This is a genomic window from Bacillus sp. MBGLi79 (assembly GCF_002953915.1).
On record NZ_CP026521.1, the window covers coordinates 2,750,914 to 2,836,227 of the forward strand.

The 85,314-nt window shown below is 42.6% G+C and carries 100 protein-coding genes, 1 tRNA gene, 1 pseudogene and 1 riboswitch; of the genes and pseudogenes, 21 read left to right on the forward strand and 81 right to left on the reverse strand.

Annotation, left to right across the window (positions count from 1 at the left end):
- Positions 1-167: 167 nt before the first annotated feature.
- The 27 genes from spo0A to C1T29_RS13940 form a co-directional block, all read right to left on the reverse strand.
- Positions 168-971 (reverse strand): sporulation transcription factor Spo0A, encoded by an 804-nt coding sequence (gene spo0A / locus C1T29_RS13810; protein WP_003226427.1) that lies wholly within the window; start codon positions 969-971, stop codon positions 168-170.
- Between the two features lie 275 nt (positions 972-1,246).
- Positions 1,247-2,527, reverse strand: a complete 1,281-nt coding sequence (gene spoIVB, locus C1T29_RS13815; RefSeq protein ID WP_069149849.1) for a SpoIVB peptidase — start codon at positions 2,525-2,527, stop codon at positions 1,247-1,249.
- Between the two features lie 174 nt (positions 2,528-2,701).
- On the reverse strand, positions 2,702-4,432 hold the full coding sequence (gene recN / locus C1T29_RS13820) for a DNA repair protein RecN (protein WP_208945465.1): 1,731 nt from the start codon (positions 4,430-4,432) through the stop codon (positions 2,702-2,704).
- A 36-nt stretch (positions 4,433-4,468) separates the two neighbouring features.
- On the reverse strand, positions 4,469-4,918 hold the full coding sequence (gene argR, locus C1T29_RS13825; RefSeq protein ID WP_003230265.1) for an arginine repressor ArgR: 450 nt from the start codon (positions 4,916-4,918) through the stop codon (positions 4,469-4,471).
- Positions 4,919-5,014: 96 nt separating this feature from the next.
- Positions 5,015-5,860: a TlyA family RNA methyltransferase gene (locus tag C1T29_RS13830; protein WP_014664557.1), complete on the reverse strand. Its 846-nt coding sequence runs from the start codon at positions 5,858-5,860 to the stop codon at positions 5,015-5,017.
- A complete protein-coding gene (gene dxs / locus C1T29_RS13835) occupies positions 5,857-7,758 on the reverse strand; it encodes a 1-deoxy-D-xylulose-5-phosphate synthase (RefSeq protein ID WP_069839471.1) in 1,902 nt (633 codons plus the stop codon). Before dxs ends, C1T29_RS13830 begins: the two co-directional genes overlap by 4 nt.
- Before the next feature lie 175 nt (positions 7,759-7,933).
- Positions 7,934-8,824 (reverse strand): polyprenyl synthetase family protein, encoded by an 891-nt coding sequence (locus C1T29_RS13840; RefSeq protein ID WP_103749598.1) that lies wholly within the window; start codon positions 8,822-8,824, stop codon positions 7,934-7,936.
- Positions 8,814-9,068 carry an exodeoxyribonuclease VII small subunit gene (locus C1T29_RS13845; RefSeq protein WP_103749597.1) on the reverse strand — a complete coding sequence of 85 codons (255 nt, stop codon included), beginning with the start codon at positions 9,066-9,068 and terminating at the stop codon, positions 8,814-8,816. Before C1T29_RS13845 ends, C1T29_RS13840 begins: the two co-directional genes overlap by 11 nt.
- Positions 9,065-10,411 (reverse strand): exodeoxyribonuclease VII large subunit, encoded by a 1,347-nt coding sequence (gene xseA / locus C1T29_RS13850; RefSeq protein ID WP_041521376.1) that lies wholly within the window; start codon positions 10,409-10,411, stop codon positions 9,065-9,067. Before xseA ends, C1T29_RS13845 begins: the two co-directional genes overlap by 4 nt.
- Before the next feature lie 138 nt (positions 10,412-10,549).
- Complete coding sequence (gene folD, locus C1T29_RS13855) at positions 10,550-11,401, reverse strand: bifunctional methylenetetrahydrofolate dehydrogenase/methenyltetrahydrofolate cyclohydrolase FolD (RefSeq protein WP_103749596.1); 852 nt, start codon at positions 11,399-11,401, stop codon at positions 10,550-10,552.
- Positions 11,402-11,412: 11 nt separating this feature from the next.
- The gene (gene nusB / locus C1T29_RS13860) at positions 11,413-11,808 is read right to left on the reverse strand and encodes a transcription antitermination factor NusB (protein ID WP_014664562.1); all 396 of its coding nucleotides are present in this window, start codon (positions 11,806-11,808) and stop codon (positions 11,413-11,415) included.
- A 262-nt stretch (positions 11,809-12,070) separates the two neighbouring features.
- Entirely contained in the window at positions 12,071-12,478 is a 408-nt protein-coding gene (gene yqhY, locus C1T29_RS13865; protein ID WP_003226398.1) for a fatty acid biosynthesis protein YqhY, read from the reverse strand.
- Positions 12,479-12,498: 20 nt separating this feature from the next.
- The gene (gene accC, locus C1T29_RS13870) at positions 12,499-13,851 is read right to left on the reverse strand and encodes an acetyl-CoA carboxylase biotin carboxylase subunit (protein ID WP_014664563.1); all 1,353 of its coding nucleotides are present in this window, start codon (positions 13,849-13,851) and stop codon (positions 12,499-12,501) included.
- 11 nt (positions 13,852-13,862) lie between these two features.
- Positions 13,863-14,345, reverse strand: coding sequence for an acetyl-CoA carboxylase biotin carboxyl carrier protein (accB, locus tag C1T29_RS13875; protein ID WP_014664564.1), 483 nt, complete (start codon positions 14,343-14,345; stop codon positions 13,863-13,865).
- Between the two features lie 156 nt (positions 14,346-14,501).
- A complete protein-coding gene (spoIIIAH, locus tag C1T29_RS13880) occupies positions 14,502-15,158 on the reverse strand; it encodes a stage III sporulation ratchet engulfment protein SpoIIIAH (RefSeq protein WP_003230250.1) in 657 nt (218 codons plus the stop codon).
- Entirely contained in the window at positions 15,159-15,848 is a 690-nt protein-coding gene (spoIIIAG, locus tag C1T29_RS13885; RefSeq protein WP_040082663.1) for a stage III sporulation protein AG, read from the reverse strand.
- Positions 15,841-16,461: a stage III sporulation protein AF gene (gene spoIIIAF / locus C1T29_RS13890; protein ID WP_069839475.1), complete on the reverse strand. Its 621-nt coding sequence runs from the start codon at positions 16,459-16,461 to the stop codon at positions 15,841-15,843. The genes spoIIIAG and spoIIIAF overlap by 8 nt, the downstream gene beginning before the upstream one ends.
- 13 nt (positions 16,462-16,474) lie before the next feature.
- The gene (gene spoIIIAE / locus C1T29_RS13895; protein ID WP_103749595.1) at positions 16,475-17,674 is read right to left on the reverse strand and encodes a stage III sporulation protein AE; all 1,200 of its coding nucleotides are present in this window, start codon (positions 17,672-17,674) and stop codon (positions 16,475-16,477) included.
- Between the two features lie 18 nt (positions 17,675-17,692).
- Positions 17,693-18,094, reverse strand: a complete 402-nt coding sequence (gene spoIIIAD, locus C1T29_RS13900; RefSeq protein WP_003230228.1) for a stage III sporulation protein AD — start codon at positions 18,092-18,094, stop codon at positions 17,693-17,695.
- Between the two features lie 6 nt (positions 18,095-18,100).
- Positions 18,101-18,307 (reverse strand): stage III sporulation protein AC, encoded by a 207-nt coding sequence (gene spoIIIAC, locus C1T29_RS13905; RefSeq protein ID WP_003153142.1) that lies wholly within the window; start codon positions 18,305-18,307, stop codon positions 18,101-18,103.
- A 22-nt stretch (positions 18,308-18,329) separates the two neighbouring features.
- Positions 18,330-18,845 carry a stage III sporulation protein SpoIIIAB gene (gene spoIIIAB / locus C1T29_RS13910; protein WP_014664569.1) on the reverse strand — a complete coding sequence of 172 codons (516 nt, stop codon included), beginning with the start codon at positions 18,843-18,845 and terminating at the stop codon, positions 18,330-18,332.
- A complete protein-coding gene (spoIIIAA, locus tag C1T29_RS13915; protein ID WP_040082660.1) occupies positions 18,839-19,762 on the reverse strand; it encodes a stage III sporulation protein AA in 924 nt (307 codons plus the stop codon). The genes spoIIIAB and spoIIIAA overlap by 7 nt, the downstream gene beginning before the upstream one ends.
- A gap of 75 nt (positions 19,763-19,837) precedes the next feature.
- Positions 19,838-20,119 (reverse strand): YqhV family protein, encoded by a 282-nt coding sequence (locus C1T29_RS13920; protein WP_014664571.1) that lies wholly within the window; start codon positions 20,117-20,119, stop codon positions 19,838-19,840.
- Positions 20,120-20,265: 146 nt separating this feature from the next.
- Complete coding sequence (gene efp, locus C1T29_RS13925) at positions 20,266-20,823, reverse strand: elongation factor P (RefSeq protein WP_003226377.1); 558 nt, start codon at positions 20,821-20,823, stop codon at positions 20,266-20,268.
- A 24-nt stretch (positions 20,824-20,847) separates the two neighbouring features.
- Positions 20,848-21,909: an aminopeptidase PapA gene (papA, locus tag C1T29_RS13930; protein WP_014664572.1), complete on the reverse strand. Its 1,062-nt coding sequence runs from the start codon at positions 21,907-21,909 to the stop codon at positions 20,848-20,850.
- 2 nt (positions 21,910-21,911) lie between these two features.
- A complete protein-coding gene (gene aroQ, locus C1T29_RS13935) occupies positions 21,912-22,352 on the reverse strand; it encodes a type II 3-dehydroquinate dehydratase (RefSeq protein ID WP_103749594.1) in 441 nt (146 codons plus the stop codon).
- Between the two features lie 86 nt (positions 22,353-22,438).
- Positions 22,439-22,975 carry a YqhR family membrane protein gene (locus C1T29_RS13940; RefSeq protein WP_095431676.1) on the reverse strand — a complete coding sequence of 179 codons (537 nt, stop codon included), beginning with the start codon at positions 22,973-22,975 and terminating at the stop codon, positions 22,439-22,441.
- 226 nt (positions 22,976-23,201) lie between these two features.
- Here C1T29_RS13940 and C1T29_RS13945 point away from each other — a divergent pair, with 226 nt between their 5' ends.
- Both C1T29_RS13945 and C1T29_RS13950 read left to right on the forward strand, forming a co-directional pair.
- On the forward strand, positions 23,202-24,158 hold the full coding sequence (locus C1T29_RS13945; RefSeq protein ID WP_014664575.1) for a DUF1385 domain-containing protein: 957 nt from the start codon (positions 23,202-23,204) through the stop codon (positions 24,156-24,158).
- Between the two features lie 39 nt (positions 24,159-24,197).
- Positions 24,198-24,593: an SA1362 family protein gene (locus C1T29_RS13950; protein ID WP_014664576.1), complete on the forward strand. Its 396-nt coding sequence runs from the start codon at positions 24,198-24,200 to the stop codon at positions 24,591-24,593.
- On the opposite strand, the gene C1T29_RS13955 is transcribed toward C1T29_RS13950, so the two are convergent.
- The 3 genes from C1T29_RS13955 to lipM form a co-directional block, all read right to left on the reverse strand.
- On the reverse strand, positions 24,590-25,465 hold the full coding sequence (locus tag C1T29_RS13955; RefSeq protein ID WP_095431677.1) for a patatin-like phospholipase family protein: 876 nt from the start codon (positions 25,463-25,465) through the stop codon (positions 24,590-24,592). The genes C1T29_RS13950 and C1T29_RS13955 overlap by 4 nt on opposite strands.
- Before the next feature lie 124 nt (positions 25,466-25,589).
- Positions 25,590-26,018 carry a transcriptional regulator MntR gene (gene mntR, locus C1T29_RS13960; RefSeq protein ID WP_014664578.1) on the reverse strand — a complete coding sequence of 143 codons (429 nt, stop codon included), beginning with the start codon at positions 26,016-26,018 and terminating at the stop codon, positions 25,590-25,592.
- A 99-nt stretch (positions 26,019-26,117) separates the two neighbouring features.
- Positions 26,118-26,954 (reverse strand): octanoyltransferase LipM, encoded by an 837-nt coding sequence (lipM, locus tag C1T29_RS13965; protein WP_014664579.1) that lies wholly within the window; start codon positions 26,952-26,954, stop codon positions 26,118-26,120.
- Between the two features lie 190 nt (positions 26,955-27,144).
- Between lipM and C1T29_RS13970 the strand changes: the two genes are divergently transcribed.
- A complete protein-coding gene (locus tag C1T29_RS13970) occupies positions 27,145-27,525 on the forward strand; it encodes a rhodanese-like domain-containing protein (protein WP_014664580.1) in 381 nt (126 codons plus the stop codon).
- 35 nt (positions 27,526-27,560) lie between these two features.
- Here the strand turns inward: C1T29_RS13970 and gcvPB are convergent, their stop codons facing one another.
- Genes gcvPB through gcvT form a run of 3 tightly spaced genes read right to left on the reverse strand, consistent with a single transcriptional unit; the run spans position 27,561 to position 31,483 of the window.
- Positions 27,561-29,027: an aminomethyl-transferring glycine dehydrogenase subunit GcvPB gene (gcvPB, locus tag C1T29_RS13975; RefSeq protein WP_095431679.1), complete on the reverse strand. Its 1,467-nt coding sequence runs from the start codon at positions 29,025-29,027 to the stop codon at positions 27,561-27,563.
- Positions 29,020-30,366, reverse strand: a complete 1,347-nt coding sequence (gene gcvPA, locus C1T29_RS13980) for an aminomethyl-transferring glycine dehydrogenase subunit GcvPA (protein ID WP_103749593.1) — start codon at positions 30,364-30,366, stop codon at positions 29,020-29,022. The genes gcvPB and gcvPA overlap by 8 nt, the downstream gene beginning before the upstream one ends.
- Before the next feature lie 28 nt (positions 30,367-30,394).
- Complete coding sequence (gene gcvT / locus C1T29_RS13985; RefSeq protein ID WP_103749592.1) at positions 30,395-31,483, reverse strand: glycine cleavage system aminomethyltransferase GcvT; 1,089 nt, start codon at positions 31,481-31,483, stop codon at positions 30,395-30,397.
- 171 nt (positions 31,484-31,654) lie between these two features.
- Positions 31,655-31,756, reverse strand: a riboswitch (glycine riboswitch).
- A gap of 168 nt (positions 31,757-31,924) precedes the next feature.
- On the opposite strand from gcvT, the gene C1T29_RS13990 reads away from it, so the two are divergent.
- The 4 genes from C1T29_RS13990 (at position 31,925) to sinR (ending at position 35,139) form a co-directional block, all read left to right on the forward strand.
- Entirely contained in the window at positions 31,925-33,598 is a 1,674-nt protein-coding gene (locus C1T29_RS13990) for a DEAD/DEAH box helicase (protein WP_103749591.1), read from the forward strand.
- Between the two features lie 20 nt (positions 33,599-33,618).
- Positions 33,619-34,413 carry a YqhG family protein gene (locus C1T29_RS13995; protein ID WP_014664585.1) on the forward strand — a complete coding sequence of 265 codons (795 nt, stop codon included), beginning with the start codon at positions 33,619-33,621 and terminating at the stop codon, positions 34,411-34,413.
- A 183-nt stretch (positions 34,414-34,596) separates the two neighbouring features.
- A complete protein-coding gene (gene sinI / locus C1T29_RS14000; protein WP_003230187.1) occupies positions 34,597-34,770 on the forward strand; it encodes an anti-repressor SinI in 174 nt (57 codons plus the stop codon).
- 33 nt (positions 34,771-34,803) lie between these two features.
- Positions 34,804-35,139: a transcriptional regulator SinR gene (sinR, locus tag C1T29_RS14005; RefSeq protein WP_003226345.1), complete on the forward strand. Its 336-nt coding sequence runs from the start codon at positions 34,804-34,806 to the stop codon at positions 35,137-35,139.
- A 92-nt stretch (positions 35,140-35,231) separates the two neighbouring features.
- On the opposite strand, the gene tasA is transcribed toward sinR, so the two are convergent.
- The 3 genes from tasA to tapA form a co-directional block, all read right to left on the reverse strand.
- On the reverse strand, positions 35,232-36,017 hold the full coding sequence (gene tasA, locus C1T29_RS14010) for a biofilm matrix protein TasA (RefSeq protein WP_103749590.1): 786 nt from the start codon (positions 36,015-36,017) through the stop codon (positions 35,232-35,234).
- Positions 36,018-36,080: 63 nt separating this feature from the next.
- The gene (gene sipW / locus C1T29_RS14015) at positions 36,081-36,653 is read right to left on the reverse strand and encodes a signal peptidase I SipW (RefSeq protein WP_014664587.1); all 573 of its coding nucleotides are present in this window, start codon (positions 36,651-36,653) and stop codon (positions 36,081-36,083) included.
- Positions 36,637-37,392: an amyloid fiber anchoring/assembly protein TapA gene (gene tapA, locus C1T29_RS14020; RefSeq protein ID WP_103749589.1), complete on the reverse strand. Its 756-nt coding sequence runs from the start codon at positions 37,390-37,392 to the stop codon at positions 36,637-36,639. Before tapA ends, sipW begins: the two co-directional genes overlap by 17 nt.
- Before the next feature lie 270 nt (positions 37,393-37,662).
- On the opposite strand from tapA, the gene C1T29_RS14025 reads away from it, so the two are divergent.
- Entirely contained in the window at positions 37,663-37,989 is a 327-nt protein-coding gene (locus C1T29_RS14025; RefSeq protein WP_014664589.1) for a YqzG/YhdC family protein, read from the forward strand.
- Between the two features lie 40 nt (positions 37,990-38,029).
- Here the strand turns inward: C1T29_RS14025 and C1T29_RS14030 are convergent, their stop codons facing one another.
- From C1T29_RS14030 to corA, 10 genes are all read right to left on the reverse strand, one after another.
- Positions 38,030-38,209, reverse strand: a complete 180-nt coding sequence (locus C1T29_RS14030) for a YqzE family protein (RefSeq protein WP_014480252.1) — start codon at positions 38,207-38,209, stop codon at positions 38,030-38,032.
- Between the two features lie 71 nt (positions 38,210-38,280).
- A complete protein-coding gene (comGG, locus tag C1T29_RS14035) occupies positions 38,281-38,655 on the reverse strand; it encodes a competence type IV pilus minor pilin ComGG (RefSeq protein WP_040082643.1) in 375 nt (124 codons plus the stop codon).
- Positions 38,656-39,036 carry a competence type IV pilus minor pilin ComGF gene (locus tag C1T29_RS14040; RefSeq protein WP_095431684.1) on the reverse strand — a complete coding sequence of 127 codons (381 nt, stop codon included), beginning with the start codon at positions 39,034-39,036 and terminating at the stop codon, positions 38,656-38,658.
- Positions 39,037-39,061: 25 nt separating this feature from the next.
- Positions 39,062-39,409: a competence type IV pilus minor pilin ComGE gene (gene comGE / locus C1T29_RS14045; protein ID WP_103749588.1), complete on the reverse strand. Its 348-nt coding sequence runs from the start codon at positions 39,407-39,409 to the stop codon at positions 39,062-39,064.
- The gene (gene comGD / locus C1T29_RS14050) at positions 39,393-39,824 is read right to left on the reverse strand and encodes a competence type IV pilus minor pilin ComGD (protein ID WP_095431686.1); all 432 of its coding nucleotides are present in this window, start codon (positions 39,822-39,824) and stop codon (positions 39,393-39,395) included. The genes comGE and comGD overlap by 17 nt, the downstream gene beginning before the upstream one ends.
- Positions 39,814-40,110 (reverse strand): comG operon protein ComGC, encoded by a 297-nt coding sequence (gene comGC / locus C1T29_RS14055; protein ID WP_003230162.1) that lies wholly within the window; start codon positions 40,108-40,110, stop codon positions 39,814-39,816. The genes comGD and comGC overlap by 11 nt, the downstream gene beginning before the upstream one ends.
- A 13-nt stretch (positions 40,111-40,123) precedes the next feature.
- On the reverse strand, positions 40,124-41,161 hold the full coding sequence (comGB, locus tag C1T29_RS14060; protein WP_103749587.1) for a competence type IV pilus assembly protein ComGB: 1,038 nt from the start codon (positions 41,159-41,161) through the stop codon (positions 40,124-40,126).
- On the reverse strand, positions 41,148-42,218 hold the full coding sequence (gene comGA, locus C1T29_RS14065; protein WP_095431688.1) for a competence protein ComGA: 1,071 nt from the start codon (positions 42,216-42,218) through the stop codon (positions 41,148-41,150). The genes comGB and comGA overlap by 14 nt, the downstream gene beginning before the upstream one ends.
- Before the next feature lie 211 nt (positions 42,219-42,429).
- A complete protein-coding gene (locus tag C1T29_RS14070) occupies positions 42,430-42,840 on the reverse strand; it encodes a CBS domain-containing protein (RefSeq protein WP_103749586.1) in 411 nt (136 codons plus the stop codon).
- Between the two features lie 62 nt (positions 42,841-42,902).
- Positions 42,903-43,856, reverse strand: coding sequence for a magnesium transporter CorA (corA, locus tag C1T29_RS14075; protein WP_095431690.1), 954 nt, complete (start codon positions 43,854-43,856; stop codon positions 42,903-42,905).
- 142 nt (positions 43,857-43,998) lie between these two features.
- Here corA and C1T29_RS14080 point away from each other — a divergent pair, with 142 nt between their 5' ends.
- On the forward strand, positions 43,999-45,327 hold the full coding sequence (locus C1T29_RS14080) for a hemolysin family protein (protein ID WP_103749692.1): 1,329 nt from the start codon (positions 43,999-44,001) through the stop codon (positions 45,325-45,327).
- A gap of 49 nt (positions 45,328-45,376) precedes the next feature.
- On the opposite strand, the gene rsbRD is transcribed toward C1T29_RS14080, so the two are convergent.
- A complete protein-coding gene (gene rsbRD / locus C1T29_RS14085; RefSeq protein ID WP_103749585.1) occupies positions 45,377-46,213 on the reverse strand; it encodes an RsbT co-antagonist protein RsbRD in 837 nt (278 codons plus the stop codon).
- A gap of 84 nt (positions 46,214-46,297) precedes the next feature.
- On the opposite strand from rsbRD, the gene C1T29_RS14090 reads away from it, so the two are divergent.
- Positions 46,298-46,368 (forward strand) — tRNA-Gln (locus tag C1T29_RS14090).
- A 66-nt stretch (positions 46,369-46,434) separates the two neighbouring features.
- Here C1T29_RS14090 and mgsR read toward each other — a convergent pair.
- Positions 46,435-46,815, reverse strand: coding sequence for a transcriptional regulator MgsR (gene mgsR, locus C1T29_RS14095; RefSeq protein ID WP_014664601.1), 381 nt, complete (start codon positions 46,813-46,815; stop codon positions 46,435-46,437).
- A 233-nt stretch (positions 46,816-47,048) separates the two neighbouring features.
- Between mgsR and C1T29_RS14100 the strand changes: the two genes are divergently transcribed.
- A complete protein-coding gene (locus tag C1T29_RS14100) occupies positions 47,049-47,294 on the forward strand; it encodes a DUF2626 domain-containing protein (protein WP_003226300.1) in 246 nt (81 codons plus the stop codon).
- 39 nt (positions 47,295-47,333) lie between these two features.
- Here C1T29_RS14100 and C1T29_RS14105 read toward each other — a convergent pair whose 3' ends face one another.
- Complete coding sequence (locus C1T29_RS14105) at positions 47,334-47,969, reverse strand: MBL fold metallo-hydrolase (protein ID WP_014480263.1); 636 nt, start codon at positions 47,967-47,969, stop codon at positions 47,334-47,336.
- Between the two features lie 156 nt (positions 47,970-48,125).
- Between C1T29_RS14105 and C1T29_RS14110 the strand changes: the two genes are divergently transcribed.
- Complete coding sequence (locus tag C1T29_RS14110; RefSeq protein WP_003230141.1) at positions 48,126-48,299, forward strand: DUF2759 domain-containing protein; 174 nt, start codon at positions 48,126-48,128, stop codon at positions 48,297-48,299.
- A gap of 31 nt (positions 48,300-48,330) precedes the next feature.
- On the opposite strand, the gene C1T29_RS14115 is transcribed toward C1T29_RS14110, so the two are convergent.
- From C1T29_RS14115 to C1T29_RS14170, 12 genes and pseudogenes are all read right to left on the reverse strand, one after another.
- On the reverse strand, positions 48,331-48,645 hold the full coding sequence (locus tag C1T29_RS14115) for an MTH1187 family thiamine-binding protein (protein WP_014664603.1): 315 nt from the start codon (positions 48,643-48,645) through the stop codon (positions 48,331-48,333).
- 2 nt (positions 48,646-48,647) lie between these two features.
- Positions 48,648-49,703, reverse strand: coding sequence for a YqgU-like beta propeller domain-containing protein (locus tag C1T29_RS14120; protein ID WP_103749584.1), 1,056 nt, complete (start codon positions 49,701-49,703; stop codon positions 48,648-48,650).
- A 67-nt stretch (positions 49,704-49,770) separates the two neighbouring features.
- Positions 49,771-50,901: a M14 family metallopeptidase gene (locus C1T29_RS14125; protein ID WP_095431694.1), complete on the reverse strand. Its 1,131-nt coding sequence runs from the start codon at positions 50,899-50,901 to the stop codon at positions 49,771-49,773.
- Between the two features lie 82 nt (positions 50,902-50,983).
- Positions 50,984-52,900, reverse strand: a complete 1,917-nt coding sequence (locus tag C1T29_RS14130) for an LTA synthase family protein (RefSeq protein ID WP_103749583.1) — start codon at positions 52,898-52,900, stop codon at positions 50,984-50,986.
- Between the two features lie 116 nt (positions 52,901-53,016).
- Positions 53,017-53,982, reverse strand: a complete 966-nt coding sequence (gene glcK / locus C1T29_RS14135) for a glucose kinase GlcK (protein WP_014664607.1) — start codon at positions 53,980-53,982, stop codon at positions 53,017-53,019.
- Positions 53,983-53,992: 10 nt separating this feature from the next.
- Positions 53,993-54,209, reverse strand: a pseudogene (locus tag C1T29_RS14140) (YqgQ family protein).
- A gap of 111 nt (positions 54,210-54,320) precedes the next feature.
- Positions 54,321-55,832 (reverse strand): rhomboid protease YqgP, encoded by a 1,512-nt coding sequence (yqgP, locus tag C1T29_RS14145; protein ID WP_103749582.1) that lies wholly within the window; start codon positions 55,830-55,832, stop codon positions 54,321-54,323.
- Between the two features lie 89 nt (positions 55,833-55,921).
- Complete coding sequence (locus tag C1T29_RS14150) at positions 55,922-56,095, reverse strand: hypothetical protein (RefSeq protein ID WP_003230126.1); 174 nt, start codon at positions 56,093-56,095, stop codon at positions 55,922-55,924.
- Between the two features lie 66 nt (positions 56,096-56,161).
- The gene (locus tag C1T29_RS14155) at positions 56,162-56,725 is read right to left on the reverse strand and encodes a 5-formyltetrahydrofolate cyclo-ligase (protein ID WP_103749581.1); all 564 of its coding nucleotides are present in this window, start codon (positions 56,723-56,725) and stop codon (positions 56,162-56,164) included.
- An 84-nt stretch (positions 56,726-56,809) separates the two neighbouring features.
- Positions 56,810-56,959, reverse strand: coding sequence for a 50S ribosomal protein L33 (gene rpmG, locus C1T29_RS14160; RefSeq protein ID WP_003153056.1), 150 nt, complete (start codon positions 56,957-56,959; stop codon positions 56,810-56,812).
- Positions 56,960-57,042: 83 nt separating this feature from the next.
- Entirely contained in the window at positions 57,043-58,122 is a 1,080-nt protein-coding gene (locus tag C1T29_RS14165) for a glycosyltransferase family 4 protein (protein WP_103749580.1), read from the reverse strand.
- Positions 58,123-58,127: 5 nt separating this feature from the next.
- On the reverse strand, positions 58,128-58,589 hold the full coding sequence (locus tag C1T29_RS14170) for a hypothetical protein (RefSeq protein ID WP_103749579.1): 462 nt from the start codon (positions 58,587-58,589) through the stop codon (positions 58,128-58,130).
- 179 nt (positions 58,590-58,768) lie between these two features.
- On the opposite strand from C1T29_RS14170, the gene C1T29_RS14175 reads away from it, so the two are divergent.
- Together C1T29_RS14175 and C1T29_RS14180 are read left to right on the forward strand one after the other, a co-directional pair.
- Positions 58,769-59,122, forward strand: a complete 354-nt coding sequence (locus C1T29_RS14175) for a hypothetical protein (RefSeq protein ID WP_014477348.1) — start codon at positions 58,769-58,771, stop codon at positions 59,120-59,122.
- Entirely contained in the window at positions 59,119-59,583 is a 465-nt protein-coding gene (locus C1T29_RS14180; protein ID WP_103749578.1) for an endolytic transglycosylase MltG, read from the forward strand. The genes C1T29_RS14175 and C1T29_RS14180 overlap by 4 nt, the downstream gene beginning before the upstream one ends.
- A gap of 30 nt (positions 59,584-59,613) precedes the next feature.
- Here C1T29_RS14180 and pstB (C1T29_RS14185) read toward each other — a convergent pair whose 3' ends face one another.
- The 9 genes from pstB (C1T29_RS14185) to C1T29_RS14225 all read right to left on the reverse strand — a co-directional run bounded on the left by pstB (C1T29_RS14185) (position 59,614) and on the right by C1T29_RS14225 (position 69,107).
- Entirely contained in the window at positions 59,614-60,396 is a 783-nt protein-coding gene (gene pstB / locus C1T29_RS14185; protein WP_040082619.1) for a phosphate ABC transporter ATP-binding protein PstB, read from the reverse strand.
- Between the two features lie 10 nt (positions 60,397-60,406).
- Positions 60,407-61,216 (reverse strand): phosphate ABC transporter ATP-binding protein PstB, encoded by an 810-nt coding sequence (pstB, locus tag C1T29_RS14190; RefSeq protein WP_014664617.1) that lies wholly within the window; start codon positions 61,214-61,216, stop codon positions 60,407-60,409.
- 20 nt (positions 61,217-61,236) lie between these two features.
- Entirely contained in the window at positions 61,237-62,121 is an 885-nt protein-coding gene (gene pstA / locus C1T29_RS14195; protein ID WP_069839498.1) for a phosphate ABC transporter permease PstA, read from the reverse strand.
- A complete protein-coding gene (pstC, locus tag C1T29_RS14200; protein WP_014664619.1) occupies positions 62,121-63,050 on the reverse strand; it encodes a phosphate ABC transporter permease subunit PstC in 930 nt (309 codons plus the stop codon). Before pstC ends, pstA begins: the two co-directional genes overlap by 1 nt.
- Before the next feature lie 67 nt (positions 63,051-63,117).
- Positions 63,118-64,020: a phosphate ABC transporter substrate-binding protein gene (locus C1T29_RS14205; RefSeq protein WP_103749577.1), complete on the reverse strand. Its 903-nt coding sequence runs from the start codon at positions 64,018-64,020 to the stop codon at positions 63,118-63,120.
- A 154-nt stretch (positions 64,021-64,174) separates the two neighbouring features.
- Entirely contained in the window at positions 64,175-66,325 is a 2,151-nt protein-coding gene (gene pbpA, locus C1T29_RS14210; RefSeq protein ID WP_014664621.1) for a penicillin-binding protein 2A, read from the reverse strand.
- Positions 66,326-66,438: 113 nt separating this feature from the next.
- Positions 66,439-67,731 (reverse strand): MFS transporter, encoded by a 1,293-nt coding sequence (locus C1T29_RS14215; RefSeq protein ID WP_103749576.1) that lies wholly within the window; start codon positions 67,729-67,731, stop codon positions 66,439-66,441.
- A 106-nt stretch (positions 67,732-67,837) separates the two neighbouring features.
- A complete protein-coding gene (gene sodA / locus C1T29_RS14220) occupies positions 67,838-68,446 on the reverse strand; it encodes a superoxide dismutase SodA (protein WP_069839500.1) in 609 nt (202 codons plus the stop codon).
- A gap of 178 nt (positions 68,447-68,624) precedes the next feature.
- Positions 68,625-69,107 carry a DUF456 domain-containing protein gene (locus C1T29_RS14225; protein WP_103749575.1) on the reverse strand — a complete coding sequence of 161 codons (483 nt, stop codon included), beginning with the start codon at positions 69,105-69,107 and terminating at the stop codon, positions 68,625-68,627.
- 109 nt (positions 69,108-69,216) lie between these two features.
- On the opposite strand from C1T29_RS14225, the gene C1T29_RS14230 reads away from it, so the two are divergent.
- From C1T29_RS14230 to ispG, 3 genes are all read left to right on the forward strand, one after another.
- A complete protein-coding gene (locus C1T29_RS14230; RefSeq protein WP_103749574.1) occupies positions 69,217-69,978 on the forward strand; it encodes a DUF1189 domain-containing protein in 762 nt (253 codons plus the stop codon).
- A 94-nt stretch (positions 69,979-70,072) separates the two neighbouring features.
- The gene (locus C1T29_RS14235; protein WP_103749573.1) at positions 70,073-70,372 is read left to right on the forward strand and encodes a LysM peptidoglycan-binding domain-containing protein; all 300 of its coding nucleotides are present in this window, start codon (positions 70,073-70,075) and stop codon (positions 70,370-70,372) included.
- A gap of 122 nt (positions 70,373-70,494) precedes the next feature.
- On the forward strand, positions 70,495-71,628 hold the full coding sequence (ispG, locus tag C1T29_RS14240) for a flavodoxin-dependent (E)-4-hydroxy-3-methylbut-2-enyl-diphosphate synthase (RefSeq protein ID WP_080478249.1): 1,134 nt from the start codon (positions 70,495-70,497) through the stop codon (positions 71,626-71,628).
- A 25-nt stretch (positions 71,629-71,653) separates the two neighbouring features.
- On the opposite strand, the gene C1T29_RS14245 is transcribed toward ispG, so the two are convergent.
- Positions 71,654-72,043 (reverse strand): DUF308 domain-containing protein, encoded by a 390-nt coding sequence (locus C1T29_RS14245; protein WP_080478340.1) that lies wholly within the window; start codon positions 72,041-72,043, stop codon positions 71,654-71,656.
- Between the two features lie 132 nt (positions 72,044-72,175).
- On the opposite strand from C1T29_RS14245, the gene C1T29_RS14250 reads away from it, so the two are divergent.
- Positions 72,176-72,757 (forward strand): nucleotidase, encoded by a 582-nt coding sequence (locus tag C1T29_RS14250; RefSeq protein WP_014664629.1) that lies wholly within the window; start codon positions 72,176-72,178, stop codon positions 72,755-72,757.
- Positions 72,758-72,797: 40 nt separating this feature from the next.
- Here the strand turns inward: C1T29_RS14250 and zur are convergent, their stop codons facing one another.
- Positions 72,798-73,235 (reverse strand): zinc uptake transcriptional repressor Zur, encoded by a 438-nt coding sequence (gene zur / locus C1T29_RS14255; RefSeq protein WP_004398578.1) that lies wholly within the window; start codon positions 73,233-73,235, stop codon positions 72,798-72,800.
- 136 nt (positions 73,236-73,371) lie between these two features.
- Complete coding sequence (locus C1T29_RS14260) at positions 73,372-74,253, reverse strand: YitT family protein (RefSeq protein WP_208945466.1); 882 nt, start codon at positions 74,251-74,253, stop codon at positions 73,372-73,374.
- 115 nt (positions 74,254-74,368) lie between these two features.
- Between C1T29_RS14260 and C1T29_RS14265 the strand changes: the two genes are divergently transcribed.
- Positions 74,369-74,623, forward strand: a complete 255-nt coding sequence (locus tag C1T29_RS14265) for a DUF2624 domain-containing protein (RefSeq protein WP_014664631.1) — start codon at positions 74,369-74,371, stop codon at positions 74,621-74,623.
- Between the two features lie 26 nt (positions 74,624-74,649).
- Here C1T29_RS14265 and C1T29_RS14270 read toward each other — a convergent pair whose 3' ends face one another.
- Both C1T29_RS14270 and cshB read right to left on the reverse strand, forming a co-directional pair.
- Entirely contained in the window at positions 74,650-75,543 is an 894-nt protein-coding gene (locus tag C1T29_RS14270) for a deoxyribonuclease IV (protein WP_103749571.1), read from the reverse strand.
- A 9-nt stretch (positions 75,544-75,552) separates the two neighbouring features.
- A complete protein-coding gene (gene cshB / locus C1T29_RS14275; RefSeq protein WP_041521384.1) occupies positions 75,553-76,869 on the reverse strand; it encodes a DEAD-box ATP-dependent RNA helicase CshB in 1,317 nt (438 codons plus the stop codon).
- Between the two features lie 168 nt (positions 76,870-77,037).
- Here cshB and C1T29_RS14280 point away from each other — a divergent pair, with 168 nt between their 5' ends.
- Entirely contained in the window at positions 77,038-77,775 is a 738-nt protein-coding gene (locus C1T29_RS14280) for a YqfQ family protein (RefSeq protein WP_095431706.1), read from the forward strand.
- A 122-nt stretch (positions 77,776-77,897) separates the two neighbouring features.
- Positions 77,898-78,842, forward strand: coding sequence for a 4-hydroxy-3-methylbut-2-enyl diphosphate reductase (locus C1T29_RS14285; RefSeq protein ID WP_103749570.1), 945 nt, complete (start codon positions 77,898-77,900; stop codon positions 78,840-78,842).
- Between the two features lie 22 nt (positions 78,843-78,864).
- Here C1T29_RS14285 and C1T29_RS14290 read toward each other — a convergent pair whose 3' ends face one another.
- The 6 genes from C1T29_RS14290 to C1T29_RS14315 all read right to left on the reverse strand — a co-directional run bounded on the left by C1T29_RS14290 (position 78,865) and on the right by C1T29_RS14315 (position 85,231).
- Positions 78,865-79,986, reverse strand: a complete 1,122-nt coding sequence (locus tag C1T29_RS14290; protein WP_095431708.1) for a Nif3-like dinuclear metal center hexameric protein — start codon at positions 79,984-79,986, stop codon at positions 78,865-78,867.
- Positions 79,979-80,629 carry a tRNA (adenine(22)-N(1))-methyltransferase TrmK gene (trmK, locus tag C1T29_RS14295; RefSeq protein ID WP_231516580.1) on the reverse strand — a complete coding sequence of 217 codons (651 nt, stop codon included), beginning with the start codon at positions 80,627-80,629 and terminating at the stop codon, positions 79,979-79,981. Before trmK ends, C1T29_RS14290 begins: the two co-directional genes overlap by 8 nt.
- Before the next feature lie 255 nt (positions 80,630-80,884).
- Positions 80,885-81,247, reverse strand: a complete 363-nt coding sequence (gene cccA / locus C1T29_RS14300; protein ID WP_003230068.1) for a cytochrome c550 — start codon at positions 81,245-81,247, stop codon at positions 80,885-80,887.
- A gap of 329 nt (positions 81,248-81,576) precedes the next feature.
- Entirely contained in the window at positions 81,577-82,692 is a 1,116-nt protein-coding gene (gene rpoD / locus C1T29_RS14305) for an RNA polymerase sigma factor RpoD (RefSeq protein WP_003226225.1), read from the reverse strand.
- A 199-nt stretch (positions 82,693-82,891) separates the two neighbouring features.
- Positions 82,892-84,703: a DNA primase gene (gene dnaG / locus C1T29_RS14310; RefSeq protein ID WP_103749569.1), complete on the reverse strand. Its 1,812-nt coding sequence runs from the start codon at positions 84,701-84,703 to the stop codon at positions 82,892-82,894.
- A gap of 33 nt (positions 84,704-84,736) precedes the next feature.
- The gene (locus tag C1T29_RS14315) at positions 84,737-85,231 is read right to left on the reverse strand and encodes a YaiI/YqxD family protein (protein ID WP_014664640.1); all 495 of its coding nucleotides are present in this window, start codon (positions 85,229-85,231) and stop codon (positions 84,737-84,739) included.
- Positions 85,232-85,314: the final 83 nt, after the last annotated feature.

Here is an 85,314-nt window from a genome sequence, read left to right on the forward strand (position 1 = left end):
TATATAGAAACTTTTCGATGACACCGCAAATTTCTCTCTCTCAAAGTTGGTTTGCAATAATAACGTCTCCTTCACTAAATTGCGACACCAGTAAAGAAGACGTAAACTTAAAGATATAACATTATGCTCAGTTTTCCTGAAATCTAAGGAATTATATAATCCAATAGTTAGCTAGCCTTATGTTCTAATCTAAGCTTATCCGCAACCATTGCAATGAATTCGCTGTTGGTAGGTTTAGCTTTTGTCATGCTGACAGTATAACCGAACAGCGAGGAAATGGAATCAATGTTTCCTCTGCTCCATGCCACTTCAATTGCATGGCGGATCGCTCTTTCTACACGGCTTGCGGTTGTGTTGAATTTTTTGGCGATGTCCGGATAGAGGACTTTTGTAATGCTGCCGAGCAATTCGATGTCATTGTATACCATTGAGATTGCTTCACGCAGATAGAGATAGCCTTTAATATGGGCTGGGACGCCGATTTCATGGATAATGCTTGTGATGCTCGCGTCGAGATTTTTCTTCTTTGGTTCAGGCTGGCTGCTGCGTATAATGCTGCTTTGCGATGATGGCGCACGATGCGTCACACTGCTGGCATTTCCGCTGACTTGGCGGATATGACCGACAAGGTTTTCCATATCAAACGGTTTGAGAATAAAGTAGGACGCGCCTAAATCGACGGCCTTTTTCGTGACATCTTCCTGTCCAAAGGCTGTCAGCATGATGACATTCGGCTGTTTTTTCAGATCTGATTCCCTCAGCCTCTCTAAAACCGCAAGTCCGTCTAAATGCGGCATAATAATATCTAATACGAGCACATCGGGATCTTTTTCTTTAAACAACGACAGGCATTCCTGTCCGTTATAAGCAACGCCGATCACTTCCATGTCTTCCTGTCCTTCTATATATTCACTCAACAGGCTTACCAGCTCTCGATTATCATCAGCAACACAAACTTTAATTTTCTCCACGTTTCTTCCTCCCCAAATGTAGTTAACAGGATTCACCCTTGCTACATGTTTACATTCGACAAAACCGCTATATACCCTCTAAAAAAATCATAATCACCAATATTAGTGGCATATCTTTGTTATTCTATGTTTTTCTCTGTTTTTCGACTAAAAATGAAATTTGACAAACAAGGAAACGTGAATTTGTCGAAAAATCTTCTTTTGTATATTTTACCGTATGTATTCTGAGAAGTGAAGAGGGATCAAAACAAAAAAACTGCCGGAAACTCCGGCAGTCAGCTTGCTTTTTCTTTTCCGTAAATATCGATTCCTGCTTCTGACAGCATCCATTCAATATGAACACCGTAGCCGCTTGTCGGGTCATTTACAAACACATGGGTGACAGCGCCGATCACTTTTCCATTTTGAATGATCGGGCTTCCGCTCATCCCCTGTACGATGCCTCCTGTTTCTTTCAACAGCCTTGGATCAGTAATTTTCAACACCATTCCTTTTGTCGCAGGGAATTTTTGCGGCGTTGTGCTGACGATTTCAATATCAAATTTTTCCACCTTGTCATCATCAATGACCGTTAAAATTTCAGCCGGCCCTTTTTTGACTTCAGTAGAAAATGCAACCGGCAGTGCTTGATCTGAAATGTTGTTTTGAATCGGCTGATGCAGCGTGCCGAAAATCCCGAATGGGCTGTTTCTGTTAATATCCCCGATCGTTTTGCGTTCTGAGGAAAATCGCGCCAGTTTTTCTCCCGGATTACCGCCTGTCCCTTTTTCAATTGATGTTACAGTGGATTTAACGATTTCTCCATTCTCCACCACAATTGGTTTCTTTGTGTCCATATCGGAAATCACGTGTCCAAGTGCTCCATATTTTTTTGTTTTCGGTTCATAAAAGGTCATAGTGCCAATGCCGGCAGCAGAATCCCTGATATATAATCCGATTCTGTATTTGCCTTCTTGTTCATCCTTTTGTGGAATCAACTTTGTTTTGATTTTTTGTTTGTCACGTTTGATCAGTAAATCTAAAGATTCACCGGTTTTTCCGGCTTTTTGGATAAATGGGGCTACATCGTTCATTTTTTCAATTTTCTGTCCATTCATCTCAATAATAATGTCGCCCGCTTCAATTCCGGCCGTTTCTCCCGGAGATTTTTTGCCTTCACTTGTATTGATTTGATGGAATCCGACGACAAGAACACCGACGGAATGAAGTTTTACACCGATTGATTGTCCGCCAGGTATCACCTTTAAATCAGGAAGAACTTGCACTTTTGTTTTTTTAATTGGAAATCCGGCAAGATCGTATACTAATTCTGACTCACCTGACTTTTTGCCTGTCACCTTAATTTCGTGCGGATCTTTTTTTACTGTAAACGCTTCTGATGATTCTGATGTCTGAGCGTTTACCGATAAACTTGTTTCAATCGCTTGTGTTTGGGTTTCAAATACTCTCATTTGCGTTGGAATCAGTAAATACTCTTTTAGCGGTTTGCATAAACCTACACTTAATAACGAAACAAGGAGAATTAAACCTACTGCTTTTCTGATGTTATCGGGCATTCACTACTTCACTCTCCTCGCTCCTATCCCACACCTTCTTTATGACTTGCTGCTACATCATTTAATTTTGCCTTTTGGAGGCTTATTTATAACTGTCATATGAAGAAAAACATTGGATATACTGATGAACGAATGGATGTAAACAAAAAAAATAAGCTGCGCTTTTCGCGCAGCTTACCCAGTTGTTTTGACTTGATCCGCTTGTTTTAAAAGTTCTTTCGCATGGCGTTTCGTTAAATCGGTTACCTCGACACCTGCAATCATGCGTCCGATTTCCACTATTTTTTCCTGCTTAGAAAGCGGCTTGACACGTGTCGTCGTTCTGCCGTCTTTTAACTCCTTCGCAATATAAAGATGCGTATCGGCCATGGCAGCCACCTGAGGCAAGTGTGTAATACAAAGCACTTGTGATCCTATTGACACTTTATGGATCTTCTCAGCGATTGCCTGTGCGACCCTGCCGCTTACACCGGTATCAACCTCATCAAAAATGATCGATGTCACATCCTGCTGTGAGGAAAAAATGCTTTTTATGGCAAGCATCACCCGTGACAGCTCTCCACCTGAAGCGACTTTCGAAAGAGATTTCAGCGGCTCGCCTGTATTGGTTGAAATTAAAAACTTCACCAGATCGATCCCTTGTTCAGTCAGCTGAACAGGCTGGCCGTTTACAACCGGTGCCGCTTCATTGCGTGACGCTTGTCTGATTTTGAATTCCGTATCAAACGTTGATTTTTCCATGTACAGGCTTTTTAATTCCCGATGAATCTCATCAGCCAGTTTTTTCGCCCATGTTTTCCGGATTTGAGAAACATTTGCCGCTTCCACTGCGACATCCTTGCCAACGGAGTCAAGCTCCTTTTTCAGACTTTGGAGGTGGCTGTCCCTGTTTTCAATTTGGTCAATTTCTTCTTCAATTTTAGAAGCGTATTCCAAAATGTCCTCGACAGTGGCACCGTATTTTCGTTTCAGCTGTTTGATTTCATTGAGCCGCGTCTCAATATAGTTCAGGCGTTCTGGATCATATTCAAGCTCATCCAGCATATTTCTCATCTGAAATGTAGCGTCCTCAAGCAGATAGTAGGAGTTCGAAACACTCTCAGACAGTTTTTTCAGCGGTTCGTTAATATCAGATATATCTTCAAGCTGGGCTGATGCCATTCCGACCCAGTCCAATCCGCTCTGTTCACTGCGAAGCGCATTATATGCATTTTGCAGCGATTCATATATCTTCTCAAAGTTTGAAATTTGCTGACGCTCTTCTTGAAGCTGTTCATCTTCGTTGATCTCAAGCTTTGCTGATTCGATTTCTTCGAGCTGAAATTGAATGAGATCAAGGCGATGGGCCATTTCCTGTTCGCTTTCAGAAAGCTGTTTTAGCTTTTTGAGCAGCTTCATATACCGATGGTACCCTTCCTGATACGCTTGGAGCGCGCTTTCCACTTCGGCTCCGGCAAACTTGTCCAAGAGCTGGAGATGATTTTCGTCTTCCATTAACAGCTGGTTATCGTGCTGCCCGTGAATATCTAATAAAAGCCTGCCGATCTCTCTTAGCGAGGCAATCGTGACAAGCTTGCCATTGACACGGCAAACGCTTTTCCCGCTCGTGCTGATATCTCTTCTCATGATGATCATTTCGTCTGAAACGTCGATTCCCTGCTCAGCGCATACGCCTAAAACGGGATGGCCGCTCTCCAAAAGAAACAGCCCTTCAAGTTCTGCTTTTGCTTCCCCATATCTAACAAATTCAGATGATCCGCGGCCTCCGACTAAAAGAGAAATGGCATCTATAATGATGGATTTGCCGGCTCCGGTTTCTCCTGTTAAAACCGTAAGCCCGCGTTCAAAAGAAACCGTCAGTTCCTCAATAATGGCAAAGTTTTTAATCGATAGTTCAGCTAACAAACAGCATTACACCTCTTATCTTTGTTAGTTTTTCTGTTACAGCAGTTCAAGCAGCCTGTTTTTTACGCCTTCTGTATCTTCAGGAGTCCGGCAAATAATTAAAATCGTATCATCTCCGCAAATGGTCCCCATCATTTCATCCCAGTCCAAATTGTCCATCAGCGCCCCGATTGCCTGGGCATTGCCCGGCATCGTTTTCAGCACAATCATATGGCTTGCTGAGTCTATTTTCACAAATGCGTCCATCAATGCCCGCTTTAGCTTTGAAAGCGGATTGAAACGCTGGTCCGCCGGAAGACTGTATTTGTAAGAACCATTATTCGTAGGCACTTTTACAAGGTGAAGTTCTTTAATATCCCGTGATACCGTCGCTTGCGTCACTTTGTAGCCATCCTGCTTCAGCATGTCGACCAATTCATCCTGCGTTTCGATTTCATTGCTCGTAATGATCTCTCTGATTTTAATATGCCTCTGGCCTTTGTTCATGTAAGCACCTCTATTTCCAGCTTATCTGTTCTTTTATGTTATATGATTCTCTGCACATTGTACATGAATGCAGAAAAAAGGAATAATAGCGCACTATTATTCCGGTACATCTGCTTTTTTTTCTTTTAACGTCGTATGTGCCTCTTCTACAACGCGCATGATCTCTTCTTCCGGCAGTTCCTGACCTGCCTGTCCCTCTCCCGGCCAATACAAATGAAGGAGAAACTCAATATTTCCGTCTCCTCCCGTGATCGGAGAAAATGACAGGCCTTTACAGATATAGCCTTCAGCGGCAGAAAAACTGATCATTCGCTTGAGCACATCAGCATGCACTTTAGGATCTCTGACAATCCCTTTTTTGCCGACCGATTCCCGTCCCGCTTCAAACTGAGGCTTAACAAGAGCCATGCAGTCGCTGCCCGGTACGAGCAATGTTTTAAGGACAGGAAGGATGAGCCGCAGGGAAATAAAGGACACATCTATTGTGGCAAACTCCGGCATGCCCTTTGTAAAGTCTGCCGGTGTTGCATAACGGAAGTTCGTCCGTTCCATCACGACGACCCGTTCATCCTGTCTGAGCTTCCACGCAAGCTGATTATAGCCTACATCCACAGCGTATGACTGTTTAGCTCCATTTTGCAAAGCGCAGTCCGTAAAACCGCCAGTGGAGGAGCCAATATCAATCATAATTTTATCTTTGACAGAGACGGGAAATTCCTTCAGCGCTTTTTCGAGCTTTAAACCGCCCCTGCTCACATACCTCAGCGGGTTTCCTTTGACGGTTAACGGAAGGTCGCGGTCAATTTTTTCTCCGGGCTTGTCCAAGCGGTTTTCGTTTGAATAGACGATCCCCGCCATAATGGCTCTTTTGGCTTTTTCACGCGTTTCCGCCAGCCCTCTTTCCACTAATAATACATCTAATCGTTCTTTCTTTGACGTCATGATCCAATTCCTTTGTGTGTCTTTGGCGGCATCAGTAATCTAATACGGTTTGCCACCTGCTGTTTTGTCAGTCCAATTTCCTCTAGAAGCGCGGTTACGCTTCCGTGTTCAATAAACCGATCAGGGATACCCATTCTGTCGATCGGTGTATGATATTCACCTTGATCATGAGCGAATTCTAAAATCGAGCTTCCGAAACCGCCTTCTAAGACCGCTTCTTCAATTGTTAAAATGGGCAAGCCTTCTTTTAGGATACTCTTCATCATCTTTTCATCAATCGGCTTAATAAAACGCGCATTCACAACGCGCACGGAAAGGCCTTCTTTCTGCAGCTCTTCTGCTGCCTCAATCGCCATTTCAATTGTTGTACCGAATGTTAAGATGACAGCATCGTTCCCTGGACGCAGCACCTCCCACGTACCGATCGGAATCGTTTTCAACTGTTCATCCATTTTTACGCCGAGTCCGTTTCCGCGCGGAAAACGCATCGCTATCGGACCTTCGTCATAGCTAAGTGCTGTATGAACCATGTGCTGGCCTTCATTTTCGTCTTTCGGCATCATTAAGACCATGTTTGGAATGTGACGCATAAACGCAATATCAAACACGCCTTGATGTGTCTCTCCATCTGCGCCAACGAGTCCTGCACGGTCAATACCAATAAACACATTGGCATTTTGGCGGCAGATGTCATGAACGACTTGGTCATATGCCCTTTGCAGGAAGGTTGAGTAAATTGCCAAAAACGGCTTCATACCCTGCATTGCCATAGCTGCAGCCATTGTTGCGGCATGCTGTTCTGCGATTCCTACGTCGAACATCCGGTCAGGGAATTCCTTTGCGAACCCTTCAAGCTTTGAACCGACAGGCATAGCCGGCGTAATGGCTACAATGCGTCCGTCCTCGCGCGCCATTCGCTGCACAGTTCCACTGACAAGGCCGCTCCATGAAGGAGCTGCGGCTTTCGGTTTTACAAAGTCACCGGTATTAATTTTGTATGGTCCGGTACCGTGCCATGTTCCAATTGTATCGGTTTCAGCCGGTTTGTACCCCTTCCCTTTTTTCGTGATGACATGCAGGAGAACAGGGCCTTTTGTTTTTTTGGCGTATTGAAGATTCTCAATCAGCTCATGATAAGAATGTCCGTCCACCGGGCCCAAATACGTAAAACCAAGCTCCTCGAAAAACATTCCGGAGACGAGCATGTATTTCAGGCTGTCTTTGACCCGTTCAGCTGTCGCGGCAAGCTTGCCTCCAACTGCCGGAATCTTTCTAAATAAGTATTCAAGCTCATCTTTGACCCACTGGTATTTCCCCGCAGTGCGAAGCCGTCCGAGCATAGAATGAATGGCGCCGACATTTGGTGCAATACTCATTTCATTATCATTAAGAATGACAATCATGTCTTTTTTCTCGTCGCCGATGTGATTAAGGGCTTCAAGCGCCATTCCGCCGGTCAGCGCGCCGTCCCCAATAATCGGAATAATATATTCATCCGTTCCTTTAATATCACGCGCAGCTGCCATTCCCATCGCGCCTGACAGAGAAGTCGAGCTGTGCCCGGTTTCCCAAACATCGTGCTCGCTTTCGCTCCGCTTTGGAAATCCGCAAAGCCCTTTGTACTGGCGAAGCGTCGCAAATTCTTTTCCGCGACCTGTCAGCAGCTTATGGACATACGACTGATGGCCTACATCCCATAAAAACTTGTCTTTCGGGCTGTTAAATTCCTTATGCAGTGCAACAGTAAGCTCTACGACACCTAAGTTTGGGCCGATGTGGCCGCCGGAAGCGGATAAACTTGTAATTAAAAATTGACGGATTTCATCACTTAATTTCTCTAATTCATCAATGGACATGTTTTTTAAAAACGACGGGTCCTGTATTGATAAAAGATCCAAAGCGGATCAACTCACTTTCAGCATGAATTTCTGCAATGGCACATGTCTTCCAGAATGCCGAGCTGGACAATCATCTCGGACATAAAAAAAGACAAACGCGCTTTCCTTTTCATTTTTCATATAAACTGCTTACATTTTACCATATCTCGTGCAGCCGCTTCAAATTAGGATCGTTTTAGTGATCTCTTGCCGCAATTAAATCACAAAGCTCATACAAGAGGTCTTGTTGAAGAGAGAGTCCGCCGATTAATCGCTTCGCCTCTTTTATATGAGCATCCAATTTACGTTTGGCCCCTTCCAGTGAAAGAAGTGACGGGTAAGTCGATTTGTCATTTGTGGTATCCGATCCGACACGTTTGCCGATTTTCTCTTCACTGCCTTCTAAATCTAAAATATCGTCTCTGATTTGAAAACCGATTCCAATGTGGCTGCTGAAGGTACGCAGGGTTTCAATATCTTCCTCAGGTGCATCCGCCAAAATCGCGCCGGCGATTACGCAAAAACCTAGAAGCTTGGCAGTTTTCCGTTCATGAATGGATTCGAGCTCTTCAAGCGTGACTTGGCGGTTTTCCGCTTCCATATCAGCGACTTGTCCCCCGACCATGCCCTCGGTGCCTGCCGCTAAAATCAGTTCATTGACAAGCCGAAGGCGCTTTTCTGCTGACACCTTGTCTGACACGTGGGAGGTGATGAGCTTAAAGCTTTCCGTGAGCAGTCCGTCACCCGCTAATACTGCTGTCGCTTCACCAAATACTTTATGATTTGTCGGCTTCCCGCGGCGCAAATCGTCATCATCCATGCATGGAAGATCATCATGAATTAGCGAATACGTGTGAATCATTTCGACAGCACAGCCGACCGGAATGCCGTCTTGTTCGCTTTTTCCATATGCGTTTAATACAGCCAGTACAATCAGAGGGCGCAACCGCTTTCCGCCGGCCTCTAGAGAATACAGCATAGATTTCTTTAATGAGTCCGGCATATCAAGCTTTTCTGTATAGACAGAAAGCTGATTTTCAATTGTTTTTTTCCGGTCCGCCAGAAAACTCGTTAATTTATTTGTCACCTTTGTCTTCCTCCTGAACACTGAAAGGTGCCAGTTCGCCGTCTTCTTTTAAAATAAAGTCCATTTGCTTTTCGACTTTTTGCAGCTTTTCATGGCACATTTTTGATAAAGCCATGCCTTCTTGGAAATAGTTAATCGCTTGCTCTAGAGGCACATCCCCCTCTTCAAGCTTTGAGACAATACTCTCAAGCCCTTTCATCGCTTCTTCAAAAGTCATGTTTTCATTTTTTTTCACGTCTGTCATTTTTCTTCCCCTCTCTTTTCTAATACTTCACAGGCCAGCACGCCATCCGTCAGCTTGACTTCTAGCCGGTCCTTCTCTTCTATCTGATTGACACTTTTAATGAGTTTATCTTCTTTATAAGCAAGACTGTATCCTCTTTCCATCACTTGAAGAGGACTTAATGCATTCAGCTTGCCAAGAACTGTTTGGAATTGGGAATGCAGCTGCTTCATTTGGATATTCATATTTTTTCTCAGCTGATTTGTCTGTTCCTCGTAGCGTGTTTTCGCTTGCTTCAGCTGTTCATGAGGATGCAGCGCCTCTAATCTGTACGTTTCCCGCTCCAGCTGTCTGCTTTTCCGATCTAAAAGAGCGGTCAGCTGTGCTTGAAACTGCTGGTACGCGAGGTCAAACTGCTGCTCTTTTTGTGCATACAATCGCTTTGGAAAACGAAAGGCATAGGACGATTGCAGCGTTTGAATCCGTTCTTTTTTCTGGCCGAGATGCTGCTGCATCGCTCTTGTCATCCTGACTTCCGCTGTTTTTGTCCGTTCGATTAAATCAGTGGTATGAGGCACGGCAATCTCAGCTGCCCCTGTCGGCGTCGCTGCTCTGATATCTGCGACAAAATCACTGATCGTAAAATCCGTCTCATGCCCAACTGCCGATATAATTGGAATATTGGAAGCAAAGATTGCGCGAGCTACAATTTCTTCATTGAATGCCCACAGTTCTTCTATCGAACCGCCGCCTCTCCCGACAATTAATACGTCGCACATCTCTTTTTCATTTGCTTCTTCAATGCGCGTAACAATGGATCTGCTCGCATTTTCGCCTTGTACGAGCGCTGGAAGAACAATGACTTTCACAAGGGGATATCTTCTTTTTAGAGTTGTAATAACGTCTCTGACAGCGGCACCCGTTGGAGATGTCACAACCCCGATTGTGGCTGGAAATGCGGGGATTTGTTTTTTGTAGCGGTCGTCAAATAAACCTTCTCCGGCAAGTTTCTTTTTTAATTCTTCGTACGCTAAATAAAGCGCTCCGACCCCGTCAGGCTGCATTTCTTTGGCGTATAATTGATAGTTTCCGCTCGGTTCATATACGGAAATTCCGCCTCTGACCAGCACTTTCATACCGTTTTCAGGTTTAAAAGGCAGACGCTCGCTTTGTCTCGCGAACATCACCGACTGCATTCTTGCGTTTTCGTCTTTCAAAGTGAAATAAATGTGGCCTCGTGTGTGTATCTTTACATTCGATAATTCGCCTTTAATCCAAATATTTTCTAGGTGAGGATCTACATCGAATTTTCGTTTTATATACTTTGTCAGCGCTGAGACGGTAACATACGCTGCTTCACCCATGTCTAAAAACTCCTCTCCTAAGCATTCCTGCACCATAACTAAAGAAAACCCGCCCTGGCTTTAGGAGCCTGAAGAAGCGGGTATCGTGCTCATATTCAAGGCGGGCAATACGCCCCGCCTGTGAATATCTCCAATTATCTATGATAACGTACGTTTCGCAGATTTAACAGTATTATGCGCAAGCATCGTGATGGTCATCGGACCTACTCCGCCTGGAACCGGCGTGATGAAGGACGCTTTTTCCTTTGCCCCTTCAAATTCAACGTCTCCGCAAAGCTTTCCGCTTTCCAGACGATTAACGCCGACGTCAATGACAACAGCGCCCTCTTTGATCTGGTCTGCACTGATGAAGTTGGCTCTTCCCACTGCCACCACCAGGATGTCCGCTTTTTTCGTATGCTCAGTAATATTTTCTGTTCTTGAATGACAGTAAGTAACCGTCGCGTTTTCATTTAATAAAAGCTGGCCGACAGGTTTGCCGACAATGTTGCTTCGGCCGACTACAACAACCTCTTTACCGGAAAGGTCGATATTGGTTTTCTTCAAAAGCTCAACAATTCCATGAGGCGTGCAAGGGAGAAACGTATCTTCACCAAGCAGCATTTTCCCTACGTTTAACGGATGAAACCCGTCTACATCTTTATCAGGAGAGATACGTTCGATCACCGCTTTTTCAGAAATATGGTCTGGAAGCGGAAACTGAACGAGAATCCCGTGAAACTCAGGATCTTGGTTATATTGATCAATAATAGAAAGCAGTTCAGCTTCTGTGAGGCTGCTGTCAAATTGATCGAGCTTGAAATTCATTCCCATTGTTTCAGCCGCTTTTTTCTTTCCTCGCACGTAAGAGTGAGAAGCAGGATCATCTCCAATCAAAATAACCGCCAGTCCGGGAGTGACACCTTGCTTTTTAAGCTCTTCTACCTCTTTTGCCAATTGTTCGCGTTTTTCTCTAGCCGTTTCTTTTCCGTCGATGATTGTTGCAGTCATTTTCTTTCCTCCTATGATTGTTCAATATCAGATTTAATGTTAGAAAGAACCCCGTTTACAAACTTTGTCGCTTTGTCATCACCAAACCGTTTTGCCAGCTCAATCGCTTCGTTCATGGAGACATTCACCGGAATGTCTTCGGCATATGCCATTTCATATGCTGCCAGGCGCAAAATCGCACGGTCAACATTGGCTATCCGATCGAGCTTCCAATTCACCAGATGCTTGGAGATCATTTCATCCAGCTGGTCTTGGTGTTCCAATACCCCGTATACAAGCTGTTCAAAGAAAGGATCTGTTTTTTCTTCATCCAGTGCGTGTTCTATGGCTTCATTCACTGCAATATCGCTGACATCAATTTGAAATAGTGCCTGCAAAGCTTTTTCTCTTGCTGTTCTTCTTTTCATTTTCTTTCTCCTTTGATCCTCTTTATCCGCTTGTCGTTAAGCCACAAAGAGATCATAACATATTTTTTTCGTATCCGCATATTGAAATCAAGGTTTTTTCACCCTATTACCGAATATTTTCATAAACCTTAATATGATCATTCGGATTTCACGTTCATGAAGAAACTCGGCTTTTGAGCCGGCTTTCTTCATGCTTTGAAATAAAGGGTAACGTGTAAAAAAACCAAAGGGCCGCCCTCCCCTTGGTTTCGTGTTAAGCCATTTACATTTCTTCGTCGATTTGGACTTCCTGGGCTTTTGTGTCAAATTGAATGCCGACGATGTGAATATTAATCTCGTTAATCGAAAGAGACGTCATATTTAATAAGGTTTGACGAATGTTTTCCTGAACGGACGCTGCAACTTTCGGAATCGAAATGCCAAATGTAACGACACAGTATACATCGATCGTAATTCCGTCATCCGCCAGGTCGACTTTGACGCCTTTGCCATGATTCACTTTGCCAAAGCGCTCGACGACGCCTGTCGCAAAGTTTCCGCGCATTTCGGCAACCCCATCAACTTCTGATGCTGCAATGCCGGCAATGACCTCAATGACCTCCGGTGCAATCTCAACCTTACCTAAATGCGTATCTTCTTGATCCATTTTAAGCAAGCTGTTGTCTTTCATTCAATTCACCTCCGTAAAAATTATGAGCCCATTACATCATATGTTTCTAAAAATTTCGTATTAAACTCTCCGCTCACAAATGTTTCGTGTTCAAGCAGTTTTAAATGGAACGGGATTGTTGTCTCAATGCCTTCGATGACGAATTCGCTCAATGCGCGTTTCATGCGGGCAATCGCTTCATCCCTCGTTTTTCCGTATGTGATGACCTTTGCAATCATGCTGTCATAGTACGGCGGGATGGAATAGCCCGGGTACGCAGCTGAATCGACGCGGACACCAAGACCGCCAGGAGGCAGGTACATTTTAATTTCACCAGGTGACGGCATGAAATTTTTACTTGGGTTTTCTGCGTTGATTCGGCATTCGATGGACCAGCCTTCAAATTCAACATCTTCTTGCTTAAGGTCCAGTTCCATTCCTGATGCCACCTTGATTTGTTCCTTAATCAGGTCCGTTCCCGTCACCATTTCTGTGACTGGGTGCTCTACCTGGATTCTCGTGTTCATTTCCATGAAGTAATAGCGCTGTTCATTGTAGTCATAGATAAATTCAACTGTTCCAGCACCTGTGTAGCCAACCGCTTTTGCAGCCTTTACTGCTGCATCTCCCATCTGCTCCCTGATTTCTGAATCAAGGGCTGGAGATGGTGATTCTTCCAAAAGCTTTTGCAGGCGTCTTTGGATCGAGCAGTCACGTTCTCCCAAATGGATGGTGTTTCCGTAGTTATCGGCAAGCACTTGGATTTCAACATGGCGAAAATCTTCTATGTATTTTTCGATGTATACGCCTGGATTTCCGAATGCTGTTGCAGCTTCCTGCTGTGTAATCTTAATGCCATTAATCAGTTCCTCTTCAGTGCGGGCAACTCTGATTCCTTTTCCGCCTCCGCCTGCGGTGGCTTTTATAATTACAGGATACCCAATTTCATTAGCAAGCGAAACCGCTTCTTCCACATTTTCTATAATTCCCTGTGAACCCGGTACGATTGGGACTCCGGCCTGTTTCATCGTTTCCCGCGCAACGTCTTTTGTTCCCATTTTTGAAATGGCGTCAGCGCTCGGGCCGACAAACGTGACATTCACTTCTTCACATAATTCAGCGAAATCAGCATTTTCAGCTAAAAATCCATATCCCGGATGAATAGCGTCCGTGCCAGTCAGCTTTGCAACACTCACAATATTTGTAACGTTTAAATAGCTGTCTTTTGATGCTTTGGGCCCGATACAAAAAGCTTCATCGGCCATTTGAACATGAAGGGCATCTTTATCAGCTTCTGAATAAACAGCGACAGTCTCAATGCCGAGCTCTCTGCAGGCTCTGATGATTCTGACAGCAATTTCTCCTCTGTTGGCGATCAATAGCTTTTTAATCATGTTCAGTCTCCTTACTCTGCTTTTACAAGAAATAGAGGTTGTCCGTATTCGACCAGCTGGCCGTTTTCTACTAATACTTCAACGATTTCGCCTTTCACTTCTGCTTCGATTTCGTTGAAAAGCTTCATCGCTTCTACAATGCAGACAACTGTGTTTTCATTCACTTTTGAACCGGCTGTTACATACGGGCCAGCTTCCGGTGATGAAGATGCATAAAATGTTCCTACCATTGGTGAAGTGATTTTATGTAGATTCTCATCTTGCTTTGGTGCTTCTTGGGCAGGTGCAGACGCTGCTTGCTGCGCTTGCGGCTGAACTGCCTGCGGAGCCTGTGCCTGTACAGGTGCTGCCGGCGCCTGCTGCATGACTTGAACAGTGCCTGCTTCGTGTTTTTTCAGTTTTAAGGATACACCTTCATTTTCATATACGAATTCGTCAATTGTAGACTCGTCAATTGCTTTAATCAGCTCGTGGATTTCTTTGATATTTAACATTCAATCGCACTCCTATGTATGAAATTTCTTTTTTTATAGGTTACTACTAAAAGTACATACTATGTTCATCTTACAGGAGCGGACTTTTGAATTCAACTCTAATATGATAGCAACGCAAAAAGCCCGCTTGTTTAGCGGGCTTTTTTCTCCTCATTCTTATTTAGAGGGTTCAAATGTGACAGCGACATCTTTCATTGTTTTGATTTCTTTTGCGACAAGGTCGATAATGGCTGTCGCCTTCGATTTGGAGTGTTTGTCTGATTTGACTGTAATATTGATTTTATCTCCTTCAGCATTGACGAGCGCATCCTCGTAACCTTGTGTTTTAATCAGCGTTTCCAGCTGTTTTTCTGTTCCTTCCACTTCACTGAGAGCCGTCATTTTATCGTATGCTTCGCTTTTCTCCTTGGCTGTTGCATCATCGCTTGACACAATGGCATTCAGCTCTTCTCTTTCTTTGCTTCTGGCATCTTCTAAATCCAGACGGTACGTTGTAAACAGATCATCATCGGCTGTTTCCGTAACGACAGTTCCTTTTTCACTGGCTTCAGCGGATGTTTCCTTGTCTGCTGATGAATCTTTCGTTCCCTTTGTTCCATCTTCTTTTCCTTTTTCAGTTTCTGTACCGCTTTTTTCCTTCGTGTCTTGCTTGGCAGGCGCTTTTTCAGTTGCGACCTCTCCACTGTCAGACGCGCTTTTTTCACTTTGCATTTGCACGGCGTTTTTGCTTTCCGGCGACATGATATAGTAGACGCTTAACACCACGACAAGACTGAGCATTGTTAATAGCCAAACGGTTTGTTTTTTAAGCATTTATGAATCCTCCTTTATTTTTTTAGGGGCAACCGCAACCCGGTGGCTTGGAACATCCAGGACCCGTGTCACCGCTTCAATAATGGTTTGTTTTATTTGAACGTTGTCCACTCCTTGAGCAACAACGAGTACACCGCGTATATCAGGTTTTTTCGTTTGGACGACGACAGGTGTTTCTTTATCGCCGTTTTTGATCATGACGATTTCTTCCTCCGATGTCTGGTCTGTAACACTTCTTGTTCCGCCTTCTTTGTCTGTTTCTTCAGTGGTCGTATTTTTGTTTGATTTGTTTTTTTCATATACTTTCAGGGACGTTGCATCAACATTCACGACAACCGAGACATCATCCACTCCAATGATTGTTTCAAGAATTTCTTTCAGCTGATTTTCGTATTCTTTTTCATAATCATCGATCGAGTTTTTAGGCTCGTCAGATTTTGAGGCTTTAAACACTTCAGCTGTTTTCTCTTTGCTGCCTCCAGAATTTTGTGAGGATACGGCCGTTATCGTTTTGGCGTTTTCTGTTTTCTCGGGTGAAGAAAACAACTGGCTGACAAGCATAAAGGAAACTCCGAGAACAAAAACGAACAGAAAGTAATGATATTTGGTCAGCTTCGGCTTTTCGCCGTCCTTCGTTTGTCCCGGAAGAAACTGCTTTTTCAATACATTCCATAATCCGTTTTTATTCATTGCTGACACTCTCCCCGCCTTCCATATGAACCGTAATTTTCTTACGTCCGATTTCCCAAATGTCCGCGAGCTGGGTTTGGATCTGTTTGGCTTCTTTTTGTTCGGCTGCTTCTTTCGTTACGTATGCATGATCTGTATCAATGTGGACCGGCGCGACCGTTTGGACCGTTTTTTCAGAAGACGGGGCCATATACACGCTGATTGTTTTAATATCCTCTTCTGAATCTACCTTTTCTCCTGCCGTGAGTTTGATGCTGCCTACTTTATATTCATCATGACTGAATCTCTCCTCCGCTTTCTTTTTTAGTTGGACAGCCATTTCTTCTAGAATATATGCGCGCTGGGAAGCTTGTATTTCTATTTTTTTTGAATTGATTTGATTTTTTATGTCGGCAGACTCTGATTGCTCGTTTTTTGTGAGGTATTCAAAGATGACTTCGGGGTCTGTCTTGAAAAGTTTAAAAATTGGCGTAAGCATGACGACAATCAAGAGCAGGCTGACTACCATTTTTGCGTACTTTTGCATGCTGGAGCTTGGCAGCAGCATATCAATCACAATTGCAAATAGGATAAACAACACGATGGTGGTAAGCCATTCCGTTAAAAAACTCATTCGCCTGCCTCCTTTATTTCATCATCATCGTGAGGTTCCCGGCTGTGATTATGACAGTAAGGCTTAAAAAAAACATGAGGGACACAATGGCGAGAGCTGCAAAAATATAGATGACGCTTTTGCTGATGACGTCGAGGCAGGTGATGACGGGCCCGCCTCCAAGCGGCTGAAGAATCGCGGCTGCCAGCTTATAAATAAAAGCGAGGGAAAGCACTTTGATTGCCGGAAATGCCGCGATACAGATCAAAATAGCGACACCCAGAATCCCTACCGTATTTTTCAGCAGTAAGGAGGCGCTGATTACTGTATCTGTTGCGTCTGTAAACATTCGGCCAAGCACTGGAATAAAATTTCCGGTTATGAATTTAGCCGTCCTGAGCGTAATGCCGTCTGTCACTGCAGCTGAGGCTCCCTGAACAGAGATGACGCCGAGAAAGATGGTAAGAAAAACAGCCAGTGCTCCGATGGCGATATTTCTGAGCAGGTTGGCCAGCTGCGTTACTTTGTATTGCTCGGTCATTGTGCTGACAATGCTCAGAATCGCTGATAAGAAAATCAGCGGCATGACGATATTTTGAATCAAGAGACCGCTCGTGTTCATCAGAAAGAGGATAACAGGATGAAAGAAGGCAGCAGATACAGCTCCGCCTGAGGAAGCCAAAAGCGCCAAGAGGAGCGGAATGAGTGCCAGGATAAAGCTGGTCATCGTCTGAATGGCCTCAGTTGCATAATTGATTGCCACATGAAAGCTGTTCAGCGCAAGGATAATCAGCACCATGTACACAATTGAGTAAGCGACCTTACTGACAGTGCTTTGCTGAAACGCATTTTGCAGGAGCTGCAGAATGACGCAAAAAATCGTGAGCAAAATCAATGTGCCCAGCAGCTTTCCGTTTGCAAGCACTTCATGGAACAAATAAGAAAAGAGAGCTTTCAGCCATTCTTGCGGTGAGAATGATTTATCGCCGTTGATAAACTCGATTAAGCTGCCTTTTTGGCTTTCCGGCAGCAGTCCGCCGTATTCTGTCATAATATCATTCCAAAATTCCCCGATCTTATCTGTTTCAAGCGAGGCTGCTGTCCTTTCCGCTAATTGCTCGGCCGTTTCAGCATGATCTTCCGTTTGTTCGTCATTACCGGCTGCTTGTACAATTTCTGCACGCCCTGCTATGATCAGCACGGCCAAAAGCAAAACCCATTGAAAACACTTCAATCTACCGCCTCCTTTCGGTTATGACATAGAAGGTATAAGTCCGAGAATCGTTTCAATAATGACGGTTAAAATAGGCACAGCCATAACGAGAATTAAAATTTTCCCCGCCAATTCTATTTTCGAGGCGATGGCTCCTTGACCGGCATCTTTTGTGAGCTGTGCCCCGAATTCAGCAATATAGGCGATTCCGATAATCTTTAAAATGGTTTCAACATAGACCATGTTGACATTTGCATTAATCGCAATTTTTTCTATCATTCGTATAATGTCGTAGATTTGGTCTACTAAATAAAGAAAAATGGCACATCCGGCAAAAACGACGATTAAAAAAGCAAAAGTCGGCTTTTGTTCTTTTACTATTAAAGAAAGGAAGGTGGCGATCAGCCCTAAACCTACAATTTGAACAATGTCAATCTGCAAGCCCCCCTATCCTTGGAATAAAAACACAGCTTTTATCTTTTTAAATAGGTCATCTACAATGGTGGCCACCATAAATAAAATATAGATAAAACCTAACAGCGTCACCCACTGAGCGTATTCTTTCTTGCCCATCTGATCCAATATCGTGTGTAAAAAAGCGACCACGATTCCCACTCCTGCGATTTGAAATATGACATTCACATCTACTCCCATTTTATTTTTGCTCCCCTCATGTTTACATCAATAGAAGAATGAGTAACAAGCCCGCTAAAAAGCCCAAACTTTTTATCATCTTTTCGTTTTTCGCTTGCGCCTGCTCAGCATCCGCTTCTGAGGCTTCCAAATGTGTCAGCGCCAGCTTGATGTGCTTTTGCTGTGAGATTCGATCATGAATCCCGAGCGTCTCGCCAAACTGCTTTAGCACCTCGTATTCGCTTTTTTTCAAAGACATGGTGTCCCAAACTTTTTTTAAGCTTTGCTCCCACGCCGTTTTCGCGGAATCGCTTCCCTTTTCCAGCTGATCACTGAATGCGGAAAAAAGAGCTGAAACAGGCTGTGCGAGCTGCTTGGCAATCTGCTGTGAAGCGATATGAAGCGGTGTATGACCGTACATGATTTCAGCCTCGAGGGATTGAAGCGCCGCACGCAGCTGGCGGATTTGCCGCGGCCGTTCTGTATAAATCTTCGCCATCTCAAAACCTGTCCATGTTGTCGCTACCACAATGAATACTGCGCCCAGCAGCTTCAGCATGTTTTCACGCCCGTCGTCCTAGACAGCACATGTCCGTCTTTGTCATAAATACGGCTCACTGTGCCCGGCCCTTTTGCTCTTGATAATTCCAAATAGCGGTCAAAGGCTCTTTCTTCCCACAATCGCTTCAATGAAGGCCGCTTCATGAGATCGGATATGCTCCAGCCATGCGCCGATACGATTACTGAAACACCTGCATGCAACGCCTCCAGAAGCGCATCTGTATCTTCCATACGCCCGATTTCATCGACAATCATCACCTCAGGACTCATGGATCGAATCATCATCATCAGCCCCTCAGCCTTCGGACAGGCGTCTAATACGTCAATTCTCTGTCCAAATTGATGCTGCGGAATGCCGCGCAGACATCCGGCAATTTCTGACCGTTCATCGACGATGCCTGTCTTTACGGGCAGCATGCGGTTTTTGCCGGTGCTCGAGAGCCTCGCAAGGTCCCGAAGAAGTGTTGTTTTGCCGGTTTGGGGCGGTCCGATAATCAGCGTATTCAGCCAGCTGGTTTGATATAAGTACGGAAGCAGCGGCTCCGCAATCCCCAGCTTTTGCCTGGCAATTCGTATATTAAAAGATGCGATGTCACGGAGTCCTTTCACACCTCCGTTTTCCGTAATGACTCTGCCTGCCAGTCCGACTCTGTGACCGCCTCTGATCGTGACATACCCTTTCTTCAGCTCTTCTTCAAGTGTATACATGCTATAGTTGCTGAGCCGGCTCAGGATCAGATGGGCATCCTCGGCCGTACCCGCATAGGATAAAAAAACAGGTTGTCCTTTTCGAATCAATTCAATAGGGCGGTTGACCCGGATTCTGACTTCTTCGATTTCCAGCCATTGTTGTTCCGGTATTTCAGAAAGGGCGTTTTTCATGGATTCAGGGAGAACCTCAGCGATTTCATTCAACAGAGCCTCCTCCTTTCTACCGATTGGCTTCTTTAAAATGTATGATGTGAGGCAGACTTTATGACAAGCCTCTTCTTATTTATGAACACCCGCCAAAATCAAAACAACACCCGTAAAAATCAGAATCAGCTTTGCATACGAAAGCTGCCCGGCAATTTGGTAGATTCCGACTGTCATCGTAATGATAAAAATCAACGGCCCTACAATAGCAAGAATGCTGTTAACCACAACCGCCTTCCGGACATCGTTTGTCACAAGCATGATAATGGCTGCAGTCAGCTCAATCATAGAGGATAAAACTCGTAATCCCGCCATTGTTAAAACAGTAGAATTGATATTTCCAAGGAAAAATTTCATAGCACTCTCCCAACCTCCTGTTTTTTTATATGATATGCTCTAGCTTGCTGAAGTAGTCTTGTCATTTTCGTATAAAAGAAAGATTCTGTTTTTGGGCACAAAAAAAGCCTGCTCCCAATTTGGGAACAGGCTTTTTTTTTTTCTTTCTATGCTCTTGAAACGTAAGAACCGTCTGATGTATTGACAACAAGTGTGTCGCCTTCATTCACAAAGAACGGCACGTTTACAACAAGTCCGGTTTCAGTTTTCGCAGGTTTTGTACCGCCTGATGCTGTATCACCTTTAATACCAGGTTCAGTTTCAACAACTTTCAGCTCAACTGTGTTTGGAAGTTCGATGCCAAGTGTTTCATCCTGGTACATCATGATATGCACAGACATGTTTTCAAGCAGGTATTTTAATTCTTCTTCGATTTGAGTTGCGCTCAGTTCAAGCTGCTCATAAGAAGAAGTATCCATAAATACGTGCTGATCTCCGTTTGCATATAGATATTGCATTGTTTTTGTTTCGATTTGCGCTTTCGCTACTTTTTCACCAGCGCGGAAGGTTTTTTCCTGAATGGCGCCAGTGCGAAGGTTGCGAAGTTTAGAGCGGACAAAGGCCGCACCTTTTCCAGGTTTTACGTGCTGGAAGTCAACGACGCGCCAAATGCCGCCATCTACTTCGATTGTTAATCCTGTACGGAAATCGTTAACTGAAATCATGTTTAATGTCCTCCTATATTACAATCACAAAATAATAAGTTCTTTTGGGGAATGGGTGATTGTCCGGTTGCCGTTTTCTGTAATCACGATGTCATCTTCAATACGGACACCGCCTGTTTCTGGTATGTAAATGCCCGGCTCCACTGTGACCACCATGCCCGGTTCAAGGATAGCTGAAGATCTGACGGATAATCCCGGCGATTCATGAACTTCCATGCCGAGCCCGTGCCCGGTTGAATGACCGAAATATTCACCGTAGCCTTTTGCCGCAATGTGATCCCTTGTGAGGGCGTCAGCCTCTTTTCCTGTCATTCCCGGCTTAATATGTGCGACGCCGAGCGCCTGAGCATCAAATACAACCTGATAGATCTCCTTCAATTGATCACTGGGCTGACCAACAGCGACCGTACGGGTAATATCAGAACAATATCCTTTATAATAAGCGCCAAAATCAAGCGTAACAAGGTCTCCGCTTTCAATCAGTTTGTCACTGGCCACACCGTGAGGAAGGCTTGACCGAAGGCCCGAGGCGACAATCATATCAAAAGAAGAGCTGTCAGCTCCCTGGCTTCTCATATAAAATTCCAGCTCATTGGCAACAGCGATTTCAGAAATGCCGGGTTTCATAAACGTCAAGATATGTTTGAAGGCATCATCTGCAATCTTCGCAGCTTCCTCTAATATCTTAATCTCTTCACTAGACTTAATCAAGCGCAACTTTTCCACGGATTCAGCCACAGGCACTAATTCGGCCTCACTGATAACGGCGCTGTATGAAGCGTAAGTGCCATATGTCATGCTGTTCTGTTCAAAGCCGAGACGCTTGATGCCGAACGATTCCACAGTGTCGGCAGTGGTCTGAATCAGGCTGCCGCCATGTTCAATGATCTCAAAACCTTTTACCTGAACCTTCGCCTGCTCTGTATAACGAAAATCCGTAATAAACGCTGCTTTGTCACCCGATATAACAGCCAAACCCGCAGAACCTGTAAACCCTGTCATATAGCGTACATTCGTGCTGCTTGTAATCAGCATGCCGTCAATTCCCAGCTGTTCAAACAGGTTTCTTAATTTCTCTAGCTTCATCCTTATTCTCCCCCTTGCTGGCTTAATAAGTAGCGAACAGCAAGCTTGTAGCCTTCAGCTCCAAGACCGACAATCTGCCCTTTCGCAACCGGAGCGATAACCGACTGATGCCTGAATTCTTCCCTGGCGTATAAGTTTGATAAATGCACCTCAACCACAGGAAGACTGATGCTTGAAACAGCATCCCTGATCGCATAGCTGTAATGGCTCAGGGCGCCGGGGTTCAGAACAATCCCGCTGTATTGCTCCTCAGCCTCATGTATCGCATCGATCAAATCACCTTCGTGATTAGACTGGAAGAAAGTGAGCTGGATATGTAAGGCTTCAGCAAATTGAAATAAATCTGTTTCAATATCGGTCAGCGTCTGGCGGCCGAATAGTTCAGGCTCACGCTTCCCAAGCCGATTGACATTCGGTCCGTTCAAAATCAAAAAATGAGGCACATAATCTCTCCTTTTCGCGAGGGTTTCTCATGCAAAAAATGTTCACTTCTCGTGAACATTTTATCATACTGGAAAAGGTTTATACACTATTCTCTATGCATTCCCAGCGCACGTGCCAGCTTTTCCGAATTCAGCTCATTGTATTCAAATGAAATGGAATACCCGACAAACAGCCCGTAAAGCAAATAAATGCAAATCGTCGTAATAATGGTATCTGATGTCAGTTCGGTCACCGTGCGCACATCTGGAAAAATCGGATTAAAAACAAAAAACACGAGCAGCCAAAGCACCAAGCCGTATAAAATACCCGGCCACATAGTTTTTAAACGTTTCAATAGAAGAAAATAAAGAAACGCTGCGCCAATTGAAATTATTCCAATCAAAATGATGCTGATCACCGTTCCTAGTCCATGTTTTTTCCACTCTCCGAGCACAAACGGCTGCAAAATCATATTCGGGCTGATTTCAGAAAAATGAAACAAATATGCGATATAAGCAACGAAACTCCATAATACGCCTCCGCAAAAACCTGTTGCTGCCACCCTGCCGGCCATTGAAACAGGCGGCCCTTGCTTCTCATTCAATTCTTCATTTTGTTCTGTATCTTTTTCGCTTGTCATCATGGCACCTCCAGTTAAAGTGTGCCCAAAAAATGAAATGTCAATAAAAAAGCTCACACTTTTTGACAGCTGCGAGTAAAATTTGAAAATAACGGGTATAATGCATGTAGAAAAAGCAAGGCTTTGGCAATTTTTTCAGCCTGTCAATCTAGAGGTTTAGCGCTGTTTCCTGTACAATAGAGTGAAAGGAAATGGTTAGCAATCCTAAAGAAATAGGCAGGTTGATAATATGTCAAAACATAAAATTCCGCCCGCTTACGGCGGGCAGGCTGTTGTGGAAGGCGTTATGTTTGGCGGAAAGCATCATTACGTTACAGCCATCAGAAGAACGGATGGAAGCATGAACTTTTTTAAGCTTCCCCGCAAACACAACCCGAAACTGAACATTGTAAAAAAGATACCGTTTTTACGGGGGATCGCGGCCATTATCGAAGCGAGTGCAAACGGCACAAAGCATTTGAATTTTTCAAGCGAACGTTACGGGCTCGATCCATCTGAAGACGAGACACTTGAGCAGGAAGAAAAAAAATCGTCTGGACTGTCTATGTATCTCAGCCTCGCGGTTATCGGCGTCCTTTCATTTTTGTTCAGTAAATTCGTATTTACATTGGTTCCGGTTTTCTTAGCTGAACTGACAAGGCCGATTTTTTCATCGGACATAGCTCAAATCGCGGTTGAAAGCCTGTTTAAGTTGATTTTGCTGCTCGGTTACATCTATTTTTTGTCCATGACACCGCTCATTAAAAGAGTGTTTCAATATCATGGAGCCGAACATAAAGTCATAAACTGTTATGAACAGAATTTGCCAATTACTGTGGAGAATGTCCAAAACCAATCTCGGCTTCATTACCGCTGCGGATCAAGCTTTATTTTATTTACGATTATTGTCGGCATGTTTGTTTATTTACTCGTTCCGACAGATCCGCTTTGGCTGCGTGTGATAGATCGTGTCGCACTGATACCGGTCGTACTTGGTATATCCTTTGAAGTTCTGCAGCTGACAAACAAAGTGCGTGATATTCGCGGTCTGAAATTACTAGGGTACCCGGGACTTTGGCTTCAGCTGTTAACTACGAAGGAACCTAAGGATGACCAGGTTGAAGTTGCCATTGAAAGCTTTAACGAACTTCTCAGACTCGAAGAATTGTCTGAGCAAAATCAGAAGCCTTCTCACAACGTCATCTAAAATCCGTTGCCCTGCTACTACTTTCGGAGGTGGACAGTTATGAATCATCGTGTACAACCTATTGTTGCTGTATTAATTGCGCTGGGAGCGTTCGGTTTCCTCTATGTGCTGGTAACCAATCCCGGGGAAATGGCAAAAATGGCGGTTACCGTCATCGTGGCAGGTATCATTATTTATTTTATTGTGAAATATGTAATGAATCGAAATGCGGGCAGCGAAGGAGCAGCCTTTAAAAAAGCGGCGAAACAATCGCGGCGCCGGATGAAAGAACAAAAAGCAAAACACCGCGCCGGACATAAGGGACGTGTCAGCCACCTGCGAAGCGTTCCGAGCGCCAGCAAGCCTAAGCCGATGATTCTCAAGAAAAAAAGCCAGACTCAGCTGACTGTTATAGAAGGGAAAAAAAATAAAAAGAAAAACAGAGCGCTTTTTTAATAGGTCCACTGCTTTAAAAACAGCTCTGTCCGTCTTTTACCTAGCTCAATCAGGGCTAGTTTTTTTTGTTGCGTTAAATGAAAATCAGTCGCCATTACGTCATCAACAGGGAGAAAAATAATATTTTGTTCATAGCGTGATGCTATGTGTCTTGCGTCATGGGCATCCTTCATCGTTTCAAACAGGGCGCCGAACAGTTCGAAAGCGTTGCGGATATTTTTTTTCGGACGTTCCCTTTCACGCGGCGCAAGCGTCACACCGATCACAGGCCGCTTTCTTTCCTTTGAAAACAGCCAGATGGGGAAATTGCTTAACACACCACCGTCAACAACCGTAGCGGTGCCTGTGTCCGTTTTTAATTTTATCGGTTCAAAAAAATACGGAATGCTGCAGCTCATTCTGACCGCTCTGGCAACCGGGAACATATCGGGATTTAACCCGTAACGGGGCAAATCGTCCGGCAAAACAATCATGGTGCCGTTTGTCAGATCAGAAGCAATAAGGCGCAGAGACCCTTTCTGCAAATCGCCGAAAACCCTTATGCCTTTCGCTCTTAACAGATCAGCAATCCATTTTTCTATCGTATCGCCTTTGTATAATCCAAGACGCCAGTAGATGGACACCCACTGGAGCATTTTTAAGGGGAGAAAAGAGTACCTCTGATCCAGCAATTTCTCTCCGTCCACTTCTTCAATTAAAGCGTGGATTTCCTTACTGGTGTAACCTGACGCAATGAAAGCGGCAATAATGGCGCCCGCGCTTGTTCCCGCAACCCTTTTAAAACGGAAGCCTTTTTCCTCAAGCACTTCATAAGCACCTGCAAGCGCAATGCCTTTTACTCCTCCGCCGGAAAACACACCGTCAATATACATCTCATTCCCTCCCCCTCCATCCGATCGTTTATTACCATTTTAAGAAAACACGCGAAGAAATAGACCAACGAATGACGGGTGGCGCACCGCATCAAAAAAGACGGCCTCCTTTGAGACCGCCTTTTTACTGATTATGATGTTCTGTTTTCTTTTGGATTGATTTCAGATCTTTTTTACGGGTATCATCTTCTTCAAAATATTGAACAAGATCCCCGATGCGATCAATGCTGTTCCAGCTTAAATGATGTTCGATTCCTTCGACATCGTTATATATTTTCTCTTCATCAACACCAATGATTCTTAAAAACTGCTCAAGCAATTCATGTCTGTAAACCAGCCGTTTGCCTATTTTTTTCCCTTTAGACGTTAACACGAGACCGCGATATTTTTCATAAATTAAATATTCGTCTTTATCTAGTTTTTGAACCATTTTTGTTACAGAGGAGGGATGGACTGCCAATGCTTCCGCGATATCGGAAACTCGTGCATATCCTTTTTCTTCAATCAGCATATAAATCTGTTCAATATAATCTTCCATACTTGGTGTTGTCATCGAAACCCTCCCAAAAAGCACCTTAACTTTATAAACCATTACAAGTTTACACTAATGAACTTGAAAAAACAAGGATGCTCCGCGGGTCAAAAGCCCTGTTTACCGCTTATAATTCCATTCATCTGAAGCATACTTTGTTTCAGCCAAGTGATGAACGAAATCAAGCTCTTCCTGAGAAAGTTCGTACGGCTCCAGATGAATGTTAAGACCTGTTTCAAATCCTTCTTTAAAGGCTTTACGAGCCTCATCCATCGTCACCCGTTTTTCGGTTAGTTCATTAATGGCAACCGCTTTATTTTTGAAATTGCGCTGCATCCGCTCTCTTACTCTTTCACTTGGATATAAGAACAGATCGAACAGCTTGTCCTCATCCAAATCAAGAAGAATGGAGCCATGCTGAAGAATCACGCCTTTTTGTCTCGTTTGCGCGCTTCCCGCCACCTTCCGGCCCTCAACCACTAGCTCGTACCACGAAGGCGCGTCAAAACAAACGGATGACCGCGGATTTTTTAAGCTTTCTTTTTCTTTTTCGGTTCTCGGGATGGCAAAGTAAGCGTCCAGACCGAGATTTCTAAAGCCTTGAAGTATGCCTTCTGAAATAACCCGATATGCCTCAGTAACAGTCGCCGGCATTTCGGGGTGCTCTTCCGAAACAATCACGCTGTATGTCAATTCCTGATCGTGCAGAACGCCTCTCCCTCCGGTCGGGCGTCTGACGAATCCGAGATTATACTTATGTACTGCTTCAAAATTGATTTCCTTTTTAATATTTTGAAAATACCCTACAGAAAGCGTCGCCGGATTCCAGCCATAAAAACGGATAACCGGGGGAATTTTCTTCTCGCTGTGCCAATATAAAAGCGCTTCATCAAGCGCCATATTGAATGCAGGACTTGCATTGCCTGAGTCTATAAACCGCCAAGTTTCTTTTTGCATTTTAAGACCTTCCTTACCGTTTTAATAGAATCAGTTTATCAAACTGCCGGGAAAATGAAAAATATTTTAGTTCCATTATAGATGACAATCACGCTGTGCTTTACTATAATAGTATTTGTCGAAAACGGCTCTATGGCCTTGTTTTATGAAGCAGGGTTTTGATTTTATATGCTAAAGGAGTAGAATCACATTGTCTAATATGATCGTTTTGATTATTTTTGCTGCATTTATTGTCTATATGATTGCTTCATATGTTTATCAGCAGCGTATTATGAAAACACTTACCGAAGAAGAATTCCGCGCTGGTTACCGCAAAGCGCAGCTTATTGACGTTCGTGAACCAAATGAGTTTGAGGGCGGACATATTTTAGGCGCCCGCAACATCCCGCTGTCTCAGCTGAAACAGAGAAAAAATGAAATCCGTCCGGACAAGCCTGTTTACCTATACTGCCAAAACAGTGTCCGCAGCGGACGCGCGGCACAAACCCTGCGCAAAAACGGCTGCACTGAGATTTATAACCTAAAAGGCGGCTTTAAAAAATGGGGCGGAAAGATTAAAGCGAAGAAATAAAGCAAAACAGCTGTCTGGCAGACAGCTGTTTTTATTTATTTCTCTTCCGCCTCATATCTGAGCACCGGGTGTCTCGCCGCTTTTGTTTCATCCATTCGTTTTACAATCGTTGTATGCGGCGCCTCCTGAACAAGCTCCGGATTCTCCTCCGCTTCTTTTGCGATTTGAATCATAGCATCAATAAACGCATCCAGTGTTTCCTTTGATTCTGTCTCTGTCGGCTCAATCATGATGCATTCTTCAACATTAAGCGGAAAATAAATTGTCGGCGGATGATAGCCGAAATCAAGCAGCCGTTTTGCAATATCAAGCGTACGCACTCCCAGATTTTTCTGCCGCTTCCCTGACAATACAAATTCATGCTTGCAATGGCGGTCAAACGGAAGATCGTAATAAGGCGCGAGCTTTCTCATCATATAGTTGGCGTTTAACACTGCGTTCTCAGTAACAGCTTGTAACCCGTCAGGCCCCATGGAACGGATGTACGTATACGCTCTGACATTAATGCCAAAGTTGCCGTAATACGGCTTCACGCGGCCGATCGCATGAGGGCGGTCATAATCAAACGTAAAGCGCCCTTCTTTTTTGACTAAAACGGGTTTTGGCAAATACGGAATCAGATCTTGTTTTACGCCGACAGGGCCTGAGCCGGGGCCTCCGCCGCCATGAGGGCCTGTGAATGTTTTATGCAGGTTGAGGTGCACCACGTCAAATCCCATATCCCCAGGTCTCGCTTTGCTTAAAACGGCATTTAAATTAGCGCCGTCATAGTACAATTTCCCTCCCGCTTCGTGAACAATCTCCGCCATCTCTGTAATCTGTTCCTCAAACAAGCCGAGCGTGTTCGGATTCGTCAGCATAAGAGCTGCAGTTTCTTCATTCACTGCTCTTTTTAAATCCTCTAAATCAACAAGTCCATTTTCATTCGATTTCACCGTAACGGTTTCAAAGCCTGCTACTGTCGCTGATGCAGGATTCGTCCCGTGCGCGGAATCAGGGACAATGACCTTCGTCCGCTTGAAATCCCCGCGCGCTTCATGATAGGCGCGGATCATCATCAGCCCCGTCCATTCACCGTGCGCTCCGGCAGCAGGCTGAAGCGTTACTTCATCCATTCCCGTTATTTCTTCAAGGTGCTTGCTTAAATCATATAAAAGCTCTAACGCGCCTTGTACCGTGCTTTCATCCTGAAGGGGGTGAATCGCAGCAAAACCGGGAATACGCGCGATTTTCTCATTGATTTTCGGATTATATTTCATCGTGCAAGAACCGAGCGGGTAAAAGCCGGAATCCACCCCGTGATTGCGTTTGGAGAGCGCCGTATAATGGCGCATGATATCCAGCTCTGAAACCTCCGGCAGCGCTACGTCTTCGTCACGAATATAGGTGTCTGACAAGAGGCCCTCCAATTCGATTTCCGGTACATCGAGCTCCGGCAGACTGTAGCCGATACGGCCTTCTCTGGAAAGCTCAAAAATAAGTGCCTGATCCTGATTACTCATGGCGATCCCCCAATTCCTGAATGAGTGCGTCAATTTCTTCTTTTGTTCTCAGCTCCGTTACAGCAACCAGCATATGACAGTTTAGCTCCGGGTACGTCAGCCCAAGATCATATCCGCCAATCATTCCTTTTGCCAGCAAACGCTGGTTCACAGCTCTCACTGGTTCCTTCAGTTTGATGACAAATTCATTAAACATCGATCCGTCAAACATAACGGTAAGGCCTGCTTTTTTTGCTTCTTGCTTTGCATAGTTGGCTTTTAAGAGATTTTGGCGGGCTATTTCTTTTACACCGTTTTTTCCAAGAGCAGTCATGGCCACTGATGCCGCCAGCGCATTTAACGCTTGGTTCGAGCAAATATTTGATGTTGCTTTATCCCGGCGAATATGCTGCTCCCTGGCTTGCAATGTAAGCACAAAGCCTCTTTTCCCGTTTTCGTCTTCCGTTTGCCCGACGAGGCGGCCCGGCACCTTTCTCATCAATTTTTTCGTAACGGCAAAAAAGCCGCAGTGCGGGCCGCCGTATGCTGAAGGAATGCCGAAAGGCTGCGCATCACCGACGACGATATCAGAGTGAAACTTGCCAGGTGGCGTGAGGAGGCCCAGCGCAAGCGGGTTGGCTGATACAATAAACATGGATTTCCCTTGATGAGCGATAGGCTCAATATCCTGTAACGGCTCAATCCGGCCAAAAAAATTAGGGTATTGAACGATCACTGCGGCTGTGTCCTCGCAAACGGTTTGGCGCAAAGCATCAAGATCTGTAACGCCATTTGCAGCAGGTACTTCAACAACTTCGATATACTGACCTTTCGCGTACGTTTTCAGCACTTCCCTCGATTCAGGATGCACGGTTTTTGACACAACAATTTTTTTCTTTTTCGTGTGGCCTGATGCAAGCATTGCTGCTTCTGCCAAAGCTGTTCCGCCATCATACATAGAGGAGTTGGCGATATCCATTCCTGTCAGCTCACAGATCATCGTTTGGAATTCAAAAATCGCCTGAAGCTCTCCTTGTGAAATCTCTGGCTGATAAGGCGTATATGCGGTATAAAACTCAGAGCGCGAAATGACATGATCCACAATGACAGGCTGATAGTGGTCATATACACCCGCTCCCAAGAAAGAAGCATATTGTACGGTATCACGATTTTTAGAGGCCAGATTTGTCAGTTCTCTTGTTAATTCCGTTTCTGATTTCGCTTTTTTGATTTGATACTCTTTTTTATATTTGACGTTCTCCGGTATATCAGCAAATAAATCATCGACGCTGCTTACGCCGATCGCGGCAAGCATTTCCTGTTTATCCTTTTCTGTTGCGGGCAAATAACGGTGCTTCATGTGTTGACTCCTCTCTCCAAGAAAAATATTAGCGTTTATAAAATGGTGTTTTAACAACCTTTGCTTTCACTAATTTTTTGCGAATCTCTACATCTACAACAGTCCCGATATTACTCGCTTCCGAAGCAATTAAGGCAAGGCCGACGTTTTTCCCTAATGTGGGTGACTGCGTGCCGGTTGTCACCTTTCCTACGGATTTGCCATTATGAAAAACTTCATATCCGTGCCGCGGTATCCCTTTGTCAATCATTTCGAGACCGACAAGTTTACGCTTCGCTCCGTTTTCTTTTTGTTCACTCAATACTGATTTCCCGAAAAAGTCAGACTCTTTTTTGTGCTTTACAGCAAAGCCTATACCTGCTTCAATCGGTGTAATATCCCGGGTCAGCTCCTGACCATACAGCGGGAGCTTCGCTTCAAATCGAAGCGTATCACGTGCACCGAGACCACATGGAATCAGTCCATATGCATCCCCTGCACCAATGATTTTTTTCCAAATATGAACAGCATCATCACTGCGGCAGTAAATTTCATACCCGTCTTCACCCGTATAGCCAGTTCGGGAAATAAGCGCTTTGCAGCCGCTGATATCGGCTTCATCCATAAACGCAAACGGCTTTAAGGCAGACACATCTGCAGCTGTCAGATTTTTTAAGATCGCTTCTGCTTTCGGCCCCTGTACAGCCAAGAGCGCGATTTGATCTGACTGATTGTCAATCTGCACATCACCTGCTGCATGTTCTTTCATCCAAGCCAAGTCTTTATCTATATTAGAAGCATTAATGACAAGCAGATAGCGGTTTTCTCCTTTTTGATAGATAAGCAAATCATCGACGGTTCCGCCATCCGGATAACACATCGCCGTATATTGAGCACGTCCTGGTGTTAACACAGAAACATCATTTGTCATCAGCCTTTGCAAAAAAGACAGACTATCGTTTCCTGATACTTCGATTTCTCCCATATGGGATACATCAAACAAACCGGCTGCAGTTCGGACAGCCTCGTGTTCTTTTTTTATAGAAGAAAATTGGACAGGCAGCTCCCAGCCACCGAAATCAATCGTTTTTCCTCCATATTCCTTATACAGGTCAAATAACGGCGTTCTTTTCAGCATCTAATTCCTCCCCTTTTTCAACGGCGCAGCTAAAAAACATACAAAAAAGGACAGAGAAACACCTCATGTAAAATGAAGGTTCTCTGTCCTGGCACCTGAAAGTTTACTTTGCATACGCAAAGACGTCCCCTTTGGTGGTTTGCGCATCCGCGCAAACACTCTCCAGAGTTGCGTCGAGCAAGAGTTCTTTTGCCTGAGAGATTCACTCAGCAGTTTGCTCCTTCGGCGCCTGTATCCCGAGGTTTTCGGTCAGGTCTCTCCCCTTGCTGTCATTCGCTCATATTTTCATGCTGTTGTGGACATACTATAGCAATATCTTACATCAAATACATACTCATATCCTACCATCATCACTATATGCTGGGCAACAGCAATTTGGGCAGATTTTTCTTATATTGTACATCTTAAGAATCGAAGAATAAGAAAGGCGGTTTCAAAGCAATGAATGCAGAAATGATCTACGATGCAAAATGGCCTGAAGAATTTGCTGAAAGGCTGAAAAACGATGGCCCTTGGGCAAACTGGGAACTGTACAAACTCTCTGCAGAAATCCAGAAAACATTAGCAATTCCAGAGTTTGAAGGCTTACGGGCTCCTTTATACCTGCCTTCCTTTACGCCGCTCCCACACCAGCTTGAGGTGGCGCAAAAAGTGGTTGAAAAAATGAACGGGAAAGCGATTTTAGCAGATGAGGTCGGTCTCGGGAAAACGGTTGAAGCCGGTTTAATTTTAAAAGAATATATGATTCGGGGGTTAGCAAAAAAAATTTTGATCCTTGTGCCCGCTTCTCTTGTGTCACAGTGGGTCAAAGAGCTTCAGGAAAAATTTTTGATTCCGGCTGTTGAACAAAAGAAAAGCTATGTGTGGGAACAATGCGATATTGTCGTCTCGTCAATAGACACCGCGAAGCGCTCGCCCCATCGCGAAATCGTTCTATCTATCCCATATGACCTTGTCATTATTGATGAGGCACACAAACTGAAAAATAGCAAAACGAAGAACTATGAATTTGTCCGGAATATCGTAAAAAAATATTGCCTGCTTCTTACCGCGACGCCAATTCAGAACCGTATCGAAGAGATTTTCAATTTGGTGTCCTTACTAAAACCGGGCCATTTAGGCAGCCAGAATCACTTTCAGGAGGAGTTCGCCAACAAGAAAACCAGTTTAGAAGCGCATGAACATTTAAAAGATCTTGTGAATAAAGTCATGATCCGCAATAGGCGGCATGATACCGGGCTGAATTGGAAACAGCGCCATGTTGAAACAGTGCCGATTAAATTTTCTCCTTCAGAGCAGGCCCTTTATGATGAAATTTCCCGCTTGAAGGAAAGTATCAATAAGCCGGCCAGCATGTTCTCAATTATGACCTTGCAAAGAGAATGCTGTTCGAGCAGAGAAGCGGTATATATGACGCTGAAAAAAATGCTTGATCAAAAAGAGAAACAAGCACCTGCCATTGATGAGCATACGATTTCAGTTTTAATAGAGCGCATCAATCAAGTGACACAAAATTCTAAAGCGCTTCAAGTCGTTGATTTAATCAAAAAGATTGACGATAAGGTCATCATTTTTACAGAATACCGGGCAACCCAGATTTATTTGCAGTGGTTTCTTCAACAAAACGGGATCAGTTCTGTGCCGTTTAGAGGCGGATTTAAACGCGGGAAAAAAGACTGGATGAAGGACCTTTTCCGCGGAAAGATTCAAGTTCTTATTGCAACTGAAGCAGGCGGTGAGGGGATTAACCTTCAATTTTGCAATCACATGATCAACTATGACTTGCCATGGAACCCGATGCGACTTGAGCAAAGAATCGGAAGAATTCACAGGCTCGGGCAGGAGCGTGACGTGCACATTTATAACATGGCAACAAAACATACGGTGGAAGAGCATATTCTAAAGCTTTTATATGAAAAAATTCATTTGTTTGAAAAAGTGGTTGGCGAACTTGATGATATTTTAACGAAAATTCAAGTGAACAATTTTGAAGAACACCTTCATGACATTTTGTATCACTCAGCAACAGAAGAAGAAATGAAAATAAAAATGGATAACTTAACCTCATTTTTGTCTTATAAAAAACAGCAGCCTGCTGAAAAAAGAGGATCTTAGCCTGTAAGGAGGTTTTAGTAGTGAGACAGCGAGAGGTTCACGATTTTCTGCTGCGTTTTTTTCAAGCAAACAGCTGCCAAATCGTCGATCAAGGCTTAGGCTATATGACAGTACAGCTTACAGTTGAAATGGACAAACAGATCATGAACCGCCCTTTCTATTGGCATTGGCGTGAGAAGACAGGCGGTGATCCGAATCCAATGAAAATCACCTTTATTACAGATAAAGAAAATGCGCCAAAAGACCTAGATGGCGAATTTATATATTTTGGGGCCCCGCGCCTTTTTCAAATATTTAAAGCTGTTAAACAAAATGGGAGATTTACCAGAATGTATGAGAAAATTGAATCAGCCGGAGCCAAAGTCCCACTTCAGCCTTGGCTTGGTATAAATGTCACGATTTCATACCAGTCCGACATGAAAAAGGATAAGCTATTGTCACTAGGTCTTCACCTAGTCTCTGGAACGATTATTGAAGATTTTCAAAGCAAGCTGACCCAGCTTTCACTGACTTCTCAAATATGTGACTATTGCTTCACTATTTCACCTATGATCAAACCAGAAAGCGGGCTTAAACGTATGGAAAACTATATTTCCAAATCCGCTATGCAGGAGCCGTCCGACTGGGCGGAACAGGCGGTTAACAGGTGGAGAAATGATATGACATTGCTTGATAAGTTTTACGAGCATATAGAAGAAAAACCAGAAGAATACCATCTAGAAAAACAGGCGCTGAAAACGTTGTATCAACCAAAGATTTCAGTTGAAATTGAAAATGGCGGATTGTTTTATCTGCAAAATAATATTTCAAGCTAACTTTTTTACCATTCGACACCGTTCTCGTTTTTTTTAAGAAAATGCGATTATAATAAAAGTATATTGGAAAAAAATTCTGGTAATTGTAATGGCAAATGACTTCCAGAGACTAATGAAGCATAAAATGAGTCATGGCCGGACTGGCTGAAATACATAAACAAGTATTTTAGGAGGAGAAACTGCATGAAAAATGCAAAACAAGAGCACTTTGAATTGGATCAAGAATGGGTTGAATTAATGGTGGAAGCCAAAGAGGCAAATATCAGCCCGGAAGAAATACGAAAATATTTACTTTTAAACAAAAAGTCTGCTCATCCTGGTCCGGCAGCCAGAAGTCATACCGTAAATCCTTTCTGAATGTGCTATAATATCACAAGGAAGGTGATGACATTGATTGGCCAGCGTATTAAACAATACCGTAAAGAAAAAGGCTACTCACTATCAGAACTAGCTGAAAAAGCTGGGGTAGCGAAGTCTTATTTAAGCTCAATAGAACGAAATCTACAAACGAACCCCTCCATTCAATTTCTCGAAAAAGTCTCCGCTGTTCTGGACGTCTCGGTTCATACTTTGCTCGATGAGAAACATGAAACCGAATACGATGGTCAATTAGATAGTGAATGGGAGAAATTGGTTCGCGATGCAATGACATCCGGGGTATCGAAAAAACAATTTCGTGAATTTTTAGATTATCAAAAATGGAGAAAATCCCAAAAAGAGGAGTAGTGCCTGAGCAGAGGCACTAACTCCTCTTTTGTCAATAAACATCGAGACGGCCCAGTATACAATATACTGGGCCGCCTCTTTTTATTGCTGTTTTAATTTTTATCCTCGCTGTGCGCTTTTTCATTTTCTTTCACGTAACCGTCTTTATCAGTATGGTCCTTTTTGATTGTCAGGCCGTTCCACTGTGTAGCTTCGAACGAGAATTGAAGCTTAATGGAGTTGCCTTGGTATTTATTTTGAACCATAAGCCCGTTTTCATCTTTTGTTTTATCATCTTTGAATTGGATTTCCATTTGAACCTGATCGAAATCAGTTGGTGTTTTTGGAACACCATCATATTCAGGAGCGGTTTTACCGTCAATTGTTGCTACATTGACTTTACCGCTTGCATGTAAGAATTTAGGGTCAATTTGTTTTTTAATTTTTTCAGCAGCCGTTGCATCATTTTTAGCAGACATCAAATACAAGTCTTTAAGGTTCGCATCATCTAAAATAATGTTTTTCGGGTAACCATTGCCGCCCTCTTTTCCAACTGTCAATAATGTCACTTCAAACTGGCTGAGAAAATCTTCCGGAGAAGTATTGCTGCCGCCGTTTGCTTTAAAATCTCCATAATTAAGTGCCATTAAAACTTCTTTGATCGCAAGTGAGCCGTTATTTTCAAATTGGAAATCCTTTGTCAACTTATCTCCCGGCTTTAGATTTGATAAGTTCACACTCGCTGAATTCTCTTTGGCAGATAAATCAAGCGTACCTGATGCAAAAGTAGCATCCTTTGATTTAATATCGTTAAATGCTGCCCATGTTCCTCCTCCAACTAAAGCTAATCCTAATGCCGCAGAAGCAACTCCTAAACTCAATTTCTTTTTCATACCCATGGCTAACTCCCCTTTTATTGAATATTTTTATATCGAAACCTGTTGCCAGGTTTACAACTGAGGTTAAGTGGACATGGTGCTGTCCTTTGTATCTGTTTCCAAGGCTTTTGTCTTTCTTTCAATTTCTCTGATGGCGCTGGTGATCGTCACAAAAGCGTACACTAGCAGCATCACGCCGGGAACAATTAATAAAATTGCCGTTCCAATCGGCTGGCTGGCAAAATGAAGCATATAGCCGGCATATGGAAGCTGAAAACCTGTGTATTGCGCGCGAACATTTTCGTCGGATACAGGCGCTGAATCGGCTGCAGCATTATTATCACCTTTTGTTTTAAATAACAAATGGTCTTCTTGCTTAGTGATGCCAACAATTCTGTGAGTAACCGCCGTATTTGCATCCTGCATAAATGTAATAACATCACCTTTTTGGAGCTCTTTCACATCAGTGATTTCTTTGACCAATATTAAGGAACCTGTATTGAACTCCGGCTCCATCGAACCTGACAGAACTGATTTCAACGTGTACCCAAACACTGCCGGCTCTCCCCCGGATGAACGTGTTGAAATCACGACAAGTGTCAGCACTATAATAAGAGTAAAGATGATCACATAAAGAATATTACTGATCAGCTTCATTGCTTTTTTCATCCTCTTCCCCGCTTTCCTTCTGATCTGTTTGAGTTTCATTTTCTTTTATTACAGCTTCTTGAGATGTTTCTTCTTTAATTGTTTTTTTCTGTATATCCTTTTGTGTTGTTTCCTTATTGACGTGCGACTTCATTTCTTTTTTAGAAACTGTCGATTTTTCATCGCATTTTGCAAGCGTCATAGGCTCCGACCACTCAAATGTACTGCCGTCTGCCGGGTAGCCGGCCGGTTTATATACTTTAAATGCATAAATGCCGGGTTTCATTTTTTTCTTCGTCTCAATTTTATAAAGTGAATCGCCAATTTGATTGGAGACAAACCCTTTTTCGATCACATTCCCATTCTTTAACGGTTTGCGGGCATTTTCCAGCTTATGAAGCTCCCACTTCCACTTTGATTTCTTAAGTTTCTCACCTGTATTTTTGAGCTCAGCAAATAAGGTAATAGGTGAGCATACAGTCCCTTTCGTATTTGTTTGATCTGATATGTGCAAATCACTTTGATCCCAGCGTTTATCATAATGGCAGTTTTTATCTGTATGCTGAAAGTCTTTACACGTTTGAAGTGAGACATCCAACGTTTCAATATCATGAAAAGCAGCGCTTGTATCATCGGAAAATTGTAAGCATATTGCGGCAGTCAGACTGAAAATGACTGAAAGCTGAAAGATAAGCAGCACTTTCAGTTTTGTCTTCGCCTTTTGCTGATTGCGAAACAATCGAAACATATCTTACCTCCTGTAAACACTGTAACTTGATATGATAATCGTTCTCTTTAAAGAACTACACAAATAGAGTATAATCAACGATTTATAGATTTAAAAACATCAAAATCGACCATTTTGTTCGTTTAAAAGAATGATTTCGCCATATTACAAAGTCTCGCTCCATATTGCTCATGTTTTCAATTTTTTAGAAATTTTTGGGATTGTTATGTGAGAAATTAAATGCATATCCCGCTCTAATTTGGTAATAATAAACAAAGAAAGGGTGACAGCATGATGATCAAACAATGTGTGATTTGTCTATCTCTTCTCGTCTTCGGCACCGCTGCCGCTCACGCAGAAGACGCACCGCTCGTAACCGCCCGCCACATGTCCAAATGGGAAGAAATCGCTGTAAAAGAAGCCAAAAAAAGATACCCGCTCGCACAGGTACTGTTCAAACAAAAAGTATGGGACCGCAAAAGAAAAGATGAAGCAGTAAAGCAATACCATTTAACTTTGAGGGAAGGGTCAAAAGAATTCGGTGTTTTTGTGACGATTTCATTTGATCCTTATAGCCAAAAGGTCAATAAAATTGCCATTTTAGAAGAATATCAATAAGGTCCTCCATTTTTGAAGGACCTTATTCGTTAATTTGCGGTTATTTTTTCCGCTTGAGCCAAAGACGGAAGCCATAGGGTAAAATACCGAACCACTGCTGGGAAGCGGGCGTTTTTGTTTCTTTCCGCACCTCTTTTCGTTCTTTACGCTCATCTCTCGGAGTATCTATATATTTGACAAATTGCTGCGTCATATATTTCACATAATCATTCGTTTTCACGTGATCACCTCATCATTCAATTATTATGAAGTGTTATCTCATATGACTTTTTTTATACCCTTTCGACTGCTTTATTCTGTCCAGCTCAGCATTTTTTTCTTTTTTTGATCAAACACGATCAGTGCAGTTCTTTCTGTTCCCGACTCCGTTAACACTTTTAAGTTGATTTCTTTTTGCTCTTTTATCGATGTATCGCGAATGTAATAAGAAACCTGTCCATATGGAAATTGCTGCGTACCCTTCTGGCCTTTCTGTTGCTCAAGAACATGCCGAATTGAAAGAAGCGCACCATTCTGAAGCAAATTCTCTCCTGTGTATAACTCTTTCGTTTCCTTCTCAAACATGCAGCGTGAAATATATTGAGCAGCAGTAAAGTTCACGATTAACAGCACAAGTGCTGACACAAAAAGAACAGCTGGATAAATAAACCCTCTCGTACGGTACATTCACCCTCCTCCTAAATACGAATAAACCGGAAAAGAAGTTTGATACACTTTTTTCTCACTCTCAATTTTCAGCAAAACAATACCATTTTCAATATCAGCTTTCATAGCTGTAATATGATCTAAAATGGGAACATGCCCTTTGCCATCCACTCTTTTTCTTACCATAGAATGATAAACTTCAAAACGGATGTCTTGCCCGGAAAGGTTGGTGCAAATTAAAACGCTCCCATGCTCGACTGTCTTAACTGCCTGTGACTCCTTGCATTCATTCATCATCTGTTCTATCGAAATCATCCATTCTTGCTGTGTAAAACCGTCATGATCCTGCTGTCGAGATAAAAACAAATGGAAAATCGTCGCTAACGATCCTGATATGAGCAAAAAGACAGAGAGAGAAAATAATACGTTAAGAAGCGTGTAGCCATTCTGTCTGCAGAATGCTGAGGCAAAATGATTTTTCTTTATAAGCTGCCGCTGAGATGCATACGTTTTGATATTCGCCCTCCTCCTCCCACGTCATAGCATAAGTATGGTTGTTCTTTGTCATCGTTTTTGACGCGGCTCCTTCACCAGTCATGACATATTTGCTAATGCTCTCATTCATCATCTGATAACCGATTTCTCGTGATTCAGCCATATTTTCATCAGCTATCAGCTTGTTCCACAAGGGGACAACTGTCAGCAGCACAAACAGCCATAGGCTTAGCGCAGACATTGTTTCTATTGTAGAAAAACCTTTACTTCCTATCCACATTGACTTTCCCGCTCCCTAAATAAACTGTTATGTCATAAGTCGCATAGCCTTTTACTTGTATTTTTCCGCCTGCATTCGGGTGCCCTTTCTCATTAAACTCCAAACGGTCTTTTAATGTCAGCGGTTTTATAAAAAGTCCCGTTGTATAAGGACGTTTAATTACCGTATCACCCATGACTAATTGATATTCTTTTTTGTGAAAGAGAATTTTTGTTCTTTGTTGACTGGAAATCGCAGTCTGCTGTGCGAGCATCATATCTTTTTTCAGCTGCCATGCTGCTTGTCGGACAGCTGTATTCTCATAAGCAGGAGGAAGTGTGGTGAAGACAGCAATTAGGAGGATAGAGGCTATACTTAACACAAGCAAACTTTCTAAAAGGGTAAACCCCTCCTCCTCGTTTAATTTAATGTTCAACCTTAACTTCTCCGCCAGTGATGATAATGCGCTTCCCATTTGGACAAACAGCATCCTTTTTCACATAGCCCTCTGACTGCAAATCGGCAAGGCTCGGAGTTTGTCCTTCATGATCAAGCTCAAAAGCAGTCATTTGAGCTTTAACCATGTTTTGTAAGCCTTCACAGCCCTTTTTTTGAATGGTTTGATTATGTTTTGTCACGTTCGGTATTGTAATTAAAAGCAATATCGAAATAATGAAGAGCACGATCAACATTTCAACAAGTGTAAATCCTTTTTCATTCATCAGCCTCTTCCTTTCACATTTGATTCATCATCTGATACATAGGCAAAAGCATAGATAAATACACAATTAAGATCATTGCAGCAACAAATCCATAAATTATCGGCTGAAGGATGCCTGTCCATTTTTGCGCCTTGTGCTCCAGCCGCTGCAATATGAACTGGCTGTATGTGAAAAGTTCACGATCTAGACGGCCGCTCAGCTGGCCATGGGATATGACTTTTGAAAAATCAATTTCAAAAAAGGGGCTCCCACAAATAGCCGCTTCAATTGATTCACCGGCTTTTAGCCGTTCAATCACGTGTTCTGCCTCGCAACGGTAGAAAGGGAGAAACGTTTGATGTTTAAATGCATGAAGGCTGTCATAAATGGAGAGGCCTGATTTTAAAAGGCTGCTTAGCTGCAAAGAAAAAAAGTAGCTGTTAAACAGCCTGACAAGCTTTCCGACAAAAGGAATCCTGACACAAATAAGCATTTTCCTAGCAGGTGATTTTTTCTTAAACACAAACCAATAATAAATCCCGATACCAGCTGAAAAAAGAATCAGCAAAATGATCACAAGATCAATATGCTGAAAAAAAGCAAAAAGCATATCGGTTGAACGTGAGGTTTCCATATTCATCGATTGATAGATACCGGAAAATTGAGGAATGATGATGGACTGTAACATATAAAACATGACAGCAACGGTGAAGATGAGGAAAAGCGGATAGCGCAGCACCCTTTTCAGCTGGTCTGCCTGTGCAATTTTTCGTTCAAGCAGCTCTCCGCTCTGGATCATGGAGGCAGGCAGTTCACCATGTGTTTCAGCAAAATAACAAATACCTACAGCTTCCTTATGAAATGACAAACGCTTTAAGACTTGATAAAACGGAGTCCCTTCCCTCAAACGAGTGACCGTGTCAGTCAAGTCAGCTGACTGCCTCTTATTCATCTGAAGTTCCATCAGGCGCAATCCATCCAGAAGTGTATATCCGCTTGCCGTCATTTCTCCGAGCCGCTTTAATAACCGGGCCTGATCCTTTAACGGCCAGGTTTTTCTAATCTTTTTCATGATAAACCCACCGGTCATAGTTGTTTGTCGTTAAATAGCCGAGCGCAATTCCTTTTCTGATAATTTGACGAAGTGTTTGATATTGGTAATTTGCATGATTTCCTTTTGCCTCCTGGATACATTGCTGAAGGTTTTTCCCATAAAGAAGCTCATAAACGCTAGCTCTTCTGGTATTTCGTGACTGACGGCAATATACTGATGAACATCCGTTTTCACAAAATGGACAAGCCAAATCAACCAAGCGCTGAGCCGCTATTGCAATGACGGTCTGTTCAATTTCATTCATATTGATACCGAATTCAAGCAGCCTGTAAATTGCGCCCTTTGCATCTCTCGTATGAAGGCTCGTCAGTACCAGATGTCCCGTCATCGCTGCCCGCACCGCAATTTCAGCTGTTTCCGCATCTCTGATCTCACCTAAAATAATCATATCGGGGTCATGGCGCAAAATTGCCTTCAGACCTGCGGAATAAGTTACACCGGCTTTTTCATTCACCTGAACCTGAAGAACGTCTTCGTCCCTAGTTTCAACAGGGTCCTCTAATGTAACAATATTTCGATTAAAGTGTTTTTTTGCGTATTGAACGAGAGAGTATAATGTGGTAGTCTTCCCTGAACCAGTCGGCCCGGTAAAAATGAGCATGCCATGGGAGTGTTTTAAAAATGAGAGTAATGTGGCTCCTGTCTTTGGAAATAACGACAGTTTATCAATCGAAGGGATATTGTATTGAGGCATCACTCTGATCACGAGGCTTTCTTCATTAATTGTGGGAAGCGTTGACATTCTTAAATGAACATTTCCCTCTTTCAGCTTTAACGTAAGCGAACCGTTTTGCGGCTTTCGCCTTTCCCCTATGTCCATTGCAGAAAGAAATTTAAAATGTGAAATCAGTCTTACGCACTCTTCTTTTTTCATGTTCCTTTTTTTTAGCAAGGCATGATCGACCCGAAAATGAATGATAGCGTCTCGCTCCCTCGGCACGATGTGAATATCAGAAGCCTTTGTTAGATATGCCTCTTCAATCAAGTTTTTGCTTATCTTTTCTATTGAATCCAATTTGATTCCCTCTCCTTTCCATGCGTATTGTAGAAAAAGAAGAGGCGGTAATCAAACAGGAAAAACGTGATTTTGTGAAGGCGTTATATACTGAAAAATCAATTCCTGCTGGCAAAAAAAAGACTTTCAGCTGGAATGTACCCCTTTCATTATTATTTTCCCAATATAAAAAAGCAGACATGGTCACCATGCCTGCTTCATTCCATTTTCATTATGCTGTTTTAGAAATTTCACTTAATGCTTCTCCGGCTTTTTGATCAGTATCTTTCTCAACAGAAAGATCGCCTAAGGCAACGATACCGGTAATGTGCCCATTTTCAAGGATCGGTAAACGGCGGATTTGATGCTCAGCCATAAGCTGCCCCGCTTCTTCAGCAGACATATCAGGGTGGCCCGACACGATGTCAGTGCTCATGATATCACTTGCTTTTGCATCCATCTGATTTTCAGCTAAGCATCTCGTCACAATATCCCGATCAGATACAATCCCCTGAAGCGTGCCATTTTCACAGATTGGAATAGAACCGACATTGGAGTCTCTCATCTTTTTCGCTAGTTCCGTGATTGAAGCGTTTGGCTCACAGCATTCTACATTCTTCGTCATGATGTCTCTTATTTTCATGTACATTCCTCCTTTACCGTGTTCTATTTATTCTTTATCCGCTGCACAAAATATGAAACATCTTATAAGGTCCGCCTTTTTCGAGATTTCCTTTTCTTCTTCCGCTCCTGAAGCATATCTCCTGTCCAGCCTTTTTTCCTCAAATATAGGTAGATCAGAACCGTAGATGTGACAATCAATAAGAGAGAAAAGAGGTATCCATATTTCCAATTCAGCTCCGGCATTACTGAAAAGTTCATTCCCCATAAGGCGCCCAGAGCTGTAATCGGCGTAAATAGCGTCGTGAAAATGGTCAATGCTTTTACAATTTCATTCCCCCTGTGTGAGGTAATGACTTCCTCTGAATGCAGCAGATTGTTCAGCTCCCCTTCAAATTCGCTGATGTATGTAAATCCTCTGTCAATTTTCTGGTGTGTCCGCTGATAATCCTTTTTCCCTTCATCTTGAGGTAAAAAGGTTTCTTTCAATGCCATTTCAATTTTTTTGGCGCTTAATATTAAATTTTTCCAAATCATCAGTTCATGGCGCAGAAGATGGACACGGTTTAAAATGCTTTTGCTATTGTCATCTTTAATTTGCCATCGCAACTTTCTCAGCTTTACTTCAAATTCATCGACACCGATTAAATACGCATTCATTAGTTCACCGAGAAGAATTAAAAACCCCTCTATCGCATTGTCCGCTCTTTCCATTTGCCGGACAACTTCTTTTCCTTTAATCTCTCTCAAAATCGCAAAGTCAAAGTTGATTGTGAAAAAATATTGCCTTGTGATATAAAAGTGAAAAACAGTATGGTCTTTTTCTTCACCAAGCCCCTGATCATAAACAATCGACCCAAATACCGCTTCATTTTCCGTTTCAGTTGTATCTACTCGCAAAAAATTAACGTGATGGTTATTTTCAAACCACTTTTCACACTGAGGCCAGTGAGAAAAATGGATTAGATCTCTTGCCTTACTTCTTTCTTGAGGCCCCATTTGGTACCAAAACCAATCTTTTCCCGTATGTGCCTTCATGTCAAGCTCCTCCAAACTTTTGTTCTTTATACCTTTAATTGCCCAATAAAGGCGTCACTAAACCATTGTGCGGCTTTAACCATGTTTTGTGAGCATTTTCCGGTGGTATGGAATGAGGAAAGACATCGGAAAAGGGAGGTGCATGCCTTCCTTGGAGAAGGCAGTTGTTTTGGAATTTGTCAATTTACTAGCAGTCGCTATTCTCATTTTGTTAACAGGATTTTTTGTCGCCATAGAATTTTCAATTGTAAAAGTGCGGCGATCCAGAATTGATCAGCTTGTCGCAAAAGGAAAGAAAGGTGCTAAAGCGGCAAAGCATGTCATCACTCACCTTGATGAATATTTATCAGCCTGTCAGCTGGGCATCACAGTCGCAGCTTTAGGATTGGGATGGCTTGGAGAGCCGACGGTGCAAACGCTGCTTCGGCCGCTTTTTCATAAAGCAGGCTTAAATGAATCGCTTACCCACCTACTTTCACTCATCATCGCGTTTTTAGCGGTTACGTATTTAAATGTCGTGATCGGGGAGCTGGCGCCAAAGAGTTTCGCCATTCAAAAGGCTGAGAGCATTACTTTGTTGTTCGCTAAACCGCTTATTTGGTTTTATAAGATCATGTTTCCATTCATTTGGCTGCTGAACCACTCTGCCCGATTGATTACAGGAGTGTTCGGACTGAAACCGGCATCAGAGCATGAGCTGGCATATACAGAAGAAGAGCTGCGGGTCCTATTGGCTGAAAGCTATAAAAGCGGTGAGATCAGAAAAAGTGAACTAAAGTACATGAATAATATCTTCACCTTTGATAAACGAATGGCAAAGGAAATTATGGTGCCGCGAAATGAAATGGTCAGTTTATCACTAGATGAAGGCTCCATTTCGAATCTTCAGGAAACAGTCAAGCAAACAAAATATACGCGGTATCCAGTTGTAAGAGAGGATAAAGATAACGTCATTGGCGTGATCAATATGAAAGAAGTGTTGTTTTCCATGCTGACGAAAGATTTTTCACTCAAAAAGCATCAAATTGAACCTTTCGTTCAGCCTGTTATCCATGTCATTGAGACGATTCCTATTTATAAACTACTGCTGAAAATGCAAAAGGAACGCACTCATATGGCGATCCTAATAGATGAATACGGCGGGACTTCCGGTTTGGTCACTGTCGAGGATATTATCGAAGAAATTGTAGGAGAAATCCGTGATGAATTTGATGCGGATGAAGTGCCTCATATACGCGAACTTGGAAAGGATCACTATTTATTAAATGCAAAATTATTAATCACCGACGTCAACAGCCTGCTTGGTACAGATTTATCAGACGCGGAAGTAGACACCTTGGGCGGCTGGTTTCTGACACAAAACATAGACGCTGAGCCTGAAAGTGTCATCGAATATGACGGCTACTCTTTTAAGGTAAAAGACATCGACAGCCATCACATTTTATTTATAGAAGTAAAAAAAGCTGAATAGCCTGAGAAAGGCTGTTCAGCTTCTACTTTCAGAATGAATGGCAAAAGCATCAACACTCTTTTATTTTAAATCCTTTATTGGCCAGAGCTTTAGCAAGACTTTGCTCGGTTTTCACATTCGAAAAATCCAGACCCAGCTTCACGACAGTTTGGGCAATTTCCGGCCTGATTCCTGAAATAATCGTCTCAATCCCGAGCAATTTGGTGCTGTCAATCACTTTAAAAATTTGATAGGCCACCATGGTATCAACGATAGGAACGCCAGAAATATCTAAAAATAAATACGAGAGCTTTAACGCTGAGCACTGCTCCAGCACCGACTCCAAAATCGTCCTCGCTCTGTACGTATCAATTTCACCGACAAGCGGAAGAATCCCTATTCCCTCCGTAATCGGCATAATCGGCGCACTCAATTCATTAATCATTTCTTTTTGCGCGTTTAATTGTATTATGGTCACCTGATGATATTCTTCCGTAAACACTTCGATGATCCTATCAATGTTTTGATTCAAGATCCGGCTCCACTCATAAAAATCCCGAATGCTGATTTCTTGAGAAGAAGCTTCGCTGAATTTCTGAATCCATTCAAACATGATGTGCCTGAAGGCGTTAAACTGGCCGACACTTTCTGTTACCGTCACTTCATGAACGGCACGGTCTCTGGCGCATTGAAGAGACCATCGATTGAGCTCATCCGTTACGTCTTCTTTTCCAAGGGATTTTGCTACGATGGTCACCAATAATTCATGTTGGTCTTTTAACTTTTTTTCTAGTTTTTGCTGATCTTTCGCTGAATACAGCCAGCTGCCTTTTGACGTACAAACTTCCAGCCATTGTTGCGTGATATCTTCTTTGTGCTCTGTTAAGTGCTGATCAAGAGCTACCATCTTAATGAGTTACCTCCTGTTTTTGAAAATTATGCTTTATATGTATAACGCATCTGCCTTTACACATACTATGTTTACATTCAATGGGCTATAGCCAAGCGGTAAGGCAATGGACTTTGACTCCGTGATCGTTGGTTCGAATCCAGCTAGCCCAGTTTCTGAACAGGTGAAAAACCGAAGATAAGCTGATTCGTATAAATCAGCGGATCTTCGGTTTTTCATCATGCAGATTGATGAACCGTTTTCTTCTTTGATAATTTCAACAGTTCTCCCGGATTGTAACCGATCACCAGCTTTTTGTTATCCACTAGAATTGGGCGTCGCAAAAGCTTTGGCTTCTCGATTAAAAGTTCCAGCACCTCATTTACCGTCATTTCTTCGATGTTTAAATTTAAATTTTTGAAGGTCTGGCTTCGTGTCGCTAAAATTTCATCAATGCCTTCTGTCGTTAACGATAAGATGTACTTTAATTCATCTATTGTCGGGGTTTCTCTGAATAAGTGCCGTTCGTTAAATTCAATTTGATGTGCTTTAAGCCAATGTTTTGTTTTTCGGCATGACGTGCAGCTTGGGTATGAGTAAAAAGTTAATTGTTGTTCCATTGTTTATTTTCCTCCTCAGTTAACCATCTCTTTGTAGAATAACTACCCGGATCATTTTTCATTTAAACCATTTACAGAACTTTTTTCGGATTATTTTTTAAAAAATATTCATACAATAGAGAACGCAATCAAAAGGACAAATTCCATTTGTATATTAATCATGAAAATGTTTACATTTCTAGGTGTGATCTATTATAATAACAGTCAGAGGGACTCTCGGGAGGGGATAAAAAATGAATCGCATGTTCCGGGTGTTAGGATTTTGGACGGGAATTTTTGCAGTCATGTTTTATTTAGGTGATATGAAAGATGCTTCCCTTTTATTTTTTGGACAGACGATTTTATTTGTGTTCCTATCGTATTTGAACTTAACTGAACGCATGTATATTTATATTTTTGGCGCTTATTTAACGATTTTCTTCGCCGGCTTTACATATTACTCGATTTTTATTATGGTGCCCGGCGGCGGAGGCCATTAAATGCAAAAAGAGACAAACCTTATCGGTTTGTCTCTTTTTTTACAATGAAAACCCATTTAAAAACGGATTTTGATCCTGCTCAGTCAGTACGTCTGTTTCAGGTCCATGGCCGCTTAACACCAGTGTATGTTCCGGCAGCGTAAGCAGTTTTTCATGAATGGATGTCAACAGCGTCTCTTGATCGCCGCCTATTAAATCCGTACGCCCTATACCGCCTTGAAACAGGACATCTCCGGAGATGACCAGGTCTGCGTCTTTCACATAGTAAGACACACTGCCTGGTGAATGTCCCGGCGTAAATAATGTTTCCAAATGAAACGGCCCGATATTCAACTCACCGTCGCCTTCAATCAGATGATCTGCAGGCTTAGCTGTAACCTCTATCCCTCGCAGCATGCCGGAGCCGTTTAGAGAGGCATCCGTAAGCCAATTTTTTTCATTTTGATGTAAGTAAACAGGAATATCCCATTTTTCTCTCACTTCATCAAGCGCCCCAATGTGGTCAAAATGGGCATGTGTAAGCAAAATGGCTAAAGGCGTCAGCCCTTTTTCTTTTATGTATTGATTGATTTTATGTCCTTCGCCGCCCGGATCAAAAATCAGGCATTGATCATCACTGATGAGAAAATATGCGTTCGCTTGAATCGGCCCTACTGGCATTCGTCTCCATTTCACTATTATCACCTCTTTCTTTTTTATGCTCTTATTATGAGGGTTTTTAAAAAAAGATTCAAACAATCGCAATGAAAACGCTATCGACAAACCTATAAAAAACAGGTAGAATAAAATTGGAAAGAATTGCAGGTTTTTCAATGTAAAGGGGGCTGTGTTATGTTACTTGTCGTGATTTTCGGCCTTGTCGCTCTTTTCGCTTTATGGGGAGTCTTGCGGTCTGTTAGAAATAAAAATATACTCGGGTTTTTATTAGCCGGCGCCACCTTATTTGTCTTTGGCTGGTTTACCGTGATGACCGTCATAAACAGCGGCTATCCAACCGCACATTAAAACCTGTATCCGATGGGATACAGGTTTATTTTTATGGCTGTAAATGTTTATTGACACTTTCTATTTTGCTCTCAAGCGTCGTTTTTTTGTCACGTCTGTCATCAATGCGGATATTCGTTGCCACTCTGTGCAATCCTTTTTGAAATGGCGCTTCGTGAATGGCCTGAATGACTGTGAAAAGGTCACTGAGTTCACCTTCAATCAGCGTATTCATCGGTGTCAGCTGATATTTGATTTTCCCTTCAGCTTGATATCCTTCTAAAATCTTTTGCACATCGGCCACGTATGCACTGACACTTGGTGTTTCCGTACCGATTGGGATAATGGTCACATCTGCGATAGCCATCGTTACTCCATCTCCTTTTGATCAATAATGAGTTGCTTCGTTTTATGTGATTTCAATAAAATGATTTGCTCAAAATGAAAGCCGTATAACGCATATTTCCCGTTCGGAGATATTTGAATCGGCTCCATTTCCCGCAGAGAGACAAGGTCTTTTGTCTCACCCGATGCCACATTGATTGCAGCAAGCTTATAAGCATCACCGCTTTGTTTGAACGTATAAAACAGGCCTCCCGCTTCATCATAGTCATACTCCATTGGAGCAAAACTTGTATATTTCGTTTGGAGCGGCCATTTCACTGTAACAGGTGATTTTGTATGCGGCGTTTCAAACTGATACGTCCCTTTCTCTCCGGAAGCTGACTTCACAGTAAAACTCATTTGATGGAAAGAATCGAAGAACAGAACGTTATCCTCAAGCTTTTGCTCCGTCTTAGAGGCTGTATTAAACGTATATAAAGGCCCTGTTTTTTCGTCTCTTCCCTCTTTTACATAATCAAATGTATTTTTGGATGTCCAATGAATGAACGGAACCTGTACCGGACTTAAGAAAGACTCGTCTTTTTTAGCATTCACCTGATATGTATGGAAATCCCAGTTCTCACTGAATTCCGTCACCATTATTTGATAAGGATCATACTGATTCCAAGCAGCCTCCAGTTCATATATTTCGTAATCTTTTTCGTAAAGCGGCTCTCCTTCTGAATTAAGCAAAACCACTGCTGTCTTTTGGCTATGTGTGATTTGCAGCAGAATCATCTGCTCCCTCTCATTGATTTTAACATCAACGATTTGACCATCCGTTTGATAAAGCTTTTTCGCTTTGCCTGTAAAGATACGGTACGCGAAAAGCTCTGTTTTCGTCGGATTAGACGCAGTATATAAAATGGTGCTGTTATTCAGCCAGCCTTCCGCCCCGTCCGCTTTTTCCGCGGAAAGCGGTATGATATCTTTATCCTCATCTTTTGCCGCCGATGCCTGTTTTTGCTGCTGATGAGATGGTTCGCATGCCGATAAACTAAAGAGCAATGCCGACAGCAGAATGAAACAAACTGATCTCATCAGCCTTCCCCTCCGATCCTCTTTATTGTCTCATATTTGCTTCGGCAGAAAAAAGAAAAAGTTTTAGTTACTCATGAAAAAATAACGCTCTCCACAAGATGCCGTTTGTGGCGTTATATATATGTGAAAACTGCTGAAACGGCAAAGGATTTCGGCCTTTTCCAAGTTCCACCGTGTACCCTTCTTTAAAATAGTGGTGAATAAACCAATCGCGAAATCCCGCGTAACTGTCTATATCCCTTACTCCCTTATAAATGTTCCCGCTTACCTCCTCAAAATCCTTTATAACAGCGGCAGATTCTTCAGGCTCAAGGCCTTTATAGCCCCAATAAATTTCTTCCCCTTGAGTATGGAGAGCCATCAGTCTGTCAGGCGGATTCTCCGTTATCAGCCGGTACATCGCAATGGATTCCGGCTCTGTAAGCGGAGAGATTCCCGGAAAATCGCGGTAACTGGGTGCAGTCGGTTTTCGGTATTTTTCAATTTCCCATAACGAAGGGAATTGCTTATTTAAATCAACCCCGTTTATGTTCGCCTTCCATTCATTAAAATTCGGACGATGTTCATTTAGCCTTTCGAGCTCATCTCTTCTGGCTCCCATAACTTCTGATCCGTTTAAGACAAGATCAACGCCATCCGGATTGACAAGAGGAACGAGGGATAAGGATGTGCTGCTAAACAGCTGTATGGGAGAAAAGCCGAAGAAGGGCGAGTTGCGGCATAATGACATACAGTATTCCTTAAACCATTTTAGCAGGACAGACGTAGTAATCCACTCATTCGCATGAAATGATGCATTCATATGGACCTTTTTTACGGTATGCTCCCCACCAGCCTTCAGCTCCCAGATAGGCCTTCCGAGTACAGAACGGCCAATTTCCCTGCATGAGACAAACGGAAACACATCAATGATCTTCTTTATTTCCTCTTCAACAGCTGAATCATCGTAGATTTTCTCTTGCTCAATCCAGTTATCAGAAAAGTCCAGCTGCCGAGGCTGTAAAAAACGCTTTATGTCCTGTATGGTTTGAAGCTCTTTGCCACTATGCTCTTCTATCACATAACCAGGGCAATACAATTGGTGTTCCTGTGCGGTACAATTTGCACGTCTAAGCAATTCCTCGTCTATCTTCAGCTCTCTCGCCACTCTGGACAAATTGTTCTTGATCTCAGGCTTCACCGTAATAAACGCCATCATCATCCCCCTTTTTTGTTACTATATGACAGCGCATTTAAAAAAAGAAAGCCTCCCGCTCACTTTGATGCGGGAGACATTGTAATTACGATGCTTGATCAAGCATTTGTTTTTCTTTCCGTTTTGACGAATTGTCCAGCCTTTTCTGATCATAAAATCGCAACAAATCTCCATAAATGATTTCATCAGAAAGTGATAGCTCTTGTTTCGCTTTATCAGCAAATGCTTCGCATTGTTGTGTCTCTTCTAACGGTTTTCCCGTCTCTTTGTCATAACACGCACCGTCTGTATATACAACCTGATCCGTGATAAAGCTCCCGTCCCGTAGCACCGTAAAGTCCAGTTTTTCGTCCGAAAGCAGATCGTTGCCAAATTGAATTTGATCTTTCGTATCAATTCCTAAAAGATTCATCAGCGTCGGCCTGATATCAATCTGCCCGCCTACTGTTTCAATGGTTTGCGGCTTTTTATCGGTAATACCCGGAATATGAATGACAAGCGGCACTTTTTGGAGCTGCACCTCTTCAAATGGGGTTATTTCTTTTCCTAAAAACTGCCCCATCGCTTCATTATGGTTTTCCGATATACCATAATGGTCACCGTATAATACAATAACAGAGTTGTCGTATAACCCGTCTTCCTTCAGCTTTTCGATAAACCGTTTCAGCGCCTCATCCTGATATCGCACTGTCGGAAAATACTTATTTAGCGTCTGGCTGCTTGAATCATATTCATCAATCAATTGATCCCCTTCACCAAGATCAAATGGGAAGTGGTTCGTCAGTGTGATCAGCCTCGAGTAAAACGGTTGAGGCAGATTTTTCATCAGCTCTGAAGACTGCTCAAAAAATTCTTTATCCTTAAGTCCCCAGCCGACTGAATTTTCGTCAGTTACATCATACGAGTTAATATCAAAAAACGAATCATATCCAAATGAGTCGTACATTAAATCCCGATTCCAAAAGCTTTTATTATTAGCGTGAAGCACCGCTGAATAGTATCCGCTGTTTTTCAAAATTTCAGGAGCGGCCATATATTGATTGCCCGCATTCGTAAAAAACACGGCACCTCGTCCGAGCGGATACAGTGAATTGTCCACGATAAATTCAGAATCCGAGGTTTTCCCCTGGCCTGTTTGGTGGTAAACATTATTAAAGTTGTAGCTCTGTTTTATAAAGTCATTCAGAAAAGGCGTGATTTCTTCTCCATTCACTTTTTCATTAATCACGAAGCTTTGCGTCGACTCTAAGGATACGAGAATGACGTTCCTTCCTTTTGCAGCGCCGAATAAGCTTTTGTTGGCGTCTTTCGCATTAGCGGTTACGTAGTTTTCAATTTCCGTCAGGCTGTTGCTATCTGCCAACGCTCTCTGTGCGGATTGCTTTGACTGAAGAACACCGTCGTAAATATGAAAATTAAACAGACTAATGTTTTTAACGAGCATTTCTCTGTCAAATGAGCGTGTCAATAGCTGAGGTCTTTCCGCCTCAGACAAGCCCAGATTGAAGAAATAAACAGAAGCAACGAACAAAAAATAAGCCGCCCGTTCATTTTTCGTAGAGGGAATGTCCGATTGAAAAGCTTTTTGCCGGATGTGAAGCCATATTAAAACCACAATATCTACACCCAATAGGAGGTCTGTCGGTTCAAGAAGTGTTCCGATGCTGCTTCCGAGATCACCCATATTGCTCGTTTGAAAAAGAACAGGGATTGTTAAGAAATCATTGTAAAAACGGTAAAAAACCATATTAGCCAGCAATACAAACGTGACTAGACAGCTCATCGCGATAATGTAGCGATTTCTGTTTTTGCCTTTTAAAAACAGGCTGAGGCCAAAAATAAGCAACAAAAAACTCAATGGGTTGATAAACAGAATAAATTCCTGTGTTAGATTGTCGATTTTAATATGAAAACTGGTTTTGTAAACAGCATACGTTTTCAGCCACATCAATAAAATGGCAATCAGCATAAATGAAATCTTCGAAAAAAACGTTTTTCGCATTTCAACCTCCTATGCAGCACGCTCAAAAAAATCAGTCAATTCCCAACATTCTCATTAACACATCAAATTAAATCTTAACCTGAGCACAACAAAAAATCAATTTCATTTACACAATTTTAACAATTTTGGTGTTTTAGCCATTCGTTTTTAGCGATCCAAGCGCCTCCAATAACGCCGGCATCATTTCCAAGTGCTGCGATTGAAATATCAGCAGCTTGGGCTGCCCGCGGAAACGCGCATTTGCGGAATGTCTTCTCGACTTTTGATCTCAGCAGCTCTCCGGCTCTCGATACGCCGCCGCCAAGAACGATTTTTGACGGATTAAGCGAGCTTGCCAAATTTCCGAGCACCAAACCAAGGTGCTTGGCTACATAATCAACCACCTCAAGGGCAATTTCGTCATTTTCACCAGCCGCTTCAAACACATCCCGCGCTGACAATTGTTCAGTTGCTTTTAAACGTGTCGTCTGCTTAGCATTCGCTATTTTTTCTTTTGCAATTCTTACAATTCCTGTTGCCGATGCAATGGTTTCGATACAGCCTGTTTTGCCGCAGTTGCAAGGCGCTCCGCCTTCAGGGATGCTGCAAATATGGCCGATTTCTCCGCCAGCGCCATTTATGCCATGTACAATTTCACCATTTGCAATGATGCCGCCGCCAACTCCTGTGCCAAGCGTCACGAGAATGACGTCCTTCGCGCCATCACCCGCTCCCTTCCACATTTCCCCGAGCGCAGCAATATTCGCGTCATTTTCTATCACTGCTGGGATGCCGGTCTCTGTCTCCAAATGGTTTTTTAAAGCGTAATTTTTCCATCCTAGATTTACTGTTTCATAAACAACTCCTGCCGCCATATCTACAGGACCTGGTGCGCCCATTCCGATGTATTTGATGAGGTGCTTCGGTTTTTGCAGCTCATCCAGCTTGCTGTCGATTGTTTTTGCAATTGTAACGGTAATGGTGTCGCCGGTTTTATCAGTCGGGACTTCCCATTTATGCTGAATTTCACCATATTGATTAATAAATGCGAGTTTAATCGTCGTTCCTCCCAGGTCAATGCCCGCAAACCAAATCTCATCCATGTTTATCACCTTAGCCTTTATAAAAATCTCTTAACGTTTTTTGTTTGTTCCAATTCTTTTCGAAGGACAGCTGCCGCTCTGGCCCACTGCTCCTTTTCAATCATGTGGTTCATGTATAATTCCTTTAATTCATCTAACATAAACTCAATTTCAAGCTCTCTGTCTCCAAAATAAACAATGTGGCCAAACGTTTTTAACAGCTGCTGCACATCATAAAATGTATTCATTTTTCCTCACCATTTCTTGATCTTAACTTATCATAAGCGTATTCATATGGAAGCGGTCCGTCAAGAAGAAAACGCTGACAAAAAAGCCTGCCCCCTTACCCTATTCCACCTTTATGATTCTTTATTGTTTTTAATTTGCTGCTGGAGCTCTTTGTAGCGCTTCTCCTTCGGCTTCAGTTTTACAGCCGTCCGGATGGCCTTTTCTGCTTGGTCAAGCTCATTTTTTTCTGCATACAATACGGCTAAATAGTAATATGAGGCGTGCTCGTTAGGTTCTTTTTTCACTGCTCGTTCCAAAAGGGAAACCGCCTGATCATATTCACCGAGTTGAATATCAGAAACCGCCAGGATTTTCAACAGATCGGCAGAGGCATCTTTTTGCTCTGCTTCTCCGTTTAGCAATTCCGTTACTTCTTCATACTTTCCTTCCTGATAAAGCTCGCTTGCCTGCTGAATCAGCGCTGACTCTTGGTAGGAAGGCGAATGCAGTCCGTAATATAAAAATCCAGCCGCCAAAGCAATCAGTAAAACCGCTGACAACAATCTTTTTCCAAAGGCTCCGGCTTTGGGAAGCCCCAGTGCTGCAGCGGCGAAAAAGCCGCCAATCAAGCCGCCAATATGTCCCGAATTATCAATATTCGAAACCGCAAAACCAAAGCCAAGATTGATGATAATAATGACAATAATATTGGTTCCTATGGTTCTCAAAAATATTTTTCGATTCGACAAAGCTACATACAGCAGTGCACCTAAGCATCCGAATATGGCTCCTGATGCGCCTGCTGAGGGATACGGGCTGAACACAAAGCTCGCAATCGAACCCGTAATGCCAGCCGCCAGATAAATCAGCAGAAACCTGCCCGATCCATACATGCGCTCAACCGCTGTACCAACCGACCATAAAGCCAGCGTATTAAAAGCTAAATGCGCTATGCCAATGTGAAGCACGATCGGTGTCAGAAGACGCCACCATTCTCCTTGTGCAATCAGGCTGTTTTCCTTTGCTCCAAAAGCGACCAGCGTCTCCGTATTTGTGCTGCCCCCGTTTATTTCGAGCACGAAAAACATTAGGACCTGAAGCGCAATAAATAAATATGTAAAAATGGGTTTTCCGTTTTGAAAAACCGCCGCTTCAGTTTTTCTCTGTTCTTCTTGTTTCAGCACTAACGAAAGGAAGTGTTCCCTTGCCATTTGCGTGTCTTCAAACGAAACGTGTTCTTCTGTACGAAATGATGGAAAAACCGCTTGAAGATCATCTCGAAGCATCGATCCTCTAACGATCACAGGCTCAACTGACACAGTTCCCTTCTCAAAAGGTCGTTTGGAAATTTCTTGCCAGTCATCAACAGGGGCTTCAGTTGAAAAAAATACATTCAGCAGCTTCATCCTTCGTCTGCCCAATTGATTTCTGACTCTTTCTACTCGTTCGGCCTGCTCTTCGATGTCTCTAACCATTTCTTGACGGAAATCAAGATCGTGCTTATAAAGACGAACTAGATCATAAGGGGACTTGTCCGGCGCTTCCAGCCATATTTCATCTGGCTCGCCGGCTTGTATGACGCCATACCCGCTTTTCACCAGGTGCGTTGCCAATTTCCAATATGTATACTCCAGCAAAAACATATTTACCGCTCCAATAGTTTTTTTTCATTATAACAGCTGGCGTTCCGAAACGCCTACTGAAAGCAAAAAATCCCGTTTTTCACGGGATTTTAGAAAGCTTGCTGTATAAACTTATTGCGGATAAACGGAATTCTTAAAAACAAATGGATAAAAGACCGCCTGATTCCTGGCTGGCTGAGTACAGTATTCATAAGACGGTAGCGATTTTGATAAAACATGACGGCTGAAACAGCAAAAATGGCATAAATCAAAAGTTTTTTCATGATATCCCTCCTGCCAATAGGGTTTGTTATTCTACCTGATTTATTCTCGAAAAAGAGGCAGGAAAGTTATGAATAACAAGAAATGATGCGATCCTCTGTTATCAGCTTATGTACCGGCATGTCATGCGGCAGACGGGGTACGTGCGCAAACAGCTGACACTCGAAAAGCAGAGAGACTGACTTTCCTTGATATTTACTTAAAAAACGATCATAATAGCCGCCTCCAAATCCGATCCTAAACCCGTTAACATCAAAACAAACACCTGGAACGATCACCAAGTCAATTTGTGATGGGTTTACTTCTTTTGTTTTTTCAATTATCGGCTCAAGGAGTCCGGCGTAAACGGTTTCGAGCTGATCATCAGTCTGATATGCGCGAAATTGCATTTTCTTCGTGTCCGGATGGCATTTGGGGATGCAAACTTGCTTTCCTTCCTCCCAAGCCTGCTCAATGACAGGACGCGTCGGTATCTCTAGTCCTCTGGAAATGGTGACGGCAATGGTGCTGGCATTTTGCCAGTCCGGCAGAGAAAACAAATACTTATATATACGGTCCGTTTTTTGAAGCAGATCTTCATTTGGTAAAGCAGACAGTGCCGCCATCGTCTGTTTTCTTAATTGTGATTTCATCTCTCATCCCCCTCGGAATAGAAAAAAAGCCAGAACCTTTTTCAAAGCTCTGGCTTTTTTCTTACACCTCAAACAGCAAAGCTGTTATTTTGTTTCACGGTGTAACGTAGATTTTTTATCACGTGGGCAATATTTTTTAAATTCAACGCGGTCTGGATTGTTGCGTTTGTTCTTTTTAGAAATATAGTTACGCTCACCACATTCAGTGCAAGCCAAAGTAATATTAACGCGCATTATTTTCCCTCCAAACTAAAATCATTTACTTATTCAGACTTATATATAATACCACTATAATGGACGGAATGCTAGGCTGTTTTTCAATGAATTGCTGAATTATTGATGATACGCTCATAAAGCTGCACATATGATGACGTAATGAGTCGGGGGTGGTGGAGCTTAAACACTTGTTGTCTGCCAGCTTCTTTTATCCGGCGGGCTCTTTCCCGGTCTTTTAAAAAACGGTCCAGCAGATCAGCCGCTTCCTGTACGAGCGTAAAATCAGCGATGATTGCCGTTTTGTCATGAACGGCATAATCACAAAAACCACCCGACTGAGAAACGACAGTCAGCACACCTTGTTCCATGCTTTCCTGTGCGGCAAGCCCAAACGGTTCATAAGAACTAGGGAAAACAGCCATTTCACAGTGAGACAGTAACATTCTAATGTCTTTCCTATTCAGAAACGGCAGGAACATGACTCGATCCTTTAGGTTCAATGCCGCAGCCAATTTCTCATAGGAGGACAGAGACGGACCTTCCCCAGCCAGCACTAGATAGAGGTCAGGCTGCCGCTTCTTCAAGATGGCAAACACCTTTAACAGCTGAGAAAATCCTTTTTCCGGAACGAACCTTCCATATGAAAAGAGGAATCTTCTATTTATGCTTCTTGGGATTTTCCCCTTCTCTTCCTCCATAGATGCAGGGCTCGGAATAACGGTTGTTTTTTTATATGCTACCTTATGAAGAGACCGCTTCATAAATGTGCTTAATACGATCAAAGCATCGGCAGACTCTATAAGGAGCTGTTCGGTCTTGAGCCTGTATGGGTGTGGGACTTCTCGGCACACCTTCTTCCTTTCGCTTTCAAGACCGTGGATTGTCGCAGCAAGCGGAAGGCCAAGCCGTTGTTTCAAATACTGGGCGGCAGGGACTGTTGTGTCATCATGAGCATGAATCAGATCAAAGCGTTCATTGCCGGATAACACCTGGCGAACCATTGTAAAGTTAGCATCGGCTATGTAATCTTCAAACTTCGCATATGAAGACAACTGCCTGCTCGGCGTACAAACCGTCATGTTGATATGAGGATTTAAATAGGAAATGAGACGGTTTAAATGGACACCGAGCCCGCTTTTCGGGTCATCGGGATGTTCGAGTGAAAGCATGAGAATGTTCATCGTTCTTATTCCCCTTCTCCATAACAGGTGTATGCAGAAAATTGCGCCTCCCACCTGGTGTGTGCCTCCTCAATCTGAAAGCTGTTTATATGACGGATCCCATTTTCATCAAGATAGATGTCGTCTGTGCAGGCAAGCTTGAGAGAGACATTCATGGAGTTAACCATTCTGTATTCAGCCTGATATACAGCATCACCAGCCGCCTGTCCAATCGCCCATTCCCCTTTATCATACGGTGTACGTTTAGTCCTGACAGCTTCGATATCTTTTCTTTTGATGACAATGCGCAATTCTTTTACCATATCCTGCGTTTTTTCGAAAAGGACCGCTTCAGCCAGCCGCATTGTTTCTTCTGAGATTTCCCAGCATACGGTCAAGGTGTGAGCGTTTTGAATGTTCATGTCGAATGTGTCCCTAAAAAAAGAAAGCTTATGTCGTATATTATAGGGAAATGGGTGTTTATCCATGGACTCCTAACATTCTCCTTTCCTATCGTTCACTTAGTGATCCTATTAAACCATTACATAGAGAAGAAGCAAAGAAAGATTTCTCGACAAAATCTCGTTTTTTTCGCGAATTCCTTTAGAAACTATTGGTTTTATGGTATAAAAAAGAAGGATAAAAAAAGAATAGAAGGTGATGAAACGTGGAAATTGCTATTATTGCGTTGTTTATCGTCAGTATAGCGCTAATTGCATTCTCATATTCTCAAAGAGACCCGATGAAAGATGTAGAACAAGAGCTCGAAACTCTGCAGCTTTCTGCGATGCAGGAAATTTACAAGCTCAAAAAGAAAATGACCGTGCTTGAGGAAGAATTACTGGAAACAAACCTTGTCATCCGCAAATCAAAGCAGAGCGACATCAATCAAAAAATCGCTAAACAAATACTTTCTAAATATAATAACGGCATGTCCGCTGAAGCGATTGCTAAAGCTGAGCATGTATCAGTGGAAGACGTAAATACGATTATCAAAGATAACGAGAAGGTGCTCGTATGACAAAACGAGGCATTCAGGCATTTGCTGGCGGCATCATTTTAGCTACAGCCGTTCTTGCAGCTGTTTTTTATCTGACTGACGAAGACCAGGCCGCTGCTGTAAAAGAAAATAAAACAGTAACCGAACAAGACGTGAACAATTACCTTGATTCTAAAAAAATGGTTTCTGTGAATCGCGATGAATATCAAAAACTTCTCGATTCAAAAGAGAAATCCTTGACCAATAACAGCGGATCAGACACGAAAACAAACAAGGTCAAAACGTACAAACTGAAAATTAAAGACGGCATGAGCACTGCAGATGTATCTGCTCTTCTTGAAAAAGAAGGCATTATCTCCTCGGCTCAAGACTTTAACGACTATGTCATTGATGCCGGCTATCACAAAGAAATCCGTGCCGGCGAGTTTAAAGTAAAATCAGATATGAGCTTTAAAAAGCTCGTAAAAACGTTAACACGATAAAAAACAGGCTGAAGACTCAGCCTGTTTTTTTCAACCAAACTTTCCTGTAATGTAATCGAGGGTTCTTTGGTCCTGTGGGTTAGAGAACATTTTATTCGTATTGTCGCATTCAACAAGCTCGCCCATATAGAAAAAGGCGGTTTGATCAGAAACCCTTGCTGCCTGCTGCATGTTATGCGTGACAATGACAATCGTATATTTATTTTTCAGCTCAAGAATGAGTTCTTCAATTTTTCTTGTTGAGATTGGATCTAGTGCAGATGTCGGTTCATCCATCAGCAAAATATCTGGATTAGTCGCAAGTGCCCTGGCGATACAAAGACGCTGCTGCTGGCCGCCTGACAAGGAAAGAGCGGACGTATGCAATCGATCCTTCACCTCATCCCATAGCGCCACGTCTTTCAATGATTTTTCCACAATTTCTTGAAGCTTCTTTTTATTTTTGGTGCCGTGGACTCTCGGTCCGTATGCTACATTATCAAAAATAGATTGGGGAAACGGGTTCCCTTTTTGGAATACCATACCGATATTTTTTCGCAAATCCACGATATCCACTTTATCCTTTAAAATGTTGCTGCCATTATAGTTCAGCTCACCTGCAAGCTTTACATTCGGCGTCATTTGAATCATTAAATTCAATGTTTTGATAAAGGTCGATTTCCCGCATCCCGATGGCCCAATGATCGCCGTGACCTCGTTTTCATGTATGCTCAAATTGATATTTTTTAAGGCATGATGCTGTCCATACCATAAGTTCATTCCATTGACTTGATAGACTTCCTGTTTCATTACAGCTTCGGTAGCAATACTCATTGCCGCCCTCCTATCCGAATTTCCCGTTAATATAATCCTCTGTCTTTTGCTGTTTCGGACTCGTGAAGATCTGTTCAGTCTGTCCGTATTCTACAAGCTCGCCGTTTAAAAAGAATGCCGTCCGATCAGAAACCCGCAGAGCCTGCTGCATATTGTGTGTGACTATAATAATCGAGTATTCTCTTTTCAATTCTGTTATTAATTCCTCTATTTTTGCATTTGAAATCGGATCAAGCGCTGAAGCTGGTTCATCAAGCAGAAGAACAGCCGGCTTCATCGCAAGCGTTCTCGCAATGCACAAACGCTGCTGCTGGCCGCCGGATAACGAGAGTGCGGATGAATGTAAACGATCCTTCACCTCATCCCAGAGCGCTGCTTTTGTTAAACTCTCTTCCACAATTTGATCTAAGGCTGCTTTATTACGCTCTCCGGCATATTTCAATGCATGTGTGATATTTGCATAGATCGATTTCGGAAAAGGATTTGGTTTTTGAAAAACCATTCCGATTTCTCTTCTCAAGCTGACGACGTTAATATTGCCGCCCAATATATTTAATCCTTCATAAAGGATTTCACCTTCAGCTCTTGCAGAAGGAATTAAATCATTCATTCGGTTAATATTTCTCAAAAAAGTAGATTTTCCGCATCCCGACGGCCCAATTAAAGCAGTCACCGCATTCTTTTCAATATCCATGTTCACATGATGAACCGCTTGTTTATTTCCGTAAAAAATAGACAGGTCTTTGACCTCGAGCACGTGGTTCTGCTTCGGAACAATAACAGCTCGCTCAGGTTTTTCTTTTACCATTTGTTCAGACATGTTTTTCGCCTCTTTCCGTACTAATTTGCCGTAAGCTTTTTGTAGATTATCGTGCCAAGCCATCTCGCTGCGAGATTAAACACAAGAACAGAAATCACCAGCACAGCAGAACCTCCGTTGGCAATCGCTTCAGCATCCGGAATCATTCCTTGTGTATTTACGTTCCAAATGTGGACCGCAAGTGTTTCAGCGGGCCTGAAAATATTAAGCGGCGATGTTTCCGAAAACGGATTCCACTCCGTAAAATTAAGACGCGGTGTTGTCAGGCCGGCTGTAAATAATAATGCTGCCGCTTCTCCGAACACTCTTCCTGACGCTAAAATGGCTCCAGTAATGATAGAAGGGATCGCACTTGGAATTAAAACGGTTTTTACGGTATGCCAGCGTGATACCCCTAAAGCGAGAGAGGCTTCCTTCAGATCCTTTGGGACTGAACGAATCGCGTCTTCTGTCACACGCACCATGACGGGAAGGTTAAAAACAGTTAACGCAAGCGCCCCGCCTATGATCGTATATCCCCAGCCTGTTAAATTGACAAACATCAATAATCCAAACATCCCAATGACAATAGACGGGAGAGATGAAAGCACCTCGATACATGTTCTGATGAAATCAGTCACTTTATTATTAGGCGCATACTCAGCCATGAACACTCCGCCTCCCACACCGAGCGGGATTGTAATCAGCATCGTAATCAATAAAATATAAAAGGAGTTAAACAGCTGGTCGCGTATGCCTCCTCCGGCTGCAATGGCGCTCGATTTTGTCGTAATAAAATGAAAGCTGAGCTGAGAAACACCGTTTATAATAATATAGGAAAACAAACCTACTAAAATGGCAGCGATAATGGCTGCACACAAACCAAACATTCCGGTCGCCAGTTTATCTGTTATTTTGCGGTTCATTACACTTTCCTCCTAGATGACAAGTAGCGAATAAGCAGGATGAACAAGAATGACATCGCCAGAAGCACAAGCCCCATTGACCACAGCGTATTGTTTTCAACACTTCCGTATGTGGTGTGGCCCATATTCAGCGTGATGATCGTTGTCAGCGTTCCCGCAGTGTCAAACAGGCTTTCCGGCAATACTCTTGTATTTCCAATGACCATCTGAACAGCCAAAGCTTCACCGAACGCCCGAGCCATGCCTAACACAACAGCCGTCATTAATGTTGGAAAAGCCGCAGGCACAAGTACTTTTCTGATCGTCTGCCATCTTGTCGCACCAAGCGCGTAAGAACCCTCTCGTAAACTCTTCGGAAGAGAAGCCATTGCGTCAGCAGAAATCGATGTGATCGTCGGCAGAATCATGACGGAAAGGACAATCGTTCCCGCCAATAAACTGTGCCCTGTTCCGCTCGATTTGAACTGGGCGATAAACGGCACCAATACTGTAAGACCTATGAATCCATAAACAACAGATGGAATGCCGACTAAAAGCTCAATCACAGGCTGCAGCACTTTTTTTCCCCAATTCGGGGCAATTTCTGTCATAAAAATCGCTCCTGCAATGCCAAGCGGAGCAGCGATCAGAGCAGAAAGAATCGTTACTGCAAACGAGCCAAAAATAAATGGCAGCACTCCGTATTTCGGATCACTATCTGTAGGATTCCAATTTAAGCTCGTTAAGAATTCAATTGGGCTTACACCATTTACAAGAAAAGATTGCAGCCCCTTAATGCCGAGGAAAATGGTGATCGCCACAGATGCCGCAATCATAATGAGCGCACATGCTGTCACCATCATTCTTCCACGAACTTCATCCAATTGCCGATTTTGCCTCGAGCTGATTAAACGCTCGCTCACAGACATATTTTCTCTATTGTTTATCATTTTTTACACTCCTATGAATGTGTTAAGAGGAGAAACGGTTGTCCCCGCACTCCTCTTTTTATTAAGATCAGCTTTGCTTCCCGTTGGCATCACGGGTCACTTTCATATCAGTAACCGGAATGTAGCCTTGGTCAGTAACAATGCTTTTTTGAATGTCTTCACTCTTTAGATAATCGAGAAACTCTTTAGCTAAACCTGTCGCTTCACCTTTTGTATAAGAATGCTGATAAGCCCAGATTGGATACTCGCCAGTTGCTACATTTTTCGCTTCAGGCTTAACTCCATCAATAGATAGCGCAGTTACTTTGTCATCTGTTAAATATGAGAATGCAAGATATCCAATCGCTCCCGGAGTATCAGCAATGATCTTTTTCACTGTGTTGGAGGAATCTTCAGTAATGCCTTCTGCAGGTTCTGCTCCATCAAGCGCATACTTCACAAATGTAGCACGTGTGCCAGAAGAATCAGGACGGTTTACAAGTGTAATCTTTTGGTCTTTGCCGCCAAGCTCTTTCCAGTTTTTGATTTTGCCAGTGAAGATTTTTTTCAATTCATCTTTTGAAATATCCTTCACACCAGCATTAGGGTTTACAGCTGCTGCCATACCAACTACTGCGACTTGATGATCGACAAGCGCTTTTGCATCGATGCCTTCTTTTTCTTCAGCAAAAACGTCTGAATTCCCGATCTGAACAGCTCCTTCTGAGACTTGAGAAAGCCCTGTTCCAGAACCGCCAGCTTGTACCTGTATATCAGCATCAGGGTTTTCTTCCATAAATTTTTCCGCGGCAGCAAGTACTAGCGGCTGCATAGCCGATGAACCAGAAATGGTTAAAGAACCTGATGCCTTTTCTTCTCCTTTTGCAGAATCGCTATTCGATTTTTTACTTTCTCCTGCATTTCCGCATGCAGCTGCAATCATCATAAAAGCAGCCATCAGAAGCATAAGCACCAATTTGTTTTTTTTCATTTCCTGAATTCCCCCTGCGTATAATGTGTAATTTGTCCTACACGTATAGAGTAAAGGTTCTATGTAAAAAGGGTTTGAATCGAATGTTAAGGTTTTGTAAATCAATGCGTTTTTTTGTATAAAAAAAACGCCCACATTATGTGAGCGTTTCTTTTTAGTTATCAGAAGACGTTGTGTTTTCTGCATTTTCTTCGATTTTGTTTTTATTCTTTTGTTGCGTATCTTCTTTGTCCTGCTTCGATTTCAGCTCAAAATATTTATCCATTACTTCCCTGCCGATTTCGTTTGTAATGGTATATTTAGCGCTGTAATCAATATAAGCCCAAGGGACTACTACAGAGATCGCAATCTCAGGATTATCAGCCGGTGCATAGGCAACAAGTGTCGTATTATAAGTCGCTGTTCCTGTTTTTGATTTATCAGGTCCATCATAGAACGATTGTGCTGTTCCTGTTTTACCGGCAGGCTGATAGGACGCTGAAGCAAATTGGCTGGCAGCTGTCCCTTTTGTCATCACCCGTCTGAATCCGGCCTGCACCTCTTTAATATATTCACTCTTCATGTCGATTTTATTCAGCACTTCCGGCTGAACGGATTGTACGACAGCACCGATCCCTCTTTTAGCATCAGGTTCTCTGACTTCCTTTACAAGCTGAGGCTTTAAGCGATATCCGCCGTTTGCAATCGTTGATACGTATTGCGCGAGTTCCAGCGGTGTATACGTGTCGTATTGGCCGATCGCATAGTCAAGCAAGAATCCCGTCAATCTGTCTGTTCCTTTATAGCCTGTCATTTCATTCGGAAGATCAATTCCAGTTTTGACACCTAATCCAAATTGACTGAAATAATTACGGAACGTATCAAAGGCCGTTGTATCAATCGGTAAAGCCTGGTGCGGTTTATATTCACCTTTTCCGAGCGCAATCGCAGTTTTAAACATAAATACGTTGGAAGACTGCTCTAAGGCTCTTTGAATATTGACCGGTCCTAAGTTAGTCCATGATTTTTTACCATTTTTATCCTGTCCGATATACAATGGTTCATCCTGAAAAACTGTATTTAGATTGATGGCTCCGGTTTGAAGGCCTGTCAAGACTGTTGCGCCTTTGACTGCTGAACCCATGGCGTAAGATGACGTCATTGTACCTAAAGCATAATCATCAATTTTATATTTTCCATTTTCTTGTTTAATCTGCTTGCCCGCCATTGAAAGCACTTCACCGTTTCTTGGGTCCATCATCACAACGAATGCCCGGTCTAACAATTGAGTGCTTGGTCTTGCTTTAGCAGATTTGAGGTTCTTCTCAATGATTTTTTCCACTTCTTTTTGCAAATCAATGTCAATCGTAAGTACGAGATCTTTACCGGCTTTGCCTTCAGATACCGTTTTTGTTCCCGTGACATTGCCGTTTGAATCTGTGATATTTTCGACTTTGGCTTTTTGGCCCTGCAGAAGGCTTTCGTATTGGTATTCCAAATAGCTTTTTCCGACCCTGTCATTACGGCTGTAGCCAAGCGACAGATAATGGTCGAGCAAGTTGGACGGCAATCCTTCATTAGAGCTGGAAACACTTCCGAGCACTGAGCGAAGAAGGTTTTTATACGGATATTCACGTTCCCAATCGGAGGTGACATCAACACCCGGCAGTTCGTCTAAATGTTCACTTACCACTGCCATTTCCTTCGCTGATACATCTTCGTTTTTGATATATTGAGGGGTCAATGCATAGCCCGAATCCATCTGTCTTTTGATAGCGAGGATCTGCATATCTTTATCCGTCAATTCATTCAGCTGCTTATCAGTAATCCGTTTTAGCTGAAGCTGGTATAAATCGTCATCGGATATTTTTTTGTCTTCAACCTGCTGTCTTTCTTTAGAGCTAATCAGCTTTTTTGCTTCTTTCGGTCTAGTCAAAATCCAATAATCTTTTTTATCCCGTTCTGTTACTTTTTTTGTATCGACTTTGATCATGTCAGACAGCTTTTTTGCGATCTTTAAGCGCTGTTCTTGCGTGGTCGATTTAGATCTTGTGTATGTGATTGCATTTAAAGCCTTGTTTGTCACAATGGCATTAAAGTTTCGATCATAAATTTTCCCGCGCGGCACCGCCGAGCTGACTTCACTTTGTTCCTGCTTATTCGCTTGATTTTTGTAATCATCGCCTTGCACGATTTGCTTGATGCCCAGTTCCACAATGATCCAGGTAAATATAACAAAAGCAGCTAAAAATAAAATATTCAGCCGGATCGGAAGCGACTTCTTTTTCTCTTTATGATTTTGTTTTTTTGGTTTATTTCTCCTCATAACATCACCTTTTTCTATTTACAGAAAGAAAAGACACTCAGTAAGAGTGCCAGTTTTCATTTTAAAGGTTTTTTCGACTTTTTTCTACAGATAACCCCTTTTTGGCAAAAAAATTATCTCTCGCCTTTTAAAAGGGTCGGTTCTGTTACCCGTTTTTGGCCGTCTTCTTCCATGGTTTCATTTTCCCCTTCCTTCTCCTTAAAACGGATATCCTTGACAAAGTAATAAATCAAAGGATGTCCTATACCTAATATCGCAAGTGACAAAGGAATTCCCACGTCCTCTTTCAGAAGGGCCACGATCAGGAGGAAGCATAAAATCGAAACAATTCTGCCGGCGTTCAAAAACATTTCCCTTAGCACGATATATTCAATTCTTGCTTTTCTGGCATGCCTCGCGCGCCCTATCACATCATATGTAAGTGATACATATGGCACAAGCAACAGAGGATAGCCGATGGCAATAAAAATGCCATACGTTAATAATGTCGAAAAGCTCATATGGAACAGAATCAAAAACAGCGCGCCATACAAAATAAGTCCGCCCAGCAAAATCGATTTTTTTCTGGCCTTTTTCTTAATCAGCCTGGATGCAAAGTAGTAGGCAAAGAAGGAAACAGCTGAATTGACAAGGCCGAATGTACCGAGGGCAAGTTCGCTGTTTGTCTCAATAAATACAAACACACTGATTAAAAAGACAAAAATCCCTTCTCTCAAACCCTGAAAAAAATGCGCATTCGTAATTCTCCGCCAATTCATATTGCTATGGCGCTCTCCAAATACTTTGCTCAGCATAAAACGGCCCTTAGATTCTCTCCGCTTTAAGAAAAAGCTCATCACGACAGCGAGGGCAAATAAGCTGAGGGAGAGACTGAAAATGACTGTATAACCCGTATTATTTTCAAGCCTTGAGATCACAAATCCCGCTACAATCGGGCCGATCATTCCTGCAGAGGAAGACAGAATGCCCATAAACCCGTTGAAAAAATCTCGCGTATCCGGCTCTGTTATTTCAAAGGTCAGCACGTTAAACGCTAGCCAATAAAAGCCATAGCCCACTCCGAGCACCGCTCCGATCAGCACGAGACGGCTGGCCGCCGTTTCTCCGGCTAAAAGCACACTTAAATAAAAGGCAGCTAAGAAAATGACGCCGAATCTTAAAATAAACACCCTGTCTATTTTTTTGGCTAACCGTCCAGCCAAATAAAAGGTTATCGGCTGCATTGTCACAACGGATAAATTATATATCGCCAAATCAATAAATTTCCCTGACTGCTTCCAAAGATACACATTAACAAATGTATTGGACAGTGCAATTCCCAGCGAGTAAAGCCCGCCAATGGTCAGCAGAAAGAGTAACCCTTTGTTTACGTCTACATCGCCTATCACTTTTTTTAGTTTGCTCATTACTGACTCCCCTTTACTATCCCTTAGTCTGTCTCACTCAAACCGAGATATGTAAAAAGAAGACATAAAAAAACAAGGTCCTTTATTGAGGACCTTGTTTGTGTCATTATTTTGCTTCGCTGTATAGACGAGCCACTTCATCCCAGTTTACAACTTTCCAGAAAGCTGAAATGTAATCAGGACGGCGGTTTTGATAGTTAAGGTAGTAAGCATGCTCCCAAACGTCAAGACCCAAGATAGGCGTTTTGCCTTCTGAAAGGGGAGAATCTTGGTTTGGCGTGCTTGTGATTTCAAGTTTGCCGTTGTTCACAACAAGCCATGCCCAGCCAGAACCAAAGCGTCCAGCCGCTGCAGCTGCGAATTGCTCTTTGAATTTGTCAAAGCTTCCAAATACACTGTTGATCTCTTCAGCAAGCGCGCCAGTCGGTTCGCCTCCGCCGTTTGGAGATAAAAGTGTCCAGAATAATTTGTGGTTCGCATGTCCGCCGCCGTTATTGCGGACTGCAGTGCGGATGTTTTCAGGAACAGAATCAAGATCTGCAACAAGCTCTTCAACTGATTTGTTTGCAAGAGCAGTGTTTCCTTCAACCGCTTTGTTTAAATTTGTAACGTATGTGTTGTGGTGTTTCGTATGGTGAATAGTCATAGTTTCCTTGTCGATATGCGGTTCTAAAGCATCGTACGCATATGGTAATTCTGGAAGTTCGTAAGCCATGATAATTCCTCCTTAATATATATGTACTGAAATGCCGCTTCACAGCGAGCCTTTCTTCATTCAATGTAACAAAAGAATGCATTGTAATCAATGAAAAAGCTCACAATTTGGCTCATTTCAGCGGACATATTTCACTTTAACCGATATTCAGCCCCATTAAACCTGTCCCCAGCATTTCTTATAGGACCGTCCATAAAAAATATCCGATCATTAAAAGCTGTATAATGCCCTTTGCAATGACCCCTGTTAAAAAACCAATGAGTGAACCGAGGCCAATTTTAAACGCTGACTTTAAGTCCTTCTGATGGACGATAAGTTCTGCACAAACAGCACCGATAAACGGACCCAATATGATCCCTGCAACCGGAATGACAAAAGGTCCGATTAATAAACCGATCGTGCTTCCCCATATGGCGGCCTTGCTTCCTCCGAACCTTTTCACTCCAAGCAGATTAGATACGTAATCTGCCGCGAATAATACTGCAGCAAAAACTGCCTCAACGAGCCAGAACATATAGGAATACGGACTGAATGAAAATAAAAATCCGTATAATATGAATCCGGCAACAATAAATACTACACTCGGAATAACAGGATACACCAGCCCGATAAAGGCGATGATAAAAACCGCTGCAATTAACAGCCAATACAACATTTCCATAGCTTCCATCCTCCCATTTTACTCTGTCTTCTTCATGTCTTCCTTGTATTCACACGCATGCAACGATACAATAAGCAACATATATTAGTTTAGCTAGGAAGTGAAGATAGTGAATGTGTTTCAGCTTTTCATTAAAAGTACATACTCTCCCCGTGATATTGCAAAAACAAGATTTCAAGGAATCGGTAAAGCGATTCTTTATGTATTTTTGCTCTCTGTCCTGTTTGCAATCCCTACCGCTTATTATGTAAGTACAGGGACCGTAAAATCAATGAATGGCTTTAAAACTGTTTTAAACAAAGATTTCCCTGATTTCACAATTTCAAACGGCAAACTTCAAACGGATGAGAAAAAAGCCACGGAATCTCAGGCAAATGGTTTCGTTATCGTGTTCGATCCAACAGACTCCTATGGCACTGAACAAATTGAAGCAAAGCAAAACGCAATCGGCATCCTTCAGAACAAATTTGTTTTGGCCATTGACGGACAAGCCCAAGAAATGCCTTACTCAATGATGCCGTCAGAGTTACAGAAAAAAGATATCATTGCAGGTTTAAACCAAAATAAAGCGATGATCGTAACTGTTCTCTCAGCACTTATTTTTCTCGTAACTGCAGCGGGGAAATTTATTGAAGTGTCATTCTTAGCGCTTATCGGGTTAATCATTAAGAATTCGCAGAAAAAACATCTATCCTATCATCAGCTCTGGAAGCTTTCTGCTTATTCCATCACCCTTTCGACTGTATTCTTTACAATCATGCGGGCATTAGAAGCAACCGTTCCAAGTGAATTTTTACTTAACTGGTTTGTCAACTTTGTCATCCTGTTTCTCGTTTTAAAAGAGATTCCATCCAAAAAAGCTCCTGTATAAACCGAGACTGCATTCGCAGTCTCTTTTCTTTTGTCATGATTCTAAATGGACAAGCATACTATGGTATAAAATTTCGTATGCGGGAGGAAAAGCGATGAAGCGTCTCACCTTAGTATGCAGTATTGTTTTTATTCTTTTTATTCTTTTTTATGACCTTAAAATTGGAACGATACCCATTCAGGACCTCCCTGTCTATGAAGCATCAGCAAAAACTGTTTCACAAGAACCAGCATATAAAACGGTGAAGGTAAAGCCGGGTGAAACGGTTATGTCGATAGTCGGATCAGCAGGTTCCCCAGATGACATTGTAAAGGATTTTGAAGCACTGAATCCGAATGTGAAAGCCAACGCCATTCAAGCCGGAACAGCGTACAAATTCCCGGTCTACCCTTAATTTAACGTTAATTTCTTGTCAGTTCGGCGAAGACACTGTTACAATGTAATTTGTAAAATAAATTCACATAAACCATACTAGAATTGTTATATCTAGAAGCGGCAACTACAATTAAGGAGCGATTGCAAGTGAGTGAAATCACACATCGTACAAAAACGCGTCCCGTCAAAGTGGGACCTTTAACAATAGGCGGCAACAATGAAGTTGTCATCCAAAGCATGACAACAACAAAAACACATGATGTAGAAGCAACGGTTGCGGAAATTAACCGTTTGGCTGAAGCCGGATGCCAAATTGTTCGGGTAGCATGTCCGGATGAACGGGCGGCAAACGCCATTGCGGATATTAAAAAGCGCATTACCATCCCTCTCGTTGTTGACATACATTTCGATTATAAACTTGCGTTGAAGGCCATTGAAGGCGGCGCAGATAAAATCCGAATCAATCCCGGCAACATCGGCCGTCGCGAAAAAGTGGAAGCGGTTGTTAAAGCGGCCAAAGACAAGGGCATTCCGATCAGAATCGGAGTAAACGCAGGTTCACTTGAAAAACGGATTTTAGAAAAATACGGTTACCCGACAGCCGACGGAATGGTAGAAAGTGCACTTCATCACATTAAAATTCTTGAAGATCTTGATTTTCACGATATTATCGTCAGCATGAAGGCATCTGATGTGAACCTTGCGATCGAGGCCTATGAAAAAGCGGCAAAAGCGTTTGACTACCCGCTGCACCTCGGCATCACCGAGTCAGGAACACTGTTTGCCGGCACAGTAAAAAGCGCAGCAGGGCTCGGCGCCATTTTAAGCAAAGGCATCGGAAACACCCTGCGCATTTCATTAAGCGCAGACCCTGTGGAAGAGGTAAAAGTAGCAAGGGAGCTTCTGAAATCTTTCGGTTTAGCCTCCAATGCTGCCACGCTCATTTCATGCCCGACTTGCGGCCGTATTGAGATTGACCTGATCAGCATTGCCAATGAAGTGGAAGAATATATCTCTAAGATAAAAGCGCCGATTAAAGTGGCTGTTCTCGGCTGCGCTGTAAACGGACCTGGTGAAGCGAGAGAAGCTGATATCGGAATCGCCGGCGCACGCGGTGAAGGACTGCTGTTCCGGAAAGGAAAAATTGTCCGTAAGGTTCCCGAGGAAACGATGGTTGAGGAACTCAAAAAAGAAATTGACATTCTTGCTGAGGAACACTATGCAAAGCTTGAAGCTGAAAAAGCAAATTTAAAAGAAGAAACACAAAAAGCTTGACGGGAACCCGTCAAGCTTTTTTGTGTTAGAAAAATGGAATAATAAATATTCCAAGCACTAATGAAACGACACCGATACCCATTGCCCAAGCACCCAGGCCTTGAGCACCTCTTCTTCTTGCGATATAGCCGACAATAATACCGGCAGCTCCCAATAAAACAGGCAGTACAAACAATGAAATAATGGACAAGGCTAAAGCAATATATCCTATTCCCCGTCCTTCATTGACATTGCCGCCGCTGCGATCGTTATCTCGGTCATTGCTGCGGTCAGCAGCACGATAAGGCTCTGCAATTTCAGCAGCTGTTTCCTCAAAAAAACCGTCATTGTCGCGGGTAATATTTGTTCCTTCAGATCCATGATCAACATAGTAACTGTTGTTATCACGCTTTTCGTAATCGTATGCCACCTTCAATTCCCCCTTCTGTTTTATTAAAGGAGCTTTTATAGTTTGATCCATTTTGCCTGATTCATGTTTGCTAAACTTTTCTGTTAATGTCAATTGTTTATGTTACACTTGAAAGGATGAAACTGAAGGAGTGTGGGCATGTTACGCTTAGGAATAGATATTGACGGCACAATTACGGCTCAGGATACATTCGTCCCTTATTTGAACCGTTCGTTTAATCTTTCCATTTCATTAAACGATATGACGGATTATGATTTAACAAAACTGTTAAACATTACCCAGGAAGAATTTTGGGATTGGATGAATCAAAATGAAGCGATCATATATAAGGAAGCACTGCTTGCACAGCATGCAAAACAGTCACTTGACCTACTCAAAGAGGAGCACAAGCTTATTTATATTACAGCGAGACGGACTCATTTAACTGATGTTACCTATGAATGGTTTGACAGACAAAACATTCATTATGATCACATCGAACTTGTTGGCGGTCATCACAAAGTTGAAGCGGTCAAAAACCATAACATCGACCTGTTTTTTGAGGATCATCATGGAAACGCCATGATGATTGCGAAGGAAGCCGGAATTCCGGTGATTTTGTTTAATTCCCCTTATAATCAGCTTCCGATTGATTCAAGCATCATCAGAGTGAACAACTGGCTGGAAGCCGTCCAATGGATGAACAACAACAAGCACCACTTGATACGTGTCAATAACTAAAAAAGGAGCCCAAACCGGGCCCCTTTTTCATATATACGCATTACGCAGTAGTGTTTTCTTGGTTTTCCGCTGTACAATCAGGGCAAGTGCCGTAAATCTCAAATTTATGCCCGCTGACCTGATAGCCATCCAAATCATCACAAAGCTTGTCCATCGGACATGATTCAATTTCCTTTGTTTTGCCGCAGGCAAGACAAATAAAATGATGGTGGTGATGAGTGAATGAACACTTAAATCGGAAGAGCTTTTCACCAGACAGCTCAGTTGTTTCCAAAATCCCAAGTTCTTCATATAAAGAAAGATTTCTGTAGATTGTATCAAAGCTTAATCCTGGATAATCATCATTTAATGCAGACAGTACGTTTTTAGCGGTAAGATATCTGTCTGAATCAGCAAAAAGCTGCAGCATATCCTCCCGTTTGTTTGTATATTTATATCCGTTTTCTTTTAGTAGGTTCAGCGCTTCTTGTACGTTCATGAAGGGTCCCCCTTTTCGCTTTGCTTAAGAACGTATCCCATGTATGAAAAAGAAAATGGCAGCTGTCTGTCAGCAAGCCATTTTCTTTACCGCAGATAAAATTATACCCATAAAATGAATAAAAGTAAATGAAAGCCTAGTGGATTGCGTTTTTGAATTTTCCGCCTCTCGTTTCATGAGTATTCATAATTGTGATGAATGCATTTTGATCAACTTCAAACACGATTGATTTGAGCTTTGTCACTTCCAGCCTTGTGACAACCGCGTAAATCACGTCCTTTTCTTCGTCCGTATATCCGCCTTTGCCCTTCAGCTTCGTTGTTCCCCGGCCGAGACGGTGCAAAATAGCATCCGAAATCTCATCATACTGATCAGATACAATAATGACCGCTTTTGTTTCATCAAGCCCTTGGATGACGGCATCAATGGTTTTCATCGCAATGTAATAAGTCATGAAAGAGTACATCGCTTGCTCAGGACCAAACTCAAAACCAGCCCAAATGAAAATGAATACATTGATGAGCATAACGAACTCACCCATTGAAAAAGGCAGCTTTTTCGTCAGCAAAATACCGAGGATTTCAGTGCCATCCATTGAACCTCCGTTTCGTATAACGAGCCCGACGCCAAAGCCGAGCAACAGACCCCCGAACACAGTAGCCAAAATAGGCTGGGTTGTAAAGGCTTCTACATGGTGAAGTGAGGATTCAATAACGGCAAGCCAGACAATCCCTATAAACGTAGAGACAAGGAAGGTCTTACCGATATATTTATATCCGAAGATCATAAAAGGAATATTTAATATGACAACGAAAAAAGCGAAATTCAGAAAGGGGTTTGATATAAAGAGGTGGTCTAAAATAAGTGATACACCGATGATCCCGCCATCAATAAAATCATTGGGGATTAAAAATAATTCGATACTTACAGCCGCAGATGCAGCTCCTGCCAGAATCATAAAGACCCTGAAAATAAAATGGGAAAATGTTTCTCTCTTATGTTGTTTTGTTGGGGTCATAAAATCTCCTTTCCTGCAATAACTATTTTAAATACATTATAAATCTATTTTACCATTAAACACTGACACATTTTACTGATTTGCCCATACATTAAGTCTGGAGGTGGAATGATCGATGATTTTATTTCAAAGAATTATTTTGCAGCGGCTCAATCAGGCTACTGCTGACGATTTGCTGAAGTACTCAAAACAATACGGAATCAGCTTAACAAGATCGCAGGCCGTTGAAGTGGCGAACCTGTTAAACGGCAAAAATGTAAACATCTTTAATGAGAGTGAACGAATGCGGCTGTTGAAACAAGTAGAGACAATTACATCGAAAGAAACAGCTCAAACCGTTAATGAACTATTCAAACAATTCACAAGCTAAAAAATGGGGGTGTTATCCCCCATTTTTTATTGCTGTAAAATCTTTTCGAGCAATGTATCATCAAATTGTTTTTCTTTCAGCATTTCGATCTCAAAACGGTATGGCGGTTTTTTGTTCTTTTTATCCTCACCGACATACGGTGTTTCTAGAATTTTAGGAATGTCTTTTAACTGCTCATGGTGAACAACATATTGCAGAGCGTCAAAACCTATTTCACCAAAGCCGATATTTTCATGGCGGTCTTTTCTCGCGCCTTTGACATTTTTGCTGTCATTAATATGAAGCACTTTAATACGGTCAATGCCGACGATTTTATCGAACTCACTCAGCACCCCGTCAAAGTCCTCAACAATGTTATACCCGGCATCATGTGTATGGCACGTGTCGAAGCACACTGACAAATGCTCATTGTGTGTAACGCCTTCGATAATCTGTGCAAGCTCCTCGAAGCTTCTGCCGCATTCTGATCCTTTACCTGCCATTGTTTCTAATGCAATCTGGACATTTTGATTCGGATCAATCACTTCATTTAAGCCTTCAATAATTTTTTTGATGCCGGCTTCAGCTCCTGCTCCTACATGAGCGCCAGGATGAAGGACAATTTGCTTCGCTCCGATGGCTGCTGTCCGTTCAATTTCAGAACGAAGAAAATCAACACCCAGCTCAAAAGTGGACGGATTTGTCGTGTTGCCAATATTAATAATATAAGGCGCATGTACGATAATCTCGTCAATGCCGTTTTCTTGCATATGTGCTCGGCCTGCTTCTATATTTAAGTCTTCAATTTTCTTTCGGCGCGTATTTTGCGGTGCGCCTGTATAGATCATAAACGTGTTCGCCCCATAAGAGACTGCTTCCTGGCTTGCTGCCAGAAGCATATGTTTTCCGCTCATAGAGACGTGTGAGCCTATTCTCAACAACAGGTTCCCCTACTTTCTTTTCTTAGATTGGTTTCTTCTCTGTTTTTTCTTGATTTTCTCCATCTCATAGCTCATTTTCTTTTTATATCCAGGCTTAACCTTCTTCGGCTTTTTCACGAGACGATGAGCAATTTCATCTGCTTCGTTCGGCGTTTTTTTACGCTTTTTGCGGCGCTGGCGGTCATCGCCTTTTTTCCATTCGCCCTTTTCAAGCTCTAAGTAATCAAATTCGATGCCCATTTTCTCAAGTTTTACTAATGCATCCTCATCAGAAAGCTCATAAATGGTCATCGCTTGTCCTGATGAGCCGGCTCGGGCCGTTCTGCCCACACGGTGAACATAGAAATCGAGATCATCCGGCAGCTCATAGTTGATAACATGGCTGACACCTTTAATATCAATGCCTCTTGCAGCAAGGTCAGTTGCAATGACATAAGTGAATTCTAAATCATTAATCTGCTTCATGACTTTTTTCCGCTCACGTGGTGTTAATCCGCCGTGCAGCAGGCCGATTTTCATGCCTTTGCCAGTCAGATACTGGGCAATATGATCAGCCGTGTTTTTCGTGTTGGCAAACACAATCCCCAGGTATGGATTCAGATGCGACATGATGTCAAAAAGGAGCTTGTCCTTGTCACGATGTTTCGAAGGGATAAGGATATGCTCAATTTTCGCAGCAGTCACCTGCTTTGGCTCCACATGGGCGTATTTTGGATTTTCCATGTATTTCTTTAAAAATGGTTTCAGCTTTTCCGGTATGGTCGCTGAGAACACAAGCATTTGCAGATCCTCAGGCATACGGGAACCGATGTAATCTACATCTGCAAGGAATCCCATGTCCAGCATTAAATCCGCTTCATCAATAACAAGAGCTTCCGCTTTATGAACACTTAACGCCTGTTCTTTGATTAAATCAGCAATCCGTCCGGGTGTACCGACAACAAGATGCGGCTGTATTTTCAATTTATCAATTGATTTTTGTTTGTCGGTGCCTCCGATAAAACATTTCGAGCGAATCTGACTTCCTTCTTCACCCTGCGTGATTTTAAGCGCTTCCTGATAAATCTGGTTGGCAAGCTCTCTTGTCGGAGCCGTAATAACAACCTGAACGACATCCTTAGCAGGATCGATTTTGTTTAATAAAGGCAGTAAATAAGCGTGGGTTTTTCCAGTTCCCGTCTGAGACTGGCCGATGACGCTTTCTTTTTTTAGCACTGCAGGAATCAGCCTTTTCTGGATATCAGTCGGTTCGTAAAAACCAAGGCGATGTACTGCATCTATAATAAACGGTTTCAATTCATAAAGTTCAAATTTCGTTTCTTTCATTTTTCCCAGCTCCTTAAAGCGGCACATTATGTGTCCATCATCACATTATACCCGATTTCGCTTAAAAACACCACGTTTGCAAGGCGTTTGTTTTATTCAGTTATGTAAAGCAAATACCGCAGCCCCTGCATATTCTAATAGCAGAGAGAGCTGAAAGGAGGTACAAGTATGTTTTCACCGCAGCAGCCAATGAGAAATTATCCACAGCCCGGACCGCCCCGCCCTATGCCAAATCAGCGAATGATGGGGAGAAGACCGCCTAATATGCGAGGGCCTTCATTTGGAGCACAGCAGCAAGGTTTTCAGCAAGCGGGACAATTTCTTCCTCAGGCAAATGCCGGAGCGAGAAATGGTGCGGGCGGAGGCTTAAAAGGGATGCTGTCAAAGTTCCTCCCCGGCGGAGGAGGCGCTGGCGGCGCCGGCGTTCCCGGCGTTCCTGGAGCAGGTGCAGCAGCGAGCGGAGGTGCAGGTCTGCAAGGCATTCAAAATATCGCCAATCCTGCATCTTTATCCAGTATGCTTGGAAATGTGCAAAAAGTACTCGGCATGGCGCAGCAAGTCACCCCTATGATCCAGCAGTACGGCCCTTTAGTCCGCAATCTGCCGTCATTGATGAAGCTGTACAGCCAATTAAGTAAAAGTGATGATACAGAGACAGAGAGCGATGAGGAAAGTAAAAAACAATCGGATTCAGATGAATCATCAGAAAAAGAGAAAGAAGCTGAAACAAAAACCTCAGACGGGAACAAAAAATCAAAACCAAAAAGTTCTTCTCTGCCTAAAAAATCAAAAACACCTGACAATAAAGAGCAAGAATCAAAAACATCTGGTCCGAAGAAAAAAGAAGCTGCCTCTCCTGCCCCAAAAAGAACATCAGGCAGTTCAAAACCGAGATTATATATTTAACATTCTTTGATATCTGAAGTGAGATTGGCTATAATGAGATCAGAAGAATGCAAGAATAGAGCCGTTTGATTACGGCTTTTTATATTGCCTTTACTCACTTCAGTATTGGAGGACAACCGAAAATGGACGTAATTAAAATTTCGCCGCGCGGCTATTGCTATGGCGTTGTTGATGCTATGGTCATTGCCAAAAATGCGGCACTAGATAAAAGTTTGCCAAGACCCATCTATATACTCGGGATGATTGTTCATAATAAACACGTCACTGATGCGTTTGAAGAGGAAGGGATTTTTACATTGGACGGCGCTAACCGTCTGGACATTCTTAAGCAGGTTGAAAAAGGAACTGTCATTTTCACTGCGCACGGTGTTTCTCCCGAAGTCAGAAGAATCGCAGAAGAAAAAGGATTGGTTGCAATTGATGCTACATGTCCGGATGTGACGAAAACTCATAATCTAATCTTAGAGATGAAAGAAAAAGGATATCACGTGATCTATATCGGCAAAAAAGGGCATCCAGAGCCTGAGGGAGCCGTTGGCGTAGCGCCGGAAATCGTTCACTTAGTTGAAACAGAAGAAGATGCAAAAAACCTTGATATCCAAGCAGATAAGTTAATCGTGACGAATCAAACAACCATGTCTCAATGGGATGTTCACGACATTATGGAGCTTGTCAAAGAAAAATATCCTCATGTCGAATATCACCAAGAGATTTGCCTTGCTACTCAAGTGCGGCAGGAAGCTGTATCAGAGCAGGCGAAAAAAGCGGACTTAACAATCGTTGTCGGAGACCCGAAAAGCAACAATTCAAATCGGCTTGCACAAGTGTCAGAGGAAATAGCCGGCACAAAAGCATACCGGATCGGCGACTTAAGCGAATTAAAGCTTGAATGGCTGAAAGGCGTTAATACCGTTGCAGTTACAGCGGGAGCTTCAACACCTACGCCGATCACAAAAGAAGTCATTCGCTTTTTGGAGCAGTTCGATCACGAAGATCCATCAACTTGGACAACTGATCACAATGTACCGCTCAAAAAAATACTTCCAAAAGTAAAAGCAAAAAACTGAGGCTGTAAAAGCCTCAGTTTTTTTATAGAAATGTAAATGGATTTGTATCTGTTTCAGAAACAAAGATATTCACGTCATATTTTTTATCATTACACATTGATGTCAGTTTTCTCGTGACGCCTTCTTTCATGATTTTTTCCGCATAATGACCCGGATCAACCACATTCAGGCCAAGCATCATCGCATCATGGGCCACATGGAAATATAAATCTCCTGTAACGTAAACATCGGCGCCCTTTCGTTTTGCATGGTGAATATACTTGTTTCCATCTCCTCCAAGAACAGCTACCGTTTTCACCATACTGTCAGCATCCCCCACCATTCTGACACCATTGACATCAAGCTTGTCTTTCACATATAAAGCAAATTCCTTGAGCGTCATCTCATTTTTAAGGGTTCCGACACGGCCGAGCCCTTTTTCGGCGGGAGACTGTTCAACAGGATAGATGTCGTAAGCGACTTCTTCGTATGGATGGCTTTTTATCATTGCATTGATAACAGCTTTTTCGATGCTTTTAGGAAATACAGTCTCAAGCCTTACTTCATGAACAAGCTCAAGCTCTCCTACTTCACCGATAAAAGGCTTAGCTCCGTCCAATGGCTTGAAGCTGCCGATCCCTTCAGACGAAAACGCGCAATGGCTGTATTCGCCGATATGGCCGGCGCCAGCATTTCCAAGCGCGGCTCTGACCTGCTCTTCATATTCCTTCGGCACGTAGACGGCCAGCTTTTTTAGAGGATCCGTATAAGTAGGCGCCAGCACTTCCGTCTCACGCAGCTCTAGTGCTTCAGCAAGCAAATCATTCACGCCGCCGTCCGCAACGTCTAAATTTGTATGAGCTGCATAAACAGCAATATCATGCTTCAAACACTTTTCAATTAACCTTCCGGCAGGCTGATCTGTTGAAATATGCTTTAGCGGCCGAAAAATAGGAGGATGGTGTGCAATAATCAAATCAACCTCTTTTTCAATCGCTTCATCGACAACGCTCTCCAACACATCAAGTGTAACCATCACATTTTTAATCGGTTTATTTAAGGTGCCGATTTGCAGGCCGATTTTATCTCCTTCGACCGCATAGGCTTTCGGGGAAAATTGTTCAAACAGCTGGATGATCTGCTGCCCATTAACGCTTTTAGCCATGATCGATTACCTCCTTTAACAGCTCCATTCGATCGGAGAGCTCCTTTAATTTTTGTTTGTTTTGCTCTGTGCCTGCGGCTTGTCTAATCTGCTCATAAATGTTTTGAGTGTGCTGAAGCTCTTGTGTCCACTTTTTCAAAAAGACAGCATTTTTTTCTTTTGCCAAAAAAGGGCCAACGAGCATTCCGGCTGATAAAGAAATACCGGCATAAGCCGCATCTCTGTCTCCCGCTTCGGCTACCAGCACCTCATAGCATTTTCCGTCCTCTTCAAGGATTACCTCATCTATCAGCGCATATCCTTCTTTATAAAGCCACTCCCTGATATGAACAGCATGAATATTCGGTTGTAAAATAAGGCGTTCCTTCCCCGTTAATTTGTCTTTACCCGCTTCTAAAATGTGAGCGATCAAAGCCCCGCCCATTCCGGCAATCGTAATGGCATCAGCTTCACCTTTTTTAATCACTTCCAGTCCGTCTCCCTGTCTTACAGAAATACGCGAGTTTAAACCTGATTTTTCAACCTGCCGCTTTGCAGACAAAAACGGGCCGTCTGTTATTTCTCCGGCAATCGCTCCGCTGGCTTTATGATTCAGCACCGCATAACAAGGAAGGTATGCGTGGTCAGACCCGATATCGGCCATCACCGCTCCATTCGGTATGTATTCCGCTACTGTTTGCAATCGTTTAGATAATTTTAATTCATTCACTTGTCATCACAACTTTTCTCAATCATTTTTTCCTTTACTATCATATAAAAAATCAGCCCGGAATCCAAGCTGAGCGAATGATTTTTAGTTTGTTTCTTTTGATTCGGGTCTGCACGCGGCAGTCAAAAATAAAAGGCTGTCGAGAACATCTCGGCGGCCTGTAAATGTATAAAGACAAAAATGGTTCTTTTATTTAATTTTTGACACCCACTCTGCCATATCATCCAGCTTATCTGCCGGAACAAGACCGGAAGGCATTCCATTACCGCCTTTTTCGATCTTTGTTTTAATTTCAGCGACATCTTTCTTATCCCCTACACCTTTTAAACTCGGACCCGAAACACCTTCATAATTTTCACCGTGGCATGCGATGCAGTTTGCCTTGTAAATTTCTTCTGGTGAAGCGTTTGCATCTTTCTTTTCAGCAGATTTGCTTTCTCCTCCGCTTGCAATCTCCCGAGAGTCATCAAGTCCTTTTACTGATAAAAAGAAAGTTAGACCAATTCCTAAAACAGCGATCAGTAAAAATGGAATAAGCGGGTTCCATTTCATTTCCCTTCCCCCTTTTTGATCCTTCCCCCTATGTAAACACTTCTAATTCTAACTTATTTTAACAAAAAGTAAATGGATTGCTATACAAAAGTTTTTTATTCACACTTTATACAAAATTGAATAGAGACATGCCTATTTCTCTAATATCCTTTTTATTCTATTGTATAATGTATTGTATACGCTTACAATAGAAAATATGGAATTAGATTTTGAAATTTTTCATCACAATGTTCATTTGCAAATGACATCATTTTTCAGTAAAATAAAGGCATATTATCCATATATCTTTTTTAAAAAAAGAAGAACGGATCTGCAAGACCCGTTCCATCTTATTCGAGGAAATCTTTCAAACGTTTACTTCTGCTAGGATGTCTTAGTTTCCGCAACGCTTTGGCTTCGATTTGTCGAATACGCTCTCTCGTCACTCCAAATACTTTGCCGACCTCTTCTAATGTTCTTGTACGGCCATCATCAAGACCGAATCGAAGACGCAATACATTTTCTTCACGATCAGTTAACGTATCAAGTACATCTTCCAGCTGCTCTTTTAACAGCTCGTATGCGGCGTGATCTGAAGGTGAAGTTGCTTCTTGGTCTTCAATAAAATCACCAAGGTGTGAGTCATCCTCTTCACCGATCGGTGTTTCCAGTGATACCGGCTCTTGTGCAATCTTTAAGATTTCGCGTACTTTTTCAGGCGTTAAATCCATATCTTCCGCAATTTCTTCAGGTGTTGGTTCTCTGCCTAAGTCTTGAAGCAATTGACGCTGCACACGGATTAATTTATTAATGGTTTCCACCATATGAACGGGAATCCGGATCGTTCTCGCCTGATCGGCAATAGCGCGTGTAATCGCCTGTCTGATCCACCACGTAGCATACGTACTGAATTTATAACCTTTGCGATAATCAAATTTTTCAACGGCTTTCATCAGACCCATGTTTCCTTCTTGGATCAGGTCAAGGAACAGCATACCGCGTCCGACATACCGTTTTGCGATACTGACAACAAGCCGCAGGTTCGCTTCAGCCAATCTGCGTTTAGATTCTTCGTCACCTTCTTCAATCTTTTGAGCGTAGGCGATTTCTTCTTTTGCAGATAGAAGGTTAACCCGACCGATTTCTTTTAAATACATACGAACTGGGTCATTGATTTTAACGCCAGGCGGTACACTTAGGTCATTAAGGTCAAATTCTTCTTCGGCTTTGGCAAGCTGCTGAATATTAGGATCTTCTGTTTCTTCATTCTCACTAATTAATTCAACACCTTGTTCACCTAAAAATTCATAATACTCATCCATTTGGTCTGATTCAATTTCAAAGCTGGACATACGCTCAGCGATTTCTTCATATGTCAAAACGCCACGTTTTTTACCAGACTCTGTTAATTGCTCTTTTACTTGGTCGAATGTTAATTCTGTCTCGTGGGTTTGTTTATCAGCCATTATGGATCCCTCCTTCCAAAGCTTGCAACGAATTCTATAAGCGGTATGATTCTTATTCGGTCCATTCAGGCGTTTTCTATATGAACTGCCTTTAACAAATGTGCGAATAATGAAATGACAATTCATGATGAGGTTAAGCGATCTATTTGCTCCTCCGCAAGGAATCATTGCCAATAAATGCTTCTCATCAGTTTTCCAGTTATTTTAAAGATCGGTTCAATGTAACGATTTCTTGAGCCAGAGAAGCAGCTCTTAAAAAATCTTTTTGCCTTTCGGCTTCGGCTCTTTCCGCCTCTTTTTCTTTTATCATTGACCAATTTCTTTGATTCAACACTTTTTTTACATAATCTGATAACTCAGCTTCGCTAAGCTCTTGATTAACCTGAAGCATTAATATATCAGACAAGAGCTGGCTTATATGATCATCTGTCACCCTGGCCATCAGATGCTGGGGCGTCAGCTCGGCTCCCTCTTCATAAAAAGCATAAAGATAAGCGGCTAATGCTCGGTGCTCATCAATATTAAATTGAAACCCTACCCGGTCAATCACTTTTTTGATGACGCTCCGATCTCGAAGCATGTGAGCGAGTAACAGCCTTTCTGCATTTTCATACGCCGGGCGCAAACGTTTTTGCCTTGCTTTTGTCGTCAAATGCGCTCGCCGTGTTTTTGTTTCACCGCCATTGTCAGCAGGTTTGTTTTGCTTGCTGAAAACAGACAGCTGCTCAGTTAAAGACTCCTGGGAAAGCGAAAACTCTGAAGCAAGCTGTTTTACATAGACTTCCTGCTCTAGAGACCCTGAAAGCGTGCTGATTTCTTTCAGTACGTCTTTAATGTAAGCCAGGCGATCGCCTTCATCGGACAGGTTCTTTCCTTTTCGGAAATATTGCATTTTAAATGCCATTACGGTGACACTGGCGTCAATAATGTCGTTTTTAAATTTTTCCCCGCCGAATTTTTTGATGTAATCATCAGGGTCCAATCCGTCAGGAATCATTGCAACTCTGACTTTGCACCCTTTTTTTTGCAGAAGCTCCGAAGCTTTTAAGGTGGCTTCATAACCGGCTTTATCAGAGTCATAGCAAAGAATGATTTCTTCGACGTTTCTTCTCAGGATCTTGACATGATCATCTGTAAGAGACGTTCCCATCGTGGCTATGCTTTCTTTTACACCCGAGCTTACAGCCGATATGACATCGGCAAACCCTTCAAATAAGACTGCTCTTTCCTGCTTTCTGATATGAAGTCGGGCCTTATAGAAATTGTAAAGCAGTTTACTTTTATGAAAAAGCGGGGTTTCAGGACTGTTCATATACTTAGGCTGCTGGCTGCCAAGAGCCCTGCCTGAGAAAGCAACAACAGCCCCGTGATGATCATGGATCGGAAACATGACACGGTTTCTGAAGCGGTCGAAATATCCGCTTCCGTCTTCGCGTCTGATCAGAAGACCCGCTTTTTCCATTTGCGCCTCACTAAATCCCCTCTTCACAAGGAATTTCGTGATAAAGTCCCAAGAATCAAGAGCATAGCCTATCTGAAATTCATCAATCAGCTCTTTCGTAAAGCCCCTGGAAAGCAGATAATCCAGTGCCTCTTGACCTTCTTTTGTATTTATTAACAAATGATGGTAAAATTTCTTCAGGAGCTCATGTGCCTCAGCCATTTTTTGATCCCCAGAAGACTCTGGCCGAGCTTCGGAATGGACTGTTATATCATCTGGAAAATCAATTTGGTATTTGTCAGCAAGGTGAGAAACCGACTCGGCAAATGAATAGCCTTCCATCTGCCTTAAAAAAGAGAAAACATTGCCGCCCGCTCCGCAGCCAAAGCAATAAAAAATCTGTTTGTCGGGCGATACGGAAAACGAAGGTGTGCTTTCTCCATGAAAAGGACAGAGTCCAAAGTAGTTTCGGCCTTGCTTTTTTAATTGAACATAATCACCTATGACTTCAACGATATCTGCCGACTTTTGCACCTGATCCACAATTTCATCTGGTATCCGATTTCCCATCTTATAACACTCCGTCGTACATTATTCGATGCTTTAGTGCAAAATCCCTTCATCGTTCGACAGGATTTTTTGCAGCAGTGTAATAAATCGTTCTCGATCTTCTTTATTCAATTTTTTAGGCCCTTTGGCGTATACGCCTTTTCTCCTTTGTTTGCCGGAAAAATGACGGCTCTCAAGAGCAAAATCAATCGTGTCTTCTTTGTAAAGACGACCTCTTTCCGACATAACAGAGACATTTCTGTTCAACAGCAGAGATGCTAATCCGATGTCCTGCGTCACAACAATATCTCCCGGTTTTACGTGATTTGCGATATATATATCAGCAGCTTCTTTATGAGGATCAACATACTTCCATTTTTCTTCATTGCTTCTGGAAAGCTGATAATGTTCAAATGAAGCGACAAAAAGAACTTGAACTTCATACTCGGATGCTGTTTGTAAAATTTCATCTTTTACCGGACAAGCATCAGCATCGACAAAAATCGTCTTTTCTTGTTCATTAAGAAGAGTAATTCTCCATCCCTCCATTAAACTCCTGCATAAAAGCAAGCAAAATCGCACATCCTTTATTATTGCGGATGTATATGAATTTGTCGAAAAATTTCCGGGAG

What these genes read in the sequence shown, in the direction of transcription:
- spoIVB (WP_069149849.1), bottom strand. Translation starts at nt 2,527, where the DNA reads ATGCCCGATAACATCAGAAAAGCAGTAGGTTTAATTCTCCTTGTTTCG.
- argR (WP_003230265.1), bottom strand. Translation starts at nt 4,918, where the DNA reads ATGAACAAAGGCCAGAGGCATATTAAAATCAGAGAGATCATTACGAGC.
- C1T29_RS13830 (WP_014664557.1), bottom strand. Translation starts at nt 5,860, where the DNA reads ATGACGTCAAAGAAAGAACGATTAGATGTATTATTAGTGGAAAGAGGG.
- C1T29_RS13845 (WP_103749597.1), bottom strand. Translation starts at nt 9,068, where the DNA reads ATGACAGACGTGAAAAAAAATGAAAACATGACTTTTGAAGAAGCGATG.
- xseA (WP_041521376.1), bottom strand. Translation starts at nt 10,411, where the DNA reads ATGGGTGAAGCAGCGTATGTTACCGTCTCAGCGCTGACAAAGTATATA.
- folD (WP_103749596.1), bottom strand. Translation starts at nt 11,401, where the DNA reads ATGACTGCAACAATCATCGACGGAAAAGAAACGGCTAGAGAAAAACGC.
- nusB (WP_014664562.1), bottom strand. Translation starts at nt 11,808, where the DNA reads ATGAAAAGAAGAACAGCAAGAGAAAAAGCTTTGCAGGCACTATTTCAA.
- yqhY (WP_003226398.1), bottom strand. Translation starts at nt 12,478, where the DNA reads ATGAAAGACAACAGCTTGCTTAAAATGGATCAAGAAGATACGCATTTA.
- accC (WP_014664563.1), bottom strand. Translation starts at nt 13,851, where the DNA reads ATGATTAAAAAGCTATTGATCGCCAACAGAGGAGAAATTGCTGTCAGA.
- accB (WP_014664564.1), bottom strand. Translation starts at nt 14,345, where the DNA reads ATGTTAAATATCAAAGAAATCCACGAGCTGATTAAAGCAATTGACGAG.
- spoIIIAH (WP_003230250.1), bottom strand. Translation starts at nt 15,158, where the DNA reads ATGCTTAAAAAACAAACCGTTTGGCTATTAACAATGCTCAGTCTTGTC.
- spoIIIAG (WP_040082663.1), bottom strand. Translation starts at nt 15,848, where the DNA reads ATGAATAAAAACGGATTATGGAATGTATTGAAAAAGCAGTTTCTTCCG.
- spoIIIAF (WP_069839475.1), bottom strand. Translation starts at nt 16,461, where the DNA reads ATGAGTTTTTTAACGGAATGGCTTACCACCATCGTGTTGTTTATCCTA.
- spoIIIAC (WP_003153142.1), bottom strand. Translation starts at nt 18,307, where the DNA reads ATGGGAGTAGATGTGAATGTCATATTTCAAATCGCAGGAGTGGGAATC.
- spoIIIAB (WP_014664569.1), bottom strand. Translation starts at nt 18,845, where the DNA reads ATGCTGAAGCTGCTGGGCGCAGTATTCATTGTGGTAGCGACAACATGG.
- C1T29_RS13920 (WP_014664571.1), bottom strand. Translation starts at nt 20,119, where the DNA reads ATGAAATTTTTCCTTGGAAATATCAATTCTACTGTTTTAACAATGGCG.
- efp (WP_003226377.1), bottom strand. Translation starts at nt 20,823, where the DNA reads ATGATTTCAGTTAACGATTTCCGTACAGGATTAACAATCGAAGTAGAT.
- papA (WP_014664572.1), bottom strand. Translation starts at nt 21,909, where the DNA reads ATGAAGCTAGAGAAATTAAGAAACCTGTTTGAACAGCTGGGAATTGAC.
- C1T29_RS13940 (WP_095431676.1), bottom strand. Translation starts at nt 22,975, where the DNA reads ATGATGACAAGCGAAAAAGATACAGAACAAAATGAAGAATTGAATGAG.
- C1T29_RS13945 (WP_014664575.1), top strand. Translation starts at nt 23,202, where the DNA reads ATGTCAAAACATAAAATTCCGCCCGCTTACGGCGGGCAGGCTGTTGTG.
- C1T29_RS13950 (WP_014664576.1), top strand. Translation starts at nt 24,198, where the DNA reads ATGAATCATCGTGTACAACCTATTGTTGCTGTATTAATTGCGCTGGGA.
- C1T29_RS13955 (WP_095431677.1), bottom strand. Translation starts at nt 25,465, where the DNA reads ATGTATATTGACGGTGTGTTTTCCGGCGGAGGAGTAAAAGGCATTGCG.
- mntR (WP_014664578.1), bottom strand. Translation starts at nt 26,018, where the DNA reads ATGACAACACCAAGTATGGAAGATTATATTGAACAGATTTATATGCTG.
- lipM (WP_014664579.1), bottom strand. Translation starts at nt 26,954, where the DNA reads ATGCAAAAAGAAACTTGGCGGTTTATAGACTCAGGCAATGCAAGTCCT.
- gcvPB (WP_095431679.1), bottom strand. Translation starts at nt 29,027, where the DNA reads ATGAGTAATCAGGATCAGGCACTTATTTTTGAGCTTTCCAGAGAAGGC.
- gcvPA (WP_103749593.1), bottom strand. Translation starts at nt 30,366, where the DNA reads ATGAAGCACCGTTATTTGCCCGCAACAGAAAAGGATAAACAGGAAATG.
- gcvT (WP_103749592.1), bottom strand. Translation starts at nt 31,483, where the DNA reads ATGCTGAAAAGAACGCCGTTATTTGACCTGTATAAGGAATATGGAGGA.
- C1T29_RS13990 (WP_103749591.1), top strand. Translation starts at nt 31,925, where the DNA reads ATGAATGCAGAAATGATCTACGATGCAAAATGGCCTGAAGAATTTGCT.
- sinI (WP_003230187.1), top strand. Translation starts at nt 34,597, where the DNA reads ATGAAAAATGCAAAACAAGAGCACTTTGAATTGGATCAAGAATGGGTT.
- tasA (WP_103749590.1), bottom strand. Translation starts at nt 36,017, where the DNA reads ATGGGTATGAAAAAGAAATTGAGTTTAGGAGTTGCTTCTGCGGCATTA.
- sipW (WP_014664587.1), bottom strand. Translation starts at nt 36,653, where the DNA reads ATGAAGCTGATCAGTAATATTCTTTATGTGATCATCTTTACTCTTATT.
- tapA (WP_103749589.1), bottom strand. Translation starts at nt 37,392, where the DNA reads ATGTTTCGATTGTTTCGCAATCAGCAAAAGGCGAAGACAAAACTGAAA.
- C1T29_RS14025 (WP_014664589.1), top strand. Translation starts at nt 37,663, where the DNA reads ATGATGATCAAACAATGTGTGATTTGTCTATCTCTTCTCGTCTTCGGC.
- comGG (WP_040082643.1), bottom strand. Translation starts at nt 38,655, where the DNA reads ATGTACCGTACGAGAGGGTTTATTTATCCAGCTGTTCTTTTTGTGTCA.
- comGE (WP_103749588.1), bottom strand. Translation starts at nt 39,409, where the DNA reads ATGTGGATAGGAAGTAAAGGTTTTTCTACAATAGAAACAATGTCTGCG.
- comGC (WP_003230162.1), bottom strand. Translation starts at nt 40,110, where the DNA reads ATGAATGAAAAAGGATTTACACTTGTTGAAATGTTGATCGTGCTCTTC.
- comGB (WP_103749587.1), bottom strand. Translation starts at nt 41,161, where the DNA reads ATGAAAAAGATTAGAAAAACCTGGCCGTTAAAGGATCAGGCCCGGTTA.
- C1T29_RS14070 (WP_103749586.1), bottom strand. Translation starts at nt 42,840, where the DNA reads ATGAAAATAAGAGACATCATGACGAAGAATGTAGAATGCTGTGAGCCA.
- corA (WP_095431690.1), bottom strand. Translation starts at nt 43,856, where the DNA reads ATGAAGGCACATACGGGAAAAGATTGGTTTTGGTACCAAATGGGGCCT.
- C1T29_RS14080 (WP_103749692.1), top strand. Translation starts at nt 43,999, where the DNA reads ATGCCTTCCTTGGAGAAGGCAGTTGTTTTGGAATTTGTCAATTTACTA.
- rsbRD (WP_103749585.1), bottom strand. Translation starts at nt 46,213, where the DNA reads ATGGTAGCTCTTGATCAGCACTTAACAGAGCACAAAGAAGATATCACG.
- mgsR (WP_014664601.1), bottom strand. Translation starts at nt 46,815, where the DNA reads ATGGAACAACAATTAACTTTTTACTCATACCCAAGCTGCACGTCATGC.
- C1T29_RS14100 (WP_003226300.1), top strand. Translation starts at nt 47,049, where the DNA reads ATGAATCGCATGTTCCGGGTGTTAGGATTTTGGACGGGAATTTTTGCA.
- C1T29_RS14110 (WP_003230141.1), top strand. Translation starts at nt 48,126, where the DNA reads ATGTTACTTGTCGTGATTTTCGGCCTTGTCGCTCTTTTCGCTTTATGG.
- C1T29_RS14115 (WP_014664603.1), bottom strand. Translation starts at nt 48,645, where the DNA reads ATGGCTATCGCAGATGTGACCATTATCCCAATCGGTACGGAAACACCA.
- C1T29_RS14120 (WP_103749584.1), bottom strand. Translation starts at nt 49,703, where the DNA reads ATGAGATCAGTTTGTTTCATTCTGCTGTCGGCATTGCTCTTTAGTTTA.
- C1T29_RS14125 (WP_095431694.1), bottom strand. Translation starts at nt 50,901, where the DNA reads ATGATGGCGTTTATTACGGTGAAGCCTGAGATCAAGAACAATTTGTCC.
- C1T29_RS14130 (WP_103749583.1), bottom strand. Translation starts at nt 52,900, where the DNA reads ATGCGAAAAACGTTTTTTTCGAAGATTTCATTTATGCTGATTGCCATT.
- glcK (WP_014664607.1), bottom strand. Translation starts at nt 53,982, where the DNA reads ATGGATGAGATTTGGTTTGCGGGCATTGACCTGGGAGGAACGACGATT.
- yqgP (WP_103749582.1), bottom strand. Translation starts at nt 55,832, where the DNA reads ATGTTTTTGCTGGAGTATACATATTGGAAATTGGCAACGCACCTGGTG.
- C1T29_RS14150 (WP_003230126.1), bottom strand. Translation starts at nt 56,095, where the DNA reads ATGAAAAAACTTTTGATTTATGCCATTTTTGCTGTTTCAGCCGTCATG.
- C1T29_RS14155 (WP_103749581.1), bottom strand. Translation starts at nt 56,725, where the DNA reads ATGAAATCACAATTAAGAAAACAGACGATGGCGGCACTGTCTGCTTTA.
- rpmG (WP_003153056.1), bottom strand. Translation starts at nt 56,959, where the DNA reads ATGCGCGTTAATATTACTTTGGCTTGCACTGAATGTGGTGAGCGTAAC.
- C1T29_RS14165 (WP_103749580.1), bottom strand. Translation starts at nt 58,122, where the DNA reads ATGAACATTCTCATGCTTTCACTCGAACATCCCGATGACCCGAAAAGC.
- C1T29_RS14170 (WP_103749579.1), bottom strand. Translation starts at nt 58,589, where the DNA reads ATGGATAAACACCCATTTCCCTATAATATACGACATAAGCTTTCTTTT.
- C1T29_RS14180 (WP_103749578.1), top strand. Translation starts at nt 59,119, where the DNA reads ATGACAAAACGAGGCATTCAGGCATTTGCTGGCGGCATCATTTTAGCT.
- pstB (WP_040082619.1), bottom strand. Translation starts at nt 60,396, where the DNA reads ATGAGTATTGCTACCGAAGCTGTAATGAAACAGGAAGTCTATCAAGTC.
- pstB (WP_014664617.1), bottom strand. Translation starts at nt 61,216, where the DNA reads ATGTCTGAACAAATGGTAAAAGAAAAACCTGAGCGAGCTGTTATTGTT.
- pstA (WP_069839498.1), bottom strand. Translation starts at nt 62,121, where the DNA reads ATGAACCGCAAAATAACAGATAAACTGGCGACCGGAATGTTTGGTTTG.
- pstC (WP_014664619.1), bottom strand. Translation starts at nt 63,050, where the DNA reads ATGATAAACAATAGAGAAAATATGTCTGTGAGCGAGCGTTTAATCAGC.
- C1T29_RS14205 (WP_103749577.1), bottom strand. Translation starts at nt 64,020, where the DNA reads ATGAAAAAAAACAAATTGGTGCTTATGCTTCTGATGGCTGCTTTTATG.
- pbpA (WP_014664621.1), bottom strand. Translation starts at nt 66,325, where the DNA reads ATGAGGAGAAATAAACCAAAAAAACAAAATCATAAAGAGAAAAAGAAG.
- C1T29_RS14215 (WP_103749576.1), bottom strand. Translation starts at nt 67,731, where the DNA reads ATGAGCAAACTAAAAAAAGTGATAGGCGATGTAGACGTAAACAAAGGG.
- sodA (WP_069839500.1), bottom strand. Translation starts at nt 68,446, where the DNA reads ATGGCTTACGAACTTCCAGAATTACCATATGCGTACGATGCTTTAGAA.
- C1T29_RS14225 (WP_103749575.1), bottom strand. Translation starts at nt 69,107, where the DNA reads ATGGAAATGTTGTATTGGCTGTTAATTGCAGCGGTTTTTATCATCGCC.
- C1T29_RS14235 (WP_103749573.1), top strand. Translation starts at nt 70,073, where the DNA reads ATGAAGCGTCTCACCTTAGTATGCAGTATTGTTTTTATTCTTTTTATT.
- C1T29_RS14250 (WP_014664629.1), top strand. Translation starts at nt 72,176, where the DNA reads ATGTTACGCTTAGGAATAGATATTGACGGCACAATTACGGCTCAGGAT.
- zur (WP_004398578.1), bottom strand. Translation starts at nt 73,235, where the DNA reads ATGAACGTACAAGAAGCGCTGAACCTACTAAAAGAAAACGGATATAAA.
- C1T29_RS14260 (WP_208945466.1), bottom strand. Translation starts at nt 74,253, where the DNA reads ATGACCCCAACAAAACAACATAAGAGAGAAACATTTTCCCATTTTATT.
- C1T29_RS14265 (WP_014664631.1), top strand. Translation starts at nt 74,369, where the DNA reads ATGATTTTATTTCAAAGAATTATTTTGCAGCGGCTCAATCAGGCTACT.
- cshB (WP_041521384.1), bottom strand. Translation starts at nt 76,869, where the DNA reads ATGAAAGAAACGAAATTTGAACTTTATGAATTGAAACCGTTTATTATA.
- C1T29_RS14280 (WP_095431706.1), top strand. Translation starts at nt 77,038, where the DNA reads ATGTTTTCACCGCAGCAGCCAATGAGAAATTATCCACAGCCCGGACCG.
- C1T29_RS14285 (WP_103749570.1), top strand. Translation starts at nt 77,898, where the DNA reads ATGGACGTAATTAAAATTTCGCCGCGCGGCTATTGCTATGGCGTTGTT.
- C1T29_RS14290 (WP_095431708.1), bottom strand. Translation starts at nt 79,986, where the DNA reads ATGGCTAAAAGCGTTAATGGGCAGCAGATCATCCAGCTGTTTGAACAA.
- trmK (WP_231516580.1), bottom strand. Translation starts at nt 80,629, where the DNA reads ATGGCCGATATCGGGTCTGACCACGCATACCTTCCTTGTTATGCGGTG.
- cccA (WP_003230068.1), bottom strand. Translation starts at nt 81,247, where the DNA reads ATGAAATGGAACCCGCTTATTCCATTTTTACTGATCGCTGTTTTAGGA.
- rpoD (WP_003226225.1), bottom strand. Translation starts at nt 82,692, where the DNA reads ATGGCTGATAAACAAACCCACGAGACAGAATTAACATTCGACCAAGTA.
- dnaG (WP_103749569.1), bottom strand. Translation starts at nt 84,703, where the DNA reads ATGGGAAATCGGATACCAGATGAAATTGTGGATCAGGTGCAAAAGTCG.
- C1T29_RS14315 (WP_014664640.1), bottom strand. Translation starts at nt 85,231, where the DNA reads ATGGAGGGATGGAGAATTACTCTTCTTAATGAACAAGAAAAGACGATT.